The sequence below is a fragment of the Sellimonas caecigallum genome, assembly GCF_019754295.1.
Taxonomy (GTDB): Bacteria; Bacillota; Clostridia; order Lachnospirales; family Lachnospiraceae; genus Sellimonas; species Sellimonas caecigallum.
Genome location: NZ_VIRV01000001.1, coordinates 1 through 115,343, shown reverse-complemented (window position 1 = coordinate 115,343; position 115,343 = coordinate 1). Strand labels below are relative to the sequence as shown.

Annotated in this window: 109 protein-coding genes, 1 tRNA gene, 1 other RNA gene, 2 pseudogenes and 1 other annotated feature (1 of these 114 running past the window's edge); of the genes and pseudogenes, 90 read left to right on the top strand and 23 right to left on the bottom strand. The window is 45.0% G+C overall.

The genetic code is table 11. The annotated features are described in order from the left end of the window. The 5 genes from serC to aroB form a co-directional block, all read left to right on the top strand. Window positions 1–695, top strand: the 3' portion of a protein-coding gene (serC, locus tag FLB61_RS00560) for a 3-phosphoserine/phosphohydroxythreonine transaminase (protein ID WP_087199546.1). The gene continues 394 nt to the left of window position 1, outside the view; the window shows 695 of its 1,089 coding nt (coding positions 395–1,089); the start codon falls outside the window, past its left edge; its stop codon occupies window positions 693–695. Further along, window positions 688–1,851, top strand: a complete 1,164-nt coding sequence (locus FLB61_RS00555; protein ID WP_087211135.1) for a phosphoglycerate dehydrogenase — start codon at window positions 688–690, stop codon at window positions 1,849–1,851. The genes serC and FLB61_RS00555 overlap by 8 nt, the downstream gene beginning before the upstream one ends. A 91-nt stretch (window positions 1,852–1,942) precedes the next feature. Then, window positions 1,943–3,430 (top strand): polysaccharide deacetylase family protein, encoded by a 1,488-nt coding sequence (locus FLB61_RS00550; protein WP_221919126.1) that lies wholly within the window; start codon window positions 1,943–1,945, stop codon window positions 3,428–3,430. Window positions 3,431–3,495: 65 nt separating this feature from the next. Further along, window positions 3,496–3,743: a binding site (T-box leader), on the top strand. A gap of 94 nt (window positions 3,744–3,837) precedes the next feature. After that, window positions 3,838–4,851, top strand: a complete 1,014-nt coding sequence (aroF, locus tag FLB61_RS00545) for a 3-deoxy-7-phosphoheptulonate synthase (RefSeq protein ID WP_087199740.1) — start codon at window positions 3,838–3,840, stop codon at window positions 4,849–4,851. A gap of 35 nt (window positions 4,852–4,886) precedes the next feature. Next, window positions 4,887–5,945 carry a 3-dehydroquinate synthase gene (gene aroB, locus FLB61_RS00540; protein ID WP_221919125.1) on the top strand — a complete coding sequence of 353 codons (1,059 nt, stop codon included), beginning with the start codon at window positions 4,887–4,889 and terminating at the stop codon, window positions 5,943–5,945. A gap of 33 nt (window positions 5,946–5,978) precedes the next feature. On the opposite strand, the gene FLB61_RS00535 is transcribed toward aroB, so the two are convergent. Continuing rightward, the gene (locus tag FLB61_RS00535) at window positions 5,979–7,154 is read right to left on the bottom strand and encodes a ribose-phosphate pyrophosphokinase (RefSeq protein WP_221919124.1); all 1,176 of its coding nucleotides are present in this window, start codon (window positions 7,152–7,154) and stop codon (window positions 5,979–5,981) included. A gap of 188 nt (window positions 7,155–7,342) precedes the next feature. Here FLB61_RS00535 and FLB61_RS00530 point away from each other — a divergent pair, with 188 nt between their 5' ends. From FLB61_RS00530 to FLB61_RS00490, 9 genes are all read left to right on the top strand, one after another. Continuing rightward, window positions 7,343–8,686, top strand: a complete 1,344-nt coding sequence (locus tag FLB61_RS00530; protein ID WP_246599047.1) for a DUF512 domain-containing protein — start codon at window positions 7,343–7,345, stop codon at window positions 8,684–8,686. After that, window positions 8,679–10,007: a ribosome biogenesis GTPase Der gene (der, locus tag FLB61_RS00525; RefSeq protein WP_087199554.1), complete on the top strand. Its 1,329-nt coding sequence runs from the start codon at window positions 8,679–8,681 to the stop codon at window positions 10,005–10,007. Before FLB61_RS00530 ends, der begins: the two co-directional genes overlap by 8 nt. A 1-nt stretch (window position 10,008) precedes the next feature. After that, window positions 10,009–10,653: a glycerol-3-phosphate 1-O-acyltransferase PlsY gene (gene plsY / locus FLB61_RS00520; protein WP_087199556.1), complete on the top strand. Its 645-nt coding sequence runs from the start codon at window positions 10,009–10,011 to the stop codon at window positions 10,651–10,653. A 10-nt stretch (window positions 10,654–10,663) separates the two neighbouring features. Beyond that, the gene (locus FLB61_RS00515) at window positions 10,664–11,680 is read left to right on the top strand and encodes an NAD(P)H-dependent glycerol-3-phosphate dehydrogenase (RefSeq protein WP_087211145.1); all 1,017 of its coding nucleotides are present in this window, start codon (window positions 10,664–10,666) and stop codon (window positions 11,678–11,680) included. Between the two features lie 71 nt (window positions 11,681–11,751). Continuing rightward, window positions 11,752–13,224 carry a stage IV sporulation protein A gene (spoIVA, locus tag FLB61_RS00510; protein ID WP_221919123.1) on the top strand — a complete coding sequence of 491 codons (1,473 nt, stop codon included), beginning with the start codon at window positions 11,752–11,754 and terminating at the stop codon, window positions 13,222–13,224. A 116-nt stretch (window positions 13,225–13,340) separates the two neighbouring features. Beyond that, window positions 13,341–13,838, top strand: a complete 498-nt coding sequence (locus FLB61_RS00505) for a precorrin-2 dehydrogenase/sirohydrochlorin ferrochelatase family protein (protein WP_087211151.1) — start codon at window positions 13,341–13,343, stop codon at window positions 13,836–13,838. Beyond that, window positions 13,829–14,308: a ribonuclease HI gene (rnhA, locus tag FLB61_RS00500; RefSeq protein ID WP_221919122.1), complete on the top strand. Its 480-nt coding sequence runs from the start codon at window positions 13,829–13,831 to the stop codon at window positions 14,306–14,308. The genes FLB61_RS00505 and rnhA overlap by 10 nt, the downstream gene beginning before the upstream one ends. Window positions 14,309–14,336: 28 nt before the next feature. After that, window positions 14,337–14,682: RNase P RNA component class A (gene rnpB / locus FLB61_RS00495), an RNA gene on the top strand. A gap of 143 nt (window positions 14,683–14,825) precedes the next feature. Next, a complete protein-coding gene (locus FLB61_RS00490) occupies window positions 14,826–15,431 on the top strand; it encodes a cytidylate kinase-like family protein (RefSeq protein ID WP_087199566.1) in 606 nt (201 codons plus the stop codon). A 54-nt stretch (window positions 15,432–15,485) separates the two neighbouring features. On the opposite strand, the gene FLB61_RS00485 is transcribed toward FLB61_RS00490, so the two are convergent. Both FLB61_RS00485 and pyrB read right to left on the bottom strand, forming a co-directional pair. Further along, window positions 15,486–15,926, bottom strand: coding sequence for an aspartate carbamoyltransferase regulatory subunit (locus FLB61_RS00485; protein ID WP_087199567.1), 441 nt, complete (start codon window positions 15,924–15,926; stop codon window positions 15,486–15,488). A 36-nt stretch (window positions 15,927–15,962) separates the two neighbouring features. Further along, window positions 15,963–16,886 carry an aspartate carbamoyltransferase gene (gene pyrB / locus FLB61_RS00480; RefSeq protein WP_087199569.1) on the bottom strand — a complete coding sequence of 308 codons (924 nt, stop codon included), beginning with the start codon at window positions 16,884–16,886 and terminating at the stop codon, window positions 15,963–15,965. 195 nt (window positions 16,887–17,081) lie between these two features. Between pyrB and pheA the strand changes: the two genes are divergently transcribed. From pheA to thiI, 8 genes are all read left to right on the top strand, one after another. Next, a complete protein-coding gene (gene pheA / locus FLB61_RS00475; RefSeq protein WP_087211160.1) occupies window positions 17,082–18,212 on the top strand; it encodes a prephenate dehydratase in 1,131 nt (376 codons plus the stop codon). 25 nt (window positions 18,213–18,237) lie between these two features. Then, a complete protein-coding gene (locus FLB61_RS00470) occupies window positions 18,238–19,527 on the top strand; it encodes an ATP-binding protein (RefSeq protein ID WP_087199573.1) in 1,290 nt (429 codons plus the stop codon). A gap of 41 nt (window positions 19,528–19,568) precedes the next feature. After that, window positions 19,569–20,855 (top strand): L-cysteine desulfidase family protein, encoded by a 1,287-nt coding sequence (locus FLB61_RS00465; RefSeq protein WP_221919121.1) that lies wholly within the window; start codon window positions 19,569–19,571, stop codon window positions 20,853–20,855. 31 nt (window positions 20,856–20,886) lie between these two features. Beyond that, complete coding sequence (locus FLB61_RS00460; RefSeq protein ID WP_221919120.1) at window positions 20,887–21,624, top strand: NUDIX domain-containing protein; 738 nt, start codon at window positions 20,887–20,889, stop codon at window positions 21,622–21,624. Then, window positions 21,611–22,567: a 50S ribosomal protein L11 methyltransferase gene (gene prmA / locus FLB61_RS00455; RefSeq protein ID WP_087199580.1), complete on the top strand. Its 957-nt coding sequence runs from the start codon at window positions 21,611–21,613 to the stop codon at window positions 22,565–22,567. Before FLB61_RS00460 ends, prmA begins: the two co-directional genes overlap by 14 nt. A 17-nt stretch (window positions 22,568–22,584) precedes the next feature. Beyond that, entirely contained in the window at window positions 22,585–23,325 is a 741-nt protein-coding gene (locus FLB61_RS00450; protein WP_221919298.1) for a 16S rRNA (uracil(1498)-N(3))-methyltransferase, read from the top strand. Window positions 23,326–23,390: 65 nt separating this feature from the next. Further along, a complete protein-coding gene (locus FLB61_RS00445) occupies window positions 23,391–24,548 on the top strand; it encodes a cysteine desulfurase family protein (RefSeq protein WP_087211172.1) in 1,158 nt (385 codons plus the stop codon). A 15-nt stretch (window positions 24,549–24,563) separates the two neighbouring features. Next, window positions 24,564–25,745: a tRNA uracil 4-sulfurtransferase ThiI gene (gene thiI / locus FLB61_RS00440; protein WP_221919119.1), complete on the top strand. Its 1,182-nt coding sequence runs from the start codon at window positions 24,564–24,566 to the stop codon at window positions 25,743–25,745. A gap of 63 nt (window positions 25,746–25,808) precedes the next feature. Here the strand turns inward: thiI and FLB61_RS00435 are convergent, their stop codons facing one another. Further along, window positions 25,809–26,039, bottom strand: a complete 231-nt coding sequence (locus FLB61_RS00435) for an HPr family phosphocarrier protein (RefSeq protein ID WP_087199587.1) — start codon at window positions 26,037–26,039, stop codon at window positions 25,809–25,811. Between the two features lie 148 nt (window positions 26,040–26,187). Between FLB61_RS00435 and mtaB the strand changes: the two genes are divergently transcribed. From mtaB to FLB61_RS00400, 7 genes are all read left to right on the top strand, one after another. Further along, window positions 26,188–27,519 (top strand): tRNA (N(6)-L-threonylcarbamoyladenosine(37)-C(2))-methylthiotransferase MtaB, encoded by a 1,332-nt coding sequence (gene mtaB / locus FLB61_RS00430; protein ID WP_087211175.1) that lies wholly within the window; start codon window positions 26,188–26,190, stop codon window positions 27,517–27,519. A 52-nt stretch (window positions 27,520–27,571) separates the two neighbouring features. Beyond that, the gene (locus tag FLB61_RS00425) at window positions 27,572–27,835 is read left to right on the top strand and encodes an IreB family regulatory phosphoprotein (protein ID WP_087199591.1); all 264 of its coding nucleotides are present in this window, start codon (window positions 27,572–27,574) and stop codon (window positions 27,833–27,835) included. Between the two features lie 8 nt (window positions 27,836–27,843). Beyond that, window positions 27,844–28,275 carry a Holliday junction resolvase RuvX gene (gene ruvX, locus FLB61_RS00420; RefSeq protein WP_087199593.1) on the top strand — a complete coding sequence of 144 codons (432 nt, stop codon included), beginning with the start codon at window positions 27,844–27,846 and terminating at the stop codon, window positions 28,273–28,275. A 1-nt stretch (window position 28,276) separates the two neighbouring features. Continuing rightward, a complete protein-coding gene (locus FLB61_RS00415; RefSeq protein ID WP_087199595.1) occupies window positions 28,277–28,534 on the top strand; it encodes a DUF1292 domain-containing protein in 258 nt (85 codons plus the stop codon). 70 nt (window positions 28,535–28,604) lie between these two features. Beyond that, window positions 28,605–30,275: a ribonuclease J gene (locus tag FLB61_RS00410; RefSeq protein WP_087199597.1), complete on the top strand. Its 1,671-nt coding sequence runs from the start codon at window positions 28,605–28,607 to the stop codon at window positions 30,273–30,275. Between the two features lie 22 nt (window positions 30,276–30,297). Continuing rightward, on the top strand, window positions 30,298–30,957 hold the full coding sequence (locus FLB61_RS00405) for an O-methyltransferase (protein ID WP_087211180.1): 660 nt from the start codon (window positions 30,298–30,300) through the stop codon (window positions 30,955–30,957). Further along, the gene (locus FLB61_RS00400; protein ID WP_221919118.1) at window positions 30,950–32,173 is read left to right on the top strand and encodes a peptidase U32 family protein; all 1,224 of its coding nucleotides are present in this window, start codon (window positions 30,950–30,952) and stop codon (window positions 32,171–32,173) included. Before FLB61_RS00405 ends, FLB61_RS00400 begins: the two co-directional genes overlap by 8 nt. 48 nt (window positions 32,174–32,221) lie before the next feature. On the opposite strand, the pseudogene FLB61_RS00395 reads toward FLB61_RS00400, so the two are convergent. Both FLB61_RS00395 and FLB61_RS00390 read right to left on the bottom strand, forming a co-directional pair. Next, window positions 32,222–32,593 (bottom strand): annotated as a pseudogene (locus tag FLB61_RS00395) (sigma-70 family RNA polymerase sigma factor); the annotation flags it as partial. Further along, window positions 32,583–34,379 (bottom strand): recombinase family protein, encoded by a 1,797-nt coding sequence (locus FLB61_RS00390; protein WP_221919117.1) that lies wholly within the window; start codon window positions 34,377–34,379, stop codon window positions 32,583–32,585. The gene FLB61_RS00390 and the pseudogene FLB61_RS00395, both read right to left, overlap by 11 nt. Before the next feature lie 373 nt (window positions 34,380–34,752). Here FLB61_RS00390 and FLB61_RS00385 point away from each other — a divergent pair, with 373 nt between their 5' ends. Then, a complete protein-coding gene (locus FLB61_RS00385; RefSeq protein WP_221919116.1) occupies window positions 34,753–35,559 on the top strand; it encodes an AraC family transcriptional regulator in 807 nt (268 codons plus the stop codon). Between the two features lie 52 nt (window positions 35,560–35,611). On the opposite strand, the gene FLB61_RS00380 is transcribed toward FLB61_RS00385, so the two are convergent. Continuing rightward, on the bottom strand, window positions 35,612–38,026 hold the full coding sequence (locus FLB61_RS00380; protein ID WP_221919115.1) for a glycoside hydrolase family 94 protein: 2,415 nt from the start codon (window positions 38,024–38,026) through the stop codon (window positions 35,612–35,614). A 27-nt stretch (window positions 38,027–38,053) separates the two neighbouring features. After that, a complete protein-coding gene (locus tag FLB61_RS00375) occupies window positions 38,054–40,753 on the bottom strand; it encodes a GH36-type glycosyl hydrolase domain-containing protein (RefSeq protein WP_221919114.1) in 2,700 nt (899 codons plus the stop codon). A 246-nt stretch (window positions 40,754–40,999) separates the two neighbouring features. Between FLB61_RS00375 and FLB61_RS00370 the strand changes: the two genes are divergently transcribed. The 6 genes from FLB61_RS00370 (at window position 41,000) to FLB61_RS00345 (ending at window position 49,851) form a co-directional block, all read left to right on the top strand. Continuing rightward, entirely contained in the window at window positions 41,000–42,382 is a 1,383-nt protein-coding gene (locus FLB61_RS00370) for an ABC transporter substrate-binding protein (protein ID WP_221919113.1), read from the top strand. Between the two features lie 66 nt (window positions 42,383–42,448). Further along, window positions 42,449–43,405 carry a carbohydrate ABC transporter permease gene (locus tag FLB61_RS00365; RefSeq protein WP_221919112.1) on the top strand — a complete coding sequence of 319 codons (957 nt, stop codon included), beginning with the start codon at window positions 42,449–42,451 and terminating at the stop codon, window positions 43,403–43,405. 3 nt (window positions 43,406–43,408) lie between these two features. After that, window positions 43,409–44,254, top strand: a complete 846-nt coding sequence (locus FLB61_RS00360; RefSeq protein WP_221919111.1) for a carbohydrate ABC transporter permease — start codon at window positions 43,409–43,411, stop codon at window positions 44,252–44,254. Window positions 44,255–44,366: 112 nt separating this feature from the next. Further along, entirely contained in the window at window positions 44,367–46,814 is a 2,448-nt protein-coding gene (locus FLB61_RS00355; RefSeq protein ID WP_221919296.1) for a beta-glucosidase, read from the top strand. A gap of 168 nt (window positions 46,815–46,982) precedes the next feature. Next, a complete protein-coding gene (locus FLB61_RS00350) occupies window positions 46,983–49,418 on the top strand; it encodes a carbohydrate binding domain-containing protein (RefSeq protein ID WP_221919110.1) in 2,436 nt (811 codons plus the stop codon). A 28-nt stretch (window positions 49,419–49,446) separates the two neighbouring features. Further along, entirely contained in the window at window positions 49,447–49,851 is a 405-nt protein-coding gene (locus tag FLB61_RS00345) for a carbohydrate binding domain-containing protein (RefSeq protein ID WP_221919109.1), read from the top strand. A gap of 444 nt (window positions 49,852–50,295) precedes the next feature. Here the strand turns inward: FLB61_RS00345 and FLB61_RS13115 are convergent, their stop codons facing one another. The 6 genes from FLB61_RS13115 to FLB61_RS00320 form a co-directional block, all read right to left on the bottom strand. Next, window positions 50,296–51,192 (bottom strand): MobA/MobL family protein, encoded by an 897-nt coding sequence (locus FLB61_RS13115; protein ID WP_275952187.1) that lies wholly within the window; start codon window positions 51,190–51,192, stop codon window positions 50,296–50,298. Beyond that, window positions 51,189–51,785: a MobA/MobL family protein gene (locus FLB61_RS13110; RefSeq protein ID WP_275952186.1), complete on the bottom strand. Its 597-nt coding sequence runs from the start codon at window positions 51,783–51,785 to the stop codon at window positions 51,189–51,191. The genes FLB61_RS13115 and FLB61_RS13110 overlap by 4 nt, the downstream gene beginning before the upstream one ends. A gap of 421 nt (window positions 51,786–52,206) precedes the next feature. Further along, window positions 52,207–52,428, bottom strand: a complete 222-nt coding sequence (locus FLB61_RS00335) for a DUF3847 domain-containing protein (protein WP_071144372.1) — start codon at window positions 52,426–52,428, stop codon at window positions 52,207–52,209. A gap of 115 nt (window positions 52,429–52,543) precedes the next feature. Further along, window positions 52,544–53,356 (bottom strand): ATP-binding protein, encoded by an 813-nt coding sequence (locus FLB61_RS00330; protein ID WP_246599046.1) that lies wholly within the window; start codon window positions 53,354–53,356, stop codon window positions 52,544–52,546. Next, window positions 53,353–53,901, bottom strand: coding sequence for a replication initiator protein A (locus FLB61_RS00325; RefSeq protein ID WP_221919107.1), 549 nt, complete (start codon window positions 53,899–53,901; stop codon window positions 53,353–53,355). The genes FLB61_RS00330 and FLB61_RS00325 overlap by 4 nt, the downstream gene beginning before the upstream one ends. Before the next feature lie 33 nt (window positions 53,902–53,934). Beyond that, complete coding sequence (locus tag FLB61_RS00320) at window positions 53,935–54,312, bottom strand: adenylate cyclase (protein ID WP_221919106.1); 378 nt, start codon at window positions 54,310–54,312, stop codon at window positions 53,935–53,937. A 33-nt stretch (window positions 54,313–54,345) separates the two neighbouring features. Between FLB61_RS00320 and FLB61_RS00315 the strand changes: the two genes are divergently transcribed. After that, a complete protein-coding gene (locus FLB61_RS00315) occupies window positions 54,346–54,522 on the top strand; it encodes a helix-turn-helix transcriptional regulator (RefSeq protein WP_330625453.1) in 177 nt (58 codons plus the stop codon). Window positions 54,523–54,587: 65 nt separating this feature from the next. Here FLB61_RS00315 and FLB61_RS00310 read toward each other — a convergent pair whose 3' ends face one another. Next, window positions 54,588–56,897: a tetratricopeptide repeat protein gene (locus FLB61_RS00310; protein ID WP_330625452.1), complete on the bottom strand. Its 2,310-nt coding sequence runs from the start codon at window positions 56,895–56,897 to the stop codon at window positions 54,588–54,590. Window positions 56,898–57,106: 209 nt separating this feature from the next. On the opposite strand from FLB61_RS00310, the gene FLB61_RS00305 reads away from it, so the two are divergent. Then, on the top strand, window positions 57,107–57,319 hold the full coding sequence (locus tag FLB61_RS00305) for a hypothetical protein (protein ID WP_207744723.1): 213 nt from the start codon (window positions 57,107–57,109) through the stop codon (window positions 57,317–57,319). Window positions 57,320–57,367: 48 nt separating this feature from the next. On the opposite strand, the gene FLB61_RS00300 is transcribed toward FLB61_RS00305, so the two are convergent. After that, window positions 57,368–57,913: a helix-turn-helix transcriptional regulator gene (locus FLB61_RS00300; RefSeq protein WP_221919105.1), complete on the bottom strand. Its 546-nt coding sequence runs from the start codon at window positions 57,911–57,913 to the stop codon at window positions 57,368–57,370. Between the two features lie 62 nt (window positions 57,914–57,975). Continuing rightward, a pseudogene (locus FLB61_RS13305) lies at window positions 57,976–58,284 on the bottom strand (sigma-70 family RNA polymerase sigma factor); the annotation flags it as partial. Between the two features lie 185 nt (window positions 58,285–58,469). Between FLB61_RS13305 and FLB61_RS00290 the strand changes: the two are divergent. From FLB61_RS00290 to FLB61_RS00190, 21 genes are all read left to right on the top strand, one after another. After that, window positions 58,470–60,011: a YifB family Mg chelatase-like AAA ATPase gene (locus FLB61_RS00290; protein ID WP_221919104.1), complete on the top strand. Its 1,542-nt coding sequence runs from the start codon at window positions 58,470–58,472 to the stop codon at window positions 60,009–60,011. Further along, complete coding sequence (dprA, locus tag FLB61_RS00285; RefSeq protein ID WP_087211184.1) at window positions 60,004–61,122, top strand: DNA-processing protein DprA; 1,119 nt, start codon at window positions 60,004–60,006, stop codon at window positions 61,120–61,122. Before FLB61_RS00290 ends, dprA begins: the two co-directional genes overlap by 8 nt. Window positions 61,123–61,151: 29 nt before the next feature. Continuing rightward, window positions 61,152–63,227 (top strand): type I DNA topoisomerase, encoded by a 2,076-nt coding sequence (gene topA / locus FLB61_RS00280; protein WP_087211187.1) that lies wholly within the window; start codon window positions 61,152–61,154, stop codon window positions 63,225–63,227. 119 nt (window positions 63,228–63,346) lie between these two features. Then, window positions 63,347–64,129 (top strand): GTP-sensing pleiotropic transcriptional regulator CodY, encoded by a 783-nt coding sequence (gene codY, locus FLB61_RS00275; RefSeq protein ID WP_087199611.1) that lies wholly within the window; start codon window positions 63,347–63,349, stop codon window positions 64,127–64,129. Between the two features lie 76 nt (window positions 64,130–64,205). Continuing rightward, on the top strand, window positions 64,206–64,502 hold the full coding sequence (locus FLB61_RS00270) for a hypothetical protein (RefSeq protein WP_087199613.1): 297 nt from the start codon (window positions 64,206–64,208) through the stop codon (window positions 64,500–64,502). A gap of 160 nt (window positions 64,503–64,662) precedes the next feature. After that, entirely contained in the window at window positions 64,663–64,947 is a 285-nt protein-coding gene (locus FLB61_RS00265; protein ID WP_087199615.1) for a co-chaperone GroES, read from the top strand. 65 nt (window positions 64,948–65,012) lie between these two features. Next, window positions 65,013–66,632, top strand: a complete 1,620-nt coding sequence (gene groL / locus FLB61_RS00260) for a chaperonin GroEL (RefSeq protein ID WP_087199617.1) — start codon at window positions 65,013–65,015, stop codon at window positions 66,630–66,632. 117 nt (window positions 66,633–66,749) lie between these two features. Beyond that, window positions 66,750–67,238 carry a DUF6106 family protein gene (locus FLB61_RS00255; protein ID WP_087199619.1) on the top strand — a complete coding sequence of 163 codons (489 nt, stop codon included), beginning with the start codon at window positions 66,750–66,752 and terminating at the stop codon, window positions 67,236–67,238. A 96-nt stretch (window positions 67,239–67,334) separates the two neighbouring features. Then, entirely contained in the window at window positions 67,335–68,789 is a 1,455-nt protein-coding gene (guaB, locus tag FLB61_RS00250; RefSeq protein ID WP_087211193.1) for an IMP dehydrogenase, read from the top strand. A gap of 216 nt (window positions 68,790–69,005) precedes the next feature. Beyond that, a complete protein-coding gene (locus FLB61_RS00245) occupies window positions 69,006–69,677 on the top strand; it encodes a peptidoglycan recognition protein family protein (RefSeq protein ID WP_087211232.1) in 672 nt (223 codons plus the stop codon). A 44-nt stretch (window positions 69,678–69,721) separates the two neighbouring features. Beyond that, window positions 69,722–70,699, top strand: a complete 978-nt coding sequence (locus tag FLB61_RS00240; protein WP_087199624.1) for a carbohydrate kinase family protein — start codon at window positions 69,722–69,724, stop codon at window positions 70,697–70,699. Continuing rightward, window positions 70,693–71,193 carry a YqeG family HAD IIIA-type phosphatase gene (locus FLB61_RS00235; protein ID WP_087199626.1) on the top strand — a complete coding sequence of 167 codons (501 nt, stop codon included), beginning with the start codon at window positions 70,693–70,695 and terminating at the stop codon, window positions 71,191–71,193. Before FLB61_RS00240 ends, FLB61_RS00235 begins: the two co-directional genes overlap by 7 nt. Window positions 71,194–71,208: 15 nt before the next feature. Beyond that, on the top strand, window positions 71,209–71,964 hold the full coding sequence (gene aroD / locus FLB61_RS00230; protein WP_221919103.1) for a type I 3-dehydroquinate dehydratase: 756 nt from the start codon (window positions 71,209–71,211) through the stop codon (window positions 71,962–71,964). A gap of 152 nt (window positions 71,965–72,116) precedes the next feature. Then, complete coding sequence (gene efp, locus FLB61_RS00225; RefSeq protein ID WP_087199630.1) at window positions 72,117–72,674, top strand: elongation factor P; 558 nt, start codon at window positions 72,117–72,119, stop codon at window positions 72,672–72,674. 178 nt (window positions 72,675–72,852) lie between these two features. Next, window positions 72,853–73,770, top strand: a complete 918-nt coding sequence (locus tag FLB61_RS00220) for a DUF5688 family protein (RefSeq protein WP_087211201.1) — start codon at window positions 72,853–72,855, stop codon at window positions 73,768–73,770. 48 nt (window positions 73,771–73,818) lie between these two features. After that, entirely contained in the window at window positions 73,819–74,574 is a 756-nt protein-coding gene (locus FLB61_RS00215) for an FAD binding domain-containing protein (protein ID WP_221919102.1), read from the top strand. Beyond that, window positions 74,575–75,042 carry a (2Fe-2S)-binding protein gene (locus FLB61_RS00210; RefSeq protein WP_221919101.1) on the top strand — a complete coding sequence of 156 codons (468 nt, stop codon included), beginning with the start codon at window positions 74,575–74,577 and terminating at the stop codon, window positions 75,040–75,042. It abuts the gene before it with no gap. A gap of 4 nt (window positions 75,043–75,046) precedes the next feature. Then, window positions 75,047–77,326: a xanthine dehydrogenase family protein molybdopterin-binding subunit gene (locus FLB61_RS00205; protein ID WP_221919100.1), complete on the top strand. Its 2,280-nt coding sequence runs from the start codon at window positions 75,047–75,049 to the stop codon at window positions 77,324–77,326. After that, entirely contained in the window at window positions 77,323–78,684 is a 1,362-nt protein-coding gene (gene yqeB / locus FLB61_RS00200) for a selenium-dependent molybdenum cofactor biosynthesis protein YqeB (protein WP_087199638.1), read from the top strand. The genes FLB61_RS00205 and yqeB overlap by 4 nt, the downstream gene beginning before the upstream one ends. Next, window positions 78,669–79,391: a selenium cofactor biosynthesis protein YqeC gene (yqeC, locus tag FLB61_RS00195; RefSeq protein ID WP_087199640.1), complete on the top strand. Its 723-nt coding sequence runs from the start codon at window positions 78,669–78,671 to the stop codon at window positions 79,389–79,391. The genes yqeB and yqeC overlap by 16 nt, the downstream gene beginning before the upstream one ends. After that, window positions 79,381–80,409, top strand: coding sequence for an XdhC family protein (locus FLB61_RS00190; protein WP_221919099.1), 1,029 nt, complete (start codon window positions 79,381–79,383; stop codon window positions 80,407–80,409). The genes yqeC and FLB61_RS00190 overlap by 11 nt, the downstream gene beginning before the upstream one ends. An 84-nt stretch (window positions 80,410–80,493) precedes the next feature. Here FLB61_RS00190 and FLB61_RS00185 read toward each other — a convergent pair whose 3' ends face one another. Continuing rightward, on the bottom strand, window positions 80,494–81,066 hold the full coding sequence (locus FLB61_RS00185) for a xanthine phosphoribosyltransferase (protein ID WP_087211209.1): 573 nt from the start codon (window positions 81,064–81,066) through the stop codon (window positions 80,494–80,496). Between the two features lie 182 nt (window positions 81,067–81,248). Between FLB61_RS00185 and FLB61_RS00180 the strand changes: the two genes are divergently transcribed. Continuing rightward, a tRNA-Arg gene (locus tag FLB61_RS00180) sits at window positions 81,249–81,320 on the top strand. A 79-nt stretch (window positions 81,321–81,399) separates the two neighbouring features. On the opposite strand, the gene FLB61_RS00175 is transcribed toward FLB61_RS00180, so the two are convergent. Then, window positions 81,400–82,320 (bottom strand): deoxyribonuclease IV, encoded by a 921-nt coding sequence (locus tag FLB61_RS00175; protein WP_221919098.1) that lies wholly within the window; start codon window positions 82,318–82,320, stop codon window positions 81,400–81,402. Window positions 82,321–82,522: 202 nt separating this feature from the next. On the opposite strand from FLB61_RS00175, the gene argS reads away from it, so the two are divergent. From argS to tsf, 6 genes are all read left to right on the top strand, one after another. Next, window positions 82,523–84,289, top strand: coding sequence for an arginine--tRNA ligase (gene argS / locus FLB61_RS00170; protein ID WP_221919097.1), 1,767 nt, complete (start codon window positions 82,523–82,525; stop codon window positions 84,287–84,289). Window positions 84,290–84,292: 3 nt separating this feature from the next. After that, complete coding sequence (locus tag FLB61_RS00165; RefSeq protein WP_221919096.1) at window positions 84,293–85,453, top strand: alanyl-tRNA editing protein; 1,161 nt, start codon at window positions 84,293–84,295, stop codon at window positions 85,451–85,453. Then, window positions 85,446–86,318: a CPBP family intramembrane glutamic endopeptidase gene (locus FLB61_RS00160; protein WP_087211219.1), complete on the top strand. Its 873-nt coding sequence runs from the start codon at window positions 85,446–85,448 to the stop codon at window positions 86,316–86,318. Before FLB61_RS00165 ends, FLB61_RS00160 begins: the two co-directional genes overlap by 8 nt. A gap of 235 nt (window positions 86,319–86,553) precedes the next feature. Next, entirely contained in the window at window positions 86,554–87,699 is a 1,146-nt protein-coding gene (locus FLB61_RS00155; protein WP_087199754.1) for a C40 family peptidase, read from the top strand. A gap of 217 nt (window positions 87,700–87,916) precedes the next feature. Further along, window positions 87,917–88,675, top strand: coding sequence for a 30S ribosomal protein S2 (gene rpsB, locus FLB61_RS00150; RefSeq protein WP_087199653.1), 759 nt, complete (start codon window positions 87,917–87,919; stop codon window positions 88,673–88,675). 35 nt (window positions 88,676–88,710) lie between these two features. Beyond that, entirely contained in the window at window positions 88,711–89,631 is a 921-nt protein-coding gene (gene tsf / locus FLB61_RS00145) for a translation elongation factor Ts (protein ID WP_087199655.1), read from the top strand. Window positions 89,632–89,772: 141 nt separating this feature from the next. On the opposite strand, the gene FLB61_RS00140 is transcribed toward tsf, so the two are convergent. After that, window positions 89,773–90,273: a YbaK/EbsC family protein gene (locus FLB61_RS00140; RefSeq protein WP_221919095.1), complete on the bottom strand. Its 501-nt coding sequence runs from the start codon at window positions 90,271–90,273 to the stop codon at window positions 89,773–89,775. A gap of 129 nt (window positions 90,274–90,402) precedes the next feature. Between FLB61_RS00140 and FLB61_RS00135 the strand changes: the two genes are divergently transcribed. From FLB61_RS00135 to FLB61_RS00100, 8 genes are all read left to right on the top strand, one after another. Continuing rightward, window positions 90,403–91,650 (top strand): DUF6070 family protein, encoded by a 1,248-nt coding sequence (locus FLB61_RS00135; protein WP_221919094.1) that lies wholly within the window; start codon window positions 90,403–90,405, stop codon window positions 91,648–91,650. A gap of 96 nt (window positions 91,651–91,746) precedes the next feature. Beyond that, window positions 91,747–93,087 (top strand): MATE family efflux transporter, encoded by a 1,341-nt coding sequence (locus FLB61_RS00130; RefSeq protein WP_221919093.1) that lies wholly within the window; start codon window positions 91,747–91,749, stop codon window positions 93,085–93,087. 134 nt (window positions 93,088–93,221) lie between these two features. After that, window positions 93,222–93,587, top strand: coding sequence for a GntR family transcriptional regulator (locus tag FLB61_RS00125; protein WP_087199663.1), 366 nt, complete (start codon window positions 93,222–93,224; stop codon window positions 93,585–93,587). Then, window positions 93,584–94,270, top strand: coding sequence for an ABC transporter ATP-binding protein (locus tag FLB61_RS00120; protein ID WP_221919092.1), 687 nt, complete (start codon window positions 93,584–93,586; stop codon window positions 94,268–94,270). Before FLB61_RS00125 ends, FLB61_RS00120 begins: the two co-directional genes overlap by 4 nt. Window positions 94,271–94,284: 14 nt before the next feature. Then, window positions 94,285–95,037, top strand: coding sequence for an ABC transporter permease (locus FLB61_RS00115; RefSeq protein WP_221919091.1), 753 nt, complete (start codon window positions 94,285–94,287; stop codon window positions 95,035–95,037). Window positions 95,038–95,145: 108 nt separating this feature from the next. Further along, complete coding sequence (locus FLB61_RS00110; protein ID WP_221919090.1) at window positions 95,146–96,297, top strand: YncE family protein; 1,152 nt, start codon at window positions 95,146–95,148, stop codon at window positions 96,295–96,297. A 101-nt stretch (window positions 96,298–96,398) separates the two neighbouring features. After that, window positions 96,399–96,731: a sporulation initiation factor Spo0A C-terminal domain-containing protein gene (locus FLB61_RS00105; RefSeq protein WP_087199671.1), complete on the top strand. Its 333-nt coding sequence runs from the start codon at window positions 96,399–96,401 to the stop codon at window positions 96,729–96,731. Between the two features lie 152 nt (window positions 96,732–96,883). Then, window positions 96,884–97,597 carry a YoaK family protein gene (locus FLB61_RS00100; protein WP_221919089.1) on the top strand — a complete coding sequence of 238 codons (714 nt, stop codon included), beginning with the start codon at window positions 96,884–96,886 and terminating at the stop codon, window positions 97,595–97,597. On the opposite strand, the gene FLB61_RS00095 is transcribed toward FLB61_RS00100, so the two are convergent. Together FLB61_RS00095 and FLB61_RS00090 are read right to left on the bottom strand one after the other, a co-directional pair. Then, window positions 97,590–97,865 carry a hypothetical protein gene (locus FLB61_RS00095; RefSeq protein WP_204244032.1) on the bottom strand — a complete coding sequence of 92 codons (276 nt, stop codon included), beginning with the start codon at window positions 97,863–97,865 and terminating at the stop codon, window positions 97,590–97,592. The two genes, FLB61_RS00100 and FLB61_RS00095, sit on opposite strands and share 8 nt — an antisense overlap. Window positions 97,866–98,016: 151 nt before the next feature. After that, window positions 98,017–98,286, bottom strand: a complete 270-nt coding sequence (locus FLB61_RS00090; RefSeq protein WP_221919088.1) for an HPr family phosphocarrier protein — start codon at window positions 98,284–98,286, stop codon at window positions 98,017–98,019. Window positions 98,287–98,508: 222 nt separating this feature from the next. On the opposite strand from FLB61_RS00090, the gene FLB61_RS00085 reads away from it, so the two are divergent. From FLB61_RS00085 to FLB61_RS00045, 9 genes are all read left to right on the top strand, one after another. Further along, the gene (locus FLB61_RS00085) at window positions 98,509–99,483 is read left to right on the top strand and encodes an AraC family transcriptional regulator (protein ID WP_087199676.1); all 975 of its coding nucleotides are present in this window, start codon (window positions 98,509–98,511) and stop codon (window positions 99,481–99,483) included. 15 nt (window positions 99,484–99,498) lie between these two features. Then, window positions 99,499–100,719, top strand: a complete 1,221-nt coding sequence (locus FLB61_RS00080) for a M20 metallopeptidase family protein (RefSeq protein WP_087199678.1) — start codon at window positions 99,499–99,501, stop codon at window positions 100,717–100,719. Between the two features lie 28 nt (window positions 100,720–100,747). Next, window positions 100,748–102,148, top strand: a complete 1,401-nt coding sequence (locus FLB61_RS00075) for a YfcC family protein (RefSeq protein ID WP_087199680.1) — start codon at window positions 100,748–100,750, stop codon at window positions 102,146–102,148. A 21-nt stretch (window positions 102,149–102,169) separates the two neighbouring features. After that, complete coding sequence (locus FLB61_RS00070) at window positions 102,170–103,519, top strand: MATE family efflux transporter (protein ID WP_087199682.1); 1,350 nt, start codon at window positions 102,170–102,172, stop codon at window positions 103,517–103,519. Window positions 103,520–103,552: 33 nt separating this feature from the next. Continuing rightward, window positions 103,553–103,972, top strand: coding sequence for an acyl-CoA thioesterase (locus tag FLB61_RS00065; RefSeq protein ID WP_087199684.1), 420 nt, complete (start codon window positions 103,553–103,555; stop codon window positions 103,970–103,972). Between the two features lie 127 nt (window positions 103,973–104,099). After that, window positions 104,100–105,365 (top strand): Y-family DNA polymerase, encoded by a 1,266-nt coding sequence (locus FLB61_RS00060; protein WP_221919087.1) that lies wholly within the window; start codon window positions 104,100–104,102, stop codon window positions 105,363–105,365. Next, complete coding sequence (locus FLB61_RS00055; RefSeq protein ID WP_330625447.1) at window positions 105,352–105,702, top strand: YolD-like family protein; 351 nt, start codon at window positions 105,352–105,354, stop codon at window positions 105,700–105,702. Before FLB61_RS00060 ends, FLB61_RS00055 begins: the two co-directional genes overlap by 14 nt. A 251-nt stretch (window positions 105,703–105,953) precedes the next feature. Further along, entirely contained in the window at window positions 105,954–107,561 is a 1,608-nt protein-coding gene (gene pckA / locus FLB61_RS00050; RefSeq protein ID WP_087199688.1) for a phosphoenolpyruvate carboxykinase (ATP), read from the top strand. A 119-nt stretch (window positions 107,562–107,680) separates the two neighbouring features. After that, entirely contained in the window at window positions 107,681–108,637 is a 957-nt protein-coding gene (locus FLB61_RS00045; RefSeq protein WP_221919086.1) for a DUF1848 domain-containing protein, read from the top strand. On the opposite strand, the gene FLB61_RS00040 is transcribed toward FLB61_RS00045, so the two are convergent. Further along, complete coding sequence (locus tag FLB61_RS00040; protein WP_221919085.1) at window positions 108,564–109,427, bottom strand: LysR family transcriptional regulator; 864 nt, start codon at window positions 109,425–109,427, stop codon at window positions 108,564–108,566. The two genes, FLB61_RS00045 and FLB61_RS00040, sit on opposite strands and share 74 nt — an antisense overlap. Before the next feature lie 172 nt (window positions 109,428–109,599). On the opposite strand from FLB61_RS00040, the gene FLB61_RS00035 reads away from it, so the two are divergent. From FLB61_RS00035 to FLB61_RS00005, 7 genes are all read left to right on the top strand, one after another. Beyond that, window positions 109,600–110,451, top strand: coding sequence for an aldo/keto reductase (locus FLB61_RS00035; protein WP_221919084.1), 852 nt, complete (start codon window positions 109,600–109,602; stop codon window positions 110,449–110,451). A 116-nt stretch (window positions 110,452–110,567) separates the two neighbouring features. Beyond that, entirely contained in the window at window positions 110,568–110,855 is a 288-nt protein-coding gene (locus tag FLB61_RS00030; protein WP_330625446.1) for a MerR family transcriptional regulator, read from the top strand. A 100-nt stretch (window positions 110,856–110,955) separates the two neighbouring features. Continuing rightward, window positions 110,956–112,104 carry an aldo/keto reductase gene (locus FLB61_RS00025; RefSeq protein ID WP_221919292.1) on the top strand — a complete coding sequence of 383 codons (1,149 nt, stop codon included), beginning with the start codon at window positions 110,956–110,958 and terminating at the stop codon, window positions 112,102–112,104. Window positions 112,105–112,120: 16 nt separating this feature from the next. Then, complete coding sequence (locus tag FLB61_RS00020; RefSeq protein WP_221919083.1) at window positions 112,121–112,822, top strand: alpha/beta fold hydrolase; 702 nt, start codon at window positions 112,121–112,123, stop codon at window positions 112,820–112,822. Window positions 112,823–112,828: 6 nt separating this feature from the next. Next, on the top strand, window positions 112,829–113,371 hold the full coding sequence (locus FLB61_RS00015) for a histidine phosphatase family protein (protein ID WP_221919082.1): 543 nt from the start codon (window positions 112,829–112,831) through the stop codon (window positions 113,369–113,371). 30 nt (window positions 113,372–113,401) lie between these two features. Then, entirely contained in the window at window positions 113,402–114,142 is a 741-nt protein-coding gene (locus FLB61_RS00010) for a metallophosphoesterase (protein ID WP_221919081.1), read from the top strand. An 80-nt stretch (window positions 114,143–114,222) separates the two neighbouring features. Then, complete coding sequence (locus tag FLB61_RS00005) at window positions 114,223–115,107, top strand: NifB/NifX family molybdenum-iron cluster-binding protein (protein WP_221919080.1); 885 nt, start codon at window positions 114,223–114,225, stop codon at window positions 115,105–115,107. Window positions 115,108–115,343 lie beyond the last annotated feature (236 nt).

Sequence of the window (115,343 nt, the reverse complement as noted above, 5' to 3'; positions counted from 1 at the left end):
TGAGTAATCTCGCCATTTCGGAGGATGCGGACTATGTATATATCTGTGAGAACAATACGATCTATGGTACAAAGTTTAAGACATTGCCGGATACCAAGGGGAAACCTCTCGTTGCAGATGTTTCTTCCTGCTTCCTGTCTGAACCTGTAGATGTGACGAAATATGGAATACTCTACGGAGGAGCGCAGAAAAATATTGGTCCTGCAGGAGTGACGATCGTGATTATAAGGGAAGACCTTATCACAGAGGAAGTCCTTCCAGGCACACCGACGATGCTCCGCTACAAAACACACGCGGATGCGGGCTCTCTCTACAATACCCCGCCGGCTTATGGAATCTATATTTGCGGGAAAGTATTCCGCTGGCTTAAGAATCTGGGTGGACTCGAAGAGATGAAAAAGCGCAATGAGGAGAAGGCAAAGATTCTCTATGACTACCTGGATTCCAGCAGTCTTTTTCATGGGACAGTAAAGAAGAAAGACCGCTCTCTCATGAACGTTCCGTTCGTGACAGGGGACAAAGATCTGGATGCCAGATTCATACAGGAGGCCGAGGCCTCCGGTCTTGTCAACCTGAAAGGACATCGTTCGGTCGGTGGAATGAGAGCAAGTATATACAATGCCATGCCAAGAGAAGGTGTGGAGACACTTGTGGACTTTATGAAAAAGTATGAAAAGGAGATTCTGAATGTATAAGTATCATTGCTTGAATGCCATTTCAAAAAGCGGACTGGACATCTTTCCGGAAACATATGAAGCACAAGAGACAATGGAGTACGCGGATGCTGTCCTCGTGAGAAGCGCGTCTATGCATGAGATGGAATTTCCTCTGTGCCTGAAGGCTGTCGCCAGAGCGGGAGCGGGCGTCAATAATATCCCGCTGGAAGCTTGTGCGGAACGGGGGATCGTTGTGTTTAATACGCCCGGAGCCAATGCAAACGGGGTAAAGGAACTTGTCATTGCAGGGATGCTTCTGGCTTCAAGGGACATTATGGGCGGAATTGAATGGGTCAAGGCTCACGCCGGGGAAACAGATGTGGCAAAAAGGGCGGAAAAGCAGAAAAAAGAGTTTGCGGGCTGTGAGATCGAGGGAAAGAGACTTGGAGTGATCGGTCTTGGTGCCATCGGTGCGCTGGTGGCCAATGCAGCTCTTCATCTCGGAATGGAAGTGTACGGGTACGATCCGTATTTGTCTGTTGATTCGGCATGGAGTTTGTCGCGGCATATCCGACATGTGAAAGATGTGAATGAAATATACAGCCAGTGCGATTACATCACAGTACATGTACCGGCTTCGGAAAATACAAAAGGAATGATCGGGAAGGACGCCGTTCAAAAGATGAAAGACGGCGCTGTCCTTTTAAATTTTGCACGGGACATTCTTGTCGATGAACAGGATGTCATGGATGCATTGGAAAACGGAAAACTGAAAAAATATGTGACAGATTTTCCAAACCCGCAGACTGCGGGAAAAGATGGGGTTATCGTTATTCCTCATCTGGGGGCGTCCACGGAAGAGTCGGAAGAAAACTGTGCCAAAATGGCTGTAAAAGAAATCCGGGAATACCTTGAAAATGGCAATATCCGAAATTCGGTTAATTATCCGGACTGTGATATGGGAAAGCGGGGCAGCAATGCCAGGATCACGATCCTGCATCACAATGTTCCAAACATGATTGGACAGTTTACCGCAATTCTCGCGGGAAGAGACCTTAATATTGCCGATCTGACAAATAAAAGCCGGGGGAAATACGCATACACAATGATTGACGTGGATGCAGAAAATCTGGAAGGAGTGGAAAAGGACATCGAAAAGATACGGGATGTCCTGAAAGTTCGGATCATCTCATGATGTCAGAGGAAAAGTTTCTTGTTTCCGAAGAAAAAGTACGATATACTTCTACGTGTAGAAATATCGTACTTTTTTTGTGGGGTGTATACGAATGAAAAAAAGAAGACATGACTTCCGGATAAAACCGGAAAAGAATGCCGTGAAGGGGAGAAAAAGAAAACGGCAGAATTTGAGACTGATAGTTGCAGGAGCGGCCTGTATGCTGCTTTGTATGCTGGTCATGATTCTGATCGGAGGTCCGTCCATGCCGGAAGGAAAAGATGAGACAGTCATTTGTCTGACCGCGGATTCTGTAGAAATTATGCAGGATGGGCAGATCCCGGAACTGAAGGCAAAGGCCAAGTTTGCTGATCATGTGAAAGAAACAGAGAAAACGAAGCTTCTGAGCAAGGAAGCAGAGTATACAGTGCAGGATTTGGCAGACGATCTGAATCGGGGAGACGGGTACGAGATCGAGTGCAGTGCAGACGGCACGGTGGAGGGGACATTCCCGGTCAAGATCCGGCTTTCCAGTGATCTCAGGAATTCCCTGGAGAGTGAATGGCTTGGAAAAGTAAAGCTGGAATTAAAAACCGGAGAGGTAACTGTAAAAAACAGTTACGGGAGCTGGGACAAGGATCGCTTCAAAAAGAATGACGGCACTTATGCAGCAAATGAATTTATCAAGTCTAAGGGAGAGACCTTTTATTTTGACAGGAAAGGCAAGCTGGCCAAAGGCTGGCAGACTATCGGCGGAGCACGATATTATTTTGAAAAAGACGGCAGCATGAAGATCGGATGGCACAAATCGAAAAAGGCAGTATATTACTTAAAAGATGACGGCAGTGCCGCCGTAGGCTGGCAGACCATCGGCGAGGATCGGTATTACTTTGATCCGGATGGTAAAATGCTGACCGGAAAGAAAAAGGTCGGAGTGCAGGAGTGTATCTTTGCAGATGACGGAAAACTGAAGTCGGTTTCCGGCGGAGCAGATCCGGATAAGCCGATGATCGCCCTTACATTTGATGATGGGCCGGGACCAAGGACGGGAGAACTGCTGGAACAGTTGGAAAAGCATAACGCCAGAGCGACCTTTTTTATGCTCGGTAAGAACGCGAAAAAATATTCTCAGTTTGTCAAAAAGATGACGGAAATAAACTGCGAACTTGGCAATCACTCTTATGATCATGCAAAACTGACAAACCTGGATGAACAGCATGTAAAAATGCAGATCAAAGATACGAATGAGGCAGTAAGATACGCGAGCGGGCAGCCGCCGACTCTGCTGAGACCACCATACGGAGCAGTCAATGACATTGTCAAAGAAAACGTCGGAATGCCGATGATCATGTGGTCCATTGATACGCAGGATTGGAAGACAAAAGATATGCAGCAGACAGTGGACGCTGTTCTCTCTAAAGTAAAAGACGGGGATATCATACTGATGCACGACATCCATTCTTCCAGCATCGACGCGGCGCTCAGACTCATACCGGAGCTTCAGAGACGGGGGTTCCAGCTTGTTACGGTATCAGAACTTGCACAGGCGAGAGGAGAAACGATGCAAAATGGCGGAAAATATTTTCAATTCTATAGATAGAAAAAGTGTTGACAAACAGATTGTCGTGAAGTAAGATAAAAACAACTTAAAAATGAATCTGCTTTGAAAATACAGTGAAAAGAAGTAGTAGGCATCATGGAAAGTCACAGAGAGTCCCGGATTGGTGGAATGGGATACGAGAAGTGTTGCTGAATTCGTCTTGGAGTAGAGTGCTGAATGCGCAGGCTAGTAGGCATTTCCGGCAGCAGCCGTTATCTGCAAAGGTATATCTTTTTGTGAGAGTACCTGTTGAGGCAGTCATTGAGAGATGGCTGTGAATTGAGGTGGAACCACGGTATTGATCGTCCTCTGGAGTTTTCCAGAGGACTTTTTTATTCCACAGGAAAGTCCTTTTAAATTCCGTTTTGATATTTTCGATGCAGGAGAAAGAGCAGGAGGAACAGATCATGATTATTGTATTGAAGCCAAGAACCGCAGAAGAGGACCTGAACCGGGTAGTAAAGATGGTAGAAGGGAAAGGTCTCGAAGCCCATGTTGTAAGGGGAGAAGAGATGACGATCATCGGGTGTATCGGGGACACGGTGCGTATCGACCCGAGATTGTTTGAAGTGGACAGGAGTGTAGATAAGGTCATGCATGTCCAGGAACCATATAAGCTGGCAAACAGAGCGTTCCACCCGGAAGACTCGACAGTGGATGTGTCAGGAGTGAAAGTGGGCGGCGGACATATGGCAATGATTGCCGGTCCGTGTTCTGTTGAGACGGAAGAGCAAGTGATCGAAGTGGCGCGGGCTGTAAAGGCAGCAGGAGCAAATCTCCTTCGCGGAGGCGCATTCAAACCGCGTACGAGCCCGTACTCTTTCCAGGGACTGGGCTTGGAAGGACTGGATCTTTTGTGTAAAGCAAAGGAAGAAACAGGACTTCCGATTGTGACGGAACTGATGTCGGCGGAATATCTTGAAATTTTTGATGAAAAAGTGGATCTTATCCAAATTGGTGCAAGAAATATGCAGAATTTTGATCTTCTGAAACAGCTTGGACAGACAAAAAGACCAATCCTCCTTAAGAGGGGACTGAATGCCACATACGAAGAATGGGTTATGTCAGCCGAGTACATCATGGCTTCGGGAAATGAGAATGTCATTCTCTGCGAACGAGGGGTCCGTACATTCGAAACATATACAAGAAACACGTTGGATCTTCAGGCGATCCCGGTTTTGAGAAGAATGACACATCTTCCGGTCATCATCGATCCAAGTCATGCAGGAGGAAAATGGTGGCTTGTGGATTCCATGGCAAAAGCAGCTGTGGCAGCAGGAGCGGACGGTTTGATGATCGAAGTTCACAATAATCCGGAGCTGGCACTGTGTGATGGCGGACAATCTTTAAAACCGACAAAATATGCAGACCTTTTAAAGCAGCTTTCTAAGATTGCAGCGGCAGTAGGAAAAGAGTGGTAAATATTCCAAGGAAAGAAGTAAAGGCGGGAAGGGACATGAAATTGAATGTAAATCTGGGGGAGAAGAGTTATGAGATTTTTATTGAGAGAGGCGTTTTGAGAAGGGCTGCGGATCTGATCGCAGAAGTATTCCACGGGAAGAAGATCATGATCATTTCAGACGATCGTGTGTATGGATATTACGGAGAAGTTCTGAAAGAGCAACTTCAGACAAAGTGGGAATGTTACGAAGCGGTTGTCCCTCATGGAGAAGCATCAAAGAGTATGGCGATCCTGCCGGAGATCTATGGAAAGCTTCTGCAGGCAAAACTTTCCAGGAGCGATCTCATCGTAGCGCTCGGAGGGGGAGTGGTAGGAGATATGGCTGGATTCGCAGCTGCGACCTATCTGCGAGGGATTCCCTTCATACAGATTCCTACATCTCTTTTGGCTCAGGTGGATTCTTCCGTCGGAGGGAAGGTGGCGGTTGATCTGAAAGAAGGAAAAAACCTCGTAGGGGCTTTCTATCAGCCGAAGCTCGTTCTCATCGATCCAGACGTCCTTTCGACACTTCCGAAACGTTATATCAACGATGGGATGGGGGAAGTCATCAAGTACGGCTGCATAAAAGACAGAGGACTCTTCGATATACTGAAAAAGGCAAGGTCGTTTGAAGGGCTTGGAGAGGAGCTTACGGGAGTGATAGCCCGTTGTGTGGATATCAAACGACAGATAGTTGAGGAGGATCAATATGACACCGGGGAAAGGATGCTTTTGAATTTCGGACATACATTGGGACACGCTGTGGAACAGAAATTTGCCTATGAAAGAGAAAGTCACGGAGAGGCAGTGGCAGTTGGGATGTATCAGATCACGAAGATTTCGGAGAAGAAGGGAATGACAGAGGAGGGGACGGCAGAAGAGCTCAGAAAAGTGCTGGAGTCCTATGATCTTCCGATCAGCGCCGGGGTAAAGATGAAAGAGTTGAAAGCTGCGATGATGCTGGACAAGAAAAATCTTAACGACCGTCTGCGGATCATTCTGATCAAAAAAATGGGAGAAAGTTTTATCTTTCCGACAGATGTTGCGTTTTTTGAAGATGATATAACTGTATGATTCAAAAAAGGATAAGAGCACAAGGCTCTTATCCTATTTTTTTAAGCGGTGCTTATCCAGGAGAGCGTGAAGCTTGTCCGTAGGATTCAGAACCGAACTGATGGAGATATCGTGATTCAGGGAGTCGATGATAATGGCAAGAAATTTGCTCATATCCGCTTCCACAAAATATGGTTTTTCATAAATTTCCGGCGGAAGATAAGTAAGGTTTGTTGTGATCAGACGATCGATATAGCCGGTATTATAGTAATCGTCAAATTTTTGGAACCCTTCTGTGAAAAGGCCGAAGGTTGTACAGACAAACACACGGGATGCGCCGCGGTCTTTGATCTGCCGTGCAACATCCAGCATACTTTCTCCGGATGCGATCATATCGTCCACGATGATAACAGTCTTTCCTTTCACGTCATCGCCAAGGAATTCATGGGCAACAATCGGATTCTTTCCGTTGATGATCGTGGAATAATCGCGGCGTTTATAGAACATTCCCATGTCTACGCCAAGAACATTGGAAAAATACACAGCACGGTGCATAGCTCCTTCGTCCGGGCTTACGACCATCAGATGTTCCTTGTCTGTCTGAAGCTCAGGTTCTGCTTTTAAAAGAGCCTTCATAAACTGATACGGCGGATTGAAATTGTCAAATCCTTTTAATGGAATCGCATTCTGGACACGTGGGTCATGGGCGTCGAATGTGATGATATTGGAGACACCCATATCGACCAGTTCCTCCAGAGCAAGGGCACAGTCCAGAGATTCGCGTTTCGTGCGTTTATGCTGGCGGCTTTCATAGAGAAACGGCATGATAACGTTGATCCGTCTGGCTTTTCCAGTAGCAGCGGAAATAATACGTTTCAGATCCTGATAGTGATCATCCGGCGACATATGATTGAGATGTCCGTTTACAGAGTAAGTCAGACTATAATTGCAGATATCAACCATCACAAACAGGTCTTTTCCGCGGATCGTCTCGTTTAAAATACCCTTTGCCTCCCCGGAGCCAAACCGAGGACAGCTGTGTTTTACAAGATAGTTTTCCTGCATATAAGTAGAAAAAAGTGCAGAGTCTACATATTTGTTCAGGGATTCCTTGCGGAACTGCACAATGTAGTCATTGACTTTCTCTCCCATTTTTTCGCAGCTTTTTAAAGCAGCGATTTTCAGTGGGGCAACAGGCAGAGCCTGTTCCAGTAATTGAATATTTGGCATTATTGGTCTCCTATATCGTTTGTATTTCCAGATTTTGGTTCTTTTTACGTTTGCAAAGGCTAACGCTACCCTAATTTATACCATTTTTTTAGAGGGATGGCAAGAAAGGGAACGAAAAAATTGCATTTTCAGAGGGAATTTAGTATGATAGAAAACAGGAAAGAAAGCAGAACAGGAGAAAAACAAGCATGAGCATGAGACAGATGCCAAAAAAGCATGAGCATATTGTAGCGTCAGTGGAGGAAGGAAGCATTGCCTGCGAGATGGGCATCGAAAAAGGCGATAAGCTGATTTCCATCAATGACAATGAGATCGAGGATGTATTTGATTATCACTACTACGTCAATGATGAATACCTGGTCGTCCTGATCCAAAAACCGGACGGCGAAGAGTGGGAGCTGGAGATCGAAAAAGAGTATGAGGAGGATCTTGGGATCACATTTGAACAGGGGTTGATGGATGAATACCGTTCTTGCCGGAATCACTGTGTATTCTGTTTTATCGATCAGATGCCGAAAGGGATGAGGGAGACACTTTACTTTAAAGATGATGATTCCAGGCTTTCCTTTCTTCAGGGGAATTACATTACTCTTACAAATATGAGCGACCATGATATTGACAGGATCATCCGGTATCATCTGGAGCCGATCAATATCTCGTTCCACACGACAAACCCCAAGCTTCGCTGTAAGATGCTCCACAACCGGTTCGCCGGGGAAGCTCTCCGGAAAGTAGACAGACTTTACGAGGGCGGGATAACAATGAATGGGCAGATCGTCCTGTGCAAAGGGCTCAATGATGGGGAAGAGCTGGAGAGAAGTCTGAGTGATCTCTCCGGGTATATTCCGAATCTTCAGAGCGTGTCGGTCGTTCCGGTAGGATTGAGCAAATACCGGGACGGACTTTATCCTCTTGAGCCGTTTACCAGGGAAGATGCGCGCGAAGTGCTGGAGGTAATCCACCGCTGGCAGGAAAAGCTTTATAAGAAATATGGATATCATTTTATCCATGCAGGGGATGAGTGGTATATCCTGGCAGGTTATGAAGTGCCTGAGGCGGAACGGTATGACGGGTATCTTCAGCTGGAAAATGGGGTGGGGATGATACGTCTTTTGAAAGATGAGTTCCAGGAGGCGTTTGAGAACCTGGAACCTATAGACAGAACGATCCACATCTCCATGGCGACCGGAGTGCTTGCATATGACTACCTGAAAGAATTTCTGGAAAAGATGAAAGAAAAGTGCCCGAATCTGAAAGTACACCTCTACAAAATCCGAAATGACTTTTTCGGAGAGCGGATCACAGTGTCAGGGTTGATCACAGGTCAGGATCTGATCAGTCAGCTTAAGGGACAGGAACTTGGGGAGAGGCTGCTCTTGCCTTGCAATATGTTAAGAAGCGGCGAACCGGTATTTCTGGATGATGTGACAGTACAGGAATTAGAAGATGCTTTACAAGTGAAGACAGATATTGTAAAATCAAGCGGACAGGATTTTATCGATTCGATCATAAAGGAGAGAAAACATGAGTAAACCAGTAGTTGCAATAGTCGGCAGACCGAACGTAGGTAAATCTACCTTATTTAATGTTCTGGCCGGCGAAATGATTTCTATTGTAAAAGATACACCGGGTGTGACAAGAGACCGTATCTACGCGGATGTTTCCTGGCTTGACAGAGAATTTACCCTCATAGACACAGGGGGTATTGAACCGGAAAGCAGTGACATCATCCTTTCCCAGATGAGGGAACAGGCACAGATCGCCATAGATACGGCGGATGTTATCATTTTTATCACGGATGTCCGACAGGGGCTTGTGGATGCGGATTCCAAAGTGGCAGACATGCTCAGACGCGCCAGAAAACCGGTCATCCTGGCAGTAAATAAAGTGGACAATTTTCATAAATTCATGCCGGATGTCTATGAATTTTACAATTTGGGGATCGGAGATCCGACGCCGGTATCCGCCGCATCAAGGCTTGGGATCGGGGATCTTCTGGACACGGTTATTTCCTATTTTCCGGAGGACAAAGAGGAAGAGGAAGAAGATGACAGACCGAGGATCGCTATCGTCGGAAAACCAAATGTAGGGAAGTCGTCAATAGTAAATAAATTATTGGGAGAAAACCGTGTGATTGTTTCGGATATTGCCGGGACAACAAGGGATGCTATTGATACGAACATTGTCCATAATGGAAAAGAGTATGTATTCATCGACACAGCGGGACTTCGCAGAAAGAACAAGATAAAAGAAGAACTGGAACGATACAGTATCATTCGTACAGTTACTGCTGTGGAACGGGCGGATGTAGTTCTCATGGTCATCGACGCAGTGGAAGGCGTGACAGAGCAGGATGCTAAGATTGCGGGGATCGCCCATGAGAGAGGAAAAGGTATCATTATTGTTGTCAATAAATGGGATGCCATCGAGAAAAACGACAAAACAATGCGGGAGTACGAAAAGAAGATCCGAACGGTTCTTTCCTATATGCCGTATGCCGAGATCATGTATGTGTCCGCAAAGACCGGGCAGAGGCTGCCAAAGCTTTTTGATATGATTGATATGGTAATTGAGAATCAGACGCTCCGCATTGCAACAGGTGTACTTAATGAGATCATGACAGAAGCGGTTGCAATGCAGCAGCCGCCTTCAGACAAAGGAAAGCGTCTGAAACTTTACTATATTACCCAGGTTTCCGTAAAACCGCCTACTTTTGTGATCTTTGTCAATGATAAAGAATTGATGCATTTTTCTTATACAAGATATCTGGAAAATAAGATCCGGGAAGCATTCGGATTTAAGGGGACATCGCTGAAATTTTTTATCCGGGAGCGCAAGGAGAAGGAGCAGTAAGATGGAACGGTTGATTTGCATTGGAATCGGATATATTTTTGGGCTGTTTCAGACAGGCTACATATATGGAAAATTGCACCACGTAGATATCAGAAAGATGGGAAGCGGCAATGCCGGATCGACGAACGCGCTTCGCACACTCGGGATAAAAGCAGGAGCCGTTACATTTTTTGGAGACTGCTTCAAATGCATTTTTGCAGTGCTTATCGCCCGTCTGATTTTTGGAAATACCAAAGGAGACATTCTCCCGCTCCTTTCCATGTATGCCGGATTGGGAGCTGTGCTTGGACATAATTTCCCATTTTATATGAAATTCAAAGGCGGAAAAGGGATCGCTGCTATGGCAGGGCTCCTTGCAGCTACCACGAATATCTGGATTTGCTTGATTGCGCTTGCTGTATTTGTTACAATAGTAGCAGCAACAAAATATGTATCCGTCGGTTCGATTGCGGTCGTGATCATTTTCTTTGCAGGCGTGGTAATAAGAGGGCAGATCGGAGACTATGGCATGGAAGGAGCGCCCCTCTATGAGATGTATGTTGTGGCGGGCTTTCTGGCTTTGATGGCCATCTGGAAACATCGGGCCAACATTGGCCGGCTTTTGAACGGAACGGAAAATAAAATCAGCTTCGGAAAGAAAAAATAGGAGGCATGGTATGGCAAAAGTTGGTATTATGGGAGCTGGAAGCTGGGGTACAGCGATTGCCTGGCTTTTGACAAACAACGGAAATGATGTGACTGTATGGTCCATTGATGAGAAAGAAGTAAAAGAGCTTGACAGAGAAAGAGAACATAAAAGCAAGCTTCCGGGCGTGAAGCTCCAGGACAGTATCTGTTTTACGAATGTGATGGAAGAAGGAGTCAAAGACAAAGATTTCGTCGTGCTGGCAGTTCCTTCTCCGTTTACGAGAGAGACAGCACGAAAGATGAGGCCGTATGTAGCGGAAGGTCAGATTCTTGTCAATGTGGCAAAAGGAATCGAGGAGACGACGCTCATGACGCTGAGTCAGCAAATCGAAGAGGAAGTGCCGCAGGCGGATGTGGCTGTCCTTTCAGGCCCAAGCCACGCGGAAGAAGTGGGAAGAGGGCTTCCGACTACCTGCGTTGTAGGTGCGAGGACGAAAAAGACAGCAGAATATCTGCAGCAGGTATTCATGAGTGAAGTGTTCCGTGTTTACACAAGTCCGGATATCCTGGGAATTGAGCTTGGCGGTTCTCTGAAGAATGTCATCGCACTGGCAGCAGGAACTGCCGACGGGCTTGGTTACGGAGATAACACCAAGGCAGCGCTGATCACAAGAGGGATCGCAGAGATCTCGAGACTCGGGGTAAAGATGGGTGGAAAGATCCAGACATTTACAGGGCTTACAGGAATAGGAGACCTGATCGTGACCTGTGCAAGCGTTCACAGCCGAAACCGGAAGGCGGGCTATCTCATCGGAAAAGGGATGACGATGGAGGAAGCCATGGCTGAAGTAAAGATGGTTGTGGAAGGAGTCTATTCTGCCAAAGCTGCTATGGCCCTTGCGAAAAAGTACGAGGTGTCCATGCCGATCGTAGAGCAGGTAAACGCGGTGCTTTTTGACGGCAAAGACCCGGGGGAAGCGGTAAAAGAGCTAATGCTTCGGGACAGAAAAACAGAACACAGTGAACTTCCTTGGGAAAATGAGTAGATGATTCCAAGGTCTAAAAGCCCTCTTGTATGCATACACTTGTATCAGCATTACAAGGGGGTAATTTTATTATGGAAAGTTTTCAGCTTTATCATGATATGCAGGCAAGAACAAACGGGGAAATCTATCTTGGAGTGGTAGGGCCTGTCCGTACCGGGAAATCTACTTTTATCAAACGATTTATGGATCTTCTTGTGATCCCGCATATGGAAGATGAGAATCAAAAGGCGCGAACGATGGATGAGCTTCCACAGTCCTCGTCTGGGAAGACAATTATGACAACAGAGCCCAAATTTATTCCGAAAGAGGCGGCTGATCTTGTTCTGTCGGATGATGTGAAGGTAAAGGTACGTCTCATCGACTGTGTCGGATATATGACGGAAGGGGCGAAAGGGCATATCGAGGATGGGGAAGAACGAAAAGTAAAAACACCGTGGTTCGACTACGAAATCCTGTTCACGAAAGCGGCGGGGATTGGAACAAGAAAGGTCATTCACGACCATGCCACCATCGGGATTGTCGTCACAACGGACGGAACCATCGGAGAAATCCCAAGGGAGTCATATCGCGATCCGGAGGAGAAGACGATAAGGGAGCTAAAAGAGATCGGGAAACCATTCCTCGTGCTTGTTAACTCCTCCCGCCCTTATGGAAAGGAAGCGATGGAGACTGCAGAAGAGATACGGAATAAGTTTGAAGTGACAGTCCTTCCTGTGAACTGTGAGCAGCTGAAAGAGGAGGATATCCATCAGATGATGGAGGCGATCCTTTTTGAATTCCCGGTATCGGAACTGGAATTCTACATTCCCAAATGGGTGGAAATGCTTCCGAGAGAACATAAGATCAAGGCTGAGTTAATCGGAGAAATCCGCAGAATGATGGAGGAACGAACAGAAATCAGAGATTTTGTAGGCGGCATTCCGAAATCGGAACTTACGTACATAGAGTCCGTCCGAGTGGAGAAGATTGAGATGGATACAGGATGTGTAAAAATCGAGATACGGGTTTATGAAAAATTTTATTATGAAATGCTCAGCGAAATGACAGGAACACAGATCCGCAATGAGTATGAACTTTTAAAATCCATGAAGGAGATGTCCGGACTCCGGACAGAGTACGCCCATGTGAAAGACGCTATGGACAGTGTCAAGATGAAAGGGTATGGAGTCGTAAGTCCGATCAAAGAGGAAATCCGGATGGCTGAACCAGAGATCATCCGGCAGGGAAACAAATACGGGGTAAAGATCCATTCCGAAGCGCCATCCATCCATATGATACAAGCCAATATTGAAACAGAGATCGCACCGATCGTGGGAAATGAACAGCAGGCTCAAGATGTCATCCGCTATATCAAAGAAGCAAAAGAGAGCGAAGAGGGCGTGTGGAAGACGAATATCTTCGGAAAGTCCATAGAGGAACTTGTCATGGATGGAATGAAAAACAAGATCACGATGATCAACGACGAATGCCAGGTCAAACTTCAGGATACAATGCAGAAGATTGTAAACGACAGCAACGGAGGAATTGTCTGCATCATTATCTGACAGTATAAAAAAGATAAACTTTAGAGCAGCGGGTGTGGTATAATGGGGCTGTCAGATCAAAACGGCGGCCCCTGTCCGGGAAGAAACAGCGCCGTGAATGAAGAGGAGAAAATAAAGTGAGAGAAAGATATCCCAGATTTCCTGTTTTTATCCGTCTCGATGACAGACAGATTCTTTTTTTCGGGGCCGGATCTGTCGCGAAGCGGCGGATCCAGGTTCTTTTGTCCTTCGGAGCGAAGATCCAAGTCATTGCTCCGAAGATACCTGGGAGTGTCGAAGAGCAATTTCGGACATGGATCAAGACAGGACAAGTTCATTATAAAAAGAAGCAGTTTGAAGAGACGGATCTGGAAAAAAGTATGTTCATGGTCTTCGCGGCAACTGACAAACCGGAAGTAAATGCGATGATTGCCCGTCTCTGTAGAAAACGGGGGATTCCAGTCAATAATGCCTCCGATGCTTCCGACTGTGATTTCTTCTTTCCATCTGTCGTGAGAAAGGAAGACATTGTGATCGGAATTACCGGAAATGGGGAAGATCATAGAAAAGTCAGGGAAGTACGTGAGATGATACAGTGGAAAAGCGATGAAAAGGAGGAACATATATGCTTGTAAAAATATATACGGATGGTGCGGCGAGGGGCAACCCGGACGGACCGGGAGGATACGGCGTGATTCTGGAATATACAGATAGAAAAGGGGAACTGCACACGAAGGAGATTTCTCAGGGTTATGTAAAGACGACAAATAACCGGATGGAACTTATGGCTGTCATTGCCGGACTGGAAGCGCTGAATCGGCCGTGCGAGGTGGAGGTTTATTCTGATTCACAGTATGTTGTCAACGCATTCAACCAGCACTGGATAGAAAGCTGGATCAAAAAAAACTGGAAACGAGGAAAGAATGAACCGGTTAAAAATACGGATCTCTGGAAGAGACTTCTTGCGGCAAAAGAAAACCATCACGTCACTTTTATCTGGGTAAAAGGGCACGATGGCCACCCGCAGAATGAGCGCTGCGACATACTTGCCACAACTGCTGCAGATGGAAATGATCGGATTGTTGATGAAGGGCTTGCCATTTAGACATGGATATGGTATGGTATTACAGGCATAAGTAGGACAAACAGTCGCGGATGCAAGTCCCGAAAGGGAGCAGACGAGGAAAGTCCGGGCTTCACAGGGCAGGATGCCGGATAACGTCCGGTGGAGGCGACTCCAAGGATAGTGCAACAGAAATAAACCGCCGCTTATGCGGTAAGGGTGGAAAGGCAGTGTAAGAGACTACCGCCTTTCTGGTAACAGGGAGGGCACATGTAAACCCCATCCGAAGAAAGACCGAATGAAAACGATACGGCGGCCCGTCGTGTTTTAGGTGGGTTGATGGAACCCCGTGGCGACATGGGGTCTAGATAGATGACTGTTCGAGACATAACCCGGCTTACCGTCCTGCTCATGCCATCTGATAGAAAGAGAAGAAACAGATGTTTTGGGAACCAGTACAGAAAAATCTGTATTCAGGTTCCTTTTTGATTGAAAAAATGATAAAATACAGGTAGAGATCTACGGCTTTTAATATGAAAACCAGAGGAGGTGCAAGTATATGAGTAAACGCATTATTACCATTAACCGTATGTACGGAAGCAATGGACGGCGGATAGGGAGAAAACTGGCCCAGGAACTTGGAATTCATTTTTATGACAAAGAGTTGATTCTCCTGGCAAGTGAAAAAAGAGGGATAGATATTCCATATGAGGAACTTGTAAAGATCGATGAGACGAGGGCAAGTTCCTGGCGGTATCCGGTGGATGACCAGTATCAGATGGAACCAAAATATCGTCATGACCCACTAAACGACGTGCTGTTTGCCGCAGAGAAAGAGGTTATCCAGGAAATAGCGCAGAAAGAAGATTGTGTCATCGTTGGAAGATGTGCAAATGATATATTGGAAGGACAATGCAGAAGTGTTTATATCTATGCACCTCTGGAAAAACGAATAGAGACAGTCGTGGAACGTGCGAAGACAGATGAGAAGACAGCGCGTGCGCTGATAAAGAAGATGGATAAACAAAGAAGAATATTTTACAATTATTATACAGACAAGAAGTGGAATGATATGGAACAGTATGATCTCTGCATTGACAGCAGTAAATTTACGGACGAAGAGATCGTGACAATGCTGGCATCTATGTATGCGCATATCTCATGACAGAATAAACAAGAGACGGCACAATCCATCTGGACTGTGCCGTCTTTCATTAAACTATTTTCTCTGATACTTTTCTTCGCAGTATTTGCAGCGGTATTCTTCTCTCTCCGGATCCGTGAGAATAAAGACATGATCCAGCTCCTGCTCGATAGACGTAATGCAGCGTGGATTTTTGCAGCGGATGACATTACGGATCTCTTTTGGAAGAGTAAGTGCTTTCTTTCTTACAACGGTTTCATTTTCTATAATGTTGATCGTAATATTATGATCAATAAAGCCAAGAATATCGAGATCGATCATTTCAAGCGGACATTCAATCTTGATGATATCCTTTTTCCCCATCTTATTGCTGCGGGCATTTTTGATGATGGCGACACAGCAGTCAAGCTTGTCCAGACGGAGATATTTATAAATATCCATACTTTTTCCGGCCTGGATATGGTCCAGGACAAATCCCTCGGAGATGCGTCCTATATTTAATGTGTTTTTTACCATAATTGTTTCCTTTCTTATATTTGCTATAAAACCAGATCAGTCTTCTACAGAGATATTAAGAAGTGTCAGGATCAGCGCCATACGCACGTAGACGCCGTATTTAGCCTGTTTAAAATACACGGCGCGTGGGTCATCATCTACTTCCACAGAGATTTCATTGACACGCGGCAGTGGGTGCAGGACAAGCATATCTTTGTTTGCAAGTTCCATTTTCGCTTTGTCCAGGATGTAGAAATCTTTCATGCGCACGTAGTCTTCCTCGTTGAAGAAACGTTCTTTCTGGACACGTGTCATATACAGGATATCCAGATCCGGGAGAGCTTCTTCCATGCGGACGACTTCTTTGTACGGGATATTGTTGCGCTTCAGAACATCGTGCCGGATATAGCTTGGAAGACGAAGTTCTTCCGGGGAGATCAGAACAAATTCGATATTTTCATAACGGACAAGTGCCTGGATGAGAGAGTGCACTGTACGCCCGAATTTCAGATCCCCGCACAGACCGATTGTGAGATGGTCAAGACGTCCTTTTAAAGAGCGGATCGTCAAAAGGTCTGTGAGCGTTTGGGTCGGATGCTGATGTCCTCCATCCCCCGCGTTGATGATCGGTATACTGGAGTGAGCGGCAGCAACCATCGTGGAACCTTCCTTTGGATGGCGCATTGCGGCAATATCGGCGTAGCAGGAGACGGTACGGATCGTATCGGCCACACTTTCGCCTTTTGCTGCGGAGCTCGACTCTGCAGAAGAAAAGCCAAGAACACTTCCACCCAGATTCAGCATTGCAGCTTCATGACTTAATCTGGTACGGGTACTTGGCTCATAAAACAATGTTGCTAATTTTTTTCCTGCACAGGCATGTGCATATTTCGCCGGGTTCTTTTCAATATCATTGGCAAGATCCAAAAGCTGATCCAGCTCTTCTACAGAAAAGTCCAACGGGCTCATTAAATGTCTCATAAAACATCCTCCTTGCTTCCTAGCTCTACTAATCATATAATAAAATAGTCTGGTTTTCAACAGGCAATCTGGATTTTCTCCCTGAAATATATTATAATACTAAAAAGAGTCGGTATACAGGGGACAGTAGGATCTGACACATAAGGCGTAGTGTCCCGTGCGTACCGACATTAGTTTGAAAAAAGGAGTGGACTGATGGCAGCGTTAGAGGAATTACGTAACGAACTGGATGAGATCGATGCACAGATTATCCGTCTGTATGAGCAGAGGATGAAGGTGTGCGGCGAAGTTGCTGATTTTAAGATACAAAATGGAAGGAAAGTATACGACCGGACAAGAGAACAGCAGAAGCTGGCAGCTGCTGCAAAACAGGTTGAGAATCCGGAATACAAAAAAGGTGTGCAGGAGTTGTTTGCTTTGTTGATGTCCGTGAGCAGAAAGCTTCAGTATCAGAAACTCTCTGAAAATGGAGTCCTCGGAAAGCTTCCATTTATTGAGACTGACAGACTGGACACAGAAAATGTTAGGATTGTATTTCAAGGTGTGGAAGGGGCATACAGCCAGGCTGCCATGAAGCAGTATTTTGGGGAAGACGTGCGAGGATACCATGTGCACACATGGAGAGAAGCTATGGAAGCAATCGAAGATGGAGCGGCAGATTTTGCGGTTCTCCCTATCGAAAATTCTTCAGCGGGGGCAGTCAACGAAGTCTATGATCTCCTCGTGGAGTTTGAAAACTATATCGTAGGGGAGACTGTACTGCCGGTCAATCACGTGCTGGCCGGGCTTCCGGGGAGCAAGGAAGAGCAAATCATGAAAGTTTATTCTCATCCGCAGGGGCTGATGCAGTGTGAAAAGTATCTGTATGGCCATGCAGGGATGGAGAAAATCAGTGTGCCGAATACTGCTGTCGCGGCAAGAACGGTTGTCGAGGAAAATGACCCGACACATGCAGCCATCTGCAGCGCCTACGCAGCCGAGGTATACGGCCTGGAGATTCTGAGAGAGAGAGTCAATGACAGCAGCTGCAATTCGACTCGTTTTATCATTGTGACTAACCAGAAAATATTCTGCAAAGAGGCACGTAAGATCAGCATTTGTTTTGAGCTTCCGCATCAGAGCGGTTCATTATATCAGATGCTCTCACATTTCATATACAACGATCTGAATATGACAAAGATTGAGTCAAGACCAGTGGAAGACAGACCTTGGGAATACAGATTTTTTGTGGATTTTGAAGGCAACCTTGCGGACGGCGCAGTTAAGAATGCCATCCGTGGATTAAGGGAAGAGGCAAAAAGCTTGAAAATACTCGGAAACTATTAGAAAGACCGGAAAAGAGGAAAGAAAGATGCGGACAAATGAACTGATGCTGTACCGGAATATGGAGTACGGCAGGATACTGGATGATATGACTTTTTTGATGGAACATGCCGGAAGCGATTTTTACAATCCGGAGGATTTAAGAGGTCTGTATTTTGAATGTATCAATGAGATCCTCGAGCTTTCGGAAAGTCATGGACTAGAAGGAAATCTGTGGCATACTTATCTGACTTTTTTGCTGGTAAATGACGAAAATGCGTACAGTACAGCCTGCGAAATGCGCGGTCAGGTAGAAGGCAGCATAAATGATGTGGCTCTCCACGATTTCTCTATCATGAAAGAATTGTTTGACTATGACTTGAGGGATATGGAGAAGAAGCTTGGCGTCTCTGCAGTCGGTATGATCCTTGACTATGCAGGGACGAAGCAGGATGGACATGTATACAATCGAAGAGTACGGGATCGGATCTGCGAACTGGCCCGCCATCTCGGAAAGACAGAAACAAAAGAACAATTTAAGGATGTCATGACCCAGTTTTATAAAGAGTTCGGTGTGGGTAAGTTTGGACTTCACAAGGCATTTCGTATCGAGCATACAGAGAAAGGAGCCAGGATCGTCCCTATTACCAAGATTGCACATGTGAAGCTGGATGATCTGGTAGGGTATGAAATCCCGAAGCAGAAACTTACGGAAAATACAGAAGCGTTTGTAAACAGAAGAAGAGCAAATAACTGCCTTCTGTTTGGTGATGCGGGGACAGGAAAATCTTCCTCCATCAAGGCAATCCTGAATCAGTACTATGATCAAGGGCTCCGGATGATAGAAGTATATAAACATCAGTTCCAGGATCTGAATGACGTGATTGCCCAGATCAAGAGCCGGAATTACCGTTTCATTATTTATATGGATGACCTGTCATTTGAAGAGTTCGAGATTGAATATAAGTATCTGAAAGCAGTCATCGAAGGAGGACTGGAGAGAAAGCCGGAAAACGTATTGATTTATGCCACATCGAACCGCAGACATCTCGTGAGAGAACAGTGGAGCGATAAAGAGGGCAGAAGGGACGACCTTCACGCATCCGACACGGTTCAGGAAAAACTTTCTCTTGTGGCAAGGTTTGGAGTATCTATTTTCTTTGTGGGACCTGGGAAAAAGGAATTTCAGAATATTGTCCTGGAACTGGCAAGGAGGAACGGGATTGATATGCCTGAGGAGGAGCTGCTTTTACAGGCAAACAAGTGGGAGATGACCCACGGCGGCAAATCCGGGCGCACAGCGCAGCAGTTTATCGATTATTTGTTGGGGAAAGAATAGCGGGTATGTTCCGCTGAAAAAAGGTAAGGAGAGGATATACGATGAGAAAAAATGATGAAAAGTACGGGGCATATGTACAGATTTTGAAGGAAGAGCTTGTGCCGGCCATGGGATGTACAGAACCGATCGCCCTTGCATATGCGGCCGCAAAAGCGCGGGAAGTGCTGGGGGCAGTGCCGGACAAAGTTGTGATCGGAGCAAGCGGAAGTATTATCAAAAATGTGAAATCAGTGATTGTTCCGAATACAGATCACTTAAAGGGAATCCCGGCAGCTGCCACAGCGGGGATTATCGCCGGAAAGCCGGAGAAAGAGCTGGAAGTCATTGCTCAGGTAACGAAGGAAGAGATCCAGGAGATGAAGGATTTCCTGAAAAATACGGACATCTCAGTGGAATACGTAGACCACGGAATCACATTTGAAATCATAGTGACTGTGTATAAAGGAGAATCTTACGCGAAAGTCCGTATCGCAAACTATCATACAAATATCGTTCTGATCGAAAAGGATGGGAAGGTTCTCTACGAAGTGGAAGTGGAAGGAGAAAAAGAGGAAGGGCTTACAGACAGAAGCCTTCTGAACATGAGAGACATTTTTGACTTTGCCAACACGGTAGATATCGAAGACGTAAGAGAAGTGATCGGCCGCCAGATCAGATACAACACAGCAATCGCGCAGGAAGGGCTGAAAGGGGATTACGGCGCAAATATCGGAAGCGTCCTTCTGAAGATGGAGGGGGATAATATCCGTGTCCGCGCAAAGGCTATGGCGGCGGCAGGTTCTGATGCAAGAATGAACGGCTGCGAACTTCCGGTTATCATCAACTCCGGAAGCGGCAACCAGGGGATGACCTGTTCTCTTCCGGTTATTGAATACGCAAAGGAATTGGAGTCGGGCGAGGAGAAACTTTACCGCGCACTGACGCTCTCGAACCTTGTAGCAATCCACCAGAAGACAGGGATCGGAAGATTGTCCGCATACTGCGGAGCTGTCTGCGCCGGTGCGGCAGCTGGTGCCGGGATCGCGTATTTGTACGGTGGGACATTTGAGGATATCGCGCATACGGTAGTCAATGCCCTTGCCATTGTCTCTGGAATTGTGTGTGACGGAGCAAAAGCGTCCTGCGCTGCCAAGATCGCTTCTTCTGTGGAAGCGGGAATCCTTGGTTACAATATGTACAAATGCGGCCAGCAGTTTTACGCCGGGGATGGAATTGTGACAAAGGGCGTGGATGAAACGATCCGCAATATCGGGCGGCTTGGAAAAGACGGAATGAAAGAAACAAATGTAGAGATCATTGATATGATGGTCGGAGAAGGATGTAAATAGTATATAGCCTGTAGAAGAAAGAGGAAAAACGATGCCTGCATTTTTTGATGAGATTGAACCGTTTCTCGGAGACGGCAGTAAAAATGAAGCGGGGGAGACTCTGGAAGAATTTCTGGAGAAATACGACCCATATAAATATAGGAACCCGTGCAGCACCGTGGACATGGTTGTTTTTTCCTACAGCGGGGAGATGGCCAGCAGAATGGATCAGATGAAGGTACTTCTTATCAAGAGGAAAAATCATCCGAGCATCGGGACCTGGGCTATGCCAGGCGGATTCGTAAATCTCAGAGAAAATCTCGAAGATGCTGCCAAGAGAGAATTGTATGAAGAGACTGGAGTCAAAGGTATTCGAGCAGAGCAGATCGGAGCTTTCGGGGATGTGAAACGAGATCCGCGCGCCCGGGTTATCACTTCCGCCTATATGTCTGTAGTACGGGAACAGGATATTACCGTTTGTGCCGGAGATGACGCAAAGGAGGCGGCGTGGTTTCGGATTGCGGTACAGAAGAAAAAGGAAGAGGATGAGGCAGATCTGTTTACGCTCTTTTTGGAGAATGAGGAATTTGACATCCACATGCAGCCTGTCGTGCGGATGCGGAGCAAAGGGGATCTGATACGGGAAAGAACATGGGAGATACTGGATGCATGTGGAACAGCATCGGATCATGCGGTCATCATCCTGCAGGCGTACCTGACACTGGAGGAACGGCTTGGCACGTTGGAAATAGAAAAGAAAAGGAGAAACAATACGGATGAAATGGAATAAATTCAGACTGCAGACGACAACGGAGGCAGAAGACATTGTAAGCAGCATGCTCGCTGATCTGGGTGTAGAGGGAGTCGAAATCGAAGATAAGATTCCGCTTACGGAAAAAGAAAAGGAGCAGATGTTTGTAGATATCCTTCCGGTAACCGGGAAGGACGACGGTGTCGCCTACATCAGCTTTTATCTGGAAGAAGGGGCGGACAAAGAGGGGATCCTTGCAGGCGTAAAGCAGGAACTTGACGAGATGAGAGAATTCCTTGACCTTGGAACATGCACCATCGAAGAATCGGAGACAGAAGACGTGGACTGGGTCAACAATTGGAAAAAATATTTCCATCAGTTTTATGTCGATGACATTCTGATCATTCCGTCTTGGGAAAAGGTAAAGCCGGAAGATGAAGGGAAAATGATCATCCACATTGATCCGGGCACAGCTTTTGGTACAGGGATGCATGAGACGACACAGCTTTGTATCCGGCAGTTGAAGAAATACGTTACAGCGGGAAGTGAGATTTTGGATGTGGGATGCGGAAGCGGAATTCTTGGCATGCTGGCACTGAAATTTGGGGCCGGACATTCTGTCGGGACAGATTTGGATCCATGTGCCATCGAGGCAACCCATGAAAATATGGAAGGCAACGGAATACAAAAAGAACAGTATGAAGTCATGATAGGAAATATCATCGATGATAAAGCCGTGCAGGATAAGGTAGGATATGAAAAGTACGATATCGTAGTAGCAAATATCTTGGCAGATGTCCTGGTACCTCTTACACCGGTTGTTGTCCATCAGATGAAGCCGGGAGCTGTCTACATCACAAGCGGTATTATTGACAACAAGGAAGAGACGGTAAAAAAAGCAGTAAAAGAGGCGGGACTTGAACTTCTCGATGTGACCTACCAAGGAGAATGGGTCTGCGTGACAGCGAGAAAGCCGCAGTAAAGGCAGGAGAGACAGATATGCAGCATTTTTTCGTGACCCCGGAACAAGTGGAGGAAACATATATCCGCATTGAAGGGACGGACGTGAATCACATCCGCAATGTCCTCCGGATGAGAAAGGGAGAAAGGATAGAGATCAGCGACGGTAACAATCAGAAATATTTGTGTGAGATTGACTCCATGGATGGGCAGCAGGTGCGAGCAAAGATTGTGGAAAGAAAAGAGACGGATACAGAACTTCCGGTACGTATCATTTTATTTCAGGGGCTTCCAAAGAGCGATAAGATGGAGTGGATCGTCCAGAAGGCTGTAGAACTTGGTGTGAACAAAATCGTTCCGGTAGAGACAAAACGAGCCGTAGTCAAGTTGGACGAGAAAAAGGCCGGGAAAAAGGCGCAGAGATGGCAGTCCATCTCAGAAAGTGCGGCAAAACAAGCGGGAAGAGGAGTGATCCCGCAAGTGGAGAATCCGATTCGTTTTGCGGATGCGCTTAATCATGCAAAAGGTCTGGATCTTGTTCTGATTCCGTATGAGCTGGCCGAAGGGATGGAGGAGACGAGACAGATCCTTTCCGGTATCAAAAAAGGGATGTCTGTAGGTATTTTTATCGGGCCGGAAGGCGGATTCGAGAAAGAGGAAGTGGAGGCGGCGATCACATGTGCCAATGCTCATCCGCTTACTCTTGGAAAAAGGATTCTTCGGACGGAGACGGCAGGGATCACAGTGCTGTCCATCTTGATGTATCTCCTGGAAGAATAGGGGAAAGTGACCATTTGAAGAAACATGTCATATGGTAATAGAAAAGGCAGAAGGGAATTTTTTTCATGGAAGTATATTTGGACAATTCGGCGACAACGAAAGCGTACGATGAGGTAGGGGAATTAGTGCGCAAAGTTATGTGCGAAGATTACGGCAATCCATCTTCGCTCCACAGAAAGGGAATGGAAGCGGAGCAATATATAAGAAATGCTAAAGAGACGTTTGCGAAGCTTCTGAAAGTGCAGGAAAAAGAAATCTATTTTACTTCCGGCGGTACAGAGAGCGACAATCTGGCACTGATCGGTACAGCCAGAGCCTGCAAGAGGAGGGGAAACCATCTGATCACTTCCTCCATAGAGCATCCGGCGATCTTAAACACAATGCGTTATCTGGAGGAAGAAGAAGGGTTTCAGGTAACCTACCTTCCTGTAGACAGAAATGGAAGGATCAGTCTTGATGCACTCCGGGACGCGCTTTGCAAAGAGACGATCCTCGTTTCTGTCATGTATGTGAACAATGAGATGGGAGCCCTGGAACCGATAAAAGAGGCGTCTGCTATCGTAAAATCTTACAACAGGGATATCATTTTTCATTCGGATGCCGTACAGGGATTTGGAAAATATCGTATCTATCCGAAGAGGGAAGGAATTGATCTGCTGACTGTAAGCAGTCATAAGATCCACGGGCCGAAAGGGGTAGGTGCTCTTTACATCAACGAAAAAGTACGGGTCCATCCTATCATCTTTGGAGGCGAACAGCAAAAAAATATTCGTTCCGGGACAGAAAATGTACCTGGCATTGCTGGATTTGCGCTGGCCTCCAGAATGATCTACACAAATTTGGAAGAAAAGACAGAGCGGATGAGAAGACTGAAAGCACGTTTTGTGGACGGGATCCGCAAGATCGATCATGTTAAGATCCACGGGTATGTGGATGATAACAGCGCACCCCATATTGTGAGTGCAGGGATCGGGGGCGTCCGCAGCGAAGTACTTTTGCATGCCCTGGAAGAAAGAGGCATCTATGTTTCTTCCGGATCGGCGTGTGCATCCAACCATCCGGGCATCAGCGGGGTGCTCAGAGGAATTGGCGTGGAGAGAGAGTACCTGGATGCAACTCTTCGTTTCAGCATGTCAGAATTTACAACGGAAGAAGAAATTGACTATGTTCTGAAAACATTATATAATTGTGTACCGATGCTTAGAAGATACAGACGAAGATAGATAAAGGAGAAAAAAATGACATTTCAGACTTTTTTGATAAAATACGGGGAGATCGGAATCAAGGGGAAAAACCGTTATATGTTTGAAGACGCTCTTGTGCGCCAGATCCGTCACTCCTTGCGGGATGTGGAGGGATCTTTCCACGTACACAAATGCCAGGGACGTATTTACGTAGACTGTGAAGGATATTATGACTATGATGAAGCTGTGGAAAGCCTGAAAAGGGTGTTTGGCATTGTCGGCATCTGCCCGGTAGTGAGGATAGAAGTAAAAGAATATGAAGAACTGAAAAAAGATGTGGTGGCTTATATGGATGAGGCATACCCGGATAAGAATATCACATTTAAAGTAGAATCAAGGCGTGCGAAAAAGACCTACCCGGTCAATTCCATGGAAATAAACTGCGGCCTTGGGGAAGCGATCCTGGATGCATTTCCAGAGATCCGTGTGGATGTCCACAATCCGGATGTGCTTCTGAATGTGGAAATCAGGGAAGAAGTGTATATCTATTCCCAGATTATTCCGGGTCCGGGAGGCATGCCGATCGGTACGAACGGAAAGGCCATGCTTCTGCTTTCAGGAGGGATTGACAGTCCGGTGGCAGGTTATATGGTTGCAAAAAGAGGGGTCGGGCTGGAAGCGACCTACTTCCATGCACCGCCGTACACAAGTGAGAGGGCAAAGCAGAAAGTTGTGGATCTTGCCAAGAAACTGGCAAAGTATACAGGGCCGATCCGTCTGAATGTCGTGAATTTCACAGACATTCAGCTTGCTATCTACGATAAGTGCCCGCACGACGAGCTGACGATCATCATGCGCCGGTACATGATGAAGATCGCAGAATATTTTGCAGACCAGAGCGGCTGTCTGGGACTGATCACGGGGGAAAGCATCGGACAGGTGGCCAGCCAGACGATGCAAAGTCTTCTTGTGACAAATGAAGTATGTCATCTGCCAGTATTTCGTCCGCTGATCGGATTTGACAAGCAGGAGATCGTAGATATCTCTGAAAAGATCGATACGTACGAGACGTCCATACAGCCGTTTGAAGACTGCTGTACGATCTTTGTAGCCAAGCATCCAGTTACAAAACCGAAGCTGGATGTGATCAAACGTTCAGAGCAGAGGCTGTCTGAGGACATCGACAGGCTGTTTGAAGAGGCGGTAAACAGTGTGGAAGTGATCATTGCAGAATAAAATGGAAAGAAAAAATCCCCCGCGGTTTGCGTGGGGGATTCCATTTCAAATCATTTGCTTTGGTTAAACAAGATAAGGTTTTAAAACCTCTAAAACTTCATCTACACCTGCATCTGTGTGGATGTTTAAATCGATCGGTTTAGATAAATCCAGGCTGAAGATACCCATGATAGACTTTGCATCGATTACGTATCTGCCAGAAACTAAATCGAAATCATAATCGAATTTTGTAATTTCGTTTACAAATGATTTTACTTTGTCAATTGAGTTTAATGAAATCTGTACTGTTTTCATTGGAAACACTCCTCTCTTTTTCTGTTTATATGGATATCTTAAGATAGGAGAGCCAAAAAGTCAAGAAACAAACTGCCAAAGAATTCACAAGAAATTTGGTCATATTTGATATATTATTTGGAAAATTTGGAAAAGGATGATACTATAGATGAAAAAAGCAGCGTTACACAATCTGGGATGTAAGGTCAATGGCTATGAGACAGAGGCAATGCAGCGGCTTTTGGAGGAAGACGGGTATGAAATCGTACCTTTTCACGAAAAAGCAGATGTTTACGTGATCAACACGTGTACAGTGACAAACATGGCAGACCGGAAATCGCGGCAGATGCTCCACAGGGCAAGGAAACTAAATCCGGATGCTGTCATAGTGGCAGCAGGATGCTATGTCCAGGCTCAGGAGGCAAAAGGTCAGGAAATCGAGGGAATCGATATCTTGATCGGAAATAATCAGAAAAAAAATCTTCTGAAACTTCTTAAGGCACATTTGGACAAGCAGGAAGTGAAAGACGTCATAGACATCAATCACACCGACGAATTCGAGGAGCTTTATATCGATTCTGCCGGGGAACACACAAGGGCGTATATCAAAGTACAAGATGGATGCAATCAGTTCTGCACTTACTGCATCATCCCTCACGTGAGAGGAAGGATACGGAGCAGAAATCCGGAAGAGATCGTCAAAGAAGTAAAGAGACTTGCAGAAGCCGGATATAAGGAAGTCATCCTGACAGGCATTCATGTAAGTTCTTATGGAATGGATTTTATTGATTCAAAGATGAATTTTGACAAGTGGGTTGAAATGGATGGAGAAAAGAAAGACCTCCTGTATCTAATACAAAGGATCCACGAAGTGGAAGGGATTAAAAGGATTCGACTAAGTTCTCTGGAGCCGCGTATTATCACGGAAACTTTTGCAAAAGGTATTGCGGCGCTTCCAAAGATCTGTCCGCACTTTCATCTGTCCATGCAGAGCGGATGTGATGAGACATTAAAAAGAATGAACCGACATTACACAAGCGCCGAGTATTATGAAAAATGTATGATTCTCAGGAAGTATTTCGAACATCCAGCCATCACAACAGATGTGATTGTAGGTTTCCCCGGGGAGACAGCGGAAGAGTTTGAGACGACAAGACAGTTTATTGACAAAGTGAATTTCTATGAAACCCATGTGTTTAAATACTCTAAGAGGAGTGGGACGATCGCGGCTGACATGCCAGATCAAGTAGATGAGCAGGTTAAGTCAGAGAGAAGTGCGGTGCTTTTGCAAATGAGCAAACAAAAGAAACGTGCATTTGAGGAGAAAATGATCGGCCAAGAAGTGGAAGTGCTGATGGAGGAACCTGTTGAGAAAGACGGAAAAATCTACCAGACAGGACACACAAAAGAGTATGTAAAAATTGCGATAGAATCAGACAAATCGCTGGAGAATCAGATTATAAATATAGTCATTCAGAACGATTCTCAATTTATGGATTGAATTTTAAGCCGGATTATATTAGAATAGAGTAGTAGTATTGGAGGTCGCAGCGATGAAAGATTTATCAAACACACAATTTTTCCGGGTGGAATCTGGGCCGCAGATTCAGGCCAAGGACATTCTTGAGATCGTGTACAAGGCATTGCGTGAAAAAGGGTATAATCCGGTTAACCAGATGGTTGGGTATATTATGTCTGGTGACCCTACCTATATCACAAGCCACAACGGAGCGAGAAGTCTTGTGATGAAGCTGGAAAGAGATGAGCTGGTCGAAGAGATGCTGAAATCATATATCAAGCATAACGGCTGGGAGTAAGATACACCATGAGAATAATGGGATTGGACTTTGGGGCGAAGACCGTGGGAGTGGCAATTTGCGACCCTCTGGGTCTCACTGCCCAGGGTATTGAGACGATAACGAGAAAGCAGGAAAATAAACTTCGCCAGACCTTGGCGAGGATCGAAGAACTGATTGAAGAATATAAAGTGGAAAAAATTGTTCTTGGTTTTCCAAAACATATGAACAATGATGTTGGAGAGCGCGCCGAGAAGACGCTGGAGTTTAAAGAGATGCTGGAGAGGCGAACAGGGCTTTTGGTTGAATTGTGGGACGAAAGACTGACGACCGTTTCCGCTGAGCGCGTACTTATAGAAACCAATGTTCGCAGGGAAAACAGGAAACAGTATATAGATAAAATTGCGGCAGTATTTATACTGCAGGGATATCTGGATTCCATTGGTATGAGAGGAGTTTAGAATGGAAAAGATTATGTTTATGCCGAACGATTCTGCGGAGCCGACGGCGTTTTATGTGCTGGAACAGACCAGGATTGGAGGAGCGTCCTATATTCTTGTGACGGATTCCGAGGAAGGGGATGCCCAATGCCTGATTTTAAAAGAAAAAGAAGGGACGGACGAGGAGAGCCTGTATGAGATCGTGGAGGATGAAGTGGAACTTATGGCTGTCTCAAAAGTGTTCGAAGAGCTTCTGGAAGATGTAGGCATCGAAATGTAATTTCCAGCGGACGGATTTTTATACCAGTCGAGAATAAGAGAACGGAAAATAAATTAATGGAGGTGCAGAATTGAAAAAAAAGAACAATTCAAAATTGCGTATCATTCCAATCGGCGGACTGGAGCAGATTGGAATGAATATTACTGCCTTTGAATACGAAGACAGTATTATTGTGGTAGACTGCGGTCTTGCGTTTCCGGAGGACGACATGCTGGGAATCGACCTTGTTATACCGGACATCACATATTTGAGAGATAATATATCAAAAGTAAAAGGGTTTGTCATCACTCATGGACATGAGGACCATATCGGTGCTCTCCCGTACGTGCTGAAACAGATGAACCTCCCAATCTACACTACAAAGCTTACGATGGGGATCATTGAAAATAAATTGAAAGAACACAATCTGATGCGCTGTACGAAACGAAAAGTGGTTCGGCATGGACAGTCCATCAATCTTGGGAAATTCCGGATCGAATTCATCAAGACAAACCACAGTATCCAGGATGCATCGGCTCTTGCCATTTATTCCCCGGCAGGGGTTGTCATCCACACGGGGGACTTCAAGGTGGATTATACACCGGTGTTTGGCGATGCTATCGATCTGCAGAGATTTGCGGAGATCGGGAAAAAGGGAGTGCTGGCATTGATGTCGGACAGTACAAATGCAGAGCGTGCCGGATTTACGCAGTCTGAGCGGACGGTAGGGCGCACATTTGACCATATTTTTGCAGAACATTCCAACACGAGGATTATTATTGCGACATTTGCATCAAATGTAGATCGTGTGCAGCAGATCATCAACTCAGCTTATAAGTATGGAAGGAAAGTCGTAGTAGAAGGCCGCAGTATGGTCAACATCATTTCTACGGCTGCAGAGCTTGGATATCTTGATATACCGAAAAACACATTGATCGATATCGACAAACTGAAAAATTATCCTCCGGAAAAAACTGTACTCATCACGACAGGGAGTCAGGGTGAATCCATGGCCGCACTTTCAAGGATGGCCGCAGATATCCACAAAAAAGTGACGATCATGCCTGGCGATACTGTTATTTTCAGCTCCAATCCGATACCGGGGAACGAAAAGTCAGTTTCCAGAGTCATCAATGAACTTTCTGCAAAAGGCGCAAATGTCATTTTCCAGGATGCTCATGTTTCCGGACATGCTTGCCAGGAAGAATTGAAACTGATCTATTCTCTCGTAAAACCGAAATATGCCATCCCGGTACACGGGGAATACCGACATATGAAAGCAAATGCAGGGATTGCGGAATCCCTTGGTATCCCGAAGGAAAATATTTTTATTCTTCAGGCGGGAGACGTATTGGAATTGGATGACAATGGGGCGAAGATCGCAGGACATGTACAGACAGGAGCGATTCTTGTGGACGGCCTTGGAGTGGGAGATGTCGGAAATATTGTACTCCGTGACCGGCAGCATCTGGCGGAAGACGGCATTCTTATCGTTGTCCTGACGTTGGAGAAGGGAAGTAATCAGCTTTTGGCAGGGCCGGATATTGTGTCCAGAGGATTTGTCTATGTGCGAGAATCTGAAGGATTGATGGAAGAGGCCAAAGAAGTGCTGAATGTAGCGTTGGAAGGGTGCCTTGCCAGCAGAAATACAGACTGGAGCAAGATTAAACTGGTAATTCGTGACACAATGAACGAATTTATCTGGAAGCGGACAAAGAGAAGACCGATGATCCTTCCGATCATCATGGACGTGGAAGTATAAGATTACAGAAAGTGGAAAGAGAATGATAGTAGATAAGCGTATGGTAGAATATATCCATTCTCTGGAAACCAGAAACAGTGAAATATTGGAAGAGATCGAGCAGGAAGCACTTAGAGAGCGGGTTCCCATTATCAGAAAGGAAATGCAAAGCTTTTTACAAGTGCTTTTGCTTTTGAAAAAACCAAAACGGATTCTGGAGATTGGAACGGCAGTGGGCTTTTCTGCCATCTTGATGAGTGAAGCGGCGGGAGAGGACTGCACTGTCACAACAATAGAAAATTATGACAAACGGATTCCGACAGCCAGGGAAAATTTCCGCAGAGCAGGAAAGGAAAACAAGATTACTCTTCTGGAAGGGGACGCAGCGGAAGTTTTGTGTAAGCTTGACGGAACGTACGATTTTATCTTTATGGATGCCGCAAAGGCGCAGTACATCCACTATTTTCGGGAGGCAATGCGCCTTCTTGAGGATGGCGGACTTCTTGTTTCAGACAATGTGCTTCAGGACGGAGATATCATGGAGTCCCGCTTTGCAGTAGAGAGAAGAAAACGAACGATACACAGCCGCATGAGGGAATATCTGTATTTATTAAAGCATGATGATCGGATTGTTACCTCCATCGTCCCAATCGGAGACGGTGCGGCAGTCAGCATAAAAAAGGAGAGAAAACAAGATGCGTAACCCAGAATTGATGATACCGGCCAGCAGCCTGGAAGTACTGAAGACAGCAGTCGTTTTCGGAGCGGATGCCGTGTATATCGGCGGGGAGGCGTTCGGCCTCAGAGCGAAAGCAAAGAATTTCTCGATGGAAGAAATGAAAGAGGGAATTGAGTTTGCCCACGAACGTGGAGTCAAAGTCTATGTCACGGCCAATATCCTCGCCCACAATGAAGACCTGCAGGGAGTCAGAGCGTATTTTCAGGAGCTGCGGGGACTAAAGCCGGATGCGCTGATCATTGCAGATCCGGGTATTTTTGATATCGCAAAAGAGGTGTGCCCGGAAATTCCGAGACATATCAGCACTCAGGCAAACAATACGAATTACGGCACCTATATGTTCTGGTACAGACAAGGAGCGGAACGAGTTGTAACCGCCAGAGAATTATCCCTTGCGGAGATCCGGGAGATTCGGGAACATATCCCGGATGATCTGGAGATTGAGACATTTATTCATGGCGCCATGTGTATTTCTTACTCGGGAAGATGTCTTTTGAGCAACTATTTTACAGGCAGGGATGCAAATCATGGAGCCTGCACTCATCCGTGCAGATGGAAATATTCCATCGTGGAGGAGACGAGGCCGGGAGAATATATGCCGGTTTTTGAAAATGAAAGAGGGACTTACATTTTTAACTCAAAAGACTTGTGCATGATTGAGCATATCCCGGAAATGCTGGATGCGGGAATCGACAGCTTTAAGATCGAAGGGAGGATGAAGACGGCACTTTATGTGGCTACTGTGGCCAGAACATACCGCAAGGCCATCGATGACTGCCTGAAAGATCCAAAACTGTATGAAGAAAATATGGACTGGTACCGGGAACAAATTGCCAATTGTACGTACCGGAAATTTACAACCGGCTTTTTCTTCGGAAAGCCAAATGAAGAGGCACAGATTTATGACAATAACACGTATCTGAAAAATTATACGTACCTTGGCATTGTGGAGGAAGAAAAAGACGGCAGGATCCGTCTGGAGCAGAGAAATAAGTTTTCGGTAGGGGAACAGATCGAAATCATGAAGCCGGACGGAAGAGATATCCTTGCCACAGTACAGGGAATTTGGGATGAAGAAGGAAACGCTCAGGAGAGCGCGCCGCATCCAAAGCAGATCCTTTGGGTTAAACTGGATGAAAGTGCAGAAAAGTACGATCTGCTCAGACGAAAGGAAGAGTAGTGGATGCAGAAAATCTCCATCCGGCGCAGCATGTGCGGATATAGCAAATCAAATATCAGAAGAAAAAAAAGTGCGTAGTTTTTCTATAGCACTTTTTTCTATTCTGGAGACATAAGATCGGGAGATGCCAAGTTCTTTTGCAATTTCACGCTGTGTTCGGATTTCCTCATTGTAAAGTCCGTAGCGCATCCGAAGAACAAGACGTTCTCGACTGGAAAGATCGGATTCGACTTTTTGATAAAGTTTCAGGATGTCATCCTGAAGGGCAATCTGGATATCGAAGTCTTCTTCCGGCGACTCCATAATATCGTACAGGCGGATTTCATTCCCCTCCTTGTCTGTTCCGATCGGTTCGTACAAGGAGACTTCTCCTGAGGCTTTTTTGCGGGAACGCAGAAGCATAAGCAGTTCATTTGCTATCCTCACCCCAATAGGTTTTTGATCCGTCAGCGGTTTCATCTTCATAATCCACATCACTGAACCGTTCCAGTTCTTTCAGGTCGTCTTCTGTGCTGTCTGTTTCATCTGTTTGATAGGAAAGCGGAGGATATTCAATCTCATCGTCCTGCACGCCGAAGAGGATGATATGGGCGTTGACACCGTCCCATACAACTTTCCGGACAAGAGTGCGGATTGCCGCACGTTTCTGTTCTATGCTCATTTCATCAATGCTGGTTTTGAAGACTGACAGCAGTTGGCGCATAACGTCAAATTCTATATCGCTGAGAGCATGCTGTGAAGTCAGACATTCTAATTCGTGGATACGGGAATCTAAATCAACAGATTTCTGATTTAGCTGTTCAATCCGTTTTGCTACACGGTTTTTAGCTGCACTGTCTCCAAGCTCTGCAATGGAATCCACCAACCCATCAATCTTTCTTTCCACTTCAGCTTTTTCTTCCTGTATGGAAGCGAGTTGATCGTTATAGGCTTCCCGGTTTCCAGTATAGAATTTTCTGCTTTGTTCCAACTGATCGATAAAGGAGCCTTTGTCGTCCTCTAGCAGTTTAATCTGCTCGATGACGGCCATATCTAGAGTGTTTCCATTGGCATTTTTGCTGTTGCAGAGCATGCGTTTACTGCGTTCCTTGAGCTTGCATACATAAGTGTAGATCGGCTTTCCATCTGCTGTTTTCCTTTTGCTGATCTTCGGGTACATACGGCTGCCGCAGGCACAGTATAATAAGCCGGTAAGCAGGGCTTCATTATTTCGAGGTTTACGGTAAGCTTTACATTTATTCCGATTGAGAGAATCCTGGACGGAAATCCATGCTTTGCCAGGAATAATTCCTGGGTGCAGACCTACGGCAGCAATCCATTCATCGGGCGGAAGATAGGTGACGGCTTTCCCTTTTTCCTGTTTGGTGCGGTTATATACCATCATGCCATGGACGCTGTCGAATTCATCTTTGGCAGAATTAAGATCTGCGTTCTCTTTTACAAAAAAGTTATATGCGTTTACATCCGCGATCATGTAAACCGGATTTTGTAAGATAGACTTGATTGAAAAACGGGTAAAGAGTTTATTGTTTTTTGTTTTAAGTCCCCGCTTTATTAATTCTGCTTCTACAGAAGTCAGAGAATCGTGTTCGATATACAGGCTGTAGATCAGACGGACAATTTCTGATTCTTCCGGTATCAGTTTCAGCTTGCAGGCCTTTTTTGCTTTCCCGTCTATGGTAACTTTCTGTACCGATTCTGAGGCATATCCTGTGGGAGTTGTTCCCCCAAGCCATCGTCCGGTTTTCGCCAGTTCATGCATATTATCTCTGATACGCTCGGCTATGGTTTCACGCTCCAGCTGGGAAAAAACAGAAGCTATATACATCATGGCCCGTCCCATGGGAGTTCCGGTATCAAACTGTTCTCGGATAGATATGAAAGCAATGTCCAGTCTTGACAATTCTTCAATAAGGCTGGAAAAGTCACTGATATTCCGGCTGATTCGGTCCAGGCGGTAGACAATGATCGCTTTGAACTTACGCTGCCTTGCAGCTTCCATCATTTTTTTAAAGTCCGGCCGGTTGAGATTACCGCCGGAAAAGCCTTCATCCTCATACACTAAAATATGATCCTGTGGAATTTCAGTATAATGAGTTTGGATATATTCTTTACAGAGTTCTATCTGATTCCCGATACTTTCGCCTTTTCCGGTAAACTTTGATTTCCGGGAATAAATGGCAATGTACTTCTCATTTCCGTTCATGGTTTCCTCCATATTTTATGATATATGACATATAAAATTATAACATAAAGTATAAATTGGGTAAATAAAAGATCGTGCAAGATAGAAAGCGTTTTTTGATATCATTTTATTATAGAAAAATTGCGGGGGGGGGGTGTAGTTTATTTGGAATTATTACACAATGCTATTTGTGTGGAAAGAGTATGATGTCTTATTGTATAGAAAAAATAATTTGATTAAAATAATGCATCAAAAATATTATCTGCTATAATATAGAATAAGATATCTATAGAAAGTAATCATGAAATTGGAAACAGGAATTTTTAGTATTAGTAATACATAAAAATATCAAGCAATACACATGGGGAAATTTGCAATAGAAAGAGGGCGGCTAATGAGTTATAAAAATGAATGGTTTCTGTTGGAGGCTAATGATGAGATTGACGAAATTGAACACCGTGAACCTACGGAAGAGTTTTTGTTTTACAGGGCAGTGTCGACAGGAGATATAGAAACAGTCAGGAAGAACTGTGAACAGGGGCGTTTTATGGAAGGTGAAGGAGTTGGTGTTCTCTCAAGAGATCCTGTGGTTAATTTGAAGTATCATTTTGTAATTACAACTGCAATGATTACACGCCTTTGCAGACAGACCGGCATGGAGCTGGAACAAGCTTTCAGGATGAGTGATTTTTATATCCAGAAACTGGATGATATTCATACGGAAGAAGAAGTACATCGACTCCATGACGAGATGGTCATGGATTATACGGAGAAAATGCGCAAGTATTCTCGTAGTGATACTAATTCAAAGCATATTAATGTATGCAAGGAATACATATATTCGCACATCAAGGAGCGGATCACAATTGAGGATCTTGCAGATGAACTTGGAGTGTCGTCCGGGTATCTCTCTCGTTTGTTCAAGAAAGAGACGGGAGTATCCGTAAGTGCCTATATACGCCGTCAGAAGATAGATATGGCAAAGAATCTGCTCAGATTCAGCGATTACTCTATGATAGAAATAGCGAACAGGCTTTCCTTTTCATCACAGAGTCATTTTATACAGCAGTTTCGAGAAGTGGTTGGAATGACTCCGAAGAAATACCGTGACGAGTACTATATGGTTCAGTGGGATATTGAACCCGGCCCTATACATTCGGACGGCGGTGATCACGGAGTGCAGAATAAACAGCTTTCCTGAATAAGAAAACAGGATACAGTCAGAGATTTGGCTGTATCCTGTTTTTATATAATTACATTATTAGGACGATTTCATTTTTCTCTGCAAGCAATTCTTCAGGTATGTAATTGTCAGGGAGTTCCTGACCGTTTAAAGTCATGCTTCTGCAACCGGACTCGCGGTGATCCGGGTTCTCAACTCGGATGTGTAGATATTTTCCACGAAATTCTTTATCCATCTCAAGAAAGTCCCAGCTTTCCGGCACGGCAGGAGCAATCCGGATTCCTTTTAAATCCGGACGAAGTCCGAGGATTCCTTCTACGCAGCCGACCATCACGGTAGAGGCGGTACCTGTAAGCCAGTGGACATGGGAGCGCCCGAAATGGCTGCTGGCGGGTCCTTCTGTAAACTGTCCATAGCAGTAGGGTTCAAGATGACGAATTTCTGCCCGGTCATTCTGTGCGGCCGGTGCATTCTCTGTAAAGTATTCAAATGCACGATTTCCGTGACCACTGAGAGCTTCTGCAAGGATCAGCCAGCCCTGGGATTGGGAGAAAATACCGGAATTTTCTTTTGTGCCCTGATTGTAGATTACGGCAAGTGCACCGTCAAATGCGTGTGCATGGTAAGGCGGATCCATCAGGATGGCACCGTACGCTGTGTTGAGCCTCTGATATACATTTTCCAGAGCAATATCGGCCTGTTCTTTGGATGCAAGGCCGCTGATGACAGACCAGCTTTGCGGATTTAGCCACATGTTTGCTTCAGGATCCGCTGCCGCGCCGATTCGTTCACCTTTTTCAGTATAGCCGCGGATGAACCGGTCGTTATCCCAGCACAGTTTCTGGATCTTCTGTCCGATTTCTTCCTGTTTTTCTTCAAGATATCGGATGTATTCGCTGTCCTGCTTGTACACGGCAAATTTCTTTATTAGAGTCATTGCATAATAAAACTGCAGTGCGACAAAAGAGGATTCACCCTTTGCTCCGAGACGGAGACAGTCATTCCAGTCTGCATATAATCCGGCAGGCATACCGTGAGGTCCGAGATGGTCAAAGGAAAACTGTATGGCACGTTTCAGATGCTCATAAACGCTTCCCTCACCTTTATTGGCAAATGGAATGACTTCATCAAGAAATGCTGTATTCCCGGTTTCCGCAATGTATTTGTAAATTGTGGGGAACAGCCAGAGGGCATCATCCGCACGGTAGGCGGGATGACCTGTTTCCTGAACATAGGAGGCATCATCCGGTGTATCCTCATGCCCGGGGTTATGGGTAAATTTTACAAGAGGAAGACCACCGCCGTTATCTACCTGTGCAGAGAGCATGAATCGGATCTTTTCACATGCCATTTCAGGTGCAAGATGGATAATTCCCTGGATGTCCTGTACGGTATCACGGTAACCGTAGCCGTTTCGAAGTCCGCAGTAAATAAAGGAGGCTGCCCTTGACCAGACAAAGGTGATAAAGCAATTGTATGCATTCCACGTATTGATCATGGTATTGAAAGCAGGATCCGGCGTACGGATCTTCAGATGATCCAGTTTCGCAAACCAGTCTGCTTTCAGTGTATCAATCTCCTGTCGGATCTGTCCGGCAAGATCTTTTTTATAGGATTTGATTATGTCTTCCGCTTCTGAGGAGGGTTTCATACCCAGAAGGAAGATCACGGTTCTGGATTCGCCGGGAGCCAGAGTGATCTTACAGGACAGGGCTCCGCAGGAGTTTTCGTTATAGCTCGTCACATTTCCGAGATCAGCGGAGGTTACGCCCTGAGGATCTCCGTAACCGTGATATTTACCGAGAAATTGATCTTTATCACCGCAGTAGGAGGAGACTTCGGCACCTGCGAGTCCGAAAAAGCGTTCGGTTACCTTTTTATCGTCTACCTCTTCATCTGCCTTCAGTGTATCGAGGTTTCCGTGGATCTGCTGTATAATCCGATCCTTCTCAAACAATGTGCGGGTTATGAACAGAGAATACTGAAGATTTACCTGATCCTGTTCGTAATTATTATGATTGGTGAACTCAGCATATCCAGTAAGAGTAAGATTCCGTGTACGGTCTGATTCGTTAGTCACGGAAAGTCCCCAAACTTCATAGGATTTTCCAAGCGGAACATAGTAGTCAGCTTCAGAGTGTATGTTGCTGTAGTCTGCGAGCATTCTTGTATAACCCATGCCGTGGCAGCATTTGCTGTGATATTGTTCTGTATCCTTTCCTACCGGCTGCCATGAAGCAGACCAGTAATCGTGGGAGTCATTGTCCCGGATATAAATATAGCGTCCCGGCTGGTCAAACTGGTTGAAAATGTAGCGTAGGATACGTCCATTTGCGCCTGATCTGGCAAAACTATACCCACCAGCATTGTTGGAGATAATTGCTCCGTATTCCGGTGACCCCAGATAGTTTACCCAAGGGGAGGGGGTATCCGGGCGGTCGATTACATATTCACGCTCTTTGTCGTCAAAATATCCATATTTCATAAATCTATTCCTGTCCTTTCAATTTGCTTAATTCAGTTTTACAATTATGTGGTGGCATTCATCAGAAAGTGTATCCAGTATTCTGCGAGGAATAGCCGCTTGTCCGGATCCGTCTGTCTGAATGTGCTGCCCGTCATAGGTAACGGAGGCTATCGTGTAAGTCCCGCTGTCTTTGCGTTTCGGATTTTCGTAGATGATCTCAAGTTTCTTTCCGGCGAAAACAAGGCTGACAGATGCGTTTCCCTGACTGTCAAACTGTTCAGCCGTAAGCTGGGGAGCGAGGATAAGATTGCCAGCTTCTCCCCGGACACCGAAGACCTGAGTGATCATGGTCATCATAAACCAGCTTGCGGCTCCTGTCAGATAATGATACATTCCTCGACCGTCCGAGCGGAAATATTCAGGAATTCCCGGATAGATACGGCTGGTATCAAAATCCAGAGAAGTTTCGGCCAGTGTTTTCAGCGCTTTCCAACCTTCTTTCGCGAAACCGCGTCGGTACAGGGCGTTGGCATACATTACGGCCATATGTGAGAATACTGCTCCGTTTTCCTTTTCACCGTATGCAAAGCCGAACATGCGTCCCATATCGAATTTAAGCTCATGAAAATCCGTGTTCAGCCTGTAGCCTCCGATTTCTTTCTGGTAGAGATAATGATCCGCACTGTTTATTATCCTGCGAATCTGCTTTTGAGAAGCCACATTTCCCATAATGGAGAATACCTGTCCGGTGAGCATCATTCGCACCTCATTGGGGAAAAATCCTTCTACCGCCTGTCCATGGTCATCATAATAGCTGTTAAACCATCCTTCATCCGATTCACCGTCGATCCATTCATGATCCTGCAGATATTTCGTGAGCCAGTCTGCTTTGTGTTCCAGATTTTCTGCCAGTTCGGACAGCCGGACGGTAAAGCGTCTGCCGCTGATTCGATGACTGCAGCTTTGCATATACTCTGCCAGCAGATCTTTTTTTGCCTTGATGTTCTCAAATAATTCCGTATTGTCATTGAGCAGCACCCGCAGTTCTTCGATCAATTCTGCAGTCTTCTTCGGGGAAAGGCGGTCGAGAAGTCTGATCATTGAGGCAAGCTCGCGGAGATTCCCTGCATAAGCACAGGTAAAAGCGACACTTTCTCCATGTTCCGGAGCCATGTCCAGAGCATCGTTCCAATCAGCTCCACGAAGGCGGTAAATATTGTGGTCACCGACTTCATAAAAGGCTGTCAGCTGCTGGATGAGAAGGTGTTCCAATATGGTCCCTGCATAAATATCATCGTTTTCTGTGCGCAGAAGGCTGCCCTGTCCGGCATCCCACAGAGTGTCGATTCGAGAGCCTCTTTCTGTCTGGGCGTCTTTAAAATAATAAACCTGGCGGTTTAGAATATTGATATCTCCTGTCTGGTCAATATACAGTTTTGTAGTCATCTGTGGCCAGAGTGCATGGTCCATCCAAACCCGGGCGATACCGTTTCGGTCTGCAATAAAATTACCATCTCCGTCCCCGATGATTGTGGCGTTAGTTCCGTCAATCCGTACTCCGCCAAAGTTTTTTTCTATCATTTGTCCCACTCCGTCGGGATCCATGAGAAGGAGAGAGAGACAGTCCTGCCAGAGATCACGCCATCCGCGACCGCCTCTTCCGTAATCGTGGTGAGGAAGAAAAGAACATCCAAACAGACGACGCAGGAAAGGCTGGAAACAGATCCACTTCATCAGTCGGTCAAAATTGGAATCTCCAGTATGAAATCCAGTGTTGACTTTCTTTTTCCACCATGATTTGGTTGTCTCAAGAGCTTTCTGGACTTTATCGGGAGTGTTGTATTTTTCAAAAACACGTGCAATTTCTTCTTGGCTGTTTTCCACACCGAGGAACAGGATATACTCCGCTTTTTCACCAGGGGTAAGCTGGATCCTGGGAAAACGGAAAGCTCCCATTGCTTCTTTGCCGGCGGCCGCAGAACCTGCCTGGACACCGGGGAGATTTTCATAGACTGCACGAGGATGCGTGTAGGTACCGCCTTCGCCAAGAAAATCTTCTACAGTAGGATAGAAACACTCCGGTACATGTCCATTATCACCGCATCCATATACATAATAGATTTTTGAATTGGGGCGATGGCCTTTCTCATCAAAAGACATTGTCGGGCAGACAAGGACTCCATGGGAATCCGTCCTGATGCGGTGCAGCATGGAAGTCACGTTTCTGTGGTCACGTATATTGTCAGCGCTCCTTCCGTAGATTGGTACTGCTGCGTAAGGAATCATGTCCTTTGTATTGCCTGAAAGATTACGGACGGTAATGTACATAATTTCTACATTATCTTCCACAGGAATAAAGGAAGTGATTTGTGTCTCAACCGACAGGGCAGAAGAGTTCCTTTCCAGTGTATGCCACATAAATCCGGCTGTGATTTTGCTCTTATCCTGATAATCTGTAAATTTTGCTGTTTCCTGTTCAGAGGATGATCCTGTTGCGGAGAAAACACCATCTTTTTCAGATATCAGCCAGAAATTTCTGCAAGAACGATTATTATGAAGATTTTCTGCGCTGACAGGTTCTAATAGGAAAGTTTCCTGGTCTGTTTTGGAATCACCTCCCAGATTTGGTGTGAGAGAACTTTTTATTCCTTTCTCTGAAGCCAGTGGAAAATAAAGGTAACTTATATTTTCCGGCTGTTCTATAGAAAAACTTCCGTTTTCATCAATAAAATGCAGTTGATTCATTTTGGGTCTCCTTTCCTTGTTTTTCAATTATGGAAATTATATAAGAATCTGTGGGAGGTAAAAATCAGAAAAAGGGTGGAAAATGTCAGATTCATGACATGAAATGGAAAATGTCAGAAAACGTGTCATGAATCTGACATTTTTTTGATGTTTATAATATATTGAACTGCCGGATTGAGATATAATTTCAACATCTTAAACAGGACGGAGGCCCTGAAGATAATTAAAAGACAGGAGGAATGAACAATGAAAAAGAGAGTGTTTGCTGTTTTAATGGCATCGGTCACGGTGGCAGGACTACTGGCAGGATGTGGCGGAGGAAATGACGGGGGATCGGGACAGTCTGAAAATGCTGAAGAAGGAAAAGTCATCAATATTTACAGCTGGAACGATGAATTCCGCACCCGCCTGGAGGCTGTGTACCCGGAAGTTGAGAGCACATCTGATGATGGAACGGTGACTACACTGAAAGACGGAACAGAGATTCACTGGGTGATCAATCCGAATCAGGATGGTGTCTATCAGCAGAAACTTGATGAGGCTCTGATGAATCAGGCAGATGCAGCGGCAGATGACAAGATTGATATCTTCTTATCTGAGACAGACTATGTCTATAAATATACAGATGCAGAAGCCGGTGTGGCGATGCCTCTCACGGATCTGGGTATTGATCCTGAAACAGATCTTGCAGATCAGTATGATTTTACAAAGACAACAGCCTCTGACAGGGACGGTGTACAGAGGGGGTCTACATGGCAGTGCTGCCCGGGAGTACTTGTATACCGTAGAGATATTGCAAAGGATGTATTCGGAACCGATGATCCGGCAACTGTAGGTGAAAAAGTAAAAGACTGGGATACGCTGAAAGGAACTGCGGAAGAACTGAAGGCAAAGGGGTATTATACATTTGCTTCTTATGCAGATACTTTCCGTGTGTATGGCAATAATATCAGTGAACCCTGGGTAGCGGACGGAGAGACAACTGTGAAAATAGATCCGCTTATCATGGACTGGGTGAAAAATTCCAAAGAATGGCTTGACGCCGGTTATCTGGACAAGACAGTCAAAGGACAGTTTAATGATGACTGGAATAAAGCTATGGGATCTTCTTCCAAAGTGTTTGCGTTTCTGCTTCCACCTTGGGGCGTTGACTTTACCCTGAGCCCGAACTGGGATGGCGATACAGGTGCATGGGCTGTTACAAATCCGCCGCAGGAGTACAATTGGGGTGGCTCTTACATCCACGCGGCGACAGGAACAGACAATCCGGAGCATGTAAAAGACATCATTCTTGCAATGACAGCAGACAAAGATACTCTGCTGAAGGTTTCTAAGGATTATCTTGATTTTACTAACACAGTAAGCGGGATGGAGGAAGCAGCTGCCGATGATACATATGCATCTGAATTCCTTGGCGGACAGAATGCATATGAGTATTATGCACCTGTTGCAGAGAATATCCAGATTGCTCCCCTCTCTGCGTATGATCTTGGGTGTGTCGAGCTGTTCCAGAATTCATTCAGTGATTATTTTCAGGGAAATGTAGATTTCGACAAAGCGAAAGAAAACTTTGAAACTGCGATTAAAGAACGTTATCCGGATATTACAGAGGTTCAGTGGCCGGAATAATTTTGAAAAAGGACTGCCGTGTCTGTAAATGGATATGGCAGTTCTTAAAGAAAGGAAAGGTAGCTTATGAAAAAGAAGCGTAAAAGCGTCAGCTACGCAAAGTGGGGATATATTTTTATTCTTCCGTTTTTTATATGCTTTTTGATATTCTCCCTGATTCCGCTAATTGATACAGTCAGGTACAGTTTCTTTGAATATTACAGGTCAGGGATTAAAGAAATTGGTCCTAATTTTATCGGTATCCAGAACTATATCAGTCTGCTGGGGTCGGATATGTTGAAATATGCAGGTAATACTCTGATCTTGTGGGTAATAGGATTTGTACCTCAGATTGTAGTTGCACTGCTTCTTGCCAACTGGTTTACAGATGTTCGCCTTAAGATCAGGGGCAAACAGTTTTTTAAGGTAGTCATATATTTGCCAAATCTGATTATGGCATCTGCATTTGCAATGCTGTTTTTTGCGATGTTTTCGACAAACGGTCCTATAAATTCCATTCTCATGTCACTGGGATGGATCAGCAAGCCTGTTGATTTTTTAGGATCCGTGATTGGAACGAGATCTCTTGTGGGGCTTATGAATTTCCTTATGTGGTTCGGAAACACGACGATTATGCTGATGGCCGCAATCATGGGAATCAGCCCGGACATATTTGAGGCGTGTGAACTTGATGGATGTACGAGTATAAAAAGATTCTTTTATATTACGCTTCCGCTGATTCGGCCGATTCTTGCATATACACTGATTACATCTATTATTGGCGGGCTTCAGATGTTTGATGTTCCGCAAATCCTGACAAATGGACAGGGAAATCCGGATCGTACATCTATGACGTTGATTATGTTCCTAAACAGTCACTTGAAGAGCAAAAATTACGGTATGGCAGGTGCATTGTCGGTATATCTGTTTATAGTAAGTGGTATCCTGTGTTTCTTTGTATACAGGATGACAAATGGGAATAACGATGATGGGACAAAAAAGATTAGGAAAAAAGCAAGAAAAGTACGGAAGGGAGGAAGATAGGTTATGAAATCGAAGAACCAAAAGCGGGGACAGACCATACTGGCATATGTGGTACTTATATTCCTTTCGTTTTTATGCCTGTTTTTCTTTTATATCCTGATTGTGAACGCAACGCGTTCCCATGCAGATTTACAAAAGGGATTTTCTGCAATTCCTGGTTCTTATTTTCTGGAAAATCTGAAGAATGTTGCAAATGACGGAAGTTTTCCGATGTTTAAGGGAATCCTGAACAGTCTGATAGTTTCGACTTGCTCAGCGGCTCTTTGTACATATTTTTCTTCGCTGACTGCATATGGTCTTTACGCATATGATTTTAGAGCAAAGAAAGCTGCGTTTACATTTATAATGGCAATCCTTGTTATGCCAACACAGGTTACGGCAATGGGATTTCTCCGGTTGATTACCAATATGGGAATGTATGATTCACTTCTTCCACTGATTATACCGTCCATTGCCTCACCAGCCGTATTCTATTTTATGTATAGTTATTTGCAGTCATCTCTTCCGCTGTCTCTTGTAGAAGCAGCGAGAATTGACGGATCCGGAGAGTTCAGGACATTTAACTGGATTGTACTTCCCATTATGAAACCGGCAATTGCAGTACAGGCAATATTTACTTTCGTAAGTTCATGGAATAATTACTTCGTTCCAGCATTGGTAATCCAGTCAAAGGACAAGATGACAGTTCCTATTCTGATAGCAACGCTGCGGGGAGCGGATTACATGAACTTTGATATGGGGAAAATTTATATGATGATCACAGTAGCGATCGTACCGATTATTATTGTATATCTTCTCCTTTCCAAATACATCATTGCAGGTGTAACGCTTGGAGGTGTAAAAGAATAAAAAACAGAGATAAACTGAGAAACCGCCATGGGGCAATCCTTTTGACTATATGGGAAAACGCTGTGGCGGTTTTCTTATATCAGAAAATATTACACATAAAGAGGTATGAATGATGAATAAATGGACACATAGCGGCAGCCTGAAAAATGAACCGTCTCAATACGAAAAAAAACACAGAGCATTTGCAAGAAGAGCGGCGACGGAAGGAATTGTGCTTCTCAAAAACGATGGGGTGCTTCCTCTGAAACTCTCAGATCCGATTGCCTTGTTCGGTAATGGGGCGGAAAGGACTGTCAAAGGGGGGATTGGATCAGGAGATGTTAATAACAGGGAAAACATTTCTGTTTACAGAGGAATAAAAGAAGCCGGAGCGAAAATCACAGATGAGCATTGGATCAGAGATTATGACAGATGTTACAGAGAGGCCAGAGAAACGTGGAGGGAAAAGGTTCTGGAAGATGCACATCATGTACAAAATCCGTTTGATGCCTATGCGGCAAATCCCTTTGTTCTTCCGGATGGACCTATAATAAAAGAGAAAGATGTGTCAGGTGCTGTTGCCGCAATTTATGTGATCAGCAGAATTTCCGGGGAAGGAAAAGACAGGCGCCTTGAAAAAGGCGATTATTATCTGAGCAGCAGAGAAAGAAAAGATATATTATATCTTAACAGATTTAGTATTCCCCTGATTCTGATTCTGAATTCCGGGGGCCCGGTCGAACTTACGGATATACTTCAAGAAGCGGAGAATATACAGGCGGTTCTGAATGTTTCACAACCGGGACAGGAAGGAGGGAGTGCCGTAGCAGATATCCTTTTCGGCAGAGCTGTGCCGGAAGGAAAGCTGACTGCAACATGGGCCCGAAGATATAAGGATTATCCATGTTCCGATACATACAGCCATCTCAACGGAAATCTGGAGAAAGAAGAGTACAAAGAAGGCATTTATACAGGATACCGTTACTTTGACAGCTTTGGAATTAATCCACTGTATTCTTTTGGATATGGTTTGTCGTATACAACGTTCGGATTGAAATTCTGTGGGATGGAGACAGAGAAAGGTGCGGTTCGCGTACGGGTTATGGTTACGAACACAGGCAAATGTTTTTCCGGAAGAGAAGTGGTGCAGGTCTATATATCACTCCCACAGGGGAAAATCGAAAAAGAGAGCAGGAGACTTGCAGGCTTCATTAAAACAAAACGACTGGATCCGGGAGAGAGCCGGGAAGTAACGATTAAATTACGGCAGAAACAGCTTGCGGTATATTATGAAGAGCGGCAGGAATGGGTCGTAGAGGCAGGAATGTATGGCATATGGGTGGGAAACAGTATAGACTCTGCGCTGTTTTCTGCGTATCTCACGGTTCCGCAGGAAGTGGTTATGGAGAAAACCCACCGGATCTGTCCCAGAAAAGATTATTTTGAAGAGTTATGCAAAAACAGTTTTGAAAACAGAGCGGGCAGGAATGACGAAGAAAAGGAAGAAATATCCGAATATATATTTGAACCATGTATCGAGCAAGAAAGACAATATGTATCGCCATATGAAAAAGAATATGCGGTAGACGAGCTGATTCCGCTTTTGTACGGTAATATTACGGCGGGTGCAAGTACACTGGGGTCATCCGGAATCCGTGTGCCGGGTTCAGCGGGGGAGACAACAGAAGCACTGGAAAAGTACGGAATTCGTTCATTGATTATGGCAGACGGACCGGCAGGCCTTAGGTTGAGACAGAGTTATCAAGTGGACAGAGAAACAGATTCGGTCTACAGCACAGGAGTTCTCGGATCGCTGGAAAATGGATTCCTTGAGCCAATGAATATCCATGAAAATGCCGATACTTATTATCAGTACTGTACGGCGTTCCCGGTAGGGACAGCTCTCGCACAGACGTGGGATCCTGATCTGCTTGGCGAGTTTGGTCGTGCAATTGGACAAGAAATGAGGGAATTCCATGTGGATCTGTGGCTTGCTCCTGGAATGAATATCCAGAGGAACCCGCTTTGCGGACGCAACTTTGAATATTTTTCAGAAGATCCGCTTCTTACTGGCGTACTGGCGTCTGCAGTGATCAAAGGGGTTCAGTCCATGGCAGGGTGCGGTGTAACGATTAAGCATTTTGCCTGCAACAACCAGGAAGACAACAGAATGGGTGTTGATGCCTGTGTTTCGGAGAGGGCACTCCGTGAAATATATCTTCGCGGCTTTGAAATAGCGGTAAAAGAAGGTGCGCCGGCGGCGATTATGTCTTCCTATAATCTGATCAATGGCGTTCATGCGGCAAACAACCGCGATCTGTGTACGGTGACCGCCAGGGAAGAATGGGGATTTGACGGTGTGATTATGTCAGACTGGAATACGACAGTGCCGGAAGATGGAAGTATCGCGTGGAGATGCACAGCTGCAGGAAATGATATTATTATGCCGGGAAACAGTCAGGATGATGAAAATATTCGTGAGGCATATGCAAGGGGAGATCTGTCAGAAACAGAGATCCGTGAATGTGCAGGGAGAATCATCTCATTGGTGAAAAAATTAAGTGAGGCGGTGCAGAAGTGACTAAGAAAAGAAGAATGGCAGTTGTTGCAGTACTACTGGGCAATACTATGGTTATGACGGAAACAAAGGCCGAGGAACCGGTATTGTCCATCGAGACCGATCGGACAGAACATAGCAGTAAGGATTCGATACTGGAAACTTTTACTTTCTCTTTTACCGGTGGTGGCAATGGCTGGCACACTTCTTCCGGCATCTCTGACAGTAAGAGCGCCAGAACCAGACGATAAAGTTTCAGAAGTGAGAAACGAAGAAGTTGTAAAGATGATAACAATAGATGGGGAGGAAGTTAGTTTGAAAGCTACGATTACATATCAAACGGAAAATAAAGAAGAGGAACAGACAACAGATCTTTCCTATGAAGGATATAACCTGAAATGGGAAGATCAGTTCGAAGGTGAATCTTTGAATCGGGATGACTGGAATGTGGAACTGCATGATCCGGGCTGGGTGAATAATGAACTTCAGTCATATGTGGATTCACCGGAAAATATCTATCTTCAAGACGGAAGCCTTGTATTGAAACCGGTAGAGAACATGAATGAAGACGGAAGCGTGTCCTATACATCCGGGCGAATCAATACGCAGCATAAGCATGATTTCAAATACGGGCTTTTTGAGGCCAGAGTGAAAGTTCCGGAAGGTCAGGGATTTCTCCCGGCATTTTGGATGATGCCGACAGATGAGAATCTGTACGGACAGTGGCCGCGGTGTGGAGAGATTGATATTATGGAAGTTCTTGGGAATAATACGGATACGTCCTACGGAACCATACATTATGGAAATCCTCACAGTGAGAGTCAGGGAAGTTATACTTTGGATGAAGGGGCGTTTTCTGAGGAATACCATGTGTTTGATGTAGAGTGGGAGCCGGGAAAAATCAGCTGGTATGTAGATGGAAAATTGATTCATACAGAGGATAACTGGTATTCTGCAACTGAAGGACAGGGAGAAATCACATATCCCGCTCCGTTTGATCAGCCATTTTATATCATTCTGAATCTTGCGGTCGGCGGCAACTGGCCTGGAAATCCTGATGATACGACGGACATTGAAAATTCAGCATACTATATTGACTATGTGAAAGTATATCAGAAGGACAGTTATGATGAAAATGTTACAAAGCCGATAGAAGAAGTGATTCTCAGAGATCCCGATGAAAACGGGAATTATATTATCAATGGGGATTTCTCCGTAAAAGAGGAACTGACGGATGATAAAGACTGGGTATTCCTGACAGCACTGGGCGGTGAAGCCGGTGCAGAGATCAGAAATAATGAAATTGAAGTTACGACAGAAAATGAGGGTACAGTTGACTACAGCGTTCAGCTTGTACAGCCAAATCTTCCAATGAAACAGGGCGGAGTATATCAGCTCAGCTTTAATGCATATGCAGATGCGGACAGAACAATGAAAGTAGGTATATCCGCACCTGAAAGATCGTTCCGGCGTTATCTTAATGATACGGAGATCAGCCTTACTCAGGAGAAACAGACGTATAACCTTGATTTTACAATGACGGACAGCAATGATGCGAATGGAAGACTAGAATTCAATATGGGAGCAGCGGGGTCAACGTCAGGAATCAGGATCAGCAATGTGTCACTGAAGAAAACAGATGAAATCGTGATAACGGACGGTGAAAAAGGAATCCTTGCAGACGGAAACTATGTGTATAACGGCAGTTTCCAGGAAGGAGAAGAGCGTCTCGGATACTGGGATGTACAGAAAAATGATGGAGCGGAAGTAAGTGTTACCAATGAGAATAACATACGGAGACTGATGGTAAATGCTCCGGAGGGGACGTCAGCCAATAATCCGGTTATTGTATTACAGACGGACCTGGCCTTATCCTCAGGCAATACGTATGCAATGAGCTTTACAGCAGAGGGAGAGCCAGGAAAGAAGATACTGGTAAAAGTAGCCGGACAGCAGTACGAGTTTGAATTAAATGGGGAAGAGCAGGAATATGATAACAAACTGACAGTGGCTGGTGAACATGCAGACACGGATCTTGCGTTTGTTTTTGAAACACCAGGTACCTATTATATTGATAATGTGCGTATCGAGGAGGACAGCCTGATCAAAAACGGAAGTTTTAACGCAGGATTTTCTGGATATGAGCCGTATGTTGATAGTAGTATTTCATCAGACGTTACATATGTTGTTGACAGCCTGAGCGAAGACAATGCCGCGGATTTTACAATTAATAATACAGGAGATGCGGCATGGAAGATCCAGCTGAAGCAAAACAATGTGGAAATTGAAAAGGGACAGTGGTACAGGCTTTCTCTTGATGCTAAGGCAAGTATACCAAGAGAGCTGATGTTTGCGATCCAGAGAGACGGATCTAGTGATGATGACTGGACACCTTATTCGGGAGAAAAAATCGTAGAACTGGGAACTGAGTATAATAATTATGAGACTGTTTTTCAGATGACAGGCGAAACAGATCCGAAAGCACTTCTCAGTATTTCTATGGGAGCAGTTGGAGGAAATCAGATAGCAGTAAAACACCGTATCTGCATTGATAATATTAATCTTGAAAAGATTGATGCACCGGATATCGGTAAACAGCCAGTAGGAGAAGAGAAAACCTTCTGGTAAACGGTGATTTTTCTTCCGGAAATGAAGGTTGGGAGAATGCAGTTACATCCCCGGGAGCAGCAGATGTTCTTGTGAAAATGGGTGTGCCGCATATAGGATTAGCGAAGTTGGAACCGAGGATCGGAATGTACAGTTAAAGCAGAATGGAATCGTTTTTGAACAGGGAGCGCACTACAAAGTTATATTCAAGGCAAAGTCTTCAGAAGGCCGGACGATCAAACTGGCAATGCTCAGCCCGAGCTACACATGGTACGGTGGAGAAGACCTGGTGCTGGATAAAGATCAGGAGAAAGAGTTTACAGTAGCGTTTACAATGAATGACGAAACAGAGACGAATGCTTCTATGGTTATCTCAATGGGAGCAGTTTCAGAAATTGATACCCCTGCCTCAACAGTAGAATTGTCCGAATTTTCATTGATCAGGAAAGAGTAGAAAGATTCATTATCCCATAAAAATTTTATAAACTTCTCCTGCTATACCTGAGAAACACAGAGTTTTAGATATAAATATGCCCTCCTGCGCTCGGATTAATGTTGGTCTGCAAACTGCAAATAAACAGCGCAGGAGGGCATAAAATTGATATTTAAAATTTCGTTTATATAAATATTATATAGTTTTGCACATAAATATTAGAGAAAGGTGATTCCCTTTATCGTTGATAATCTTGAATTTTTCTTTTTTGCAGGCTAGATTGATCTTTCCTGCATCCCAATTCTTTTGCAATCTGTTTTTGAAAAGCTTGGGTACGGAATGCTTCTGAATCTTCAAGTAGGCGGTTATCTATATCTCTGACAGAGTCATAAAACAGGGATGTATCGAATTCCTGTCCTATTGTCTGAGATAATTTCTGATAAATCTGATTTCTGACGGTTTCTCTCATATCAGCTCTGGTGTCAAACAGTTCCTCCAATTTTTCAGAGCAAACAGTTTTTTTATTTCCTGAAATAGTTTTTGATTTTCTGTTAGTTGGTTCCATAAGTTTTCGTTTTGTAAGTTCAGTTTATTTAAAAAATCTTGCTGTTTTTGTAGAGTTAATTCGCTAGTTTTAATTTCAGATTCATTGTGAAAATAATTATCAGAGATAAGTCGTTCTTTCAGCGATAGTAATTCCTCAATATCCTCAGTAAGAGTCGTGATCTTCCGGCTGATCTGATAGTACTGAACCGGCTGCAGAAAGTTGAGTTCCTTTTTCTGTGACTGGAGGGACTTCTTTTCAGCCTGCTTTGTCCGGATTGTCTTTGTGATGGCTTTGTATTTCTTCAAAACCGGTGTGATCATAGAGATCCATTTACTTGCGGAGGATGCCTGCATACGGTTATGGAACAGATAATAGCGGATCATAATCATTGTACCCCGGAGCTGTTCCAATCGTCTGGCGATGGCAGGGATATTTTCGCTGATTGTCTTTGCCATTTTTTCTACCTGCCGTTTTAATTCCCGGAAGAGTCGATTATCTGATCGTATCTGCCGGTTGATCTCACAGCGGTCGGAAATCAATCCTTTCTTCTCCATATCTCTTGCATGGTATCCCTCATGGATGGTAGGCTGTTCATCACGTCCCTGATCAGCAAAACTACGGTAATCTATCCGGGTGTCGATCTGATGTTCCTGTAAAGTATGGTTGACTGCATCTGCCAATGCTTTCCGCCATTCTCGAAGCTGTGCTTCGCTGTTCCACTGTTCTGAAACAGGATTCTGTCTGCCGAAACGGGTGCTTTTCGGATGTTTGTCTGCTCGGATATAACCATGTTCCTGGGCTGCTGAAGGTGTCATATATACCTTTTTTTTCCGACTTTATAAGGATATTGCTTTTCCCACCCCTTTGTCTGAGCATCTTTAAATTCGGAGGCAGTAAAGCCTTTTTCTTCCCCATTCCTGATGCAGAGGTATTCTTTCTGTGTTTTATACTGCCAGGTTCCGTCAGTTTCCAGCGGGCGGACGGTTAGCAGGATATGGGCGTGGGGATTATGACCGTCTGTGTCGTGGATCGCAAAGTCAGCACACATTCCCATATCGACAAAATTATTTTGGATGAAATCACGGAGTAATGAGATTTGTACCTTCCTTGGCAGTTCAATGGGAAGTGCGACAACAAATTCTCTGGCAAGCCTGCTGTCTTTGGTTTTCTCGGCTCGTTCCACGGCATTCCTGAGCTGCTCCCGATCTTTCCATTCTGGTGAAGCCTTTGGTGGGAGAAGGACTTCCTGAAAAATAAGTCCCTGTTTCCGGGTATAATCATGCTGGACACCATCGTAATCATTATACATGCGACTGCAGCTAAGATAGGCAGAAGCAGCAACGGCGGAGCGGCCTGCCCCCCTGCTGACTACTTTTGACGACATATGGTAAATTGCGATAACAATCATCTCCTTCCTGTGAATATCGCTGTACTATAAAGGAACATGGTTGTTTCCATGTTCCTCTGCAGAAAAGCTGCCGGTGGCAGGTTTTCGCAGGCAGCCATCTCCGGCTGGAGGATCCTGCCGGAAAACTTGCCGGTGTTCTTCCGGCAGGTGTATCCGCCGAAACCCGGCGGATGGATGGCTGCATAGCCGGTGCTGCCTGCCAGCAGCGGATAGCCCTCGGCAGAGCGCACGAGCCCGACCAGCGGGAGGGATACCACCGCTTCACGGGGACCCCGCAAAGCCTGCTTTGTGGGGAGAGGAGGAGCAAGGTAGCGTCCGTAGTTTCCGCCGGAGGCGAAAACGGAGGAAAGCGGACTTTGCGACGACGAAGTGATGAGTAAGTGCGCCCTTCGGGAATAAAAACATGCAGAGCTATTGCTGCTTAAGAATGTTTCTGTAAATGGAGCAGAAGAAAATGCCGAAGCTCCTCCGTTGTCATCTCCCGGACTTCCGGTACAACACGTTCCAGTTCCGCTCCTTCCAGGATCAGGCGCCTTGTCCGGGCGCTCCGCTCTTTTTTCCGGTCTCTGGCCTGGGCAGCCTCCATCCGGTGTTTTGCCTGCAGTAACTGCTTTTTTGTTTCTTCTGTTGATAATTTTTCCATAAAAGTTCCTTTCCGGTATCTGTCCGGTACCGACTGTGCCGTGTTCCGGTACTGATACCTGTGTGCGTGTGCGGTCTTGATCTGACCGGTATGGTTTTCCTGTTCTTCTGGTATGCTATTTCCTGTCCACGGTGTCAGATTGGAACAGTTTCCGTACTTCTTTCAGGTTAGAAGCGGCATTCATCTCCCGTATATTCTGACGGCTGATCTTCACGGGAATACAGCGCTCCAGTATGCGGTCATAAATTCTGGCGTGTGCCAGATCCTGCGGATTTTTCAGCTCTTCCAGAGTCAGATTTGTTGTGATGATCATGGGTTTCCTGCTCCGGTAACGGCTGTCGATGACACTGAATACCTGCTCCAGGGCAAACTCAGAACTGCGTTCTACGCCAAGGTCATCGATGATCAGCAGGCTGTATTGATTGAAGCTTTCAATGAAGCGGTTCCGGTCATCGGAGTACATCCTGGTCAAGGTGTTCAGGATGCGGGCAAAATTGGTCATCAGAACCGGCACGCCCTGTTCCAACAGTGCGTTAGCGATACATCCGGCAAAAAAGGATTTCCCTGTCCCTACATCTCCCCAGAGCAGAAGCCCCAGAGACTTTTCTTTCATCTCCTTCCAGTGGGCGACATACTCATGTGCTTTCCGGATTTCCGGATTATAGCCTTTGTCATTTGAAAAGTTATAATCCCGTAGCGCTTTGTCCTGCAGGCCGCTGGCCTTGAGCCGTGAGATATGCTCCAGGAATTCCCGCTGTTTCCGTTCTTTCTCCTGCTGTTCGTATGCTTCCTGCTGACAGCGGCACCGTATGGCCGGACGGAATTCTTTCCCGCCAAACTGGACTCTGCACTGCCGCGGCGTATGGCATTTGGAACAGTAAATGAGCTCGTCCGCTTCGATTAAATATTCGTCCTCTTTTAAGGTCATAGGCTTTCCTCCTCCTTGCATTCATATTTCCGGTCGGAACCGGGACCGTAAGGAATGCGGTTTCCCCGATCCCATCGTTTTTTCTCTTGATATTTGTTCTTCTTATTTTTACTACCGGACAGATTCCTGTCTTTCTGACAGACAAGATCCTGTCTCTCTGACAGACAGTTTTCTGTCTCTCTGATGGACAGATTTTTGTCTGTGGACGGCAGGGCATCCGGATACTTTACATAGATGCGGTTAGGACGTCCGATCCCCTGGCGCTTTCTATAAATGAGTTGTTTTTCTTCCAATGCTTTCAGCGCCGTTTTGATGGTCATTTCGCTCTTATGCATGGCGTCTGCCAGAGAGGGGATGGTGAAGAAGAGGTATACATGGCCATTTTCATCCGTCCATCTGTCATTCTTCTGTGACAGCCTTGCCCGGTCGAGCAGGATCATGTAAAGGATCTTTGCTGTCTCATTCAGATTATCTATTTCCAGTAAAAATCTTGGGAATACCAGATAGTTCAGGATCTGGCTGTCCGGCGTGAGAAACTGTGTCATGTGCCACCTCCCCTCAAATGACAGGTTCAGGGACTACTCGCCCAGAAAATCCCAGTCTACATCGGCATCCGGGTCAGTCACCGGAGATTCTGCCGGGGGAACGGCTACATCGGACTTTGACAGCCCGGCCATGCAGCCGGCCAGAAAGACCGGAAGTGCTTTTTCCATTGACTTCTCCACCGCAGAGACGATCTGCTGTACAAACTGTTCTTCCTGCTCCCGAGTTTCCATATAGGGATCCTCCCGGCTTTTGTAATAGCGGTCAAAGTAATCCACCAGAGCGGCGGCGATTACCTGACTGTAGGATTTGAATTCCTGCCTGTCCATAGTCTGGAGATACTGCCATGCCTGGGCAGGGATCTCCTTGTCCAGGTTAAACCGGACATTGGTGCTTCGGATTCTGTCTGTCATGGGCGCTCCTTCCTGCGGATAATAGAAGAATTGTTGAAAGAAAAGGGAATCAGCAAGAATACGATCTGCCGTGACTTGGATATTCCAAGAGCAAATTTTAACAGATATTGCAGAAATGAATTCCAACGGATAGATGCAAATCTGGTCTGTAAATTGTGCAGTTATCTGGAGTGTGAGATTGGAGAACTGATCGTATATGTAAAAGAATAAAAAGCCTGACAGATTAGAAAGATTTTTTCTGATTTTACCGTTCAGGCTTTTAGTCTTTTTGTTTTCTAATTATTAAGCAGCTGCTGTCCTAAGGCTATCCCTGCCTGTGTATAAGTCTGGAGGATTTCCTGTTTTTTCGTTTCAATCATATCCCGTTCCCCATTATATACCCCTTCATAGATAGCCAGTGCTTTTTTAAAATGAGAGGTGGCCTGTTTGACTTCACCTGTAATCAGGCAGATACCGCCCATTGTTTCCTGAACTGTGGCGTAATCCAAGGTCTGGTCAGAGTTCAAGTCCCGGATCATCCGGGATAGTTTTTTCAGAGCGGAGAGCCCTATTTCCGGCTGCCCCATTTCAGTAAGGAGAACGGCATAGTTCGCAGTCTGGGCAATACTGTCATGGTAGTAAAGAAGATCATACTGTTCCAGAATCCGAAGCCCCTGCTCCATAGACTGCTGTGCCAGATCCCGTTTCCCTGCTTCTTTGTAAAGCCCGCCCAGATTGGAGCAGAGATTGGAAACAAGGTGAGCATTTTCTTCTGAGATCTCCGGGATCAAGGCGATGGCTTCCTTTTCCAGTTTAATGGCTTTTTCTGTTTTATCTTCACAGGCTGCACGATAATCCAGAAGAAGCGCCCGGTCTGTGCTGCGTCCGACAGTTTCGTCCGTAAGTAGCCCGGATAATTTGCCGATGACTAATTCCATCCCGGCAGTATAGTGGTACTTTTCCATGTAGGGAAATACATCTTCCAGAAAACTCAAATAAGCCGGCGTATTGTCATCTGCAATCTCCCGGATGATGTTCTCGATGGTCAGAAACAGCGGTTTGTGCCAGGTGACGTCACGTCCATGGAATAGACAGATGGTCTGCAGGCTGTTAAGCAGTACAGCACTGTTATTCATTGACGGTCTGGTCTCGTCAACTGCCACTTCCTGTATCATAGGATGAAGAGAAATCTGTCTTGCGGACTGTGTCTGTACAAAGCCTTTTTCAATCAGGTCATTGATTCTGTTCATGTCCGGGAGTTTCATCCAGTTCGCATACAGCCGTCCGCTGATTCCACTGACGGGAGTAAAAATCAGTCCCCGCATAATATCAAGTTCTTCTTCGGAGAGGCGATACAGAGAAAACAACGTATGTATATGGTCATAATAGGTAGCTTTCCGACTTTGCCCGTCTTTTACGATATCAATGGTATCTGTTGCGCCAAGTGCAGATTTTTCAATCTGCAGCCGTGCCAGTAATTCCTGTGGTTCCAGGATGCCTGTTTCCAACAGACGTGCGGATAATTCTACCGCCAGTGTATGGCTGTGAACGGCCTGAATAATCTGCTCCAGGATAGAATGTTCCTTCTCTGCATCTGAGAAGAAATATCTTATTAGTGACAATAAAGCATCATGATCAGATATTTCTTCAAGATTGAAAGACGCATAGTTGTCAAAACGGCTCCGGGTAGTAAAAAGGATACGGCAGCGGTATTTTAACAGTACGGAGAAGAAGGCGTCTTTTCCGGCTGTAGTATTAAAGTTGTCTATGATAAGCAAAGTATCTTCTTTTAGTGACCGCAGGAAACGGTTGTGCTTGCGGAAACGGTCTTCTTCTGTATCTTCCGGCAGATCATCCACAAAATCCAGATCAATGATATCCTGCCTCAGATTGCCGCTGTAGATCAGATACAAGATATTTGTATAGTCTTTTCTGTAGTTTTCTGCATATGCTTTGGCAAGTTCGCTTTTCCCGATACCGGCAATCCCCTGCAGAAAAATGATCCGCTTTTCTGAAATTAATTCGTGAAGTGTGGAAAGCTCTTGATCCCTTCCGCAGAAATGAGCACACGCCTTGGGAACTTCTCCGTTATAAACAAAATCACTGATTACCGGAGACAGTGTTCCGACAGCAAGCAGTTTTTTGGTGGCAGCGTTCCTTTTAACAAATGTCCGTTCCATTCCAAAGCAAAGAACAGACGCAAGAAAAGCAGCCTGTTCTTCAGAAGTATGACACGGGTAATCCTGAGTAAGCTGGTCTTTTTTCTGATCGGAAATAGTTCCATCCTGTATCAGGATCTTGTAGATTTCCTGTATTGCCATTGCGCTGTCACACATTAGCGGCAGAATATTTGTTTTTATATCATCAGCCAGACGGTTCCTGTTGTCTGTATGGAGATAATATCCGGAGATGCGGGGGCTGATCCGGGCCTGTCCGTTAAACCAGCGGCAGACAAGACCGTTGTCAAAATCAAAGTCCTGTGAAGATTCCTCTTCAAGAAAACCTTCAAACAATTCATAAAGCAGATCAATCTGATTCATTCCTCTGTCATCGCCGATATATTTGCGAACCGTGGTAATGATTGAACTGAAATCGCAGCGTTCCATATATTTCCTCCTGATCCTGGTCAATTTATGCTCAAACTGCGCTCAATGAGCTTTTGCAAACTCCCTGATAAGATGGTATCACAAAGAAGTTTTAATGCGTTTCTTCTATATATTATAACATCAAATTTAATGTGATGATGCAGAAAAAGGAAACAGTCTCCGGAAGAATAGCGGACAACTTCTCGTTCATAAACTGAAATACCGGGGAGGTGCGTGGTATCGCAAGGAAAAGTGCTCCGATCCATGTGATCGTTCATTATCCGAAAACAGAAGAGGGCAGACATGAGCTGGCAGTCCGGGCGGCAGGCGTCCACGCTGATATGGTCGGTCAGTATATCAACAGGTTGAATTGCCCCTCTGAACAGAAAATACAGTTGATTGATGAGATCATCCATTCAGCTGTCAAAGAAAAAACAGACTGACGATCTGGGTTCAAGATGGTCAGTCTGTCGAAGTATGACTTCAATTATTCAAATGTTATTCTGATTTGATGCATTCTGGTTGGCTAAGAGCACTTCACGAAAATATTTTTCCCAGGTAAGCTTAAACATTCTTTTTTTATCTGATTCCCAGTTCCGGTAAGTATTTGGATTCACATGCAGCATTCTCGCAAAGGGTTTCTTCTTTAACCCCATTTTTTCCCGGCACTCTTTTAGCATTTTCCCCTGACCTTTATATAAGAAAAGATTGTATTCATCCAGAAGGTCTTCAACCGGGATATGATAGAAGTCTGCCAGCCTGTCCACCACTTCTTTCGGGTAGTAATCTACATATCCTACTTCATAATCTATATAGTGCCCTCTGGAGATCCCGATCTGTTCTGCAACCTCTTTCTGCATCAGCCCCATGTGATGGCGGCACCAGCGCAGACGGTCAGGAACGTTTTGTATTTCTTCATAACTGTGATACTGCTGATTAAACTGCTGGGCTTCCAGGAGCTTGCGGGGAGCGATCAGCCGGAATGTATGGATGCACAGAGGAGCGTACTGTACAATGCCGTCTTCTGTTCTGCACATGAGATAATTTTCATCTGAAAACTTTGTAAATACCTTCCAATGTGACTGAAATCCTTGCTGGGGGATTTCTCCTGGGAGTAAAACCCCATTGGCGAGAGGATAGCATTTTCGATGCATCGGGCAGCGTAAGTGGCAAGACGGACCCCTTTGTCTGGATTGAACGTCATCACTGCCTTGATGAGTCCGATCGTGCCGATGGAGATCAGATCTTCGGAGTCTTCGGACAGATGCTGATATTTTTTGACAACATGTGCCACAAGGCGCAGATTATGTTCGATGAGGATGTGTTTTGCTTCCAGGTCTCCCTCTGTATATTTCTGCAGATACTCGCGTTCTTCGTCGGCCGTGAGGGGTTGTGGAAATGATTTCAAGACAGGCACCTCTCAACATGTTTGATAATAGTCTATGAGTGGACAGAATTCTTTGTGCTTTTCCAAAATAAGAATTGACATGGTAAGAGAGAACGTTTAGGATAGAAACAGGAAATTCTAGTACCATTCCGGTGCATATACGGATATTTCGTCCGTATCATTTCATGTGGATCAGAAAAGAAAATATGGGTTTTGCAATGGTAAAGTCTGCCGTCATTGACGGTCTGAATGTGTGTGAGGTTCGCGTGGAGGCGGATACAAGCAATGGTCTTCCGCTGTTTCATATGGTAGGATACCTTTCTTCGGAAGTAAAGGAAGCAGGGGAACGTGTAAGGACAGCGATCCGACATACGGGGATTAAAATGCAGCCTCAGAAAATGGTAGTAAATCTGTCCCCGGCGGATATCAGGAAAAGAGGAGCGTCTTTTGACCTGCCCATCGCGGTGGCCCTCGCTGTTTCGGCGGGAATTTTTGCAGACACGAGGACGGAGGATGCTTTGTTCATAGGAGAACTTGGATTGAATGCTTCCGTGCGGAAAGTAAACGGAATTCTTCCTATTGTTGCGGAAGCGCGGAAAAAGGGATATCGGCTCTGCATTGTTCCAAAGGAGAACGAGGCGGAAGGGGGAATGGTAGAGGGGATCAAAGTCTGCGGTGTCTCTACGCTTGGAGAAGTGTGGGATTACCTGAATTCCGGAAAACTTTCATCTGGATCGAGAAGAAATAGGAACATAAACGTAAGAGAAGATCATGAAAAAGATTTTTCTGAAATGTGTGGGCAAAGAGCGGTAAAAAGAGCTGCTGAGATTGCGGCTTCCGGAGGACACAATATTCTTTATATCGGGGCACCCGGATCAGGAAAAACGATGGCTGCACAGAGAATGGCGACGATACTGCCGAGGCTAACAGAAGAAGAAATGCTGGAGACAACAGGGGTGTATAGTGTGGCCGGTTTGCTCCGGGAGGAGTGTCCTATGATTACCACCCCGCCATTTCGGGAAGTCCACCATACGATCACGAGGGCGGCACTTGTGGGAGGCGGACTCTACCCGGTACCTGGGGAAATCAGCCTTGCCAACAGAGGTGTGCTTTTTCTGGACGAACTGACGGAATTTCAGAAGCCTGTTCTGGAGGCACTCAGGGAACCATTGGAGACAAAAGAAGTTCACATCGTAAGAAAGAGAAGAAATTATATTTTCCCGGCCAATGTGATTCTGACAGCGGCTATGAACCCGTGTCCCTGCGGCTATTATCCGGACTATGAGAAATGCAGCTGTACGCCAGGAGAGATACATCGATATCTTGGACGTGTCAGCCAGCCGCTGCTTGACCGTATTGATATCTGCATGGAGGCCCCGCGCGTGACCTTTCAGGAGCTGAATTCCCAAGAAAAGGAGGAGACATCGGCGCAGATCCGTGAGCGCGTCATACAGACGAGAAACATACAGAATATGCGCTATAAGGGCACAAAGATTACCACAAACGCAGAGATTCCGTCCGGCAAAATCAAGCAGTTCTGTGAGCTGGAGAGAAAAGAAAGGGGACTGCTTGAAAAGGCATTTGAACGTATGGGATTGACGGCGAGAAGCTGTCACAAAATCCTGAAAGTAGCAAGGACTATCGCAGATATGGAAATGAGTGAACGGATCAAAAGCGAGCATTTGGCAGAGGCCATCAGCTACCGCTATATAAACAGCAAACTTTGGGGAGGGATTCGTGATGTGTAGAGAAAATGAGTTTTACGAATACTGGTTAGCATGTGTTAAAGGAATTACATCTTCCCAGAAGAGAAAACTGAGGGAGATGTTTGGGACAGAGAAAGAGCTGTTTTATATAGAAGAAACAGGATACAAGTCCTGCATGCTACTGACGGAGAAAGAGTGTGAGAATTTGCGGGAAAATCAAAGAAAGGGAGTGATGGATGCAAGAAAGAGAGAGTGGGAAAAAGCGAGAAAAAATGGGATGCGCATCGTGACTTACTTTTCTGCGGAGTACCCCGAAAGACTAAGACAAATTCCAGATCCTCCGTACGCGTTGTTTGGAATGGGGCCGGACTGTTTTCGGTTTCCAAAAGGCACAGCGGCCATTGTAGGAGCCAGGAGCGCAAGTCCATACGGTCTCAAAATGGCTTATGAATTCGGGAAAAACTTGTCTGCATCCGGCATATATATAATCAGTGGAATGGCCCGGGGTGTGGACGGAGAAGGAATCCGTGGGGCGCTGGACGGATCCTGCACCGCTGTCGCTGTACTTGGATGCGGAGCGGACGTATGTTATCCAAGAGAGAACCGTGGCCTTTACGAAGCACTTAAGAAAACCGGGGGAATCCTGTCGGAGTACCCGCCGGGGACACCTCCTCTGGCATGGAATTTTCCTCCTAGAAACCGAATTATCAGCGGGCTGTCGGACATAGTTCTCGTCATGGAAGCGAAAGAACGCAGCGGTTCTCTGATCACAGCCGATTTTGCTCTGGAGCAGGGAAAAGACGTGTACGCGCTTCCAGGCCCGGTCACAAGTGTGCTGAGCAAAGGATGCAACCGACTGATCAGGCAGGGAGCCGGCATCCTTCTTTCCCCGGAAGAACTGCTTTTGGATCTCCCGTATGAAATGCAGAAAAAAGTATTTCAAAATGTGAAAAATTCCGAAGAAAATGAAATAAAGCTTGAAAGTCCGGAAAAATTGTTGTATAGTTTGCTTTGTTTGTATCCCAAGAGCCTTTCTGAGCTGGAGGAAGAAAGCGGGTTTTCGAGAGGAAAGACCATGGAAATACTGCTTCAGCTGGAACTGGCAGGATGGGTGCAGGAAATTTCGAAGAATTATTATATCCGATTGAAGTAATATGTGAAGTTGGATGGAGGAATAAGATTATGGCACGTTATCTGGTAATCGTGGAATCCCCTGCAAAAGTGAAGACGATCAAGAAATTCCTTGGCAGCAGCTATGTTGTCATGGCATCGCAGGGGCATGTACGTGATTTCCCGAAAAGTCAGCTTGGTATTGATGTAGAACATGATTTTGAGCCAAAGTACATCACGATCCGCGGAAAAGGAGAGATTCTTGCGGAACTCAGAAAAGAAGTAAAAAAAGCAGATAAGATCTATCTGGCAACTGACCCCGACCGGGAGGGCGAAGCGATCTCCTGGCATTTGACAAAGGCGCTGAAGCTCGAAGGGAAAAAAGTATACCGGATCAGCTTCAATGAGATCACAAAAAAAGCGGTCAAAGAGTCCATTAAAAATGCCAGGGAGATCGACATGAATCTTGTTGATGCCCAGCAGGCGAGAAGAGCCCTTGACAGAGTGATCGGCTACAAGATCAGTCCGCTTCTCTGGAAAAAAGTAAAAAGGGGACTGAGCGCAGGAAGGGTGCAGTCCGTGGCGCTTCGTATCATTGCAGACCGGGAAGAGGAGATCGATGCATTTATCCCGGAAGAATACTGGTCTTTGGATGTGCTTTTGAAAGTAAAGGGAGAAAGAAAACCCCTGACAGCCAAATTTTATGGTACGGAAAAAGAGAAGATGACGATTCGGTCCGAAGAGGAAAAAAATCAGATTATCAGTGAACTGGAAAATGAGACTTTCCAGGTGGCCGAAGTGAAAAAAGGAGAGAGAAGCCAGAAAGCTCCGGTTCCGTTTACGACAAGTACCCTTCAGCAGGAGGCATCCAAAGTTCTGAATTTTGCGACTCAGAAGACGATGAGGATTGCGCAGCAGCTTTATGAAGGCGTGGATATCAAAGGACAGGGAACAATCGGTATCATTACTTACCTCCGTACCGATTCCACCCGTATTTCCGATGAGGCCATGGAAGCGGCCAAGACGTATATCGGGGAGGTTTACGGACCGGACTTCGTGGAAGATACAGAGAAGAAAAAAGATGGCGGAAAAAATGTGCAGGATGCGCACGAAGCGATCCGCCCGACGGATATCGCAAGGACGCCGGCCATGGTAAAAGAATCCCTCACAAGAGATCAGTTCAGGCTGTACCAGCTGATCTGGAAGCGATTTACTGCCAGCAGGATGAAGCCTGCCAAATATGAGACGACATCCGTGAAGATCGATGCCGGAAAATACCGGTTTACTGTGGCTGCTTCTAAAATCCTTTTTGAAGGTTTTCGCCAGGTATATGTGCAGGCGGACGAGGAAAAGACACAGAGCAATGTTCTGCTGAACGGTCTTACCAAAGAATCAGAGCTTACCAAAGAGTCTTTTGACAGCCGGCAGCATTTTACGCAGCCTCCAGCTCACTATACTGAGGCGTCTCTTGTGAAGGCCCTGGAAGAGTTGGGCATTGGCCGGCCGAGTACGTATGCCCCGACAATCTCCACGATCATTGCCAGACGTTATGTAGCCAAAGAAAATAAAAATCTCTACCTCACGGAGCTTGGAGAGGTCGTCAACAATATGATGCGGAAGTCATTCGAGAGTATTGTGGATGTGAATTTTACCGCCAACATGGAAGGGTTGCTTGACAAGGTGGCGGAAGGAAAAGTACAGTGGAAGACCGTCATAAGCAACTTCTACCCGGATCTGGAAGAAGCCGTGGAAGTCGCAGAGAAAGAGCTGGAAGAAGTAAAGATCGAAGATGAAGTGACAGATGTGATCTGCGAAGAGTGCGGGCGGAATATGGTTGTTAAATACGGACCTCACGGAAAATTCCTGGCATGTCCTGGCTTTCCGGAATGCAGAAATACGAAGCCGTACCTGGAAAAAGCAGGTGTCAGCTGTCCGAAATGCGGTAAAGAGATTGTTATCCGGAAAACGAAAAAAGGAAGAAGATATTACGGGTGTGAGGACAATCCAGAATGTGATTTTATGTCCTGGCAGAAGCCTTCCGATAAGAAATGTCCGAAATGCGGAGGTTATATGCTGGAAAAAGGGAACAAGATTGTTTGCGCTGATGAGACGTGTGGGTATGTAGAAAATAAAAACAAAGAAAAATAGCATGTAAGTTATTGAAAATGTGAGAATTGTATGATAATATTAGAATATCAGTTGAGTATTCTATACTTTTGTTCGTGCAATTCGAGGCAGTGCAAAAAATCTTTGGATGGAGGAAGACTATGAGTGTACAGTTATTGGATAAGACAAGAAAAATCAACAAGCTGCTTCACAACAATAATTCCAGCAAAGTTGTTTTCAATGATATCTGTGAAGTGCTTACAGAAATTCTCGACTCCAATATTCTTGTCGTAAGCAAAAAGGGCAAGGTACTTGGTGTGAGTAAAAGGGACGAGGTCAGACCGCTGACAGAACTGATAAAAGGCGAAGTAGGCGGACATATCGATGCGATGCTGAATGAACGGCTGCTGAGTATTTTATCTACAAAAGAAAATGTGAATCTTCAGACGCTTGGATTTTCTCCGGAGGTATCGAAAGGGTATCAGGCTATTGTTTCTCCGATCGAAATCGCAGGCGAACGGCTTGGAACGCTCTTCATTTACAAGCAGGATGAGGAGTATGAGATTGACGATATCATTCTCAGTGAATATGGTACAACGGTTGTCGGCTTGGAAATGCTTCGATCAGTGAATGAGGAGAGCGCGGAGGAGACAAGAAAAGAACAGATCGTACAGTCTGCTATCAGTACACTTTCGTTCTCAGAACTGGAGGCGATCATCCATATCTTTGAAGAGCTGGACGGCATGGAGGGCATTCTTGTTGCAAGCAAGATTGCAGATCGTGTGGGAATCACAAGATCGGTAATCGTAAATGCACTAAGGAAATTTGAGAGTGCAGGAGTTATCGAATCCAGATCATCGGGTATGAAGGGAACATACATTAAAGTTGTGAACGATTATGTATTTACGGAGCTGGAAAAGATAAAAAAAGAAAAACAGAAATAGCGCATGAAAACAGGTGTGCGTGTACAAAAAGGGAGCGTCAGATTTCTGAGGCTCCCTTTTGAGGAAGGAGAAGAATATGTACGAAAACGGTGCGGCGGTGCTTCAGATGAAGAAAGTATTTTTAAAATCAGAAAAGCAGGACAGAAAAAAATATATGACACGGATACGGACTTATGACAGTAAGTCCGAAGAGATGTCGTTGTATGTTGGAAAAGGAGAAGTGCAGTCCTTCTCACTGGATGCGGTATATGAGTGTATTTTTGAGGCAGAAGAAGGTAGGTACGGCTGTGAAGGGGTAATCACAAGAAGGTATCACGATCAGGACGGCGAACAGATCGTGCTGCGGATCCAGAATGGACTCTATGTAGTGTAGTGCAGACATGTGGGCCTATTTTCAAAATATAAACTAAATATAAAGAATAAGAAAGATTGTTGACAAATAAAATGTACAGTGCTATTTTATTACTAGAGTGTTTTAGCACTCTAGTACAACGAGTGCTGATAAATGGATAGACAATGAAGGAGGAACAATCATGAAATTAGTACCATTAAGCGACAGAGTTGTTTTAAAACAGATGGAAGCAGAAGAGACAACCAAATCCGGGATCGTTCTGCCGGGACAGAATAAGGAAAAACCGCAGCAGGCAGAAGTTGTTGCAGTTGGACCGGGCGGTCTGGTAGACGGCAAGGAAGTGGAGATGAAAGTTTCTGTTGGAGATAAAGTAATCTATTCAAAATACGCGGGGACAGAAGTGGAATTAGACGATGTGGAATATATCATTGTAAGACAGAGTGATATTCTTGCCATCATCGAATAGGAAATGATATACCAACAAGGTTAAAATATGTATCATTAAAATAGATTTAAATGGAGGGATTTGAAATGGCAAAAGAAATTAAATACGGAGCAGAGGCCAGAGCAGCACTGGAAGCTGGTGTAAATAAACTTGCTGATACAGTTCGGGTTACATTAGGACCAAAAGGAAGAAATGTCGTGCTTGACAAATCATTTGGAGCACCGCTTATCACAAATGATGGTGTTACGATCGCAAAAGAAATCGAACTGGAAGATGCATTTGAAAACATGGGAGCACAGCTGATTCGCGAAGTTGCTTCCAAGACAAATGATGTGGCTGGAGACGGTACGACGACAGCAACTGTGCTGGCGCAGGCTATGGTTCATGAAGGAATGAGAAATCTTGCAGCAGGAGCCAACCCGATCGTCCTCAGAAAAGGAATGAAGAAAGCTACGGACATGGCAGTAGAAGAGATTGCCAAGATGAGCAGCAAAGTGAAAGACAAAGCTCAGATCGCAAGAGTTGCAGCAGTATCTTCCAGCGATGACGAAGTAGGAAACATGGTAGCTGACGCGATGGAAAAAGTGTCAAATGACGGTGTCATCACAATCGAAGAATCAAAGACAATGAAGACAGAGCTGGATCTTGTAGAAGGTATGCAGTTCGACCGTGGATATATTTCTGCATACATGGCTACAGATATGGATAAAATGGAAGCAAATTTGGAAGATCCGTATATCCTGATTACAGATAAAAAGATTTCTAATATCCAGGAACTTCTTCCGCTTCTGGAACAAGTTGTACAGGCAGGTGCCCGTCTCCTTATCATTGCAGAAGACGTAGAAGGAGAAGCACTGACTACATTGATCGTAAACAAGCTGCGCGGCACATTCAATGTCGTTGCTGTGAAGGCACCGGGATATGGCGACAGAAGAAAAGAAATGCTCCGCGATATTGCAATCCTTACAGGCGGCCAGGTTATTTCTGAGGAACTGGGACTGGATCTTAAAGAAACAACACTTGATCAGCTTGGACGTGCAAAATCTGTAAAAGTACAGAAAGAGAACACAACGATCGTCGATGGTATGGGAGAAAAAGCAGATATCGAGGCACGTGTTGCCCAGATTAAAGCTCAGATCGAAGAAACGACATCTGACTTCGACAGAGAAAAACTTCAGGAAAGACTTGCAAAACTGGCAGGCGGTGTGGCAGTGATCCGTGTAGGTGCAGCTACAGAAACAGAGATGAAAGAAGCAAAACTCCGTATGGAGGATGCACTGGCAGCAACGAGAGCGGCAGTGGAAGAAGGAATCATCGCAGGAGGCGGTTCTGCATATGTTCACGCTACAAAAGCACTGGAAAAACTCGTTGCAAGCCTGGAAGGCGATGAAAAGACAGGGGCATCCATTATACTGAAAGCTCTCGAAGCTCCGCTCTTCAGGATTGCTGCAAATGCAGGACTGGAAGGTTCTGTTATCATCAATAAAGTAAGAGAATCTGAACCGGGAATTGGTTTCGATGCATACAAAGAAGAATATGTAGATATGGTAGAAGCTGGTATTCTCGACCCGGCAAAAGTAACAAGAAGTGCACTTCAGAATGCAACAAGCGTAGCATCTACACTTTTGACGACAGAGTCTGTTGTAGCGAACATCAAAGAAGATGCACCAGCTATGCCGGCCAACCCGGGTATGGGAATGATGTAATCCTTTCGAAATCCTAAATAATCATGAAATTTTTGAAAACTCCTCTTAAGAGGAGTTTTCTTTTTTATATAGAATGTGGTATACTGTTTACGAATAAAAAAAGTGGAGGAAAAGAATATGAGTGACTACTATACAGAACAGTTGGTAAAGAAAAAAACAAGCGGGAAGGACATTATGATCAAATCGCTCCTTGTGGCAGTCACAGTAATGTCGTTTCTGATCGTACCTTTGATGCCGTTTCTGCTGATCGTTCCGGTGCTGCTGATTGTCCTTGATTACTTCATGTTCCGTAGACTGGATCTGGAGTATGAGTATCTGTATGTCAACGGGGATCTGGATATCGACAAAATCATGGGAAAACAGAAGAGAAAAAGAATTTTCTCCATGAACATCTCAGAATTGGAACTGCTTGCACCGATGGGGGCAGGGGAGCTCAATCAGTATCGCAATGCCAAAGTGCTCGATTTTAGTTCTCAGATGCCAAATGCCAGATGTTACGTGATGGTCATTGCCAAAAACGGACAGCAGACAAAAGTGATATTTGAGCCGGAACAGGTCATTCTCGAGGGAATGAGGATGCTGGCACCTAGAAAAGTTATTCTCTAGTATTTCATAAAAATATTGACATGACATCAATTTTTTTGTATCATAAGTTTCAAACTAAAAAAGGAACAGTCAGAGAAAGAGAGGAATTAAGAAGTCATGGGTAAAATTATTGGAGAAGGCATTACATTTGACGATGTACTTTTAGTACCTGCGTATTCGGAAGTGATTCCGAATCAGGTCGATTTGACAACGTACTTGACAAAGAAGATCAAGCTGAATATTCCGATGATGAGTGCTGGTATGGATACCGTTACAGAGCACAGAATGGCGATTGCAATGGCACGTCAGGGTGGGATTGGTATCATCCACAAAAATATGTCCATCGAAGCGCAGGCGGAAGAAGTAGACAAGGTAAAGCGTTCTGAAAATGGGGTTATCACGGATCCATTTTATCTTTCTCCGGAGAATACGCTGGAAGATGCAAATGAGCTGATGGGGAAATTCCGTATTTCCGGTGTACCGATTACAGAGAATGGAAAGCTTGTCGGGATCATCACAAACCGGGATTTGAAATTTGAGACAGATTTTACGAAGAAAATAAAAGAATCCATGACTTCAGAAGGGCTGATCACTGCCCCGGAAGGAATCACACTGGAAGAAGCAAAGAATATTCTTGCAAAGGCAAGAAAAGAAAAGCTTCCGATCGTAGATAAGGATTTTAACCTCAAAGGACTTATCACGATCAAAGATATCGAAAAACAGATCAAATATCCGCTTTCTGCAAAGGACGAGCAGGGACGTCTGCTCTGTGGTGCAGCAGTAGGAATCACTGCGAATTGCCTGGAAAGAGTAGAAGCGCTTGTCAATGCAAAAGTAGATGTTGTTGTCCTTGACTCAGCACATGGACATTCCGCAAACGTGATTCGTTCAGTAAAGATGATCAAGGAAAAATTCCCGGATCTTCAGGTTATCGCCGGAAATGTTGCGACAGGAGAAGCAACACGTGCTTTGATTGAGGCAGGAGTGGATGCAGTCAAAGTGGGAATCGGACCGGGATCTATCTGTACAACACGTGTCGTTGCCGGAATCGGTGTTCCTCAGGTAACAGCTGTTATGGACTGTTATGAAGTGGCAAAAGAGTATGGTATTCCGATTATCGCCGACGGAGGTATCAAATACTCTGGAGATATGACGAAAGCCATCGCCGCAGGTGCGAATGTCTGCATGATGGGAAGTATCTTTGCAGGATGTGATGAAAGCCCGGGAACATTCGAACTGTATCAGGGAAGAAAATACAAAGTTTACCGCGGAATGGGATCCATTGCAGCTATGGAAAACGGAAGCAAAGACCGCTATTTCCAGGCAGATGCAAAGAAACTTGTTCCGGAAGGTGTAGAAGGCCGCGTGGCATATAAAGGAACTGTGGAAGACACGGTATTCCAGCTCATGGGTGGTCTGAGAGCCGGAATGGGATATTGTGGAACCCCTACAGTGGAAGAGTTGAAGCAGAACGGACGTTTTGTAAAGATCACAGCAGCTTCACTGAAAGAAAGCCACCCACACGATATTCATATCACAAAAGAAGCGCCGAACTACAGCGTGGACGAATAAGATTTTTATCGGGCAGTTCCGTAAGGAGCTGCCCGTTTTGCATTTGATAAGAGCGCTGTAAGCAGGATAGATACTGCTGGCAGGCGCTTTTTTGCATAGCCTCCCGTGACGGTAAAAATTAAGAAAAAAGACAGAATTTTTCCACATTATTTTAAAACAAAATTTGCATGTCCAGCTATAATAGAAGATGTCATCAAAGAAGAAGGGGAGGAAACAATGAGAAACAAAAGAAGAACATACAGGAGAAAAGCGGCAAAAAGGAGAAATCCTGTAAGGATAGGACTTATATTTCTCGTCGCACTTACGGTTTTACTTGGAGGTATGAAGTTGGTTCATACGGGATTTTTTTCCAATGCATATATAGAAGTGGAAGGAATCGATGCACACAGACCACAGATGGAAGTGGATCTGATCACGCCGAATTCTTACTCCAGACCACAGACAAAAACAGAACGGATAAAAAATATTGTGATTCACTACACTGCAAATCCTGGATCGACGGCACAGCAGAACAGGGATTACTTTGACGGATTGAAGGATACGCATCTCACAAAGGCAAGCAGCCATTTTGTGGTAGGGCTTGATGGGGAGATCGTACAGTGTATTCCTACATGGGAGGTTGCGTATGCTTCTAATGACCGAAATAAGGATACCGTATCTATTGAGTGCTGCCATTTGGACGAAACAGGAAAATTCAACGATGCAACCTATCAGTCTCTTGTTCATTTATCAGCCTGGCTCTGCATGAAATTTGATTTATCAGAAGAAGACCTCATCCGACATTATGATGTCACAGGGAAAATCTGTCCGAAATATTTTGTGGATTATCCGGAGAAGTGGGACGAGTTTCGCTCCGATGTAGGAAAAGTTCTTGAAAATATGAAGTAAAATCTGTATGATAAAAAGTAGAAAACAAGATGGAGGAATCATCAATGGAAAAACAATACGATGTAATTGCCATGGGCGAACTTTTGATCGATTTCACGATGAATGGAAAAAGCGGACAAGGAAACGGATTGTTTGAGGCGTGCCCGGGCGGTGCGCCGTGCAACGTATTGGCAATGCTTGGAAAACTTGGAAAGAAGACTGCATTTATCGGAAAAGTAGGAAAAGATCAGTTTGGAGAACTTTTGAAACATACACTGAAGGATGCAGGAATCAATACGGACTGCTTGTATATGGACGCAGATGTGCATACAACATTGGCGTTTGTACATACATTTGAAAACGGAGATCGAGATTTCTCCTTTTATCGAAATCCGGGAGCGGATATGATGCTTACGGAGGAAGAGATTGACCCGGAATTCCTGAAAAAAGGAAAGATCTTTCATTTCGGAACTCTTTCCATGACAGATGAAGGAGTGAGAAAAGCTACAAAGAAAGCACTGCGGATCGCGAAGGAAGCAGGGATGCTGATTTCATTTGACCCGAATCTTCGTCCGCCGCTTTGGACATCTCTGGATGATGCAAAAGAGCAGATGAAATACGGATTCGGGTATTGCGATATTTTGAAAATTTCAGACAACGAAATCCAATTTATATCCGGAAAAGAAGACTACGATGAGGGGATCCATTGGCTTTATGAGACATACCGCATACCACTGATCCTTCTTACCATGGGAAAAGACGGAAGTCGTGCTTACTACAAAGGCCGTAAGGTAGAGAAGCCTGGATTTGTCTGCAAACCGGTCGAAACAACAGGCGCAGGAGACACATTCTGCGGCAGTGCGCTGAATTTTATCGTAGAGCACGGGATGGATGACCTTACCGATGAAGATCTTGGAAGGATGCTGACCTTTGCCAATGCAGCAGCGTCCATCATTACGACGCGGAAGGGAGCGATCCGCTCTATGCCGGAGCAAGAGGAAGTGGAAGCGCTTGTGAAAAAAGCGGAGGAAAAAGTATGTTAAAAACATTTTTTCCGGATGAGTACATCGCATCTACTTACATCATTCCATTCGAAGCGCTGTACAGCGAGGGATACAGAGGAATTATATTTGATATCGACAACACATTGGTTCCTCACGGTGCTCCTGCAGATGAGAGAGCAAAAAAATTGTTTAAAAGATTAAAAGACATGGGATTTGACTGCTGTCTGCTTTCTAATAATCAGGAGCCGCGCGTAAAAATGTTCAATAAAGAAATCGGGGTGCATTATATTTTCAATGCACACAAACCATCGGTCAAGAATTATGAAAAGGCCATGGAACTCATGGGAACGGACAAGTCCTCCACACTTTTTGTCGGAGATCAGCTCTTTACCGACGTGTGGGGGGCGAAAAGGGCAGGAATCCGCAATATCCTTGTCAGACCCATACATCCGAAAGAAGAGATCCAGATTGTGCTGAAGCGGTATCTGGAAAAAATTGTTTTGCACTTTTATAAAAAAGAGCAGAAAAAATAAGATAAGGAGCAGACGGTGAGGACAGTAGAGATTAGAAATACAGTGATTGGGGAAGGAATCCCGAAAATCTGTGTGCCGGTTATGGGAGGAAACAAAGAGGACATCTTGGAATCGGCCAGAAGAGCGGCTGAAGAAAGGGTAGATCTGGCAGAATGGAGGGCAGACTTTTTTGAAGGCATTTCCGAAACAAATGCGGTGGAAGAAGTGCTGAGAGAACTGAGAAAAATCCTTGGATCCATTCCGTTGCTTTTTACCTTCCGGACGAAAGAAGAAGGCGGCAGCGCAGAACTTGAGACGGATGCTTATATCCGACTCAATCTGGATGTTATTCGGACACGGCAGGCAGATCTCGTGGATATTGAACTTTTCAAAGGCGAAAACCACGTGGATCTGCTTTGCAAAGAGTGTTTGACACATGGTACAAAACTTCTTATGTCAAACCATGATTTTGAAAAGACGCCGGAAAAGGACGAAATCGTGAAACGGCTCACAAAAATGCAGAATCTTGGGGCGGATATTGCAAAAATTGCGGTAATGCCAAAGAAAAAAGAAGATGTAAAAAAGCTTCTGGATGCCACGTGGGAGATGCAGATCTTTCACGATGAGACACCGGTCGTTACGATGTCTATGGGAGATATGGGCGTCATAAGCCGGGTTTGCGGAGAGTTTTATGGCTCTTCCGTCACGTTTGGATGTATTGGACAAGCTTCTGCACCTGGGCAGCTGGAGGTTGGAATATTGCGTCAAATGCTGCATCGTTTTGCCGGCTAAAGGTGCACAAAGAGAGAAAATTTGGAAGATTCTGAAGGAAAATAGTAACTTACAGTTGAAAAACTGACAGGAATCATATAAAATAATAACTAATGAAAAGATTAAGAAAATAAGAAAGAATGCACTTTGTATTCGTTTAAGGAGGATTTAACATGATTTCAGCAGGCGAATTTAGAAACGGTTTAACCGTTGAAATCGAAGGAACAGTATACCAGATTTTGGAGTTCCAGCATGTGAAACCAGGTAAAGGTGCAGCGTTTGTGAGAACAAAACTGAAAAACGTTATGAATGGAGGAGTTGTTGAAAAGACATTTCGTCCGACAGAAAAATTCCCGAAAGCTCATATAGAGAGAAAGTCCATGCAGTATCTGTATTCAGATGGAGATCTGTACCACTTTATGGATGGAGAGACATTCGATCAGATCGCGCTGAATGAAGAGACGATCGGCGATGCACTGAAATTTGTAAAAGAAAACGAAGAGGTAAAGATCTGTTCTTACCAGGGAGAAGTGTTCGCAGTAGAACCACCGTTATTTGCAGAACTTGCGGTAACAGAAACAGAGCCAGGCGTAAAAGGAGATACAGCTACAGGAGCTACCAAGCCGGCTACAGTTGAGACAGGTGCTACAGTTATGGTTCCGCTGTTTGTAAACGAAGGAGACGTACTGAAGATCGATACACGTACTGGAGAATATTTATCAAGAGTATAAGAAAAGTCAAAAGCCCCGTTTTTCGGGGCTTTTTCTATGCATGGAGCTTACTCACTTTGTCCTTGAAAAATGGAAAGAGAAGCAGTATAATAAATCCATACCAAATCAAATTCAAATCTGAAAAGTTCTCTGCGGAGAAATACCGCATCCCATTCCGACAGGCCGGAAGGAGCCTTTGATGGAATATCAGTCATTTTTAGCGGAAGTAAAAGAGAGTATAAAAAAGAAACTGTATGGAAAAGTTGATGTACAGGATTTTCACGCAGTCAAAAATAATGGGGAAATGAGGAGAGGATTTTTATTTCAAAGTTATAATGGAAATATCTCGCCAGTTATTTATATGGAAGATTATTTCCGAAGGTACAATGAAGGAGAAGAGATCGAAGAAATCATCGAGGAGTTGGAGATATTTTATGATCATGTCAAGAAGGTGCCGGATCCGGTCATGGAGGCGGAGAAGCTTTCGGACTTCAGGGAAATGAAGAACCGAATAGTTTTTCGCCTTGTAAACAGAGAGCGGAACACGGATCTTTTGAGGGAAGTACCAAGTTATTCCTTTCAGGATCTTGCAGTGATTTTCTATGTGCTGTTTGACGCGCGCAAGTATCATGCCATCTCCATGCTTATTACACGGGAACATCTGAAAAAATGGGGAATCCAGGAAGAGGATATATGGCAGTATGCAAAGGTCAACACGCCAAGGCTTCTACCGCCGGAAATCAAAGATATCCACGAGATGCTGAAAGAATTTCTGACACCTCAGGAAGTAAAAAAGGATGAGCGTTTCCGGGGAAATTTGTTTGTATTGACAAATATACAGAGAAATTATGGGGCATCTGTAGTGATCTATCCGGGTGTTCTTGAGAAGATTTCCGATATCTGGAAAGAAAGTTTTTATATTTTGCCAAGCAGTGTGCATGAGATGATTCTTGTGCCGGAGAGCAAAAGCCCTTCTGCCGGTGCTCTGAAAGAGGCAGTATACAGCATCAATCGGACAGATGTAGCAAAGGAAGAATGGTTGTCGGATAGAGTATATTATTTTCAGAGAGAGAAAAAAGAAGTTTTTGATATAGATATTATGCAAAATCTATGTTAAAATAAAATGAACTATGGGTAATTTCTTATGTACAGGAGGAGAAGCATTTTGATAACAGTAAGGAACTATGTGAAACCGGCCACGGTGGAAGAAGCGTATGAGCTGAATCAAAAGCGTGCAAACCGTGTGATCGGCGGAATGATGTGGGTTCGGATGAGCAAAGGAAATGTCGGTACATTGATCGACCTGTCCGGGCTTGGCATGGACAAGATCGTGGAAGAAGAGGAGCAATTCCGGATTGGCTGTATGTGTACTCTGCGTCAGTTGGAACAGCATGAAGGGCTGAATTCTGCTTTTGCAGGGGTATTTGAAGAATGTACAAGACATATTGTGGGAGTACAGTTCCGAAATGGAGCTACGGTCGGAGGAAGTGTCTTTGGCAGATTCGGTTTTTCAGACATCCTTACAGCGCTTCTTGCCCTGGACACAAGTGTAAAATTATATAAAAGGGGAATTGTTCCTCTGGCGGAATTTGTCGAAATGGAACGGGATCGCGACATCCTGGAAGAGATCATTGTCCGTAAGGATAAAAGACGTGCAGTTTATTTTTCTGAGAGAATGAGCAGCACAGATTTCCCGATTCTTGCATGTGCAGTGTCAGAAAAAGACAGGGTATACCGGGTTTCCATAGGCGCCAGACCAATGAGGGCTTCCTGCATCGAAGGAACGGAAGAAGAGATGAAAGATGCATATCGACGCTTTTCTTATGGCAGCAACATGAGAGGAAGCAGCGAGTACAGGGAGCATCTGGCAGAAGTGCTGATCAGACGCGCCATAAATGCTTTGAAAGAGAGGGATGCATAGATGGAATTACGTTTTGAGCTGAATGGAAAACCGGTTACGGCAGAGATCGAGGCCGGGGAACTTTTATTTGATGTTCTCAGAAGACTTGGATGCTACAGCGTGAAGTGCGGATGCGAGACGACGAACTGCGGGCTTTGTACAGTGTGGGTAGACGGAAAACCAATGCTTTCCTGTTCCGTTCCTGCGGCACGTATGGAAAACCATGCGGTCACAACGATGGAAGGACTTCAGGAAGAGGCGGCGAGGTTTGGAGCATTTCTGGCAAAAGAAGGGGCAGAACAGTGTGGATTTTGTTCCCCGGGATTTATTATGAACGTCCTTGCCATGGAAAAGGAACTCTGCCGCGATGGACGGATCCCTGAAAAGGAAGAGATTCGGGAGTATCTGGCCGGAAATCTGTGCAGATGTACCGGATATGTTGGACAAATGCGTGCAGTTGAAAAGTATCTGAGAGAAAGTAGAGGATAAGGGCATGAAAAAAGTAAGCCAGGCAATACCGAAAGTAGATTCACAGGCATTGGTAACAGGGAAAGCGGTGTATACGGATGATATTGCACCAAAGGACTGTCTTATCGTAAAAATACTGAGAAGTCCGCACGCACATGCGATGATCAAAAGTATCGATACATCCAGGGCGATGAAGGTGCCGGGCGTTGTTTGTATACTGACATACGAAGATTGTCCAGATCAGCGCTTTACGATGGCAGGGCAAACATATCCGGAGCCAAGTCCATATGACAGGTTGATTCTTGATCGGAGGGTGCGCTTTGTCGGAGACGCGGCTGCCATTGTGGCTGCTGAGACAAAGGAAGCAGCGGAAAAAGCACTCAGAATGATCAAAGTGGATTACGAAGTGCTGACACCGCTTCTGGATTTCAGAAAGGCAAAAGACAATGAGATCCTTGTCCATCCGGAGGACAATTGGAGAAGCCTCTGTCCAGTGGGCGCAGATAACAAGAGGAATCTGTGCGCCAGCGGGAAGGAAGAGGACGGAGATGTAGATGCCGTGCTGGCAGAATGCGACTATGTGGTGGAGGAGACGTATCACACGAAAGCCAACCAGCAGGCTATGATGGAAACATTCCGTACATATACATACATGGATGTTTATGGACGGTTGAACGTCGTATCTTCGACTCAGGTTACGTTCCATGTCAGAAGGATCCTCTCCAACGCTCTTGGTATACCGAAATCTAAGATTCGGGTAGTCAAACCAAGGATCGGCGGAGGATTCGGAGCGAAACAGTCAAGTGTGTCGGAAGTGTATCCTGCCCTCGTGACGCTTAAGACAGGACGTCCTGCAAAGATCATTTTCACAAGGGAAGAATCCCAGACAGCATCCTCTCCTCGGCATGAGATGGAGATCAAAGTCCGAGTCGGCGCGGACAAAGACGGCATTATCCGGGCTATCGATGTATATACACTGTCAAATACTGGCGCTTTCGGAGAACATGGACCGACAACCGTAGGGCTTTCCGGGCACAAGTCCATTCCGCTCTACGGAAAGACAGATGCTTTCCGTTTTGTCTACGACGTTGTTTACACGAACGTGATGTCCGCAGGAGCTTACCGTGGTTATGGTGCCACTCAGGGGATTTTTGCGGTGGAATCAGCAGTCAATGAACTGGCTTTAAAGATGCATATGGATCCGGTGGCGCTGCGGGAAAAAAATATGGTCAAAGAAGGGCAGGTAATGCCGGCCTATTACGGCGAGACAGCCAACAGCTGTGCGCTTGACCGCTGTATGGAACATGCGAAACAGTTATTTGGATGGGATGAAAAATATCCGTCCAGAGATATGGGGAACGGGAAAGTCAGAGGAGTCGGCGTAGCTATGGCAATGCAGGGGTCTGGTATTTCCAACGTGGATACCGCTTCTGTGGCTATGAAAGTTAATGATGATGGATTTTACAGTTTGATGATAGGGGCATCCGACATGGGAACCGGATGTGACACCATTCTTGCACAGATGGCAGCAGACTGCATGGAATGTGAGATGGAAGATATCATTGTGTCCGGTGTTGACACGGATAGCTCCCCATATGATACAGGATCTTACGCTTCCAGCACGACGTATGTGACGGGAATGGCAGTTATAAAGACATGCGAAAAGCTCAAAGAGAAAATTCGGATGAAAGGCGCAGAGTATCTGGGACACAATGTTGACGAAGTAGAGTTTGATGGAAAGAAAGTCTGGTGTCCGGAAGATGGAAGCGAGATTTCTCTGAAAGATATCGGAAACCAGGTTATGTGCAGGAATGAAGAGGCGCTTTTTGCATCTGAAGCACATTTTTCTCCGATTTCTCCTCCGCCGTTTATGGTTGGGATGGCCGAAGTGGAAGTCGACAAAGAAACAGGCGCAGTGACGCCGATCGATTACGTGGCAGTTGTAGACTGCGGAACGGTTGTCAACCCAAGTCTCGCAAGAGTACAGACAGAAGGCGGTCTTGTGCAAGGAATCGGCATGGCGCTTTACGAAGATGTTGTATATAATGAAAAAGGAAAAAATTTCAGCAATTCCTTTATGCAGTACAAAATACCGACAAGAATGGATACCGGAGACATCCGGGTGGAATTCGAAAGCAGCTACGAGCCGACTGGACCGTTTGGAGCCAAGTCCATAGGAGAGATCGTGATCAATACTCCGTCTCCGGCTATCGCAGCGGCAGTAGAAAATGCTGTAGGCGTCCGTATCCGGGAGCTTCCTATTACGGCGGAAAAAGTTTACAGGGAAATGAAGAAACAGTCATGAAAGTACATTTGATCATTCTGGCGGCGGGCAGAAGCCTGCGCTATGGTAAGAAAGACAAGCTGTCTGAGCAGGTGGGCGGGAGGAAACTCCTTCCCAGCCTGCTTTTTAAAATGGAGCAGATGAAAAAAGAATGGATGGGGTATCAGATACTTGTTTGTGGGGAAAATACAGAGAAAGCAGACTATACCGGGATAAGGGTTGTCAATGAAAATCCGGAAAAGGGAATTTCTTATTCTGTTTTTCTGGCACTTCATACACTGTGCGGACTTCCGGAATGGAAACCGCAGGATGCCGTGTGTTTTTGTACGGCAGATCAGCCGTTTTTGAAAAGAAGGACTGTAGAAAACATGGTAGAAGGATTCCTTGAAAGTAAAAAGGGAATCGGCTGTCTGTTTTTCAAGGGCCCGAAAAATCCCTGTGTGTTCGGGGGAAAATATGTTCCGGAATTATTGTCTCTAACAGGGGATACAGGAGGAAAGAAGGTGCTTCGCAGCCATATGGAGGATGTCTACTTCTATCCGGCAGAAAAGGAGGAAATCTGGGATATGGACGAGGAAAGGACGATTGTGATTCGCGGTGCAGGAGACCTGGCAAGTGGTGTTGGCTATGTACTCTATCAGGCGGGATACAGGATCTTGATGCTGGATGTGGAAAGGCCGGCCTGTATCCGAAGACAGGTGGCGTTCTGCCAGGCGATATACGAGGGAGTGTGTACGGTACAGGGTGTCACAGGACGGCTTGCTGCGGCAGAGGAAGAAGTAAAAAAAATCTGGTCAGACAAGGAAATTCCGGTGCTGATTGATCCAGAATGCACTTGTCTTGAATGGGTTCGTCCAATGGTAGTGATCGATGCCATTTTGGCAAAGAAAAATATTGGGACAAAACGAGATATGGCGCCGCTTACTATCGGCCTTGGACCAGGATTTACAGCAGGAAATGATGTGGATCTTGTGGTAGAAACGATGCGGGGAGATACGCTTGCCCATGTCTATGAAGAAGGGCGGGCTCTTGCCAATACCGGCGTTCCGGGGCTTATCGAGGGATACGGAAAGGAAAGGGTTATACATGCGCCTGCATCCGGAACGATCCGGTATTTTTATCGGGTAGGGGATCCTGTTCATAAAGGGGAAGTGATTGCCAAGGTTGGAAATACAGAGATCACGGCACCGATTTCCGGATATCTGAGGGGTGCGATCCACGAAAACTATCCGGTTGTCAAGGGACTCAAGATTATGGATATAGAACCCCGTATGGACGATAGGGAACGCTGTTTTAGGATATCGGATAAAGCTGAAAAGCTTGGAAAAGCTATTTGGAAAGCTATTACAAACTGGGAGGAACGATGCTGCGGGAACTAAATATCCTGGATGCGCAAAGTATCGCGTTTACCGGGGCAGGAGGAAAGACGACAGCAGTTTACACATGTGTGGAAGAGTTCCTGAAAGAAGGGATTCCGGCGCTGGCTGTCACAACGACAAAAATGAGAAAACCAAACAGGGATTTTATTCCATGGAATGAAGAAACAGATCTGGATAAGATTGTCCATATGATTCTCAAGGAGAGAAAGAGTCCAAAGCCAAGACTCTGGACATTGGGGGTGGATCTTCAAAATGGAAAAATTTCTGAAGCGCCGGAAGAAGTGTTCGGTTATATGAGAAAACAGGGGATCCGTCTCTGCGTGGAGGCAGACGGATCTGCAGGGAAATGGATCAAAGTACCGAGGGAATACGAGCCGGCAGTTCCAAGCTGGATCGATGTACAGATCGGGATTTTGAATGGACGTGCCATAGGGCGTACCTTTCTTGAAGCAGCGCACCGCCCGGAAGAATGTGCTGCATGGTTTCTGAAAGATCCGGATGAAAAAATTACGGCAGAGGATCTTGCGAAATTATATTTGCATCCTGAAGGCATCCTGAAAGGGCAGACCAAAAGGAAACGGGCAGTGCTGAGTGGGATGCGTCCGGGAGAGGGAATAACTTTTATGAGAAAATTTCCTAAGATGAAAGAAAAGATGAGAAAAAGCGGCTTGCCGTTTTATATATGGGAGTATGCTTATGCTGAATAGAGAAATATTGCAAAAAATAAAAGGACTGTATGAAAAAGACGGAGGGTGGATTGTAAGCATAATGGAAGCGGAAGGGACATGTCGGAAGACAGTGTTGGAAACAGACGAACAGCTTCCGAGTAAAAAATGGGAGATATGGAAAGCAGAGGCAGAAAGAAACGGGACAGCTCTTTGCAGGGGGGACGTCGGGAGCGAAGTATTTCTGGAGGCAGCAGAAAAGAAAGACCGGGTTGTCATCTGCGGTGCAGGATATGTTGGATATGCCCTTGCGCGGCTGTGCGTTCTTACCGGGATTCGGACCATCGTCATAGAGGATAGAGATTATTTTGCTGAAAAGGCCAGGGAAGCGGGAGCAGATCTCGTTATCTGCCGGCCTTTTGAAGAGGCAGTCCGTGACCTGCCGGAAGAAAAAAATACTGCTTTTGTTGTCGTGACAAGAGGACATGCTTACGATCAGAGATGTCTGACTGCCATCGCAGGGAAAAAAGCATACTATGTTGGAATGATGGGGAGTCGGACAAGAGCGGCCATGATGGGAAAAGAACTGGAAAACCAGGGAGTGGAGGCAGAGTGGATCAGGAATCTGCATGCACCTATCGGTCTTGAAATTGGCGCTCAGACCCCGGAAGAAATCGCTGTTTCTGTTCTTGCAGAAATTTTATCTGAACGGACACGGCTTGGATGCGGACGGAAAGAAGGACATGAAGTATTTGACCGGGCATGCCAAAAGCTGGAAAAGAAAGAAAAGTTTATTCTGGCCACCATTTTGGAAAGAAAGGGTTCAGCCCCGCGTAAAGAAGGGACGCATTTTATCGTGTCAGAGTCAGAGAACACATTCGGAACCATCGGCGGAGGAAAGCTGGAAGCGGATGTGAAAGAAGCGGCCCAAAATATGCTCAAAAGCGGGAAAGAAACAGAAATCCTTCATGCAGATCTGAATAATAAAGACGCTGCGGAAGAAGGACTTGTATGTGGAGGAAGAGTAAAGGTTCTCCTGGAAGCGGGAGTTTTTGAGTAGAATAACAGAAAAAAGAAAGCCATACATTTACGTGTGCCTGCAAAAGAAGCAGGCAGCACGACCTGTGTGGCAATGGAAATGAAGCTATTCGGCAAAAGTTAAAGAAGTGTCCGTCATAGAGTCGACAATCGCAAGAGATTCAAGATGAATTCCAAGATCACGTATTTTTTGGCCGCCGGACTGGAAGCCCTTTTCGATTACGATACCTGCTCCTTCTATGGCGGCGCCTGCGTCATTGACAAGAGAAATCAGTCCCAGGAGAGCGCATCCATTTGCAAGGAAATCATCGATGATCAGGACGCGGTCTTCCGGCCCAAGAAACTTTTTGGACAGGATGACGTCATAAGTACGTTTGTGAGTAAAGGATTCGACTTTGGAGTGATACACTTCGCCGTCGATATTGATGCTCTGGGCCTTTTTGGCAAATACCACCGGAACATGGAAGTACTGGGCTGCGATACAGGCGATGCCGATACCGGATGCCTCGATCGTAAGGATTTTTGTAATCTTGTCAGAAGGGAAAAGCCTGCGGAATTCTTTTCCAATCTCATTGATCAGATCGATATCCATCTGATGATTCAGAAAACTGTCAACTTTCAATACGTTGCCAGGCTTTACCACTCCGTCTTTCAAAATGCGTTCTTTCAGAAGCTTCATAGTTTTGTTCCTTCCTTATCAGATATAGTAGTGCTGCGCACGACACGCGGCCATTTGTAATATATCATACAGAAAGGGAAAGAGAATTTCAATCTAAAAATAAAAAAAATGTCGGATATTTGCGCTTTACATTGAGAGAATTATATGGTATTATAATCTACGCGTTCAACAATACGCAGCATACACCTATAGCTCAGGGGATAGAGCACCGCCCTCCGGAGGCGGGTGCGGCGGTTCGAATCCGCCTAGGTGTGTAAAACCGCAGGTCTTGTGGCCTGCGGTTTTTCGTTGTATGAAAAATTCGTTTGTATAAAAAGAAAGAGGAAGCGGAGGCTACAGTCCAATGATCTCAGATTGTATATCTGGGCGGAACACATTATTGCGCAGCATTTCGATTTCGTGCTTGTAAGGAGGAAATGTCTTTTTTGGATTTTTTGGATGCGGGACGTAAGGTGTCTCAAGGATTTTCGGAACATGCATAAAATCCGGATGATGTACGATATGGGAAAGAGCGTCAAATCCGATTTCGCCGAATCCTATATTTGCATGGCGGTCTTTCCGGGCAGCCAGCGGGTTTTTGCTGTCATTGATATGGAAGACTGAAATCTGGTCTTTCCCAAGGAGACGGTCAAATTGATCGATCACACCGTCGAAATCATGCACGACATCGTAACCGCTGTCATTTACATGGCATGTGTCAAAACAGACGCGGAGTTTGTCGTTGTGCACGACACCGTCGTAAATCTGTGCCAGTTCCTCAAAAGTACAGCCAAGCTCAGAGCCTTTGCCGGACATTGTTTCCAGGGCGATGTGACATGGAGTGTCGGCAGATAATACCTCATTGAGTCCTTTTACGACTTGGCGGATTCCCTCTTTTTGTCCGGCACCGACGTGGGATCCTGGATGGAGAATCAATATGTGGCTTCGGCAGGCGTGGGTCCGCTGGATCTCCAGGGAAAGAAATTCTACCGCAAGCTGAAATGTCTCCGGTTTTATGGAGTTTCCCAGGTTGATGATGTAAGGAGCGTGCACAATGATATCGGAAATACCGTTGGCTTTCATATAATCCCATGCCTCCGGTATCCTCAGTTCGCTGATTGCCTTGCGGCGGGTATTTTGCGGGGCTCCGGTATAGAACATGAATGTATCAGCGCGATAGGACACTGCTTCTTTTGCGGAGCCGAGAAGCATCTCTTTTCCGCTCATTCCAACATGGGAACCAAGGATTGGTAAAGAATGTATCGGTGTAGTCATTTGTATTTTCCTTTCTTGTTAAAAATAAGAATCATTATTGATTTTAAAAGAGAAAAGGGAAAAAAGCAAGAGGAAATAAAAATTTTGTTGTTGGACGGAAATGCATGTGCTAAAATAAAGAAACATACGTTGTATTGCCATGCGCAAAAGCGCAGATTTTTACAGTAAAAATGAATTCACAGATAAAGGGGAAGCGATAAAAATGAAAAAACTGGCAGAATTTCTTGAAGAAGAAGTAAAGGCTGCATTTGAGAAAGCAGGTTATGACGGAAGCTATGCAAAAGTGACACTGTCTAATCGCCCGGATTTGTGCGAATATCAGTGCAATGGTGCGATGGCACTGGCAAAAACATACCGGAAAGCACCGATCATGATCGCAAACGATGTGACAGCACATTTAAAAGAAAGTCATGTGTTGAAATCAGTCGAAGCAGTTAACCCTGGTTTTATTAATATGGTAGTAAATGAGGCTTTTCTTGCGGAGTTTGCTCAAGCTATGAAAAACGAGGAGAAGCTGGGGGTAGATGAGACAAAAGAAAAGAAAAAAGTGATCCTGGATTTCGGCGGGGCCAATGTGGCAAAGCCGCTCCATGTGGGACATCTGCGGTCAGCCGTGATCGGGGAAAGCTTAAAGAGGATCATCCGGTTTAAGGGTCACGATGTCATCGGAGATGTGCATCTCGGTGACTGGGGATACCAGATGGGGCTTGTCATCACAGAGCTTGGAAAGCGTAAGCCGGATCTTCCTTATTTTGATGAAAATTTTGAAGGAGAGTATCCGCAGGAAGCTCCGTTTACCATTGGAGACCTGGAAGAAATTTACCCGTATGCGAGCGGATATGCAAAAGAGCATGAAGACTATAAGGCAGAAGCACTGAACGCGACATTCGAACTTCAGAATGGAAGAAGAGGCTACCGCGCACTGTGGCGCCATATCATGAATGTTTCTGTTTCCGATCTCAAGAAAAATTATGGAAATCTGAATGTGACATTTGACCTCTGGAAAGGGGAGGCAGATGCTCAGCCGTATATCCCGGATATGGTAGAGATGATGAAAGAAAAAGGCTTTGCACATATCGATCAAGGAGCGCTTGTTGTGGATGTCAAAGAAGAATCAGACACGAAAGAGATTCCGCCATGCATGATCCTCAAGTCAGACGGCGCTGCGCTTTATGATACGACTGACCTTGCAACGCTAGTGGAAAGAGAAGAGTTATATAAGCCGGACGAAGTCATCTATGTGGTAGATAAAAGACAGGAACTGCATTTTGTGCAGGTATTCCGTTGTGCGAAAAAAACAGGGATTGTTCCGGAAAACACAAAACTTACGTTCATTGGCTTCGGAACAATGAACGGAAAAGACGGAAAACCGTTTAAGACAAGAGAGGGCGGTGTTATGCGCCTGGCAGATCTGATCCAGGGGATCAATGATGAGATGCTCACAAAGATTACGGAAAACAGGACAGTGGCACCGGAAGAAGCAGAAGAGACAGCAAAGCTTGTCGGACTCGCTGCGCTGAAATACGGAGACCTTTCCAACCAGGCTGCAAAAGACTATATCTTTGACCTTGACAAATTTGCTTCTTTTGAAGGAAATACAGGTCCGTACATCTTGTATACTATTGTCAGGATCAAGTCGATCTTAAACAAATATAAAGAAAATGGCGGTGTTGTGGAGACAGCTAAGATACGTGTCCCAGACGGGGAGGCAGAAAAGGCGCTGATGCTGGAAGCTGCGAAATTCAACGGGGTGTTTGATACGGTGGTGGAAGAACTTGCACCGCATAAGATCTGCGCTTATGTATATGATCTTGCCAACACATTTAATCGCTTTTATCATGAGACAAGGATTCTGGGCGAAGAAGACGAAGACAGAAAGTCCGGATTTATCGCACTCTTATCTCTTGTGAAAGAAATTTTGGAAACATCCATTGATCTTTTGGGATTTGAAGCGCCGGAAAGGATGTAGCATATGACCGAGAAGCTTTTTTATGAAGATGCATATCGGAAAGAATTTGATGCCAGGGTTTTGTCCTGCCGTCCGGTTCCTGAAAAAGGATATGAAGTCGTTCTTGACAGGACGGCTTTTTTCCCGGAAGGGGGCGGACAGTACGGTGATGTCGGAGAAATCAGCGGCGTCCGTGTGTCGGACACGCAGGAAAAGGACGGCGACGTCATCCATTATACTTCAGAGCCTCTGCAGGAAGGAGCGGCTGTCACAGGTAAGATAGACTGGGAGATCCGATTTTCGAGAATGCAGCAGCATACAGCGGAGCATATTTTGTCCGGGCTTGCCCATTCTATTTTTGGGTATCAGAATGTAGGATTCCATCTGAGTGACGAAATATGCACAATGGATTTCAGCGGTCCGGTCACAAAAGAAGAGATGGAGGAAATCGAAAAAAGAGCCAACGAGGCTGTATACAAAAATATTGAAGTAAATGTCCTTTGCCCATCAAGGGAGGAACTGAAAAATTTTGAATACAGAAGTAAGATTGAGATTGAAGGACAGGTACGGATCATACAGATTCCCGGATATGATACTTGTGCATGCTGTGCACCTCATCTTAAAAGGACCGGGGAGATTGGGCAGATCAAAGTTATCGGACTTATGAATTATAAAGGCGGTGTCCGAGTAACGATGGTAAGCGGAAACCGTGCTCTTTGTGATCATGAAAAGAGAGAAAAAGACATGAAAGAAATCTCCAAGCTTTTGTCGGCAAAAGAGTGGGAACTGCCGGAAGCAGTACAGAAACTCAAAGATGATATGGAAAGACAAAAGAGCGAGGTTTTGTCTCTCCAGAGAAAGCTCATCACATACAAAGCAGCTGAAGTGCCGGCAGGTCAGAAACTTGCCTGTCTGTTTGAAAAAGATCTGGATGGGACAGGCATACGGGAACTGATGAACCAAGTATTGGAGAATCATGTGACGGTGTGCGGTGTCTTTCTCCAAAAGGGAGAAGGGTGGCAGTATGTTGTCGGCAGCAGGGAGAAAGATGTGAGGGAAATTGGTAAGAAACTCAATGAAAGATTTCACGGACGAGGCGGAGGGAAACCGGAAATGATACAGGGATCACTCCAGGGACGTCCAGAAGATATTAAAAGCTTTTTTGAGGAGACAGTAAATGGATAATTATCAATATTACAGAAGACCTTCCAATCCGATAACAAGAGTGCTCGTGCCTCTTTTGATCTATTGGGGGATTGGGCTTTTATGTCAGTTTATTGTTACCGCATCTTACATGGTGGCACATGCCAACGAACTTCTGGCAGCCTATGAAAGCGAGGCAAAACTGCAGGCTTTTATGGAAGAAGCGTTTCGGTTCATTTTTCGTTTTTCCACGGAAACCACAGCAGTAGGAGCTCTGATCATGCTGCCGATCTGTATCTATATGATACGGAAAGACAAACGAATGAGAGCATTTTCTGGAATCAAGGAAAATGTGTGGAAAGGACCGGCTAAGATTTATCCTCTGACGGTAGGGTTCGGGGTTACGGCTGGAATCGTGGTAAACAATCTTCTGATCCTGAGCAACATCCGTGCCATCAGCCAGAGCTACCAGACGACGTCGGAAGCACTGTATTCTGCACCGCTGGCAACGCAGCTGATATGTCTTGGGATTATTGTGCCGATTTTGGAAGAATGCCTCTATCGAGGAGTGATCTATAGAAGGGTCCGAGACATGTCAAGCTGGAAAAAAGCGGCTGTGATTTCGTCTCTGATTTTTGGATTCGTCCACGCCAATCTAGTACAGGCAATCTATGGTTTTGTGTTTGGACTTGCGTTGTGCTGGCTGTATGAAAAGCAGACGACACTTAAGGTCCCTGTACTGTTGCACTGTACAGTAAATATCGTGTCCGTGATCATGACTGCGACAGACGGATATCTCTGGATCTTTAAGACGCCTGTCCGCATGGGTATTATTACGGTTGCCTGTGCGGCTCTTGCATCTGGAATATTTGTTCTTTTAAAAGGAATCCACAGTCCGGAACAATAGACCGCATAGTGGAGCATGAGAAAAATGTTACAAATATATTAAAAAATGTTGCAAATTTTCTTAAGGTGATATATACTATGCAATATGAGAACAAACCACAAGATATGTGGTCTGAGAGAAAAATATGCCTGAAAAGCAAAGAAAGATTCAGGCATTTTTTCAGGCAGCGAGTCGGCACGAAAGTGACCGGGGCAGACAAATAAAGGATGTTGATTTCAGGACAGGAGAGAAGAACATGAACAAATTTGGAAAGAAACTTGTTATAGCATTGATGGCGAGTTCCATGCTGGTAACACCGGTTTACGCAGCACCAAATACAAATGAAATCCAGGCACAGAAAGAGCAAAAAGAACAGGAAGTGAAATCTCTGCAGCAGCAGCTCCAGAGCATGGTAACAAAAATTGCTGATCTGGAACAGCAGATGATCACAAAAGGAGAAAAAGTCATCCAGGCCAAAGAAGATCTGGCAAAAGCAGAAGAACAGCAGAAAGAGCAGTACGAGGCAATGAAGCTTCGGATTAAATATATGTACGAGCAGGGAGATGTGTCAGCGCTGGAAGATCTCTTCACATCCAGCAGTATTGCGGATTTTCTGAACAAAGCAGACTACATCGAGACCGTACATAAGTATGACAGAGAAAAACTGCAGGAGTACGTAGATACAAAAGAGAAAATCGAGAAGCTGAAACAGCAGCTGGAAGATGATCTCAAGAAAATGGAGACCATGCAGGCTTCCTTTGAGAAGGAAAAAGAACAGCTGAACGCAACGATTCAGAGCAAACAGGCAGAAGTGTCAGACTTGAATCAGCAGCTCCAGGAAGCGGTACGAAAAGCCGCTGAAGAGCAGCAAAAGAAAGAGGAAGAGGAAGCAAAGAAACGTCAGGAAGAACAGCGTCAGGATAATACGGAACAGACTCCGGGAAATTCAGATGATGGCGACTCTACACCGAGCAATCCGGGAGGAAATACTCCTTCCAGACCGGATGCAGGAGGATCAGGCAACACTGGTAATTCCGGCAATTCTGGAAGCTCCAATACTGGAAACACAAGCGTTGCACAGGCGATTGTAAATGCAGCTTACAGCTGCCTTGGAACTCCATATGTATGGGGCGGCAACACACCGGGATCCGGACTTGACTGTTCCGGTCTTGTAAAATACGCACACAATGCAGCAGGCATCACAAATATCGCCAGACAATCCGGGGCTATCGGATCTGGCGGGAAGGCGGTTTCAAGTCCGCTTCCGGGAGATGTCGTATGTTACAGCGGACATGTGGGAATCTACATCGGCGGAGGTCAGATGATCCATGCTCCAGAGCCAGGAGATGTTGTAAAAGTGGCGGCTGTGTACGGAAGTCCATGGTATAGAAGATACTGGTAAAAGAGAAAAGAAATAAAAAAGGTTCCGGGAAATTTCCGGAGCCTTTTCTTTCTGGAAAAGTTATGTAAAATACTTGCAAGAAAAGAGCGGATATGCTATACTACGAATGTTGCAAAAAAACACGCATGCGGTTACTTCCGGCGGTGCCAAAGGTTCGTCCGGCTCCGGAAGGCAGAAACATGCGGAAGAAAAAAACCAAATTTATGGAGGAAAAAACATGAGCGTTATTTCAATGAAACAACTTTTGGAAGCAGGTGTTCATTTTGGACATCAGACAAGAAGATGGAACCCGAAGATGGCTGAGTACATCTACACAGAAAGAAACGGAATCTATATCATCGACTTACAGAAATCCGTTGGAAAAGTAGATGAAGCTTACCAGGCTGTAGCTGATATCGCAGCAGAAGGCGGCACAATTCTTTTTGTAGGAACAAAGAAACAGGCTCAGGATGCGATCAAGACAGAAGCAGAACGCTGCGGAATGTTTTACGTAAATGAAAGATGGCTTGGAGGTATGCTTACAAACTTCAAGACAATCCAGAGCAGAATCGAACGTCTGAAAGAAATCGAAACAATGGCTGAAGACGGAACATTCGAAGTACTGCCGAAGAAAGAAGTTATCGCATTAAAGAAAGAATGGGAAAAACTGGAAAAGAACCTTGGCGGAATCAAGAACATGAAGAGACTGCCGGATGCTATTTTCGTAGTAGATCCGAAGAAAGAAAGAATCTGCGTTCAGGAAGCTCACACACTTGGAATTCCGTTGATTGGAATCGCTGATACAAACTGTGATCCGGAAGAACTTGATTACGTGATCCCGGGTAACGACGACGCTATCAGAGCAGTAAAACTGATCGTTGCAAAGATGGCAGACGCTGTTGTAGAAGCAAATCAGGGAACAACAGGCGAAGAAGTTTTTGAAGGCGAAGACGTTGCAGAAACTGCAGAAGAAGCTGAAGAAACAGTAGAAGAATAATCCATTTCGAAAGACAATTTCAGGAGGAAAACAAAATGGCAGTTACAGCAAGCATGGTAAAAGAATTAAGAGAAATGACAGGCGCAGGAATGATGGACTGCAAAAAAGCTCTTAATGAAACAAACGGAAATATGGATGAAGCCGTTGAATACTTAAGAAAGAACGGCCAGGCAAAAGCTGAGAAAAAAGCTGGAAGAATCGCAGCAGAAGGTCTTGTAAAAGCATCTGTAAAAGAAGACAAAGTAGCAGCAATCGTGGAAGTAAACTCTGAAACAGACTTTGTTGCTAAAAATGCTGAATTCCAGAGCTTTGTTGACGCTGTTGTTGAACAGGCAATCGATACAAAGGCAACAGACATGGATGGTTTCATGGCTGAAGCATGGAAGGCAGATACATCCAAGACAGTACAGGATGCACTGACAGAAAAAATCGCTGTTATCGGAGAAAAGTTAAGCATCAGAAGATTTGAAAAGATCGAATCTGAAGGATGTGTAGTAGCATATATCCACGGCGGCGGAAGAATCGGTGTTCTTGTAGAAGCTGAAGCTGATGTTGTGAACGATGAAATCAGAGCATGCTTAAAGAACGTGGCAATGCAGGTTGCAGCTATGTCTCCGAAGTATGTTTCCCGTGATGAAGTTTCTCAGGAATTTATGGATCACGAAAAAGAAATCTTACTTGCTCAGGCTAAGAAAGAAAACCCGAACAAACCGGACAATATCATCGAAAAGATGATCATCGGACGTCTGAACAAAGAATTAAAAGAATACTGTCTGTTAGATCAGGTATACGTACAGGACAGCGACCTTACAGTTGCTAAATACGTAGAAAAAGTTGCAAAAGAAAATGGTGCAAATGTCAAAGTGAAAAAATTTGTACGTTTTGAAACAGGCGAAGGAATCGAAAAGAAAGTGGACGATTTCGCAGCAGAAGTTGCAGCTCAGGCAGGAATGTAATCTCATAACTTAAAAGGTAAAAGCCGGATGGTTATCAATGACTGAAAACCATCCGGCTTTTTTCATGCCTATTTTATACATAACCATTCCCCCCAGACGGGAAGATGGCTATTAAATTTGATAGTGTCAACAGATTTTTACTTATACGTTATCGTTTTTGGTATCAGACTCGAGACACCATCCCCTGCACACATCAATCCAGCCGGCAGAGCAGGAGTAAGTTTCCAGTTCCTCCAAAGACAGGCTTACGGCACTGTGACCGTTGCCGGCCGCCGGGTATACTTTTTCAAAACGTCTGAGAGACTGATCAAGATATACGGTAACGCCGGGATGGACCGCAAATGGGCAAACTCCGCCAGGAGCGTGTCCGATATAAGTTTCCACCTGGTCTGCGGGAATCATCTTTGCTTTTTCATGGAATATATTTTTATATTTTTTATTATCCACTTTGGCGTCTCCTGCCGTGACGATCAAGATAGGATTTTCCGCTGCTAAGAATGATAGTGTTTTGGCGATCTGGCACGGCCGACAGCCGATCGCGCTTGCCGCTTCTTCTACTGTGGCGCTGGACTGGGCAAGCTCCATGATTCTTTGCTCCATACCGACACGTTTCAGATATTGTTTTACATTTTCGATAGACATTTCGTGCACCTTCTCTTTTTCATTTTTCTATTTCATTATACATCAGCAAGCAGAAGAATTCACTTGACTTTTAAATATTAGGGATATAGGATTTAAAAGGGCAAATAAGATTTAAAGAAGGGGCAATAAATGGATGATATAAGATGGGTAATAAAAAAGTATGGTATCTGGATCATACTGCTTATTCTTGTGCTTTTTGCAGGGTGCATGATATGGCAGAACCTGGGCGAAAAAGACAGAGAAGATTCTGTAAAGAAGACAGATACTACAGAAGAAGCAGGAAATGATGCGAATCAGGAAAAAGGTTACGACCTGCCGGTAGATGAAAAAGCAGAAGAAAAAGCTGTAAAAGACGGAAAAGAAAAGATGATGGATATAAAAGAGACCTATCAGGCTTTCCGTGGAGCAGCAGAAACCGGAGTTTTACCGGATGTAGCTATTCAGCAAATGGCAGAACAGTTAGAAAAGGATGGGAATATTGTTGTTGAGGGAACTGCATACGAAGTGATGCATCATTATGAAAAAATGGATGTGTTTCTAGGACAGGCAGCGCAGGGGAAAAAGGACCGGGTCACGATATACGAATTGCGGGAAAATGGAGATATCGGGAGAAGTGAATATATTTATGACGGGAAAGACATGTATGTGCTCAACACCGGATTCTCATGGGGAGAAGACGATGATATAGCTGTTTCCGACTCGACTCTCACAAGGATGGAATGGTTTACCTATACGGAGAAGGGGTGGTTTCTTTTTGAATACTGTGTCCCGCAGCCTCCTGACGTAACGGAGGTTATTGACGGGCATGACGCCATTAGAGTAAAACCGCTGGAGGAGAGAAATCGAGAGATTTCTGAGAAATATCTTTTCCCTATCGGATATCAGAGCAGTAATCTTTTGTGGTCGGACTGGGATAGTGAACATAAGGACAAGATTGATTACAACGCTTTGTTCGAATCGTTTTATGAAATAAAATACCAAGAGACGTTTCCTGTGGATAAATATGCCGATGGCATGCCAAAAGAGGAGTTTGAGGCAGTCATGAAAGAATATCTGCCAGTATCAGAGGAGGATCTTCAAAGGTTTGCAGTTTTTGATGCAGCAACGCAGCGTTATGCCTGGAACGAACAGGATTATAGAAGCAATGACTCCGGTGCGCTCGGGCTTTCTTTGCCGGAAGTGATCGGGATGAGGGGAGGGAAATACGGAACGATTGTGCTTACAGTAGATGCGGTATGCAAAAGCCTTGGAAGTGACCGCCTTATCCGCCATGAAATGATGGTAAGACAAGAAGGGGAGATGATCAAGTATCTGAGTAATCGTATACTGGAAAACAATATGGAGACATTGCCGGAATATCACTATCGGACAAAATAGACACAAAAGCGAAAAGATTTCAGAAAATAGGAAGATTATGTCAAAAATCTATGTTATAATAAAAAAGACAAACAGAGGATTAAGGGGGAAGAAAAAATGGAGACATCCAAGACACTAATGACAGAAGGCCCAATATGGAAGAAGATCATTTTTTTTGCCATACCGATTTTCCTGGGCAATCTATTTCAGCAAATGTACAATACGGCGGACTCGCTTATCGTCGGAAATTTTCTTGGAAGCAATGCGCTGGCTGCGGTTAGTTCTTCTGGGAATCTGATCTATCTGATGATCGGTTTTTTTAACGGAATTGCTATCGGTGCCGGAGTCGTGATAGCAAGATATTACGGAGCGCGGGATGAAGTAAGTGTGGAGCAGGCGGTTCATACGACCGTTGCCTTCGGGCTTGTGGCAAGTGCCGTGCTGACGATTGTGGGCGTATTTTTTGCACCACAGATTCTGATCTGGATGAAGACCCCGGAAGATGTCCTCCCAGAATCTGTGTCTTACTTTCGTGTGTACTTTATGGGATCTACGGGTTTTGTCATGTACAATATTTTTGTGGGCATTCTGCAGGCGGTAGGTGACAGCAAGCACCCGCTTTATTATCTGATCCTTTCTTCTGTCATCAATGTAGTGCTGGATCTCGTATTTATTGCCGGATTTGATATGGGAGTTGGTTCGGCGGCCTTCGCGACGGCAATTTCTCAGTTTGTGAGCGCATTTTTATGCATGACACAGCTGATGCGATCGAAAGAAGAATATAAACTTCAATGGAGGCGGGTAAGATTTGATCGGGAGATGTTAGGGCAGATCATCCGGTTTGGTTTGCCCTCCGGATTTCAGAATTCCATTATCGCCATTGCAAATGTAGTGGTACAATCCAATATCAATTCTTTTGGAGAGATGGCTATGGCAGGATGTGGGGCTTACTCTAAGATTGAAGGATTCGGATTCCTGCCGATCACAAGCTTTACCCTTGCCCTTACGACATTTGTAGGACAGAATCTGGGAGCGAAAGATTATGACCGTGCAAAAAAAGGAGCAAAATTTGGGATGTTCTGCGCTATGGGAATAGCGGAAGTCATTGGGATTGTGATCTTCATTTTTGCGCCGGTATTCACGGCAGCCTTTGACAGTACGCCGGAAGTGATCCGGTTTGGGGTGGAGAGAGCAAGGACAGCGGCGCTTTTTTACTTCCTACTGGCATTTTCTCACTCCGTGGCAGCCATACTGCGAGGAGCGGGGAAGGCAGTGGTGCCGATGGTTATCATGATGATTTTCTGGTGTGTGGTACGTGTGGCATTTCTGACAGGAGCAGGTATGTTCATTTCGTCCATTGCCATCGTATACTGGGTATATCCGCTGACATGGACATTGAGTTCTGTCGCATTTCTCATATATTACAAAAAAGCAGACTGGCTGCACAGTTTTTCATAATATTATTTTTTATTAAATTTCAGGCGTGTATCTTGAAAAAAGATATTTGCCTGAAATTTTTTTGCTCTTGTTATTGACAATATTAAAAAACTAGTGTACTATTTAACTAGTTCACTAGTAGAGAGGAGGATCACATGGAATTTGACAGTGGTATGCCGATATACATGCAGGTAATAAGAGATATTAAAAAGAAGATCGTGCAAAAAGAACTTTTGCCAGGAGAGAAGCTGCCGTCCAACAGAGAGCTTGCCGTCCAGTACAAAGTCAACCCAAACACAGCGGCGCGGATCTATAAAGAGATGGAGATGGCAGGGTATTGTTTTACAAAAAGAGGACTTGGAACATTTGTGACGGAGGATGAGACGATGCAGAAAACAGTGAGAAAAGAGATGGCGGAAGATCTTTTGAAGGGATTTATGAAAGAGATGAAAGATCTGGGATTTGACAAGACGGAGATTATTTCCGAGATAAAAGAGTATGAGGAGGAGCCAGAAAAATGATCGCAGAAAGCAGAAATCTTACAAAAGTATACAGAGGAAAACAAGTTGTGTCAGATGTGACTCTGAAGCTCCGCGGAGGAAATATATACGGGCTTCTTGGACCAAACGGATGCGGTAAGACGACATGGATGAAGATGATGACAGGATTTGTTAAGCCAGCTAAGGGAGAAGTCATTTTTGATGGAGCCCCATGGACATACCGGGCGAAAAGTGAGATCGCATATATGCCAACGGAAGCATTTTTCTATGATTTTATGAAGGTGGCTTCTGTAGGGAAATATTACAAAGATTTCTTTGAAGGATTTGACGAAGAAAAATATGAGGAACTTGTCCGGAAAGTAGGACTTGACATGGACATGAAAGTGCGGGATCTTTCTACGGGAATGATGGCAAAGCTCAAGGTTATTGCCACCATGTCGAGAAAAGCAATGCTTTATCTTCTGGATGAACCGTTAAACGGAATCGATCTTAAAGCCAGGGAAGAGATCGTTGACGTCATTCTTATGACAGTCAGTGCAAAAAATGTTATCGTAATTTCTACCCATCTGATCGAGGAAGTGGAAAGTTTTATTGACAATGCGGTGTTTATGAAAGATGGGAAAATCCTGAGAGAGTTTGACACAGAGACACTCCGGATGCAGGAAGGGAAATCGATTGCTGACCTGTATCGGGAATTGATGTAGGGAAGGAGAGCATTATGGGAAATTTGATCAAATATGAATGGAGAAAACAGAGAACATCGAGGCTGCTTATTCTTGCCAGCCTGATCATATCGATTATCCTGATGATCGGAGGCAGTATATCTGAAAGTGATGTTGTGATAGGATTTGGTGTCTTGATTATTTCTATTGCTGGTATGTTTTCCGTATTTTATCTCGGGATCGAGAGCCTGATTGTTTACAACAGAGATTTGCGGACGAAGCAAAGTTATATGCTCTTTATGGTACCGCATTCCACATGGGAAATTCTCGGGGCAAAATTTATTTCAGCAATACTTCAGATGTTTTTCGCAGCTGTTGCGTTTCTTATCGGTATGGCGGCCTGCTTCTCTGTCATCGCAGTCTATGAGACAAGTATCGGAGAGCTGATGCGTGCAATTTGGGAATTCATTGGGAGAACACCGGAGTTTAACTGGATACCTCTTCTGCAGGCATTGCTGCTTTTGTTCATCGTATGGGCGACGGTCATCATGACTGGTTTTCTGGCAGTCACGCTGTCCAGGACCGTATTGTTAAAGAGTAAGTTTGCCGGGCTTATCTCCGTCGTATTGTTTTTTGTGATCAGCGGAGTAACCGAACGGATCCATATATTTTTGATAAATCTTAGAAATGTTACAGCACAGGGCATCTTGTCACAGATTTCATTTTTCGACTACGCATTTTACATTCTTGTATGTATGATTCTCTTTTTTGCTTCCGGTTGGATTGCGGACAGAAAACTGAGTATATAGGACAGCCTTTTGGACGGCCACGGGATTTCCCGGGCCGTCTTGCCCTTTTCTTCGTAAAGATTTATAATAAAAAGAAATGTGGCAATGAATAAAAAAGAAGTGAGAGCTGTGAAAAAAAGAAAAACTGTCAGGATATGGATATATATCCTTTTATTTTGGATTGCCGTGGCAATTCTGTTTGCATTTTATATTTTGATTTATCGAGGAATCAATGAGCCGAGAACAAGATACACGGAGACAAATACGGGAGCAGCTGTGCACAGTGCAGATGAAATCAAATGGATTCTTTCCAACTATCCGGATCTCTTCGATGAAGAAGTGATTCGCCATCTGGAAAACGAGAAGAATTTTGGCACGTATGTCATACCAGGGCTGAAGGCAACAAAGACCATCGACTATAATACGAAACAGTCGGATATGTGTACATCCATGACACCCCAGGGAATTGATGTGACGGACAAGTATATTTTTGTCAGTGCATACTGTCACACAAAGCGTCATAATTCTGTTCTTTTCATGATTGATAAGGAAAGTGGAAAATACATAAAGGAGATTATCATGCCAAATCGCACGCATGCGGGAAGTATCGCCTATGATAATATTCACAAACTTTTGTGGGTAACGGACAGACAAGATGGAAATGCAGCGGTCAGTCTTTATACTATCCCAGCTCTGGAAAACTATCAGTATGAGAAGTCCAAACGTCCCCTTCCGTTTCTTGGAACTTATCCAATGGAAGGACTTACGAGGAATTCATTTATGGCTTTTAGAGGAGGGAGCCTGTACGCGGGATATTTTTCCATGTCTGGGGATAGTATTATCAATAAGTACTCCGTCGATTCGATCGTCAATGAGAATCAGGGGGAAGTGTATGAAGAACTTCATGAGGAACGAGAGTCTTTAAGTCGTGTTGCCCTGGATCAGGAATGGGCAGATATCCTTCCTCAGATCCAGGGACTGGAAGTGTTTGGAAATTATCTGTTTTTATCCCAGTCATATGGATATGCGGATTCTAAACTGCGGATCTATGAGAGAGCTCCGGTTGATGAGGAAAAGTATTCGCTGAAAAAGAAAGAAGAGCTGAAAAGTTACGATCTTCCAAATAGACTGGAACAGATCTGTGTACAAGGAGGACGTCTCTATCTGCTCTTTGAATCCGGGGCATATGCTTACAGAGGAATCCCGGTAAACTGCGTGGACCGTATCGTTACAGTAGATTTAAATGATGTGCTGAAGGACATGAAAAGTGATGAAAAATAATATAGAAAAGAGCGATGCTACATTTTGTCGATAACTGTAGTTTTTCCAAATATTTCCGGCTAAACTCTGTATGATAGTATGGAGGTTGGGAGGAGGAAAGCATGCAGATAGTCTATGAAACACTGAGAGGTTTGGGACTAACTTCTAAATATCAAGGGTATCATCAACTGGCAAAAGCAATCATGATAGCACTGGAAAATGACGACTTGCTGCTGAATGTGACGAAAAATATTTATCCTGAAGTGGCAAAGGAAATGCACACGACACCGCAGAGTGTGGAAAGAAATATCCGAACAGCCATAGAGGTATGCTGGAGACAAAGCGGGGAAGAGGGTTTTAGCAGGATTGCAGGATGCAAGGTGGAGAAAATACCGACAAATGCAGAATTCATTGATATGCTTGCTTTCTATATTACAAATCATAACGAGCGTTAACAAATGATAAAAAAGGATAATGTGATACCGGAAGGGCGGAAAAGAAGCAGCAATATGGGAGTGTTTCTTTTCCGCCTTTATATATTTTTGTCGTGCCATTGAAAAACAAAAAGAACGTGCTATAATATAGAACAGTCAAGGAGGAGTTTTCAGTGTTGAGAGAGAAGAAATGCGATGTCGCTGTTCACTATATTATGGCATGCTGCGGAGGATTTATAGGTGCCTATGCGATTTTAAGCAGGATGGAAGTGTTTGGATCCGCGCAGACAGCAAACCTGATCGAGCTTGTTTGTGATATCCTTGGAAGAAATCCAAAAGAAATTATGATCCGTATTTGCGCCCTGCTTATCTATGTGGGGGCGATGATTTTGTCGGTCGTGCTCGAGAAGACAACAAGCTGGAATTTGAAGTATCCTGCTATTGTGTTTGACCTGACGGCAGTTACGGCGGTCGGCTTTGTGCCTGGAACGACAAATCCGATCATTGCGCTGTATCCTGTGTTTTTTGCCACAGCATTTCAGTGGTGTGTGTTTAAGGGGGCAAACGGCTATGTGAGTTCTACGATATTTTCCACGAACAATCTCAAGCAGACGGTTATTTCCGCAACAGATTATTTGATGAGTGCACACGATGAGGAAGGAAGAGAGAAAAAGGCGGAAAAAGCACTGTTTTTCGGAGGGACGATCTTGAGTTTTCATGCCGGGGTTGCTGTGTCTTACCTGCTGTGGCTTCATTACGGTATTCATGCCAGTTGGTTTTGTGTAGTACCACTTGTTTTTGGAGGTGTTCTCGTGGCAGCAGGAGATGGTATTTTCAGCGGATCAAAAGAGAGGGAAGCGGAAGCAGGAGAAATAGGAATCAGATGATTCCCATTTTCCGAAATGCTTCCTCTTTGTCCAGAAGATAAGTTCCGTCTTCAAACTGAAAGAGGGGAATACCGATAATGTGATCCCTTCGTACAGTATCGAAGAGGTCGAGGGTATCCCGCAGCTTCAGAAACCGTTTCAGATTTCCGGTGTTTTCTGTGATATCGATAAACAGACAGCGAAGATCATCCATGTTTGCCTTCGCGATTCGGTCTTTTGTTTCTACACAATCAGGACAGATATCAGAACTGTAAATAATTACTTTCATAAAATGCAACACTCCTTTTCTTTTTTTTGCATTATAGCATGACTTCAAAGTAAGGACAATAGGAGAAGGATAATTGATAATACGAGAAAACCCCGTATCTTTATCTTGAAAAAGATGCGGGGCTTTTTGGGAATGAGTGTAAAAAATAGAGTTATGCAATTTCCTGTCGGTCAGATTCGGATTTTTTGTCTGAAAATTCTGCAAGGCAATTCAAATGGGATGGATCAATATCTGCATAGTTTGCATAAATAGAAAGTTTCAAACGGGATGCTTTGCTTAAAGCAAATACACCTAAAAGCGATTTGGCATCGACAACACGTTTTCCGCTTGTCAAATCCGCGTGATAAGGAAGTTTCTCTACAATATCCACGAATTTAGGTACATCTTCGTTTTGTCTGAATCGAACAGCCAACTGAATCATGTAAATCTCTCCTTCTCATGACATCTGACATAGTCAGTGTTTGCCTGTATTAACTTACATATCCAGTATATACCAAAATATCCATTTTTTTGAGAACTTATATTGCAAAAAAAGCGTCGGATTTTGCGAAAAATATCGAATGAAAACAAAAAGGACATTTTTTGCATAAAAGAGGACGAAATTTGTGTTATAATTGGTGTACTGAAAGAAAGAAGGTGTAAGATGAATCCTGATTTGATCGAAGAATTAAAGAAAATCACATCCCGCGAGGAGAGCGACATCCAAAAAGCATCCCGTGCTCTGGAGTACTATACTATAGAAGAGAGAGAAGATATCGTTGATTACAGGAAAATGACAGACGAAAACGGGCTGATTGGATTATATAAAAGGACGAGATTTGTAGATTATCCCGCCCATGCGCACAATTATCTGGAAGTCATCTATATCTGCAGCGGCTCCCTCAAACAGATCATAGACAATGAGACAGAACTTGTGATGGAGAAAGATGATCTTCTGTTTTTGCGCCAGGGAGTGAAACATAAATCCAGTATTCCGACCTATGACGATGTGGCGATCCATTTTATGATCCTTCCGGAATTTCTGCGATATCCGCTGGGAATGCTGAATGAAGATACTATTCTCAGGAGATTTATCGAAGGCGTTATACGAGAGGAGCAAAATTCGGAGAAGTATCTGCATTTTCATCTGCAAGAGATGAGAGAGGCACAAAATCTTCTGGAAAATATGATTACCAGTCTTATCTATCATAGAAGAAACGAACAGAGGATCCTGCAGGCTACTATGGGAGTGCTTTTTCTGGAACTGACGAACCGGACCTACAAAATTACCATCGGTGCTCCGTCAGAGTATGAGCGAAATCTTGTTTTAAAAGCACTTCAGTATGTGGAAGAACAGTATCGGACTGCCAGCTTGGATGAATTTGCAAAGAGTGTCAATCAGCCTTCATACTATATCAGCCGTCTCGTTAAGAAATATGGACCTTACACATTTACAAAATACCTGCAGAGGAGGCGACTTATTCAGGCAGGACACCTGCTGGAGTCGACATCGTATTCCATCGAGGAAATCATGGAAGCTGTTGGTTATGAAAATTCCAGTCATTTCCATCGGTTATTCAGAGAGGAATACCACATGACGCCAAAGGAATATAGAAAAAATATGCAAAAGAAATACTAAAGGAGATGGCGGACCATGAATGAAATATTGAAAAAAGCAAAGGAAATCCATGGACAGATTGTAGAAGACAGAAGAGCACTGCATCAGATTCCGGAACTGGGAATGTATCTGCCGGAGACGGCCGCTTACATCAAAGACCGGCTCGACGAGATGGAGATCCAGTGGAAAACGATAGGGGGACAACTTCCGGAAAAGATGACAAGAGATTTCATGGAAGCTGGATTCCCAAAAATGGAAAAGGCTGAGGGGATTGTTGCACAGATCGGAAGCGGAAGCCCGTGCATCCTTTTGCGAGCGGATATGGACGCTCTCCCTATCAAAGAAAAAAATAATTTGAAGTTTTGCTCCGGGAGCGAATGGGGACACATGTGCGGACATGACAGCCACGCGGCTATGTTGCTTGGTGCAGCGAGAATTCTGAAAGACATGGAAGGGGAACTGAAAGGAACCGTAAAATTGTTATTTCAGCCAGGGGAAGAGACTGGAGCCGGAGCCCGACTGATGGTAGAGAACGGTCTTCTAAAAGAGAAGAAGCCAGATGCTGCTTTTGCCATGCACGTTCAGCCCATAGAAAACTCTGGGGATGCAGGGTATGTGATGGGAGTCTGCTCAGCGTCTCTTGATACATTCATTCTGAAAATTACAGGGAAAGGCGGGCACAGTTCACAGCCTCAGCTTTGTGTAGATCCGCTGATGATCATGAATCAAGTCTATCAGGCGGTTAATCTGCTGCTCACAAGGGAAACGGATCCGGCCGCTATGGCAACACTCACGTGCGGTGTGGCACAAGGCGGGACGGCAGTGAATATCATCCCGGATACGGCAGAACTGCACATTGGCATCCGGACGCTTGATGTGGAGGCATCCGAACACTTGAGGAAACGAGTGCCGGAAATCATTGATTTTTATGTGAAGGCGTGGAGAGGCGATTATGAGCTGACGACATTTCATACTCCATGTACTTATACAGATGAAAAACTTTGCAGAGAACTCGTGCCGTATATTCAGGAGATCGCCGGAACGGACAAGCTAAAGCAGATTCCGCCTATGACAGGGACGGAAGATTTTGGATATATCACACAGGAAGTGCCGGGAATGTTCCTTTTTTTGGGAGCGGGAAAACCGGGAAATGCACCGCTTCACAATGCACATATGGTGCTGGACGAGGAAGTGTTTTCAGAGGGAGCGGCGATCTATGCAAATGTGGCGGTGTCCTGGCTGCGCGGAAATAAATAAGAAAAGATAGGAGAAGACCAGAGGAAACATGGAAGGAAAGACAAAGAAAAAGGGGGTTCATATGCCCCATGTGTTTATCATACTTCTTTTTATCATGCTGCTGATCGTAGTACTGTCCTACTTGATCCCGAGCGGGAAATACGAAACGGTAACAGACAGCAAGACAGGCATGGAAATCATTGACCCGGAGAAGTTCGCTTATATTGAAAATGAAAATCCGATCACATTTATGAACTATTTTGAGGCAGTTTACAAAGGATTTGTAAATGGCGCCTCTATTATGGGAACACTTTTCATCTGTTCAGGAGTCATCTATCTTCTGGAAGTAAGCGGGGCATTCGGCGCGGGTATCCAGAAGATACTCAGGAAAACAAGAGGAAAAGAATTTTCTGTTGTTTTTATTTTCTATACCGTATTTGTACTGTTTGGGGTACTGGGATATGGGGAGGCCGCCTATCCGTTTTATCCGCTTGCTGTCACGATCGGTTTCGCACTTGGATATGATCGGCTTGTAGGGACAGGCCTTGCTATTGTGGGAAGTACAGTTGGATTTACCGCCGGCCTTATGAATATGTTTACGACAGGAGTGGCGCAGCAGATTGTGGGCCTTCCGATTTTTTCGGGGATCGGATTTCGTGCGGTGGGCCTTCTTGTGTTTTATCTCATCGGCCTTATCGGTCTTTACACATATTGCCGCAAAATTAAGAAGAATCCGGAAGCAAGCATATTGAAAGAGGAGTATAAAAATCAGAAAAAAGACGGACATTTGGAAGATATGGGGGAAATGACACCCCCAAAAGTGCTGGGATTACTTGTGTTTGCAGCCACAGTCGTCATCCAGGGCTATGGATGCATGAAACTTTCCTGGTCTTTTCCGCAGATTGCGGCTATTTATATTATCATGGGATTTATACTTGTAATTCTGTTCCGCATCCATCCAAGCGATGCGTGCCAGTTGTTCTGTCAGGGAGCTGTCCGTGTGTTCGGAGCCGCATTTGCTATCGGACTTGCACAGGCAGTTGTAGTTCTTATGGATCAGGCATGCATTATGGATACGATCGTGCATGGAATGGCAGTGATCCTGGAAAATAAAGGCTCTGTTTTTGCACTGCTGATTATTTTTGTTTTTGTGACATTGTTCAATTTCCTTGTGATTTCCGGGAGCGGAAAGGCAGTCATTATCATGCCGATCCTGCAGCCGCTCGGAAAAATCCTGAATATCAATCAGCAGGTGCTGGTTTTGGCATACCAGTACGGAGACGGCATCACAAACAGTTTCTGGCCAGGCGGAGCTTTGGTACAGCTGTCGCTGTGCGGGGTCGATTATGGCTCCTGGGTAAAATTTTGCTGGAAGATCTATGTTTCAATGATCGCCAGTGCATTTGTTTTGGTAATGATTGCAAATGCGATAGGATACGGACCATTTTAACAGGATAAGAGGGAATTTATTATGGAAAAAACGACACAAACAAATCAGATCACAGAGGGAGTTATCTGGAAGCAGCTTCTTTTCTTTTTCTTTCCGATCATGATCGGCACATTTTTTCAGCAGCTTTATAATACAGTAGACACCGTCATTGTCGGGCAGTTTGTCGGGAAAAATGCCCTGGCAAGTGTGGGAGGATCTTCTTCACAGATTGTCAATCTTGTTGTGGGTTTTTTTACTGGTCTTTCTTCCGGGGCATCCGTCATTATTGCCCAGTATTTTGGAGCCAAAAATGAGAAAGCAGTCAGTCAGGGAGTTCACAATGCCTATGCGGTAGCTGTTGCGGGAGGAATTGTTTTAAGTATTTTGGGAGTCCTGCTGGCACCTAGAATGCTCCTTCTTATGAACACACCTCCGGAAATCATGCATGATTCCACAGTCTATCTGAGGATTTATTTCGGCGGGATCCTTTTTACATTTGTATACAATATGGGATCAAGTATCTTGAGGGCAACAGGAGACTCCAAGAGTCCGCTTTACTACCTTATTACCTGCTGCCTGATCAATATCGTGCTTGATCTGCTTTTTGTACTTGCGTTTCACATGGCTGTGCTTGGAGTTGCTCTTGCTACACTGACAGCACAGGCAGTGAGTGCGGTTCTTGTGACAAGAAAGCTTATGAAGTCGGAAGGGCTTTTGCATCTTCGGCTCTCGGGGATCCGTTTTTATGGATCTGCCATGAAATATCAGATCAAACTTGGGATTCCGACAGGGTTTGAGTCGGTGCTATTTGCTATTACCAATATCGCGATTCAGGCATCCCTCAACACTTTCGGGACAGACACGACGGCTGCATGGTCAGCATACGGGAAGTTGGATGCGGTATTCTGGATGATCAGCACAGCATTCGGAATCTCTATCACGACCTTTGTGGGACAAAATTATGGAGCCGGAAAGATGAAGCGTGTACACAAGAGTACACGAGTATGTATTCTTATGGATCTGGCAGTCTCTGCTGTGCTGGTAGTTTTTCTGATTGTTGCGAGATCCTTCCTGTTCCGTCTGTTTACATCGGATGAGACAGTCATTCAGATTGGAAGCGACATGCTTGTTCTGATCACACCGTGGTACATTGTTTATGTGTTTATCGAAGTGCTGGCGGGAACGCTCCGGGGGATGGGAGATGTAATCGTGCCTGTCATTATCACACTTGTGGGGATCTGTGTTCTGAGAATCGTCTGGCTTGTGGGAGCTCTTCATATCAGCCCGACGATATCCGCGATCATATTCAGTTATCCGGTAACATGGCTCTTGACGGCTGTCTTTTTTATCGGGTATTATCTTTATAAACGAAAGAAATGGAATGTAGAATAAACACCGGTTAAAAAATCAGAAAGAAGGGGAAGAATGAAACCATACGTACACAAAGTTCATTATTATGAGACGGATCAGATGGGCGTGACCCATCATTCCAACTATATCCGCTGGATGGAAGAAGCGAGAGTAGCTTTTCTGGAAGAGGCGGGATGGGGATATGACCGGATGGAGAGAGAAGGAATCAGTTCTCCGGTCATCCACGTCGACTGTGACTATAAAAAGACGACAACTTTTCCGGATGAGGTAGAGATTTCTGTGGAAGTGGAAGAGTACAACGGTGTGCGTCTGCTGATTCGGTATACGATGAAAGAAAAAGAAAGCCAGAAGATAGTTGCAAAAGGCCACTCCGGACATTGTTTCCTGAATCCGGAAGGAGTACCTATTAGAATGAAAAAGCAGTTTCCGGAGCTGGATCATATGCTGAGGGAACTGTGCGAATGTACAGAGTAATAAAGAAAGAGAGAAACACGGCGAAAAAATCTGCCGTGTTTCTGTTTTATTTTCAGCTCTTCACAAAAAGAATATTTTATGTTATGATAAAAACAGAACAAATGTTCGAATAACGGGAGGAAGGAAAATGGAGAGGACTTATCTGTGCATTGATCTTAAATCATTTTATGCATCCGTAGAGTGTGTTGAAAGAGGACTGGATCCAATGAAAGCCCGGCTTGTGGTGGCGGATCCAAACCGGTCGGAAAAAACGATCTGTTTGGCGGTCTCCCCGGCTTTGAAAGCCATGGGGGTTCCAGGAAGATGCCGGGTGTTTGAGATTCCGGATGGGATACAATATGAGATGGCCGAGCCCAGAATGCAGCTTTATATTGATTACTCAGCAGAAGTCTACGGGATTTATCTGAAATATATCGCAAAAGAGGACATCCATGTGTACAGCATAGATGAAGCGTTTATCGATGTGACAGACTACCTTCCTATGTATGGGATGACAGCCAAAGAACTGGGAAAACTTCTTATGCAGGACGTTCTCGAACAGATCGGAATTCCATCGGCCTGTGGGATCGGAACGAATCTTTATCTGGCAAAAGTCGCCTTGGACATTACGGCAAAGCATGCAGAAGATCGGATTGGGATCCTGGATGAAGTACTGTATAGGAAGACTCTGTGGGATCACAGACCTATCACGGATTTCTGGAGAATCGGAAAAGGGATTGCTGCTCGCCTTGAGGCAGCGGGGATCCGCACGATGCAGGAGGTGGCGGAGGCAGACGAAAATCTTCTTTACAAGCTGTTCGGCATCGACGCGGAGCTGCTCATCGACCATGCCTGGGGAAGGGAGACCGTGGAAATAAGAGATATAAAGGCTTACCGGCCAAAAGAGAATTCCATCTCCGGAGGGCAGGTGCTGCCGCGGGATTATGAGTTTGGAGAAGGCAAGATGATCGCAAGAGAGATGGCAGATCTTCTGAGCTTGGAACTGGTGGAGAAAGGCTGCCTGACGGACTCAGTCACACTGCATGTCGGATATTCTAATCGCCTGAATAAAGGGCCGGCCCATGGGACGGTTCACCTTACCACCGCTTCCAACTCAGCCAGACGGATCATCGCATGTACAGGACAGCTCTATGATCGAATTGTAGATCCCTTTACGCCCATTCGCCGGATGACGCTTACATTCAACCATGTAACTGACGAGGCATTTCGCCAGTACGATCTTTTCACAGATCCACTGGCGATGGAAAAAGAACGCTCTTTGATGAAAGCGATGTTGGATATCAAAGAAAAGTATGGGAAAAATGCGGTGCTTCGGGGAATGGATCTGCAGAAAGGGGCTACAACCATAGAGCGGAATCAACAGATAGGGGGACATAAAAGTGGAACGGCTTAAGATGAGCAGGGAAGAGCGGGCAAAACAGTTTATGCCTTTTGCGGCGTTGAAAGGGCACAAAGAAGCGCTGGAAGAGAAAGAGAAGCCTGTTGTGGAGAAGATGGAACTGTCTGAAGAGCGCGCGGAAGAACTGAGCTTCCAATTATCACAGATTAGGAAAAATGATATGATCACAGTAGTTTATTTTCAAAATCGAGATTATTTGAAAATAACCGGCATGGTTTCCAAGATAGATTTTCAGTCCCGGTACCTTAAGATTGTGAATGTAAAAATCCCGTTTAGGGACATTTATGACTTATCTGCAGACCAGACAACACATATACACCATCTTGAATAAATATCATATTCGACAAAAATTTAGCATTGTCCGGATGCCGGAAAATGCCGAAATAGCGGGAATCTTTCTAATATTCAGATAATTTTACCGTGGAATTACGAGAAATTTTATTGATTTAATTGGGTAAATATGTATAATTAGAGGTAGGAAGTCGGAGTGCTTCATTTTTTACAGAATATCGTAAGACCTGCATCATAGGATCTTATTATATTTATGTACCAAATTATCAAAGAAAAGAGGTAAAAAGTAAGATGGCAGAAATGAATTTAAGTAAGTATGGCATTACAGGAACTACAGAAATTGTACACAATCCTTCTTACGAATTATTGTTTGAAGAAGAAACAAAACCTGATCTGGAAGGCTTCGAAAAAGGACAGGTAAGTGAGCTTGGTGCAGTAAATGTGATGACAGGTGAATATACGGGACGTTCGCCTAAAGATAAGTTCATCGTAATGGATGAAAATTCCAAAGATACAGTATGGTGGACTTCAGACGAATATAAAAATGACAATCACCCGGCTACACAGGAAGCATGGGAGACGGTAAAAGACATCGCTCTGAAAGAACTTTCCAACAAAAAACTTTTCGTGGTAGACGCATTCTGCGGTGCAAACAAAGATACTCGCATGGCGATCCGTTTTATCATGGAAGTGGCATGGCAGGCGCATTTTGTCACAAACATGTTTATCCAGCCTACAGAAGAAGAACTGGAAAACTTTGAGCCAGATTTCATTGTTTACAATGCTTCCAAGGCAAAAGTAGAAAATTATAAAGAATTAGGACTCAATTCTGAGACAGCTGTAATGTTCAATATTACAAGCCGTGAACAGGTTATCGTAAATACATGGTACGGCGGAGAGATGAAGAAAGGTATGTTCTCCATGATGAACTACTATCTGCCGTTAAAAGGAATCGCTTCTATGCATTGCTCCGCAAACACAGACATGAACGGAGAAAACACAGCGATTTTCTTCGGTCTTTCCGGAACAGGAAAGACGACATTGTCCACAGACCCGAAACGTCTTCTTATCGGCGACGACGAACATGGCTGGGATGACAATGGTATATTCAACTTTGAAGGCGGATGTTATGCAAAGGTTATCAACCTTGACAAGGAATCCGAACCGGATATCTACAATGCGATCAAACGCAATGCTCTTTTGGAAAACGTTACATTGGATGAAGACGGAAAGATTGATTTTGCAGATAAGAGCGTGACAGAAAATACACGTGTATCTTATCCGATCGACCACATTGAAAAGATCGTTCGTCCGGTTTCCTCTGCTCCGGCAGCAAAGGAAGTTATTTTCCTTTCCGCAGATGCTTTCGGAGTACTGCCTCCGGTATCTATCCTTACACCGGAGCAGACACAGTACTATTTCCTGTCAGGATTTACAGCAAAACTTGCAGGTACAGAACGCGGTATCACAGAGCCGACACCGACTTTCTCAGCATGCTTCGGACAGGCATTCCTGGAACTTCATCCTACAAAATATGCGGAAGAGCTTGTTAAGAGAATGGAACAGAGCGGAGCAAAAGCTTACCTCGTAAATACAGGATGGAACGGAACAGGAAAACGTATTTCTATCAAAGATACACGTGGAATCATCGATGCCATCCTTAACGGAGATATCTTAAACGCACCGACAAAGAAGATTCCGTACTTCAATATTGAAGTGCCGACAGAACTTCCGGGTGTGGACAGCAATATTCTGGATCCGCGCGATACTTATGCAGATGCTTCCGAGTGGGAAACAAAAGCAAAAGACCTTGCTCAGAGATTCATCAAGAACTTTGCAAAATACGAAGGAAACGAAGCCGGAAAGGCACTTGTTTCAGCTGGTCCTCAGGTACAGTAACAAAGGGTATATTTTATGAACATATACATGGGGTGTGATTTTCGATCACACCCCGTTTTGCTGCAACAGATCTACTTTTGGGGTATACGGTATAATCATAGGAGGAAGGGGAGAGAAAAATGATATTGAGTGCAAGCCGAAGGACAGATATACCAAACTATTACTCAGAATGGTTTTTGAACAGAATACAGGAAGGATTTCTGTATGTGCGAAATCCAGTCAACATGCACCAGATAAGTAAAATTGATTTATCTCCAGAGGTGGTCGACTGTATCGTTTTCTGGACAAAGAACCCGGAACCTATGATGGACAGACTGGATGAATTGTCTGCGTATCAGTATTATTTTCAGTTTACACTGACCGGATATGGAAAAGATATCGAAACCAATGTTCCGCACAAAAAAGAAAAAATGATAGATGTATTTCAAAAATTATCCGAAAAGGCAGGAAGGAAAAGAGTGATCTGGAGGTATGATCCCATCATTTTTACCGGAGTATATACACCGGAATATCATTTGTGTGCCTTTTCTCAGATTGCAGGCGCACTGAGTGGATATACGGATCAATGCGTGATCAGTTTTGTGGACACGTACCCGAAAAACAGAAAAAATCTGGAGATGATAGGGGCCTATGAACTGGAAGAGGCAAAACTTATGTCGTTTGCGGGGACAATGGCGGAAACTGCAAAAAAGAATGGCATGACGATTGCAAGCTGCGCCGAGAAAAGAGATTTGTCTGTGTGCGGAATCGAAGCCAGCTGCTGTATCGACAAGAGACTGATCGAAGAGATCATTGGGAGCGGTATAAATGTCAAAAAGGATAAAAACCAGAGGGCAGAATGCGGATGTATGGAAAGCGTGGAGATTGGCGCCTACAACACATGTAAAAACGGATGTAAATATTGCTATGCAAATTACAGCCGGGAAAGTGTTGAGAAAAACTGCAAATCCTATGACCCCAATTCGCCGCTGCTGTGCGGGGAAGTGGGGCCAGGAGACAAAATCACGGAGCGGAAGATGAAGTCGCTCGTGGAAAGACAAATGAGCTTCCTGACACCATTTGGTTATTCTGATTGACAAGACAGTAGTAGGAAACATTCGCTTCTTTGTCTAAAATTGGAACAGATATACGGCTTGGAGTATCTCCGTCTCGCTTGATTGCCAAATCAGAAGTAAAAGAAGGCAGCACAGAAGCTTTCACTAATTCATCGAAAGCAAAATTTTCTTCCTGAACCAGGAAATGTGTATCCGGCATTTTTTCCTGAACTATGCGGTCCCAAAATCCGATTCTGGAACGCAGCAGCATCGTTTCCCCGTTCAAATCTTTCAGATGAAGCGCCTTTCTCCCAGAAAGAGGGTGGGCTTTGGGTAAAGAGAAAAATAAATGTTCTTTTCGAAATTCAGTACAAGAGACACCTTCGAGGTCCGCAGGATAGGGGAGAATGATCATCTGGTACGTCCCGTCTTTCAGTCCTCGAATCAGCATCTCACATTCTTTGATTTCCGTTGATATGGTCATATCCGGATACAGATCAGACAGCGTCGGAAGAATTTCCCACAAAGGAGCAGGTGCGCAGGAACCGATAAAAATAGTGTGCTGTGTCCGGTCGAAGTGGCGGATTTCCTTAGTCATGGCTTGTATCTGATCCAAAATTTTTCTGGCATATTCAAGCGCCATTTTACCGTTGGAATTAAATTCTATCTTGTTTTTTTGACGATGAAACAGAGAAACCTGCAGTTCGTTCTCGAGTTTTTGCATAGAACGGGTCAGAGCAGGCTGAGATAAATGCAGTGCTTCGGCTGCTTTGGAGAGGGTTCCGTATTTTTCGATGGAAACAAGCTGCATGAGTTGGTAAAGCTCGATCATGGAAGATACCTCCTTTGCTTATCTGTCATTATAGCTCCATAAAAGTGATTGTGCAATATTTAGTATGCATTCTATTTATAGCAGATTGTGAAATCGGCATTGTACTTTTTAAAGTGAAGACGGTATATTTATAATGTACAAGAAAAGAAATATGATTGAGGAGGACAAAATTATGGAGTTTGTGACTTTAAATAATGGAATTAAAATGCCGTTGGAAGGTTTTGGTGTATTTCAGGTTCCAGATCCAGCTCAGTGTGAGCAGGCTGTTTTGGATGCCATTGCCGGCGGATACCGTCTGATTGACACGGCGGCTGCCTATATGAATGAAAAAGCCGTGGGTGCAGCTATCCAAAAATGCGGTGTTCCGCGGGAAGAGCTGTTTATTACCACGAAACTTTGGGTGCAGGATGCCGGATATGAAGAGGCAAAGAAGGCGCTTCAGACTTCTATGGATAATCTGGGACTGGATTACATCGATCTGTATTTGATCCATCAGCCGATTGGAGACTATATCGGCGCTTACCGTGCTATGGAAGAAGCTTATCAGGAAGGAAAAGTACGGGCTATCGGTGTCTGCAATTTTTACCCGGAACGTCTTACTGACTTGTGTGAAACAGTAACAGTTATGCCTGCAGTCAATCAGGTAGAGCTGCACCCTTTCTTCCAGCAGGAGAAGGCGCTGGAAGTAATGAAAGAATATGGCGTTCGTCCGGAAGCATGGGGACCGTTTGCCGAAGGAAAGCATGATATCTTTAACCATCCGGTACTGACCTCTATTGGACAGAAATACGGAAAGACTGCTGCGCAGGTAGCGCTGCGCTGGAATATACAGAGAGGAGTAGTTGTCATTCCAAAATCCGTTCATAAAGAGCGTATGGAGCAAAACTTTGATGTTTGGGATTTCCAGCTTAGCGATGAAGATATGAAAGAAATTGCAGGGCTGGATGTAGGTCACAGTGAGATCGTAGATCACAGCGATCCTGGTTTTATCAAACTTCTGCACAGTATGAAAATTCACGATTAACAAATATAAAAAATAAGGCCGGTTAAGGGCAGACAAAAATGTCTGTTCCTTATCCGGCCTTTTGAATCCCCGTTTGATTGCTTCCCCAGGAGAGAGAAAGACTGCAGCAGATTTTATTGTTTCGTGCGCTGGAATTTCCGCTTAAAGAAATCAAAGAGATTATCTATGCGCGGAATTTTGACCGAAATAAGGCTTTGGAGCAGCAAATTGAATTGCTTCAGTTAAAGAAGGAGCATCTGGAAAAGCTGATTACTTTTGCCCGTGGAATACTAATGATCGGAGGAAAAACAATGGATTTTTCAGTTTTGACACAAGCAAATACGGAGAATATTGATAATGTCTGCGGCGGAACGGCAGAATTTTCCAGTGATGCCATCGGCATTTATTGCAGACAGAACAGATAACTCCATACTATAATGATCTGGCAGCGTTGATATTGCTTTCATAACGGAGTATACTATGCTCAAAAGGCGTATCGGTATCGTAAGAAACGGAGGAGTTGTCATGAGATACAGAGAACTAGGGAAAACAGGTCTGAAAGTAAGTGAAATCGGACTTGGAGCAGAGTGGCTGGAGAGGCATAATGAAGAAGAGGTAAAGAGCGTGATCGAATGCTGCGAAAGCTATGGAATCAATATCATAGACTGCTGGATGGCGGAACCAAATGTACGCTCTAACATCGGAAAAGCACTGGAAGGGAAAAGGGGAAAATGGATCATCCAAGGGCATTTTGGTTCCACCTGGCAGGGTGGGCAGTATGTCCGGACAAGGGATCTGGATAAGGTTAAGACTGCGTTTGAGGATTTGCTCACGCGTCTTCAGACAGACTATATCGATCTGGGAATGATCCATTTCGTAGATGAAGAATCCGAGTTTTACCGCATTATGGAGGGAGAATTTCTGGAGTATGTAAAGGAGCAAAAAGAAAAAGGGGTCATTCTTCATATCGGAATGAGTACCCACAATCCGAAAGTGGCGAAACTTGCAGCTTTAAGCGAGGAAATAGAGATGATACTTTTCAGCATCAATCCAGCTTTTGATCTGCTTCCAGCAAGCGAAGAGCTGAGCAATTATTTTGCCGAGACATACGAAGAGCATTTAAGCGGGATCAATCCGGAGAGAGCAGAGCTTTATCAGATCTGCGAACAGCAAGGTGTCGGAATAACGGTAATGAAAGGATATGCAGGCGGCCGTCTGTTCTCTCCTCAGACTTCTCCGTTTGGAGTGGCGCTGACACCAGTTCAGTGCATCCACTATGCCTTGACAAGACCTGGAGTGTCCAGTGTCCTTGTCGGATATGATACACCGGAACATGTAAAAGAGGCAGTTGCCTACGAGACAGCCACAGAAGAGGAAAAAGATTACGCAAGTGTCCTGGCAAATGCGCCTCGTCATGCTTACACCGGTCAATGTACATATTGTGGACACTGCGCGCCATGTCCGGCACAAATTGATATCGCGATGGTAAATAAACTTTATGACCTGGCAGTGATGCAAAAAGAGGTGCCGGGCACAGTTCGGGCACACTACAAAGGGCTTTCGGCCAATGCAAAAGACTGTATCGCATGCAGAGGCTGCGAATCAAGGTGCCCGTTTGGCGTTCCGGTAGTGGAAAGAATGGCGCGTGCAAGAGAATTGTTTGACAGACTGTAAAAATGGGAGGGAAAATATGAGTGATATCCAGCTCTATTCCATGGAAAAAGGGACAGGAGATCCGCTGATCTTATTACACGGCAACGGGGAGAATAGCCGGTATTTTGCCCGGCAGATTGCATATTTTGCAAAAACACGCAAAGTCATTGCGATAGATACGAGAGGACATGGACGAAGCCCGCGCGGAAATGCACCTTTTACGATCCGACAGTTTTCTGAGGATTTGTATTCTTTTATGGAGAAGAAGGGAATTGAGCGGGCGGACATCCTTGGGTTTAGTGACGGCGGAAATATCGCGCTGGTGTTTGCGTTAAAATACCCGCAGAAAGTGAGAAAACTCATTTTGAACGGCGCCAATCTTTACCCGTCCGGAATGAAGACTTCGATTGTACTTCCAATTTGGGCGGGGTACGGCATTGCATCTTTATTCGCGCCGATTTCCCAAAAAGCGAAAAAGCAAAAGGAACTGTTGGGACTTATGGTAAAGGATCCTTATATCCGGCCGGAGGACCTGAGCAGAATTTCTGCAGGGACACTGGTTCTTGTGGGAAAGAACGATATGATCCGGCACCGCCATTCCAGGCTTATTGCACAGAGAATCCCAGGGGCTAAATTCGTCTGCTTAAAAGGGGATCATTTTATTGCATCAAAAAATCCGGACACATTTAACCGTGTAGTGGACCGGTTCCTTTCAGAAGAAAAATCAAATAGGAGATAAACAGACATGGGACATTTTTATTTTGTAAGACACGGGCAGACCGTGTGGAACGTGGAAAATAAGATCTGTGGAAGAACAGATAGTGAACTGACCGAGTACGGCCATCAGCAGGCTGTGGAGACAGGAAAGAAATTCCTGGAAGAAGGGATCCGGGCGGATGAACTCCTGTATTCTCCGCTTGTCCGGGCAGCAGAGACAGCACGGCATATTTCTGAAATCATGGGGATTCCGGCAAAGGCAGAGCCGCGGCTGATCGAGCAGCATTTCGGCAAATGGGAGGGTACATCTCCAAGAAATGCCGCTGATTTCCAGAAGGAAAAAGAACAGTTTGCCAGCCACCATGGAAATGGAGAATCGACGCTCCAGCTGGCCCAGAGAATCTACAATCTGCTGGATGATATCAAGGCGGAGTCAGAGAAAAAGACATACATTCTGGTCGCACACAACGGAATTGCCAGAGTCGTACAGTCGTATTTTACTGATATGACGAACGAAGAATACGCAGCATTTGGAGTAAAAAACTGTGAAATTCTCCGGTACGATTTTTAACATATATTTGAACAGAGGAGGTAATTCCGGATGGCATTGTATGCATTGGGTGATCTGCATTTAAGTTTTCAGGCAGACAAGCCGATGGACGCATTTGGAAAAGTGTGGAAACACCATGAACGTAAGATCGAAAAGTACGTGAATCGCATCGTGAAGCCGGAGGATACTCTTGTGTTGACCGGCGATCATTCCTGGGGCAGGAAGCTTTCGGAATGCCGGGAGGATCTTGCCTTTATTGAACGGCTGCCGGGGCGGAAGATCCTGCTGCGGGGCAATCATGATATGTTCTGGGATGCGAAGAAGACCAGACGGCTGAATGAAGAATATGCCGGACGGCTCTTCTTTTTGCAGAATAATTTTGCCGCCTATCAGGACTATGCGCTGGTGGGGACGAAAGGATATACTTTTGAAGGACCGTTTTATTTGGATTTTCAGGGAAGAATCCTGGGATGGGACGAAGAGAGGGAAAAGCAGGCCAAGAAGCTGGTTGTAAGAGAGATGGAGCGGCTTCGGGAGTCCTTTCGACAGGCGGAAGAGGCAGGATACCGTAAATTTGTAATGTTTCTGCATTATCCGCCGACAAGTATTCTCGAGGCAGCTTCGCCATTTACACAGATTGCGGAAGAATACGGTGTGGAAGCGGTCGTCTACTCCCACTGTCATGGAGAACGGCGGTTTGGAGACAGCATCCGGGGAATTTACCGGGGAATCAACTATATGCTGGTATCAGGAGATTATCTGAATTTTCATCCGGAGCAGATTCTGGCATAAAAGCTTGGAAATCATCGGATGATGTTTTATAATAGAATCGTCAGAATCAGAAATAGAAATAAATGAGGAGAAAAGAGGACATGAAAATAGCGGTAACGTATGATAATGGAAACATTTTTCAGCATTTTGGAAAAACAGAGAATTTTAAAATTTACGAAGTGGAAGATCATAATGTAATCTCCAGTGAAGTGATCGGTTCAAATGGCACAGGACATGGTGCATTGGCAGGACTTTTAGCAGAACAGTCTGTCGACGTGCTGATCTGCGGCGGGATCGGTGGCGGAGCTCAGGCTGCACTTGCAGAGGCAGGAATCGAGTTATGCTCCGGTGCCCAGGGCGATGCAGATCAGGCGGTAGAAGCTTATCTCAAAGGGGAACTGACTTCTTCTGGTGCAACCTGCGACCACCATCATGACGAAGGCCACAGCTGCAGCCATCATGGAGAAGAGCATGAATGCGGTCATCACGAGGAAGAGCATTCCTGTGGCGGAGGCTGCGGAAGCTGCGGAGGAGGCTGCGGATCACAGCCGGCGATTACTGGCCGCAATGTGGGAAAGACTTGCCGGACGCATTATAGAGGAACATTTAATGACGGTACCCAGTTTGATTCTTCCTACGACCGCGGGGAACCTCTGGAATTCGTCTGTGGTGCAGGACAGATGATCCGGGGATTTGATGCTGCAGTGGCTGACATGGAAGTTGGACAGGTTGTTGATGTCCATCTGATGCCGGAAGAAGCGTATGGCATGCCGGATCCAAACGCGGTGTTTATGATTGAAATGGCATTTCTTCCGGGATCTGAAAATCTGGAGGAAGGGCAGCGGATCTATCTTACCAATCAGTACGGCCAGCCGTTCCCGGTCACTGTAGTTGAGAAAGATGAGACTTCCATCACATTCGATGCCAACCATGAAATGGCAGGAAAAGAATTGAATTTCCGGATCGAATTGGTTGAGGTAAAATAAGCGTACCTGAACAGACATAGGACTGCCTGTATTAAAAAGCCTGTCGCACAAGTGGAATGCGGCAGGCTTTTAAACTTTAAAATATTTTTCCTTGATCTCAAGTCCTGTTTTCGGGAAAGTTATTTCAGGAAAAAGCGGACCATCTTTTCATGCAGTTTTCGGTATGGCTGATAGCGCATCGGCAGATCGATCCAAGTCTTTTTATCTACGATACTCTTAACTTCCGCCCTGCGTTG

Excerpts from the sequence above, each read along its gene's own strand:
- FLB61_RS00515 (WP_087211145.1), top strand. The coding sequence starts at position 10,664 with ATGGCAAAAGTTGGTATTATGGGAGCTGGAAGCTGGGGTACAGCGATT.
- dprA (WP_087211184.1), top strand. The coding sequence starts at position 60,004 with ATGTGTAGAGAAAATGAGTTTTACGAATACTGGTTAGCATGTGTTAAA.
- topA (WP_087211187.1), top strand. The coding sequence starts at position 61,152 with ATGGCACGTTATCTGGTAATCGTGGAATCCCCTGCAAAAGTGAAGACG.
- FLB61_RS00125 (WP_087199663.1), top strand. The coding sequence starts at position 93,222 with ATGGAATTTGACAGTGGTATGCCGATATACATGCAGGTAATAAGAGAT.
- rnhA (WP_221919122.1), top strand. The coding sequence starts at position 13,829 with ATGCTTGTAAAAATATATACGGATGGTGCGGCGAGGGGCAACCCGGAC.
- FLB61_RS00205 (WP_221919100.1), top strand. The coding sequence starts at position 75,047 with ATGAAAAAAGTAAGCCAGGCAATACCGAAAGTAGATTCACAGGCATTG.
- prmA (WP_087199580.1), top strand. The coding sequence starts at position 21,611 with ATGAAATGGAATAAATTCAGACTGCAGACGACAACGGAGGCAGAAGAC.
- yqeB (WP_087199638.1), top strand. The coding sequence starts at position 77,323 with ATGAAAGTACATTTGATCATTCTGGCGGCGGGCAGAAGCCTGCGCTAT.
- FLB61_RS00185 (WP_087211209.1), bottom strand. The coding sequence starts at position 81,066 with ATGAAGCTTCTGAAAGAACGCATTTTGAAAGACGGAGTGGTAAAGCCT.
- FLB61_RS00445 (WP_087211172.1), top strand. The coding sequence starts at position 23,391 with ATGGAAGTATATTTGGACAATTCGGCGACAACGAAAGCGTACGATGAG.
- FLB61_RS00220 (WP_087211201.1), top strand. The coding sequence starts at position 72,853 with ATGGAATATCAGTCATTTTTAGCGGAAGTAAAAGAGAGTATAAAAAAG.
- FLB61_RS00490 (WP_087199566.1), top strand. The coding sequence starts at position 14,826 with ATGAGTAAACGCATTATTACCATTAACCGTATGTACGGAAGCAATGGA.
- FLB61_RS00135 (WP_221919094.1), top strand. The coding sequence starts at position 90,403 with ATGGATGATATAAGATGGGTAATAAAAAAGTATGGTATCTGGATCATA.
- FLB61_RS00120 (WP_221919092.1), top strand. The coding sequence starts at position 93,584 with ATGATCGCAGAAAGCAGAAATCTTACAAAAGTATACAGAGGAAAACAA.
- thiI (WP_221919119.1), top strand. The coding sequence starts at position 24,564 with ATGACATTTCAGACTTTTTTGATAAAATACGGGGAGATCGGAATCAAG.
- FLB61_RS00375 (WP_221919114.1), bottom strand. The coding sequence starts at position 40,753 with ATGAATCAACTGCATTTTATTGATGAAAACGGAAGTTTTTCTATAGAA.
- FLB61_RS00025 (WP_221919292.1), top strand. The coding sequence starts at position 110,956 with ATGAGATACAGAGAACTAGGGAAAACAGGTCTGAAAGTAAGTGAAATC.
- FLB61_RS00425 (WP_087199591.1), top strand. The coding sequence starts at position 27,572 with ATGAAAGATTTATCAAACACACAATTTTTCCGGGTGGAATCTGGGCCG.
- FLB61_RS00085 (WP_087199676.1), top strand. The coding sequence starts at position 98,509 with ATGAATCCTGATTTGATCGAAGAATTAAAGAAAATCACATCCCGCGAG.
- argS (WP_221919097.1), top strand. The coding sequence starts at position 82,523 with ATGAAAAAACTGGCAGAATTTCTTGAAGAAGAAGTAAAGGCTGCATTT.
- plsY (WP_087199556.1), top strand. The coding sequence starts at position 10,009 with ATGGAACGGTTGATTTGCATTGGAATCGGATATATTTTTGGGCTGTTT.
- FLB61_RS00450 (WP_221919298.1), top strand. The coding sequence starts at position 22,585 with ATGCAGCATTTTTTCGTGACCCCGGAACAAGTGGAGGAAACATATATC.
- groL (WP_087199617.1), top strand. The coding sequence starts at position 65,013 with ATGGCAAAAGAAATTAAATACGGAGCAGAGGCCAGAGCAGCACTGGAA.
- FLB61_RS00005 (WP_221919080.1), top strand. The coding sequence starts at position 114,223 with ATGAAAATAGCGGTAACGTATGATAATGGAAACATTTTTCAGCATTTT.
- FLB61_RS00330 (WP_246599046.1), bottom strand. The coding sequence starts at position 53,356 with ATGACCTTAAAAGAGGACGAATATTTAATCGAAGCGGACGAGCTCATT.
- FLB61_RS00400 (WP_221919118.1), top strand. The coding sequence starts at position 30,950 with ATGCGTAACCCAGAATTGATGATACCGGCCAGCAGCCTGGAAGTACTG.
- FLB61_RS00115 (WP_221919091.1), top strand. The coding sequence starts at position 94,285 with ATGGGAAATTTGATCAAATATGAATGGAGAAAACAGAGAACATCGAGG.
- FLB61_RS00070 (WP_087199682.1), top strand. The coding sequence starts at position 102,170 with ATGGAAAAAACGACACAAACAAATCAGATCACAGAGGGAGTTATCTGG.
- aroB (WP_221919125.1), top strand. The coding sequence starts at position 4,887 with ATGAAATTGAATGTAAATCTGGGGGAGAAGAGTTATGAGATTTTTATT.
- guaB (WP_087211193.1), top strand. The coding sequence starts at position 67,335 with ATGGGTAAAATTATTGGAGAAGGCATTACATTTGACGATGTACTTTTA.
- mtaB (WP_087211175.1), top strand. The coding sequence starts at position 26,188 with ATGAAAAAAGCAGCGTTACACAATCTGGGATGTAAGGTCAATGGCTAT.
- FLB61_RS00140 (WP_221919095.1), bottom strand. The coding sequence starts at position 90,273 with ATGTCTATCGAAAATGTAAAACAATATCTGAAACGTGTCGGTATGGAG.
- FLB61_RS00265 (WP_087199615.1), top strand. The coding sequence starts at position 64,663 with ATGAAATTAGTACCATTAAGCGACAGAGTTGTTTTAAAACAGATGGAA.
- FLB61_RS00535 (WP_221919124.1), bottom strand. The coding sequence starts at position 7,154 with ATGCCAAATATTCAATTACTGGAACAGGCTCTGCCTGTTGCCCCACTG.
- FLB61_RS00350 (WP_221919110.1), top strand. The coding sequence starts at position 46,983 with ATGGCTGGCACACTTCTTCCGGCATCTCTGACAGTAAGAGCGCCAGAA.
- aroF (WP_087199740.1), top strand. The coding sequence starts at position 3,838 with ATGATTATTGTATTGAAGCCAAGAACCGCAGAAGAGGACCTGAACCGG.
- FLB61_RS00020 (WP_221919083.1), top strand. The coding sequence starts at position 112,121 with ATGAGTGATATCCAGCTCTATTCCATGGAAAAAGGGACAGGAGATCCG.
- FLB61_RS00470 (WP_087199573.1), top strand. The coding sequence starts at position 18,238 with ATGCGGACAAATGAACTGATGCTGTACCGGAATATGGAGTACGGCAGG.
- FLB61_RS00235 (WP_087199626.1), top strand. The coding sequence starts at position 70,693 with ATGTTAAAAACATTTTTTCCGGATGAGTACATCGCATCTACTTACATC.
- FLB61_RS00320 (WP_221919106.1), bottom strand. The coding sequence starts at position 54,312 with ATGACAGACAGAATCCGAAGCACCAATGTCCGGTTTAACCTGGACAAG.
- FLB61_RS00355 (WP_221919296.1), top strand. The coding sequence starts at position 44,367 with ATGAATAAATGGACACATAGCGGCAGCCTGAAAAATGAACCGTCTCAA.
- yqeC (WP_087199640.1), top strand. The coding sequence starts at position 78,669 with ATGCTGCGGGAACTAAATATCCTGGATGCGCAAAGTATCGCGTTTACC.
- FLB61_RS00325 (WP_221919107.1), bottom strand. The coding sequence starts at position 53,901 with ATGACACAGTTTCTCACGCCGGACAGCCAGATCCTGAACTATCTGGTA.
- FLB61_RS00010 (WP_221919081.1), top strand. The coding sequence starts at position 113,402 with ATGGCATTGTATGCATTGGGTGATCTGCATTTAAGTTTTCAGGCAGAC.
- FLB61_RS00465 (WP_221919121.1), top strand. The coding sequence starts at position 19,569 with ATGAGAAAAAATGATGAAAAGTACGGGGCATATGTACAGATTTTGAAG.
- FLB61_RS00270 (WP_087199613.1), top strand. The coding sequence starts at position 64,206 with ATGTACGAAAACGGTGCGGCGGTGCTTCAGATGAAGAAAGTATTTTTA.
- FLB61_RS00190 (WP_221919099.1), top strand. The coding sequence starts at position 79,381 with ATGCTGAATAGAGAAATATTGCAAAAAATAAAAGGACTGTATGAAAAA.
- pckA (WP_087199688.1), top strand. The coding sequence starts at position 105,954 with ATGGCAGAAATGAATTTAAGTAAGTATGGCATTACAGGAACTACAGAA.
- FLB61_RS00245 (WP_087211232.1), top strand. The coding sequence starts at position 69,006 with ATGAGAAACAAAAGAAGAACATACAGGAGAAAAGCGGCAAAAAGGAGA.
- FLB61_RS00095 (WP_204244032.1), bottom strand. The coding sequence starts at position 97,865 with ATGAAAGTAATTATTTACAGTTCTGATATCTGTCCTGATTGTGTAGAA.
- FLB61_RS00075 (WP_087199680.1), top strand. The coding sequence starts at position 100,748 with ATGGAAGGAAAGACAAAGAAAAAGGGGGTTCATATGCCCCATGTGTTT.
- FLB61_RS00035 (WP_221919084.1), top strand. The coding sequence starts at position 109,600 with ATGGAGTTTGTGACTTTAAATAATGGAATTAAAATGCCGTTGGAAGGT.
- FLB61_RS00310 (WP_330625452.1), bottom strand. The coding sequence starts at position 56,897 with ATGGAACGCTGCGATTTCAGTTCAATCATTACCACGGTTCGCAAATAT.
- spoIVA (WP_221919123.1), top strand. The coding sequence starts at position 11,752 with ATGGAAAGTTTTCAGCTTTATCATGATATGCAGGCAAGAACAAACGGG.
- FLB61_RS00105 (WP_087199671.1), top strand. The coding sequence starts at position 96,399 with ATGCAGATAGTCTATGAAACACTGAGAGGTTTGGGACTAACTTCTAAA.
- FLB61_RS00390 (WP_221919117.1), bottom strand. The coding sequence starts at position 34,379 with ATGAACGGAAATGAGAAGTACATTGCCATTTATTCCCGGAAATCAAAG.
- FLB61_RS00045 (WP_221919086.1), top strand. The coding sequence starts at position 107,681 with ATGATATTGAGTGCAAGCCGAAGGACAGATATACCAAACTATTACTCA.
- FLB61_RS00060 (WP_221919087.1), top strand. The coding sequence starts at position 104,100 with ATGGAGAGGACTTATCTGTGCATTGATCTTAAATCATTTTATGCATCC.
- FLB61_RS00290 (WP_221919104.1), top strand. The coding sequence starts at position 58,470 with ATGGGTTTTGCAATGGTAAAGTCTGCCGTCATTGACGGTCTGAATGTG.
- FLB61_RS00530 (WP_246599047.1), top strand. The coding sequence starts at position 7,343 with ATGAGCATGAGACAGATGCCAAAAAAGCATGAGCATATTGTAGCGTCA.
- FLB61_RS00370 (WP_221919113.1), top strand. The coding sequence starts at position 41,000 with ATGAAAAAGAGAGTGTTTGCTGTTTTAATGGCATCGGTCACGGTGGCA.
- FLB61_RS00240 (WP_087199624.1), top strand. The coding sequence starts at position 69,722 with ATGGAAAAACAATACGATGTAATTGCCATGGGCGAACTTTTGATCGAT.
- FLB61_RS00460 (WP_221919120.1), top strand. The coding sequence starts at position 20,887 with ATGCCTGCATTTTTTGATGAGATTGAACCGTTTCTCGGAGACGGCAGT.
- codY (WP_087199611.1), top strand. The coding sequence starts at position 63,347 with ATGAGTGTACAGTTATTGGATAAGACAAGAAAAATCAACAAGCTGCTT.
- FLB61_RS13115 (WP_275952187.1), bottom strand. The coding sequence starts at position 51,192 with ATGACACCTTCAGCAGCCCAGGAACATGGTTATATCCGAGCAGACAAA.
- pyrB (WP_087199569.1), bottom strand. The coding sequence starts at position 16,886 with ATGAGACATTTAATGAGCCCGTTGGACTTTTCTGTAGAAGAGCTGGAT.
- FLB61_RS00415 (WP_087199595.1), top strand. The coding sequence starts at position 28,277 with ATGGAAAAGATTATGTTTATGCCGAACGATTCTGCGGAGCCGACGGCG.
- FLB61_RS00365 (WP_221919112.1), top strand. The coding sequence starts at position 42,449 with ATGAAAAAGAAGCGTAAAAGCGTCAGCTACGCAAAGTGGGGATATATT.
- FLB61_RS00080 (WP_087199678.1), top strand. The coding sequence starts at position 99,499 with ATGAATGAAATATTGAAAAAAGCAAAGGAAATCCATGGACAGATTGTA.
- FLB61_RS00210 (WP_221919101.1), top strand. The coding sequence starts at position 74,575 with ATGGAATTACGTTTTGAGCTGAATGGAAAACCGGTTACGGCAGAGATC.
- FLB61_RS00335 (WP_071144372.1), bottom strand. The coding sequence starts at position 52,428 with ATGGAAAAATTATCAACAGAAGAAACAAAAAAGCAGTTACTGCAGGCA.
- FLB61_RS00255 (WP_087199619.1), top strand. The coding sequence starts at position 66,750 with ATGAGTGACTACTATACAGAACAGTTGGTAAAGAAAAAAACAAGCGGG.
- FLB61_RS00300 (WP_221919105.1), bottom strand. The coding sequence starts at position 57,913 with ATGTGCAGAACAGAAGACGGCATTGTACAGTACGCTCCTCTGTGCATC.
- rpsB (WP_087199653.1), top strand. The coding sequence starts at position 87,917 with ATGAGCGTTATTTCAATGAAACAACTTTTGGAAGCAGGTGTTCATTTT.
- FLB61_RS13110 (WP_275952186.1), bottom strand. The coding sequence starts at position 51,785 with ATGATTGTTATCGCAATTTACCATATGTCGTCAAAAGTAGTCAGCAGG.
- ruvX (WP_087199593.1), top strand. The coding sequence starts at position 27,844 with ATGAGAATAATGGGATTGGACTTTGGGGCGAAGACCGTGGGAGTGGCA.
- FLB61_RS00555 (WP_087211135.1), top strand. The coding sequence starts at position 688 with ATGTATAAGTATCATTGCTTGAATGCCATTTCAAAAAGCGGACTGGAC.
- FLB61_RS00160 (WP_087211219.1), top strand. The coding sequence starts at position 85,446 with ATGGATAATTATCAATATTACAGAAGACCTTCCAATCCGATAACAAGA.
- FLB61_RS00435 (WP_087199587.1), bottom strand. The coding sequence starts at position 26,039 with ATGAAAACAGTACAGATTTCATTAAACTCAATTGACAAAGTAAAATCA.
- FLB61_RS00090 (WP_221919088.1), bottom strand. The coding sequence starts at position 98,286 with ATGATTCAGTTGGCTGTTCGATTCAGACAAAACGAAGATGTACCTAAA.
- FLB61_RS00175 (WP_221919098.1), bottom strand. The coding sequence starts at position 82,320 with ATGACTACACCGATACATTCTTTACCAATCCTTGGTTCCCATGTTGGA.
- FLB61_RS00485 (WP_087199567.1), bottom strand. The coding sequence starts at position 15,926 with ATGGTAAAAAACACATTAAATATAGGACGCATCTCCGAGGGATTTGTC.
- FLB61_RS00015 (WP_221919082.1), top strand. The coding sequence starts at position 112,829 with ATGGGACATTTTTATTTTGTAAGACACGGGCAGACCGTGTGGAACGTG.
- FLB61_RS00065 (WP_087199684.1), top strand. The coding sequence starts at position 103,553 with ATGAAACCATACGTACACAAAGTTCATTATTATGAGACGGATCAGATG.
- FLB61_RS00130 (WP_221919093.1), top strand. The coding sequence starts at position 91,747 with ATGGAGACATCCAAGACACTAATGACAGAAGGCCCAATATGGAAGAAG.
- FLB61_RS00550 (WP_221919126.1), top strand. The coding sequence starts at position 1,943 with ATGAAAAAAAGAAGACATGACTTCCGGATAAAACCGGAAAAGAATGCC.
- efp (WP_087199630.1), top strand. The coding sequence starts at position 72,117 with ATGATTTCAGCAGGCGAATTTAGAAACGGTTTAACCGTTGAAATCGAA.
- FLB61_RS00155 (WP_087199754.1), top strand. The coding sequence starts at position 86,554 with ATGAACAAATTTGGAAAGAAACTTGTTATAGCATTGATGGCGAGTTCC.
- pheA (WP_087211160.1), top strand. The coding sequence starts at position 17,082 with ATGGCAGCGTTAGAGGAATTACGTAACGAACTGGATGAGATCGATGCA.
- FLB61_RS00165 (WP_221919096.1), top strand. The coding sequence starts at position 84,293 with ATGACCGAGAAGCTTTTTTATGAAGATGCATATCGGAAAGAATTTGAT.
- FLB61_RS00040 (WP_221919085.1), bottom strand. The coding sequence starts at position 109,427 with ATGATCGAGCTTTACCAACTCATGCAGCTTGTTTCCATCGAAAAATAC.
- FLB61_RS00380 (WP_221919115.1), bottom strand. The coding sequence starts at position 38,026 with ATGAAATATGGATATTTTGACGACAAAGAGCGTGAATATGTAATCGAC.
- der (WP_087199554.1), top strand. The coding sequence starts at position 8,679 with ATGAGTAAACCAGTAGTTGCAATAGTCGGCAGACCGAACGTAGGTAAA.
- FLB61_RS00385 (WP_221919116.1), top strand. The coding sequence starts at position 34,753 with ATGAGTTATAAAAATGAATGGTTTCTGTTGGAGGCTAATGATGAGATT.
- FLB61_RS00360 (WP_221919111.1), top strand. The coding sequence starts at position 43,409 with ATGAAATCGAAGAACCAAAAGCGGGGACAGACCATACTGGCATATGTG.
- FLB61_RS00405 (WP_087211180.1), top strand. The coding sequence starts at position 30,298 with ATGATAGTAGATAAGCGTATGGTAGAATATATCCATTCTCTGGAAACC.
- tsf (WP_087199655.1), top strand. The coding sequence starts at position 88,711 with ATGGCAGTTACAGCAAGCATGGTAAAAGAATTAAGAGAAATGACAGGC.